Source organism: Shewanella sp. AS1 (genome assembly GCF_021412565.1).
In the GTDB taxonomy this organism is placed as follows: domain Bacteria; phylum Pseudomonadota; class Gammaproteobacteria; order Enterobacterales; family Shewanellaceae; genus Shewanella.
In genome coordinates, this window is the sequence record NZ_JAKCLJ010000001.1 from 458,916 (window position 1) to 574,258 (window position 115,343).

The 115,343-nt window shown below is 48.3% G+C and carries 101 protein-coding genes and 2 tRNA genes (2 of these 103 cut by a window edge); 65 read left to right on the plus strand and 38 right to left on the minus strand.

Annotated elements, in window-relative coordinates; all coding sequences use genetic code 11:
- Positions 1 to 788: the 3' portion of a threonine synthase gene (thrC, locus tag LZP69_RS02125; protein WP_234198529.1), read on the plus strand. The gene continues 493 nt to the left of window position 1, outside the view; 788 of the gene's 1,281 nt are visible here — the last part of the coding sequence; its start codon lies beyond the left edge, outside the window; its stop codon occupies positions 786 to 788.
- Between the two features lie 75 nt (positions 789 to 863).
- On the opposite strand, the gene nfo is transcribed toward thrC, so the two are convergent.
- On the minus strand, positions 864 to 1,730 hold the full coding sequence (gene nfo / locus LZP69_RS02130) for a deoxyribonuclease IV (protein ID WP_234198530.1): 867 nt from the start codon (positions 1,728 to 1,730) through the stop codon (positions 864 to 866).
- Between the two features lie 280 nt (positions 1,731 to 2,010).
- On the opposite strand from nfo, the gene LZP69_RS02135 reads away from it, so the two are divergent.
- Complete coding sequence (locus LZP69_RS02135; protein WP_234198531.1) at positions 2,011 to 2,553, plus strand: hemerythrin domain-containing protein; 543 nt, start codon at positions 2,011 to 2,013, stop codon at positions 2,551 to 2,553.
- Positions 2,554 to 2,703: 150 nt separating this feature from the next.
- Here LZP69_RS02135 and LZP69_RS02140 read toward each other — a convergent pair whose 3' ends face one another.
- The 5 genes from LZP69_RS02140 to LZP69_RS02160 all read right to left on the minus strand — a co-directional run bounded on the left by LZP69_RS02140 (position 2,704) and on the right by LZP69_RS02160 (position 9,671).
- Entirely contained in the window at positions 2,704 to 2,895 is a 192-nt protein-coding gene (locus tag LZP69_RS02140) for a DUF3545 family protein (protein ID WP_234198532.1), read from the minus strand.
- Between the two features lie 227 nt (positions 2,896 to 3,122).
- Positions 3,123 to 4,760 (minus strand): glucose-6-phosphate isomerase, encoded by a 1,638-nt coding sequence (gene pgi / locus LZP69_RS02145; RefSeq protein ID WP_234198533.1) that lies wholly within the window; start codon positions 4,758 to 4,760, stop codon positions 3,123 to 3,125.
- Between the two features lie 14 nt (positions 4,761 to 4,774).
- Entirely contained in the window at positions 4,775 to 5,731 is a 957-nt protein-coding gene (gene tal / locus LZP69_RS02150) for a transaldolase (RefSeq protein ID WP_234198534.1), read from the minus strand.
- 255 nt (positions 5,732 to 5,986) lie between these two features.
- Entirely contained in the window at positions 5,987 to 7,087 is a 1,101-nt protein-coding gene (locus tag LZP69_RS02155; RefSeq protein WP_326490245.1) for an OmpA family protein, read from the minus strand.
- Between the two features lie 220 nt (positions 7,088 to 7,307).
- A complete protein-coding gene (locus LZP69_RS02160) occupies positions 7,308 to 9,671 on the minus strand; it encodes a phosphoketolase family protein (RefSeq protein WP_234198536.1) in 2,364 nt (787 codons plus the stop codon).
- 425 nt (positions 9,672 to 10,096) lie between these two features.
- Here LZP69_RS02160 and LZP69_RS02165 point away from each other — a divergent pair, with 425 nt between their 5' ends.
- Positions 10,097 to 11,548, plus strand: coding sequence for an alanine/glycine:cation symporter family protein (locus LZP69_RS02165; RefSeq protein ID WP_234198537.1), 1,452 nt, complete (start codon positions 10,097 to 10,099; stop codon positions 11,546 to 11,548).
- 153 nt (positions 11,549 to 11,701) lie between these two features.
- On the plus strand, positions 11,702 to 12,475 hold the full coding sequence (gene yaaA, locus LZP69_RS02170) for a peroxide stress protein YaaA (RefSeq protein ID WP_234198538.1): 774 nt from the start codon (positions 11,702 to 11,704) through the stop codon (positions 12,473 to 12,475).
- A 97-nt stretch (positions 12,476 to 12,572) separates the two neighbouring features.
- On the opposite strand, the gene LZP69_RS02175 is transcribed toward yaaA, so the two are convergent.
- A complete protein-coding gene (locus LZP69_RS02175) occupies positions 12,573 to 13,979 on the minus strand; it encodes a M28 family peptidase (RefSeq protein WP_234198539.1) in 1,407 nt (468 codons plus the stop codon).
- A gap of 134 nt (positions 13,980 to 14,113) precedes the next feature.
- Here LZP69_RS02175 and LZP69_RS02180 point away from each other — a divergent pair, with 134 nt between their 5' ends.
- Positions 14,114 to 14,410, plus strand: a complete 297-nt coding sequence (locus LZP69_RS02180) for an ArsR/SmtB family transcription factor (protein WP_234198540.1) — start codon at positions 14,114 to 14,116, stop codon at positions 14,408 to 14,410.
- A 167-nt stretch (positions 14,411 to 14,577) separates the two neighbouring features.
- Here LZP69_RS02180 and rpsT read toward each other — a convergent pair whose 3' ends face one another.
- A complete protein-coding gene (gene rpsT / locus LZP69_RS02185; RefSeq protein WP_234198541.1) occupies positions 14,578 to 14,844 on the minus strand; it encodes a 30S ribosomal protein S20 in 267 nt (88 codons plus the stop codon).
- Positions 14,845 to 15,092: 248 nt separating this feature from the next.
- Here rpsT and murJ point away from each other — a divergent pair, with 248 nt between their 5' ends.
- The 12 genes from murJ to LZP69_RS02245 all read left to right on the plus strand — a co-directional run bounded on the left by murJ (position 15,093) and on the right by LZP69_RS02245 (position 29,232).
- Positions 15,093 to 16,652, plus strand: coding sequence for a murein biosynthesis integral membrane protein MurJ (murJ, locus tag LZP69_RS02190; RefSeq protein WP_234198542.1), 1,560 nt, complete (start codon positions 15,093 to 15,095; stop codon positions 16,650 to 16,652).
- A 66-nt stretch (positions 16,653 to 16,718) separates the two neighbouring features.
- On the plus strand, positions 16,719 to 17,654 hold the full coding sequence (ribF, locus tag LZP69_RS02195) for a bifunctional riboflavin kinase/FAD synthetase (RefSeq protein ID WP_234198543.1): 936 nt from the start codon (positions 16,719 to 16,721) through the stop codon (positions 17,652 to 17,654).
- 32 nt (positions 17,655 to 17,686) lie between these two features.
- Positions 17,687 to 20,509: an isoleucine--tRNA ligase gene (gene ileS, locus LZP69_RS02200; protein WP_234198544.1), complete on the plus strand. Its 2,823-nt coding sequence runs from the start codon at positions 17,687 to 17,689 to the stop codon at positions 20,507 to 20,509.
- Between the two features lie 10 nt (positions 20,510 to 20,519).
- Complete coding sequence (lspA, locus tag LZP69_RS02205) at positions 20,520 to 21,029, plus strand: signal peptidase II (RefSeq protein ID WP_234198545.1); 510 nt, start codon at positions 20,520 to 20,522, stop codon at positions 21,027 to 21,029.
- 3 nt (positions 21,030 to 21,032) lie between these two features.
- Entirely contained in the window at positions 21,033 to 21,455 is a 423-nt protein-coding gene (gene fkpB / locus LZP69_RS02210) for an FKBP-type peptidyl-prolyl cis-trans isomerase (protein WP_234198546.1), read from the plus strand.
- Positions 21,456 to 21,484: 29 nt separating this feature from the next.
- A complete protein-coding gene (ispH, locus tag LZP69_RS02215; RefSeq protein WP_234198936.1) occupies positions 21,485 to 22,414 on the plus strand; it encodes a 4-hydroxy-3-methylbut-2-enyl diphosphate reductase in 930 nt (309 codons plus the stop codon).
- Positions 22,415 to 22,804: 390 nt separating this feature from the next.
- Entirely contained in the window at positions 22,805 to 23,338 is a 534-nt protein-coding gene (gene pilV / locus LZP69_RS02220) for a type IV pilus modification protein PilV (protein ID WP_234198547.1), read from the plus strand.
- The gene (locus LZP69_RS02225) at positions 23,339 to 24,337 is read left to right on the plus strand and encodes a PilW family protein (RefSeq protein ID WP_234198548.1); all 999 of its coding nucleotides are present in this window, start codon (positions 23,339 to 23,341) and stop codon (positions 24,335 to 24,337) included.
- 11 nt (positions 24,338 to 24,348) lie between these two features.
- Entirely contained in the window at positions 24,349 to 24,834 is a 486-nt protein-coding gene (locus LZP69_RS02230) for a pilus assembly PilX family protein (RefSeq protein WP_234198549.1), read from the plus strand.
- A gap of 2 nt (positions 24,835 to 24,836) precedes the next feature.
- Positions 24,837 to 28,529, plus strand: a complete 3,693-nt coding sequence (locus LZP69_RS02235) for a PilC/PilY family type IV pilus protein (protein ID WP_234198550.1) — start codon at positions 24,837 to 24,839, stop codon at positions 28,527 to 28,529.
- A gap of 8 nt (positions 28,530 to 28,537) precedes the next feature.
- Entirely contained in the window at positions 28,538 to 28,936 is a 399-nt protein-coding gene (locus tag LZP69_RS02240; RefSeq protein ID WP_234198551.1) for a type IV pilin protein, read from the plus strand.
- Positions 28,933 to 29,232, plus strand: a complete 300-nt coding sequence (locus LZP69_RS02245; protein ID WP_234198552.1) for a TapY2 family type IVa secretion system protein — start codon at positions 28,933 to 28,935, stop codon at positions 29,230 to 29,232. The genes LZP69_RS02240 and LZP69_RS02245 overlap by 4 nt, the downstream gene beginning before the upstream one ends.
- Positions 29,233 to 29,329: 97 nt before the next feature.
- Here LZP69_RS02245 and LZP69_RS02250 read toward each other — a convergent pair whose 3' ends face one another.
- Together LZP69_RS02250 and LZP69_RS02255 are read right to left on the minus strand one after the other, a co-directional pair.
- Entirely contained in the window at positions 29,330 to 29,821 is a 492-nt protein-coding gene (locus LZP69_RS02250) for a GspH/FimT family pseudopilin (protein WP_234198553.1), read from the minus strand.
- A 138-nt stretch (positions 29,822 to 29,959) separates the two neighbouring features.
- Positions 29,960 to 30,472 carry a GspH/FimT family pseudopilin gene (locus LZP69_RS02255; protein WP_234198554.1) on the minus strand — a complete coding sequence of 171 codons (513 nt, stop codon included), beginning with the start codon at positions 30,470 to 30,472 and terminating at the stop codon, positions 29,960 to 29,962.
- A gap of 211 nt (positions 30,473 to 30,683) precedes the next feature.
- On the opposite strand from LZP69_RS02255, the gene glnB reads away from it, so the two are divergent.
- Positions 30,684 to 31,022: a nitrogen regulatory protein P-II gene (gene glnB / locus LZP69_RS02260; RefSeq protein ID WP_234198555.1), complete on the plus strand. Its 339-nt coding sequence runs from the start codon at positions 30,684 to 30,686 to the stop codon at positions 31,020 to 31,022.
- A gap of 69 nt (positions 31,023 to 31,091) precedes the next feature.
- Here glnB and LZP69_RS02265 read toward each other — a convergent pair whose 3' ends face one another.
- Positions 31,092 to 32,117, minus strand: coding sequence for a LacI family DNA-binding transcriptional regulator (locus tag LZP69_RS02265; protein ID WP_234198556.1), 1,026 nt, complete (start codon positions 32,115 to 32,117; stop codon positions 31,092 to 31,094).
- A gap of 424 nt (positions 32,118 to 32,541) precedes the next feature.
- On the opposite strand from LZP69_RS02265, the gene LZP69_RS02270 reads away from it, so the two are divergent.
- From LZP69_RS02270 to LZP69_RS02280, 3 genes are all read left to right on the plus strand, one after another.
- Positions 32,542 to 35,172, plus strand: coding sequence for a TonB-dependent receptor (locus tag LZP69_RS02270; RefSeq protein WP_234198557.1), 2,631 nt, complete (start codon positions 32,542 to 32,544; stop codon positions 35,170 to 35,172).
- Between the two features lie 162 nt (positions 35,173 to 35,334).
- Positions 35,335 to 36,033, plus strand: a complete 699-nt coding sequence (locus LZP69_RS02275) for a SapC family protein (RefSeq protein ID WP_234198558.1) — start codon at positions 35,335 to 35,337, stop codon at positions 36,031 to 36,033.
- Between the two features lie 77 nt (positions 36,034 to 36,110).
- Positions 36,111 to 37,661, plus strand: a complete 1,551-nt coding sequence (locus LZP69_RS02280) for a tryptophan halogenase family protein (protein ID WP_234198559.1) — start codon at positions 36,111 to 36,113, stop codon at positions 37,659 to 37,661.
- 74 nt (positions 37,662 to 37,735) lie between these two features.
- Here the strand turns inward: LZP69_RS02280 and LZP69_RS02285 are convergent, their stop codons facing one another.
- Positions 37,736 to 39,256 carry a tryptophan halogenase family protein gene (locus LZP69_RS02285; protein ID WP_234198560.1) on the minus strand — a complete coding sequence of 507 codons (1,521 nt, stop codon included), beginning with the start codon at positions 39,254 to 39,256 and terminating at the stop codon, positions 37,736 to 37,738.
- A 105-nt stretch (positions 39,257 to 39,361) separates the two neighbouring features.
- Positions 39,362 to 40,279: a sulfite exporter TauE/SafE family protein gene (locus tag LZP69_RS02290; protein WP_234198561.1), complete on the minus strand. Its 918-nt coding sequence runs from the start codon at positions 40,277 to 40,279 to the stop codon at positions 39,362 to 39,364.
- Positions 40,280 to 40,827: 548 nt separating this feature from the next.
- Here LZP69_RS02290 and LZP69_RS02295 point away from each other — a divergent pair.
- The 5 genes from LZP69_RS02295 to nagP all read left to right on the plus strand — a co-directional run bounded on the left by LZP69_RS02295 (position 40,828) and on the right by nagP (position 48,595).
- Positions 40,828 to 43,530 carry a family 20 glycosylhydrolase gene (locus LZP69_RS02295; protein WP_234198562.1) on the plus strand — a complete coding sequence of 901 codons (2,703 nt, stop codon included), beginning with the start codon at positions 40,828 to 40,830 and terminating at the stop codon, positions 43,528 to 43,530.
- 212 nt (positions 43,531 to 43,742) lie between these two features.
- Positions 43,743 to 44,648, plus strand: coding sequence for an N-acetylglucosamine kinase (gene nagK / locus LZP69_RS02300; RefSeq protein ID WP_234198563.1), 906 nt, complete (start codon positions 43,743 to 43,745; stop codon positions 44,646 to 44,648).
- Between the two features lie 76 nt (positions 44,649 to 44,724).
- Complete coding sequence (gene nagA, locus LZP69_RS02305; protein ID WP_234198564.1) at positions 44,725 to 45,864, plus strand: N-acetylglucosamine-6-phosphate deacetylase; 1,140 nt, start codon at positions 44,725 to 44,727, stop codon at positions 45,862 to 45,864.
- Positions 45,865 to 45,918: 54 nt separating this feature from the next.
- Positions 45,919 to 47,055: a transmembrane glucosamine N-acetyltransferase NagX gene (gene nagX, locus LZP69_RS02310; protein ID WP_234198565.1), complete on the plus strand. Its 1,137-nt coding sequence runs from the start codon at positions 45,919 to 45,921 to the stop codon at positions 47,053 to 47,055.
- Between the two features lie 235 nt (positions 47,056 to 47,290).
- Positions 47,291 to 48,595 (plus strand): N-acetylglucosamine MFS transporter NagP, encoded by a 1,305-nt coding sequence (gene nagP / locus LZP69_RS02315; protein ID WP_442800654.1) that lies wholly within the window; start codon positions 47,291 to 47,293, stop codon positions 48,593 to 48,595.
- A 158-nt stretch (positions 48,596 to 48,753) separates the two neighbouring features.
- Here the strand turns inward: nagP and LZP69_RS02320 are convergent.
- Both LZP69_RS02320 and LZP69_RS02325 read right to left on the minus strand, forming a co-directional pair.
- Positions 48,754 to 48,829, minus strand: a tRNA-Thr gene (locus LZP69_RS02320).
- A 6-nt stretch (positions 48,830 to 48,835) separates the two neighbouring features.
- Positions 48,836 to 48,911 (minus strand) — tRNA-Phe (locus LZP69_RS02325).
- Positions 48,912 to 49,345: 434 nt separating this feature from the next.
- Between LZP69_RS02325 and LZP69_RS02330 the strand changes: the two genes are divergently transcribed.
- Positions 49,346 to 49,921 carry a YceI family protein gene (locus LZP69_RS02330; RefSeq protein WP_234198567.1) on the plus strand — a complete coding sequence of 192 codons (576 nt, stop codon included), beginning with the start codon at positions 49,346 to 49,348 and terminating at the stop codon, positions 49,919 to 49,921.
- 120 nt (positions 49,922 to 50,041) lie between these two features.
- Here LZP69_RS02330 and LZP69_RS02335 read toward each other — a convergent pair whose 3' ends face one another.
- Both LZP69_RS02335 and mutY read right to left on the minus strand, forming a co-directional pair.
- Entirely contained in the window at positions 50,042 to 50,320 is a 279-nt protein-coding gene (locus LZP69_RS02335; protein WP_234198568.1) for an oxidative damage protection protein, read from the minus strand.
- Between the two features lie 2 nt (positions 50,321 to 50,322).
- Positions 50,323 to 51,390: an A/G-specific adenine glycosylase gene (gene mutY / locus LZP69_RS02340; RefSeq protein ID WP_234198937.1), complete on the minus strand. Its 1,068-nt coding sequence runs from the start codon at positions 51,388 to 51,390 to the stop codon at positions 50,323 to 50,325.
- 257 nt (positions 51,391 to 51,647) lie between these two features.
- On the opposite strand from mutY, the gene trmB reads away from it, so the two are divergent.
- The 5 genes from trmB to LZP69_RS02365 all read left to right on the plus strand — a co-directional run bounded on the left by trmB (position 51,648) and on the right by LZP69_RS02365 (position 56,012).
- Positions 51,648 to 52,364, plus strand: a complete 717-nt coding sequence (gene trmB / locus LZP69_RS02345) for a tRNA (guanosine(46)-N7)-methyltransferase TrmB (protein ID WP_234198569.1) — start codon at positions 51,648 to 51,650, stop codon at positions 52,362 to 52,364.
- Positions 52,365 to 52,409: 45 nt separating this feature from the next.
- Positions 52,410 to 52,733, plus strand: coding sequence for a YggL family protein (locus LZP69_RS02350; RefSeq protein ID WP_234198570.1), 324 nt, complete (start codon positions 52,410 to 52,412; stop codon positions 52,731 to 52,733).
- Positions 52,733 to 53,647 (plus strand): glutaminase B, encoded by a 915-nt coding sequence (gene glsB / locus LZP69_RS02355; RefSeq protein ID WP_234198571.1) that lies wholly within the window; start codon positions 52,733 to 52,735, stop codon positions 53,645 to 53,647. Before LZP69_RS02350 ends, glsB begins: the two co-directional genes overlap by 1 nt.
- Positions 53,648 to 53,904: 257 nt before the next feature.
- The gene (locus LZP69_RS02360) at positions 53,905 to 54,738 is read left to right on the plus strand and encodes a YggN family protein (protein ID WP_234198572.1); all 834 of its coding nucleotides are present in this window, start codon (positions 53,905 to 53,907) and stop codon (positions 54,736 to 54,738) included.
- A 332-nt stretch (positions 54,739 to 55,070) separates the two neighbouring features.
- Positions 55,071 to 56,012 carry a LysR family transcriptional regulator gene (locus tag LZP69_RS02365; RefSeq protein ID WP_234198573.1) on the plus strand — a complete coding sequence of 314 codons (942 nt, stop codon included), beginning with the start codon at positions 55,071 to 55,073 and terminating at the stop codon, positions 56,010 to 56,012.
- 1,176 nt (positions 56,013 to 57,188) lie between these two features.
- On the opposite strand, the gene LZP69_RS02370 is transcribed toward LZP69_RS02365, so the two are convergent.
- The 8 genes from LZP69_RS02370 to LZP69_RS02405 form a co-directional block, all read right to left on the minus strand.
- Positions 57,189 to 59,039, minus strand: coding sequence for a DUF885 domain-containing protein (locus LZP69_RS02370; RefSeq protein ID WP_234198574.1), 1,851 nt, complete (start codon positions 59,037 to 59,039; stop codon positions 57,189 to 57,191).
- Positions 59,040 to 59,192: 153 nt separating this feature from the next.
- On the minus strand, positions 59,193 to 60,332 hold the full coding sequence (hemW, locus tag LZP69_RS02375) for a radical SAM family heme chaperone HemW (RefSeq protein ID WP_234198575.1): 1,140 nt from the start codon (positions 60,330 to 60,332) through the stop codon (positions 59,193 to 59,195).
- Positions 60,332 to 60,934: an RdgB/HAM1 family non-canonical purine NTP pyrophosphatase gene (rdgB, locus tag LZP69_RS02380; protein ID WP_234198576.1), complete on the minus strand. Its 603-nt coding sequence runs from the start codon at positions 60,932 to 60,934 to the stop codon at positions 60,332 to 60,334. The genes hemW and rdgB overlap by 1 nt, the downstream gene beginning before the upstream one ends.
- Positions 60,935 to 61,095: 161 nt before the next feature.
- Positions 61,096 to 61,530 carry a DUF4426 domain-containing protein gene (locus LZP69_RS02385; protein ID WP_234198577.1) on the minus strand — a complete coding sequence of 145 codons (435 nt, stop codon included), beginning with the start codon at positions 61,528 to 61,530 and terminating at the stop codon, positions 61,096 to 61,098.
- Positions 61,531 to 61,623: 93 nt separating this feature from the next.
- The gene (gene yggU / locus LZP69_RS02390; protein ID WP_234198578.1) at positions 61,624 to 61,923 is read right to left on the minus strand and encodes a DUF167 family protein YggU; all 300 of its coding nucleotides are present in this window, start codon (positions 61,921 to 61,923) and stop codon (positions 61,624 to 61,626) included.
- On the minus strand, positions 61,923 to 62,471 hold the full coding sequence (locus tag LZP69_RS02395; protein ID WP_234198579.1) for a YggT family protein: 549 nt from the start codon (positions 62,469 to 62,471) through the stop codon (positions 61,923 to 61,925). The genes yggU and LZP69_RS02395 overlap by 1 nt, the downstream gene beginning before the upstream one ends.
- A gap of 78 nt (positions 62,472 to 62,549) precedes the next feature.
- Positions 62,550 to 63,407 (minus strand): pyrroline-5-carboxylate reductase, encoded by an 858-nt coding sequence (gene proC / locus LZP69_RS02400; RefSeq protein ID WP_234198580.1) that lies wholly within the window; start codon positions 63,405 to 63,407, stop codon positions 62,550 to 62,552.
- Positions 63,408 to 63,550: 143 nt separating this feature from the next.
- Entirely contained in the window at positions 63,551 to 64,249 is a 699-nt protein-coding gene (locus tag LZP69_RS02405; protein WP_234198581.1) for a YggS family pyridoxal phosphate-dependent enzyme, read from the minus strand.
- A gap of 35 nt (positions 64,250 to 64,284) precedes the next feature.
- Here LZP69_RS02405 and LZP69_RS02410 point away from each other — a divergent pair, with 35 nt between their 5' ends.
- Positions 64,285 to 65,322, plus strand: coding sequence for a type IV pilus twitching motility protein PilT (locus tag LZP69_RS02410; RefSeq protein WP_234198582.1), 1,038 nt, complete (start codon positions 64,285 to 64,287; stop codon positions 65,320 to 65,322).
- Positions 65,323 to 65,334: 12 nt separating this feature from the next.
- Positions 65,335 to 66,447, plus strand: coding sequence for a PilT/PilU family type 4a pilus ATPase (locus tag LZP69_RS02415; RefSeq protein WP_234198583.1), 1,113 nt, complete (start codon positions 65,335 to 65,337; stop codon positions 66,445 to 66,447).
- An 82-nt stretch (positions 66,448 to 66,529) separates the two neighbouring features.
- Here LZP69_RS02415 and ruvX read toward each other — a convergent pair whose 3' ends face one another.
- The 4 genes from ruvX to LZP69_RS02435 form a co-directional block, all read right to left on the minus strand.
- The gene (gene ruvX / locus LZP69_RS02420; RefSeq protein WP_234198584.1) at positions 66,530 to 66,946 is read right to left on the minus strand and encodes a Holliday junction resolvase RuvX; all 417 of its coding nucleotides are present in this window, start codon (positions 66,944 to 66,946) and stop codon (positions 66,530 to 66,532) included.
- A gap of 15 nt (positions 66,947 to 66,961) precedes the next feature.
- A complete protein-coding gene (locus LZP69_RS02425; protein ID WP_234198585.1) occupies positions 66,962 to 67,519 on the minus strand; it encodes a YqgE/AlgH family protein in 558 nt (185 codons plus the stop codon).
- A gap of 17 nt (positions 67,520 to 67,536) precedes the next feature.
- Positions 67,537 to 67,866 carry a stress response translation initiation inhibitor YciH gene (gene yciH / locus LZP69_RS02430; protein ID WP_234198586.1) on the minus strand — a complete coding sequence of 110 codons (330 nt, stop codon included), beginning with the start codon at positions 67,864 to 67,866 and terminating at the stop codon, positions 67,537 to 67,539.
- A 186-nt stretch (positions 67,867 to 68,052) separates the two neighbouring features.
- A complete protein-coding gene (locus LZP69_RS02435; protein WP_234198587.1) occupies positions 68,053 to 68,367 on the minus strand; it encodes a hypothetical protein in 315 nt (104 codons plus the stop codon).
- A 170-nt stretch (positions 68,368 to 68,537) separates the two neighbouring features.
- Here LZP69_RS02435 and LZP69_RS02440 point away from each other — a divergent pair, with 170 nt between their 5' ends.
- The 5 genes from LZP69_RS02440 (at position 68,538) to LZP69_RS02460 (ending at position 72,699) form a co-directional block, all read left to right on the plus strand.
- Positions 68,538 to 69,098, plus strand: a complete 561-nt coding sequence (locus tag LZP69_RS02440; protein ID WP_234198588.1) for a DUF4136 domain-containing protein — start codon at positions 68,538 to 68,540, stop codon at positions 69,096 to 69,098.
- A gap of 255 nt (positions 69,099 to 69,353) precedes the next feature.
- Positions 69,354 to 69,803 (plus strand): DUF924 family protein, encoded by a 450-nt coding sequence (locus LZP69_RS02445; RefSeq protein ID WP_234198589.1) that lies wholly within the window; start codon positions 69,354 to 69,356, stop codon positions 69,801 to 69,803.
- A gap of 292 nt (positions 69,804 to 70,095) precedes the next feature.
- Positions 70,096 to 70,920 carry a mechanosensitive ion channel family protein gene (locus tag LZP69_RS02450; RefSeq protein WP_234198590.1) on the plus strand — a complete coding sequence of 275 codons (825 nt, stop codon included), beginning with the start codon at positions 70,096 to 70,098 and terminating at the stop codon, positions 70,918 to 70,920.
- Between the two features lie 160 nt (positions 70,921 to 71,080).
- Positions 71,081 to 72,088, plus strand: coding sequence for a low-specificity L-threonine aldolase (gene ltaE, locus LZP69_RS02455; RefSeq protein WP_234198591.1), 1,008 nt, complete (start codon positions 71,081 to 71,083; stop codon positions 72,086 to 72,088).
- A 242-nt stretch (positions 72,089 to 72,330) separates the two neighbouring features.
- The gene (locus LZP69_RS02460; protein WP_234198592.1) at positions 72,331 to 72,699 is read left to right on the plus strand and encodes an acyl-CoA thioesterase; all 369 of its coding nucleotides are present in this window, start codon (positions 72,331 to 72,333) and stop codon (positions 72,697 to 72,699) included.
- A gap of 228 nt (positions 72,700 to 72,927) precedes the next feature.
- Here the strand turns inward: LZP69_RS02460 and LZP69_RS02465 are convergent, their stop codons facing one another.
- From LZP69_RS02465 to LZP69_RS02475, 3 genes are all read right to left on the minus strand, one after another.
- Entirely contained in the window at positions 72,928 to 73,140 is a 213-nt protein-coding gene (locus LZP69_RS02465) for a hypothetical protein (protein WP_234198593.1), read from the minus strand.
- Positions 73,141 to 73,305: 165 nt separating this feature from the next.
- Complete coding sequence (locus LZP69_RS02470; RefSeq protein WP_234198594.1) at positions 73,306 to 73,674, minus strand: cytoplasmic protein; 369 nt, start codon at positions 73,672 to 73,674, stop codon at positions 73,306 to 73,308.
- Between the two features lie 438 nt (positions 73,675 to 74,112).
- Positions 74,113 to 74,586 carry a LabA-like NYN domain-containing protein gene (locus tag LZP69_RS02475; RefSeq protein ID WP_234198595.1) on the minus strand — a complete coding sequence of 158 codons (474 nt, stop codon included), beginning with the start codon at positions 74,584 to 74,586 and terminating at the stop codon, positions 74,113 to 74,115.
- A gap of 367 nt (positions 74,587 to 74,953) precedes the next feature.
- Here LZP69_RS02475 and LZP69_RS02480 point away from each other — a divergent pair, with 367 nt between their 5' ends.
- Both LZP69_RS02480 and LZP69_RS02485 read left to right on the plus strand, forming a co-directional pair.
- Positions 74,954 to 76,087, plus strand: a complete 1,134-nt coding sequence (locus tag LZP69_RS02480; protein WP_234198596.1) for an efflux RND transporter periplasmic adaptor subunit — start codon at positions 74,954 to 74,956, stop codon at positions 76,085 to 76,087.
- Positions 76,087 to 79,212, plus strand: a complete 3,126-nt coding sequence (locus tag LZP69_RS02485) for a multidrug efflux RND transporter permease subunit (protein ID WP_234198597.1) — start codon at positions 76,087 to 76,089, stop codon at positions 79,210 to 79,212. Before LZP69_RS02480 ends, LZP69_RS02485 begins: the two co-directional genes overlap by 1 nt.
- A gap of 69 nt (positions 79,213 to 79,281) precedes the next feature.
- Here LZP69_RS02485 and LZP69_RS02490 read toward each other — a convergent pair whose 3' ends face one another.
- Both LZP69_RS02490 and ettA read right to left on the minus strand, forming a co-directional pair.
- Positions 79,282 to 80,418 carry a PepSY-associated TM helix domain-containing protein gene (locus LZP69_RS02490; RefSeq protein ID WP_234198598.1) on the minus strand — a complete coding sequence of 379 codons (1,137 nt, stop codon included), beginning with the start codon at positions 80,416 to 80,418 and terminating at the stop codon, positions 79,282 to 79,284.
- Positions 80,419 to 80,878: 460 nt separating this feature from the next.
- Positions 80,879 to 82,546: an energy-dependent translational throttle protein EttA gene (gene ettA / locus LZP69_RS02495; RefSeq protein WP_234198599.1), complete on the minus strand. Its 1,668-nt coding sequence runs from the start codon at positions 82,544 to 82,546 to the stop codon at positions 80,879 to 80,881.
- Positions 82,547 to 83,041: 495 nt separating this feature from the next.
- On the opposite strand from ettA, the gene glyA reads away from it, so the two are divergent.
- The 10 genes from glyA to LZP69_RS02545 all read left to right on the plus strand — a co-directional run bounded on the left by glyA (position 83,042) and on the right by LZP69_RS02545 (position 93,127).
- Positions 83,042 to 84,295, plus strand: coding sequence for a serine hydroxymethyltransferase (gene glyA / locus LZP69_RS02500; protein WP_234198600.1), 1,254 nt, complete (start codon positions 83,042 to 83,044; stop codon positions 84,293 to 84,295).
- A gap of 133 nt (positions 84,296 to 84,428) precedes the next feature.
- Complete coding sequence (gene nrdR / locus LZP69_RS02505) at positions 84,429 to 84,893, plus strand: transcriptional regulator NrdR (protein ID WP_234198601.1); 465 nt, start codon at positions 84,429 to 84,431, stop codon at positions 84,891 to 84,893.
- A gap of 36 nt (positions 84,894 to 84,929) precedes the next feature.
- Entirely contained in the window at positions 84,930 to 86,060 is a 1,131-nt protein-coding gene (gene ribD / locus LZP69_RS02510; protein ID WP_234198602.1) for a bifunctional diaminohydroxyphosphoribosylaminopyrimidine deaminase/5-amino-6-(5-phosphoribosylamino)uracil reductase RibD, read from the plus strand.
- Between the two features lie 75 nt (positions 86,061 to 86,135).
- The gene (locus tag LZP69_RS02515; RefSeq protein WP_234198603.1) at positions 86,136 to 86,798 is read left to right on the plus strand and encodes a riboflavin synthase; all 663 of its coding nucleotides are present in this window, start codon (positions 86,136 to 86,138) and stop codon (positions 86,796 to 86,798) included.
- A gap of 67 nt (positions 86,799 to 86,865) precedes the next feature.
- Positions 86,866 to 87,969, plus strand: a complete 1,104-nt coding sequence (gene ribBA, locus LZP69_RS02520; protein WP_234198604.1) for a bifunctional 3,4-dihydroxy-2-butanone-4-phosphate synthase/GTP cyclohydrolase II — start codon at positions 86,866 to 86,868, stop codon at positions 87,967 to 87,969.
- A 124-nt stretch (positions 87,970 to 88,093) separates the two neighbouring features.
- A complete protein-coding gene (gene ribH / locus LZP69_RS02525) occupies positions 88,094 to 88,576 on the plus strand; it encodes a 6,7-dimethyl-8-ribityllumazine synthase (protein ID WP_234198605.1) in 483 nt (160 codons plus the stop codon).
- A gap of 8 nt (positions 88,577 to 88,584) precedes the next feature.
- The gene (gene nusB, locus LZP69_RS02530) at positions 88,585 to 88,989 is read left to right on the plus strand and encodes a transcription antitermination factor NusB (RefSeq protein ID WP_234198606.1); all 405 of its coding nucleotides are present in this window, start codon (positions 88,585 to 88,587) and stop codon (positions 88,987 to 88,989) included.
- Between the two features lie 98 nt (positions 88,990 to 89,087).
- Positions 89,088 to 90,050, plus strand: coding sequence for a thiamine-phosphate kinase (gene thiL / locus LZP69_RS02535; RefSeq protein WP_234198607.1), 963 nt, complete (start codon positions 89,088 to 89,090; stop codon positions 90,048 to 90,050).
- A complete protein-coding gene (locus tag LZP69_RS02540; protein ID WP_234198608.1) occupies positions 90,047 to 90,541 on the plus strand; it encodes a phosphatidylglycerophosphatase A family protein in 495 nt (164 codons plus the stop codon). The genes thiL and LZP69_RS02540 overlap by 4 nt, the downstream gene beginning before the upstream one ends.
- Before the next feature lie 654 nt (positions 90,542 to 91,195).
- Positions 91,196 to 93,127 (plus strand): S9 family peptidase, encoded by a 1,932-nt coding sequence (locus tag LZP69_RS02545; RefSeq protein ID WP_234198609.1) that lies wholly within the window; start codon positions 91,196 to 91,198, stop codon positions 93,125 to 93,127.
- A 187-nt stretch (positions 93,128 to 93,314) separates the two neighbouring features.
- Here the strand turns inward: LZP69_RS02545 and recN are convergent, their stop codons facing one another.
- From recN to barA, 3 genes are all read right to left on the minus strand, one after another.
- Complete coding sequence (recN, locus tag LZP69_RS02550; protein WP_234198610.1) at positions 93,315 to 94,979, minus strand: DNA repair protein RecN; 1,665 nt, start codon at positions 94,977 to 94,979, stop codon at positions 93,315 to 93,317.
- 380 nt (positions 94,980 to 95,359) lie between these two features.
- Entirely contained in the window at positions 95,360 to 95,959 is a 600-nt protein-coding gene (locus tag LZP69_RS02555) for a YjaG family protein (RefSeq protein ID WP_234198611.1), read from the minus strand.
- The gene (barA, locus tag LZP69_RS02560) at positions 95,952 to 98,744 is read right to left on the minus strand and encodes a two-component sensor histidine kinase BarA (protein ID WP_234198612.1); all 2,793 of its coding nucleotides are present in this window, start codon (positions 98,742 to 98,744) and stop codon (positions 95,952 to 95,954) included. Before barA ends, LZP69_RS02555 begins: the two co-directional genes overlap by 8 nt.
- A gap of 98 nt (positions 98,745 to 98,842) precedes the next feature.
- On the opposite strand from barA, the gene rlmD reads away from it, so the two are divergent.
- From rlmD to rpoS, 13 genes are all read left to right on the plus strand, one after another.
- Positions 98,843 to 100,174, plus strand: coding sequence for a 23S rRNA (uracil(1939)-C(5))-methyltransferase RlmD (rlmD, locus tag LZP69_RS02565; RefSeq protein WP_234198613.1), 1,332 nt, complete (start codon positions 98,843 to 98,845; stop codon positions 100,172 to 100,174).
- A gap of 168 nt (positions 100,175 to 100,342) precedes the next feature.
- Entirely contained in the window at positions 100,343 to 102,592 is a 2,250-nt protein-coding gene (gene relA, locus LZP69_RS02570; RefSeq protein WP_234198614.1) for a GTP diphosphokinase, read from the plus strand.
- Between the two features lie 95 nt (positions 102,593 to 102,687).
- On the plus strand, positions 102,688 to 103,506 hold the full coding sequence (gene mazG, locus LZP69_RS02575) for a nucleoside triphosphate pyrophosphohydrolase (protein WP_234198615.1): 819 nt from the start codon (positions 102,688 to 102,690) through the stop codon (positions 103,504 to 103,506).
- A 109-nt stretch (positions 103,507 to 103,615) separates the two neighbouring features.
- Positions 103,616 to 105,253, plus strand: coding sequence for a CTP synthase (locus LZP69_RS02580; RefSeq protein WP_234198616.1), 1,638 nt, complete (start codon positions 103,616 to 103,618; stop codon positions 105,251 to 105,253).
- 130 nt (positions 105,254 to 105,383) lie between these two features.
- Positions 105,384 to 106,679 (plus strand): phosphopyruvate hydratase, encoded by a 1,296-nt coding sequence (gene eno, locus LZP69_RS02585; protein WP_234198617.1) that lies wholly within the window; start codon positions 105,384 to 105,386, stop codon positions 106,677 to 106,679.
- A gap of 100 nt (positions 106,680 to 106,779) precedes the next feature.
- On the plus strand, positions 106,780 to 107,079 hold the full coding sequence (gene ftsB / locus LZP69_RS02590) for a cell division protein FtsB (RefSeq protein WP_234198618.1): 300 nt from the start codon (positions 106,780 to 106,782) through the stop codon (positions 107,077 to 107,079).
- A 67-nt stretch (positions 107,080 to 107,146) separates the two neighbouring features.
- Positions 107,147 to 107,854: a 2-C-methyl-D-erythritol 4-phosphate cytidylyltransferase gene (ispD, locus tag LZP69_RS02595; RefSeq protein ID WP_234198619.1), complete on the plus strand. Its 708-nt coding sequence runs from the start codon at positions 107,147 to 107,149 to the stop codon at positions 107,852 to 107,854.
- A gap of 73 nt (positions 107,855 to 107,927) precedes the next feature.
- A complete protein-coding gene (ispF, locus tag LZP69_RS02600; RefSeq protein WP_234198620.1) occupies positions 107,928 to 108,410 on the plus strand; it encodes a 2-C-methyl-D-erythritol 2,4-cyclodiphosphate synthase in 483 nt (160 codons plus the stop codon).
- A 9-nt stretch (positions 108,411 to 108,419) separates the two neighbouring features.
- Positions 108,420 to 109,529 (plus strand): tRNA pseudouridine(13) synthase TruD, encoded by a 1,110-nt coding sequence (truD, locus tag LZP69_RS02605; protein WP_234198621.1) that lies wholly within the window; start codon positions 108,420 to 108,422, stop codon positions 109,527 to 109,529.
- On the plus strand, positions 109,522 to 110,271 hold the full coding sequence (surE, locus tag LZP69_RS02610; RefSeq protein WP_234198938.1) for a 5'/3'-nucleotidase SurE: 750 nt from the start codon (positions 109,522 to 109,524) through the stop codon (positions 110,269 to 110,271). The genes truD and surE overlap by 8 nt, the downstream gene beginning before the upstream one ends.
- Positions 110,268 to 110,903, plus strand: coding sequence for a protein-L-isoaspartate(D-aspartate) O-methyltransferase (locus tag LZP69_RS02615; RefSeq protein ID WP_234198622.1), 636 nt, complete (start codon positions 110,268 to 110,270; stop codon positions 110,901 to 110,903). Before surE ends, LZP69_RS02615 begins: the two co-directional genes overlap by 4 nt.
- Before the next feature lie 17 nt (positions 110,904 to 110,920).
- Positions 110,921 to 111,877, plus strand: a complete 957-nt coding sequence (locus LZP69_RS02620; protein ID WP_234198623.1) for a peptidoglycan DD-metalloendopeptidase family protein — start codon at positions 110,921 to 110,923, stop codon at positions 111,875 to 111,877.
- 81 nt (positions 111,878 to 111,958) lie between these two features.
- Complete coding sequence (gene rpoS, locus LZP69_RS02625; RefSeq protein WP_234198624.1) at positions 111,959 to 112,933, plus strand: RNA polymerase sigma factor RpoS; 975 nt, start codon at positions 111,959 to 111,961, stop codon at positions 112,931 to 112,933.
- A 130-nt stretch (positions 112,934 to 113,063) separates the two neighbouring features.
- Here rpoS and LZP69_RS02630 read toward each other — a convergent pair whose 3' ends face one another.
- The gene (locus LZP69_RS02630) at positions 113,064 to 114,071 is read right to left on the minus strand and encodes an isocitrate dehydrogenase (RefSeq protein WP_234198625.1); all 1,008 of its coding nucleotides are present in this window, start codon (positions 114,069 to 114,071) and stop codon (positions 113,064 to 113,066) included.
- 277 nt (positions 114,072 to 114,348) lie between these two features.
- Between LZP69_RS02630 and LZP69_RS02635 the strand changes: the two genes are divergently transcribed.
- On the plus strand, positions 114,349 to 115,343 hold the 5' portion of the coding sequence (locus LZP69_RS02635; protein WP_234198626.1) for a S9 family peptidase. 1,813 nt of this gene lie beyond the right edge of the window; the window shows 995 of its 2,808 coding nt (coding positions 1-995); its start codon is at positions 114,349 to 114,351; the stop codon falls past the right edge of the window.

A 115,343-nucleotide genomic window follows, 5' to 3' on the forward strand; every position in this document is an offset into this window, starting at 1 on the left:
AGAAGATGTTTACCACCTTAGGCGATAATATTCACACTGTTGCGGTCGAGTCGGATTTCGATGCCTGTCAGGATCTGGTTAAGGCCGCATTTGAAGATACCGAGGTGCGGGATGAGCTGCACCTTAACTCGGCCAACTCCATCAATATTAGCCGCCTGCTTGCACAGATCTGTTACTACTTCGAGGCGGTAGCGCAGTTTAAGCGTAGCCACAGTGACGATCCTGTCATCGCAGTACCGAGCGGTAACTTTGGTAACCTGACCGCGGGGCTGTTTGCCAAGGCGATGGGCCTGCCCATCAAGCGTTTTGTGGCGGCAACCAACAGTAATGATACTGTGCCTCGTTATCTGAGTGATGGCACATGGTCGCCTAAGTCGACTGTGGCGACCCTCTCTAATGCCATGGATGTTGCAGAGCCGAGTAACTGGCCCAGAGTCGAGGCGATAGTGCAGGCCATGGGGTGGAGCCTGAAGGATATAGTCGGTGTGGCATTATCGGAGGAGGAGACCCAGGCAGCCTTGTCTCAGCTGTATCAGTCTGGTTATCTATCTGAGCCCCATGCGGCCATCGCCGCGCAGGCGCTGACATTAACGCTGCAGCCAGGTGAGCACGGGATCTTCTTAGGTACGGCTCATCCGGCGAAATTTAAAGATGTAGTCGACAGTACGCTTGAACTCGATATTCCACTGCCTAGTGAGCTTGAGGCGGTGAAAGATAAAGCGAGTCTGTCGGTATCATTAACGCCCGATTTTACCGTGCTTAAGCAGCACATGCTGGCGAATTTATAATTCTCTGAATCACAAAGGATGTCCGTAAAGGTTAAAAGGCTAAGCAGATCTGCTTAGCCTTTGTTTTTATCACCGTTACTTATCAAGGAGTTTGGTCTGACTACGTAGCCAGTTGATCTCATCAGGCCAGATTTCTGGCTCTATTGTCTCTAAAATCAAGGGGATCCCTCGTGTGGCAGGCAGCTGCATAATAAAGCTGAAGGCTGCCTGACCGATATAACCGGCGCCGAGGGAATGGTGGCGGTCGACCCGGCTGTTCAGGGGCGTCTTGCTGTCATTGAGGTGCATTGCTTTTAAGTATTGATAACCCACTTGTTTGTCAAACAGAGCAAAGCTCTGCTCGCAGGCGGCCTCTGAGGTTAAGTCATAGCCGGCGGCGAACATGTGGCAGGTGTCTATACAGATGCCGACTCGGGACTTATCTTCAACCTTATCGATAATCTGCGCTAGCTGCTCGAAGCTGTGGCCGAGATTAGAGCCCTGGCCTGCGGTGTTTTCTATAACAGCAGTGACGCCCTGAGTCTTATCCAGTGCCCAGTTGATCGATTCGCTGATCCGCTTAAGACACTCATCAATTGAAATCTGTTTCAGATGACTGCCGGGATGGAAGTTAAGCAAACTCAGTCCCATCTGCTCGCAGCGCTGCATCTCTTCGAGGAAAGCCTCTCTAGAGCGAGACAGCTGCGCATCATCAGGGTGACCCAAATTAATGAGGTAACTGTCGTGGGGAAGTATGGCGTTGTGCCCAATATTGGCCTCGTCACAATGTTGCTTAAAACTCTCTATCTGTTTTTCACACAGGGGCGCCGCTTGCCAGCGGCGTTGATTCTTGGTGAATAATGCAAAGGCGTTGGCTCCAATTTTTTGGGCGTTAAGTGGTGCATTGGCGATACCGCCTGATGCACTGACATGGGCACCGATAAAATGGGTTGCTGCTTGCATAGTTATGACCTTAGGGCGTTGGCAAAAGAGTGGGGCTGACTCTAGCTTGTTTGAGGCAAGGGCTCAACTGAAAGACTGGCGTAAACTTTTATCGCCTGGCGAGTTACTTGTGTCAGGCATCATGGGTTCTAAATCTTTAAGTTATTAATATTTAGTGATTATTTTATATTCTATTTTTTTGATCTGGGTCAGATATTTATTCTCCATTCCGTATTAGTGTGAGTAAATATTCCACAATTGACTATAGTAACTAGAGGTATATTGATATATGGGGGTGACGATGTTAGCGAGACTTCATAGTGACCATAAGCATATCGCGATACTGTTAAAGCTATTAAATAACAAACAGGAAAGGTTAGAAAAGGGTGAAGTTGTCAACTTTAATCTCATTCGAGATGTTGTCGAATATATGCAAAGTTACGCCGAACATAGTCATCATCCTCTGGAAGATTTGATAAACGATTTTTATAGTCAGGCTTATCCGGCCGAGATGCTTGATAGAAAGTTAGCTCAAGAGCATGAGACGTTAAGCGAAAACTCTTCCCAGTTAATGGCAACTCTTAACCTTATCCTTAGCGATGTTCCGGTTCAGATAGAACAATTAAATCAGACGATTAAAGATTATGTTTCAATGCAGAAGGCTCATATGCTCTATGAGGAAGAGGTTATCTTTCCCATGTGGCAACAGGGGTTTAGCGAACAGGATTGGCAGGTGCTGAATGCAAAATGCCAGGAGCGACTGATAAGTGATCCGCTCTTTAGCGATGATGACAATCTGGTGTTTGAAGAGCTGCGAGAATATATCGCCAAAGCGGAAGAGTAAGTAAGCCTTTACCCTAATGCACTTGAACCAATGCGCCCGAGCCAATGCTCCTGAGAATGCTATTGCGGTGCTTAACTTAAGACTCCAGGCATAAAAAATCCGATATCTCAAAGGTATCGGATTTTTGTTTCTAAAGAGAAGGAGCAGTCTTTAGATTAGGAGGTTGTCAAAATCACATTCGAAAGAACTGTCGATATCCTGTAGCTCTTTAAGTAAACGGTGTTTTTCCTTAATCGCCTCAATTTCACGCCACTTTCGCTTCTTGTTTGAGCCTCGAGAACGACTGTTGGGTCTTTCAATGACGGTATCATCTAGCGCACTACCATAATCTAATCGATTCATGGCAACCTCCTTTTAGTGTATTTTTTCTAAACAATTAAATATCACACTTTTATTTTATGGTGCAATAAAAATGTTTCATTTTTGTTAATTTTTATCGCGAGTAAGATGAATTTTGTGACGGGATTAATAGAATAAAAACATTCTATTTTTTAAGTTATTAATTTTAAAGGAAAAGCCAGCAATCGCTGGCTTTTTACTTTTTGGCTGAAGAGGTGGGTAAGGCCTTTTTAGATACTTGCTCGTCTAAATTTATTGATGAGGCCATTGCTGGAAGCGTCCAGTTCGTTGGCATCACTATCGGCCTTCAACCTGGCAAGTACATCATTACCTAAGGTTTTTCCTAACTCGACACCCCATTGGTCAAATGAGTTGATATCCCAAATGGCGCCCTGAACGAAAGTTCTGTGTTCATAGAGGGCGATCAAGGCTCCCAGGGTTCCTGGTGTCAGCTTGTTCATCAATAGGGTGTTGCTTGGTTTGTTACCCGGCATCACTTTATGCTTGGCGATTAAGTTTTTTTCTTCATCGCTGAGCTGACTATGGCTCAGTTCTGCTAAGGCTTCCTCATAGGTTCGGCCCTGCATCATGGCCTGGGTTTGACCGAAGCAGTTCGATGCCAATTGCTGGTGATGCTCACCTAGGGGGTTATGGCTCTGCAGTGGCAGAATAAAGTCTGCCGGAATAAGTGGCGTGCCCTGATGGATCAGCTGATGGTAAGCATGTTGGCCATTGGTGCCTTCGCCACCCCAGATCACTGGTCCTGTGCTGTAGTTTACTGTTTCACCATTTAAGGTCACAGACTTGCCGTTACTCTCCATATCAAGCTGCTGAAAGTAGGCCGGCAGGCCGCGCAGGTAATGATCATAGGTTAACACCACATGAGACTGTGCCTGATGGAAATTGCCATACAGTAAAGAGAACAGCCCCATAATGGCTGGCATGTTTTTCTCTATTGGTGCATGAAGGAAATGTTCATCCATTGCCTTGGCGCCATCGAGCAGGGCATAGAAGTTGTCCATGCCGATTAACAGGGCGATTGGCAGGCCTATGGCTGACCAGAGGGAGTAACGTCCGCCGACCCAATCCCACATAGGGAAGATATTGTCTGCGTCCATACCAAACTCTGTGGCTTTGGTGACATTGGAGGTAACAGCCACGAAGTGTTTAGCCACATCGGCTTGGCAGCCGCCATTTGCCAGGAACCAGTCTTTAGCGCTCAGGGTATTGGTCAGGGTTTCCTGGGTGCCGAATGATTTCGATGACATGATGAACAGGGTGGTTTCCGGATTGACCAGGCGTAACTTCTCAACCAGGGAGGTGGCATCCACGTTGGCAACAAAGTGGCAGTTAAGCGATGGATTCCAATAGGGGCGCAGTGCCTGAGTTACAATCTTAGGGCCGAGGAAAGAGCCACCTATGCCAATGGCGACGATATCAGTGATTTTCTTGCCTGTGTAACCCAGCCATTGGCCTGAGGTCACGGCGTCAACAAACTTGGCCATCTTAGCCTGGGTCTGTTTGACTTCGGGGACAATATTGATGCCGTCGACACGAATATCCTGATCGGAGTTTGCGCGCAGTGCCGTGTGTAATACTGCGCGTTTCTCGGTGTTATTGATGATTTCACCCTTGAACATCGCCTGGATCTTGGCCGTCAGATTGCACTCTTCTGCTAGGGATACCAGGAGTTTCAGGGTTTCGTCTGTGGCGCGGTTTTTAGAATAATCTAAAAATAAACCGCAAGCCGATAGCGACATCTTATCGAAGCGTTCGCTATCAGATTCAAACAAGGTACGCATATGGGGCAGCTTGGCACTGTGCTGCTCAAGCTGAGGCCATAAGGTACTTTGGGTTAACTTTGTCATTGTTCCTCCTGAACTTAACCTTGTAGCTGAGCTGTCAGCATCTGCTCCAGTTTCTCTTGGTCTATGGCAAAGTTACGGATCCCTTCGGCTAATTTCTCAACCGCCATGGCATCTTGGTTGAACTCCCAGCGGAACTGGGCTTCTGTCATTGCTGCGCCCGGTGCGACAACTTCGGTTGTTGCGTGGAGCTTTTGTACCACAGGGGCACTAGAGTTAGCCAGCTCTTCGAGCAGCCCAGGGCCGATAGTGAGACGATCACAACCGGCAAGTTCCATGATCTCGCCTGTATTGCGGAAGCTGGCTCCCATCACAACGGTATTAAAGCCATGGCGCTTGTAGTAGTTGTAGATGTTGGTTACCGAAACGACACCAGGATCTTCATTGGCTGCATAATCAAGCCCAGTGTCTTTTTTATACCAATCGAGAATTCGGCCAACAAAAGGTGAGATAAGGTAAACACCAGCTTCGGCGCAGGCACGGGCCTGAGCAAAACAGAAGAGCAGAGTCAGGTTACAGTTGATACCTTCCTGTTCCAGCTGTTTAGCCGCACAGATCCCTTCCCAAGTTGAAGCCAGTTTGATCAGGATGCGAGATTTATCTATGCCCGCTTCTTGGTAAAGCTTGATGAGTTTATGAGCTTTCTCTATTGAAGCGGCTTTGTCGAATGAGAGCCTGGCATCCACTTCGGTAGAGATGCGACCTGGAACAATTTTTAAGATCTCGACACCGATATTGACAGCTAACTTATCACCTGCATCTTCTACTTGCTGAGCGAGGTCATCACTCTGGCCTTTAGCCCATTCGATAGCGTTATCGATCAGGTGTTGATATTCAGGGATTTGGGCTGCTTTTAGGATTAGCGATGGATTGGTGGTGGCATCTTCTGGGTGATAACGCTTAATCGCTTCAATATCACCGGTATCGGCAACTATGGTAGTGAGTGACTTAAATTGTTCGAGTGTATTGGCCATGAAAATTACATCCTTTCTAATCTGCAGCTTGTGTTATTTACTAACGCTATTAGACGCGATCTTGGCATATTTTCCAACCATAAGTGAAAAAAAATTACCAAAAAGTTACTTTGTGTCAGTAAATTCCTGCTGTGCTTGACTCTCTTAATATGCTTGGTTTCACTTCTAAAGTGTAAAGTATAACTTTATTGTCCGAATTGGAAAAAAATCGCTGCTGTGCAACGATTTTTACAAGTGCGGCCAAGGTCATAAAAATTACTTTAATATCGGTTTTTTCATTTCACCACTGACATGAGCCTCAATCCGGCGGTTAACGCTATGGGCTTGTGGATTATTGCCTTGCGCTACTGGTTGGGTTACGCCGTATCCCTTTGCCGTGATGCGCTCGCCAGTGATACCGTATTTTTCTATCAACATATTCCTGACTGCATTAGCCCGGCGATCCGAGAGTTGCATATTGTAATCGGGATCCCCGATATTCGATGAGTGGCCGGCAAGTTCGACCACGACCCGTTCATTTTCTTTCATGTAGCTGGCCAGCTTATCCAGTTCGTCGTGATGCTCCTCTTTGATCACATCTGAATCATTCTCAAAGTTGATATGATCCAATTGAAAATCGACTGTTCCCTCGACGAAGTGATACTGGGTACATCCCATGGCATCGGTCAAGTGAGTGGCTGGGGTGTCTGGACATTGATCCTGCTCGTTATTGACGCCGTCGTTATCATCATCCATAGGGGCCATGGCAGCTGGCGCTGGCTCTGATGTATAACTGCCAAAACGCCACAGTAGGGCTAAGCCGTAGTAGTTACTCTCCATCTCCAGCGTGTTCCACACGGTTTCATCAAGATTTTCATAGCGACGGTATTTGGCTTGCACCTTGAGGTTGTCTGTTATCTGATAACCAAGGCCGACCCCAATATAGGGGGCGATACCGTTATCGCTGTAATATTCGCTGCCCCACTGTTTATTGTTATAGATAAGGTAGTGCATTGCCCCAGCTTCAGCCGAAAATGTGAATCGAGTGAATAGGGGCCAGGAGGTGACCAGCCCGGCAGCGACGCCATGGGCACCGACATCATTCAGCTTGCCTGAATAATCTGTCCATTCGGCGCGACCGAGTTCACGATAGCCCAGTTCGACACTAAAGTTGTCGCTAAACAGGTAGCCGGCGAACAGATCCCAGGCGTAGGGCTCATCTTCGCCACACTCTCTCATGGTTTTCTGATCGCAGTTAGGCTCATAGTTATTGAGTCCAAGACCGGCCCCAAGATACCAGGGGCTGAGTTCCTGAGCGGCTTGAGCCGAAAAGGGAAGTGCACAGACTAATAGCATGGCTTGTAATTTATTGTTCATCATCAAATCCTTTTCTCCCAGATAGTTTTTAGTCGCTAAAAACATGCTGACACTGAGTGAAGAACCCTTTTGCTATTATTGCCAGCATTAGTAGTATCTGATGTAAACCGAAATATTTCCAATAAGGGGGCAGCTTTTTTGCCCCCGCAGGGTGGAGAACCAATAAAAAAGGTGCTTTATAAAAAGCACCTTTTTTGGGTTTTACTTTGGGGTTAACCCATTATCGAGTCCAGTTCCAATTTTCGATATTGCTCGGGTCGACACCGTTGGCCTTGATATAGTTTCTGTGGTCAACCAGGCGTTGCAGCATATCGGTTGTGATGGCGACGTGCTGAGTCTCATCGATAACACCTTGCTGGAACAGCTTATAAGCCATGTCGATCACTAAGTGATAGCGTGAGGTACCGTTACGCACACCCATATCGAATGGGGTTGTGGTCGAGCCTTCCTCTTCATAGCCTTTGATACGGAATCTATGGCTGCCTTTATAATCGAACACTAGCTTCTTAATGGTATTGGGATAGCCGTGATAGTTAAATACCACACCTTTATCTGTGGTGAAGATCTCATCCATGCGCCAGGGCTTGCTCTGGAATTTAGGACTGCCTAAGCCACTACTGGTCAGTTCGGTCACACTGACAAAACGCACCCGCACCCGAGGCAGTAGTTCTCGCAGCAGTACCAGTGACGCCATACACTCCTGAGTCACATAGTCACCACAACCTGCAAGCACCACATCTGGATTTTCATCAGAGGCAAAGTCCCAGATCATCACGCCGTCTTTTACCTGCTGTCTCGCCTCATCCAGTGTCAGCCATTGAGGCAGCTCTTTCTTACCGGCGGCGATAATGTTGAGTTTATCGCGGTCGGCAAAGGCACGCTCTGTGTAAACCAGAGTCGTGTTGGCATCGGCTGGCAGATAGGCAGAGATAATCTTCGGATGCTTCTCTAACATGGCGCCGAGGAAAGAGGGGTTTTGGTGTGAGTAACCGTTATGATCCTGACGTTCAAGCAGGGAAGATAGAACCACGTTGCAGGCCGGAACCGGCTTGCGGAAATGCACCCCTTGGCTCGCGTAAACATATTTACAGTATTGGTCGGCCATGGAAGAAACCACTTGTGAGAATGACTCATAGGTGGGGAACATGCCGTGACGCCCAGTAACCGTATAACCGTGTAGCATACCAAACAGCAGGTTTTCAGAGAGCAGTTCTAATACTCGGCCATCACGGGACATATCTTCATCCCAGCTTTCGATTGGCCATTGCCAGGCGCGATCAGTCTCTTCGAATACAGCCTGTAACTGGTTAGAGTAAGTTTCGTCTGGACTGAAGATGCGCAGGTTGCGCTGATCCCGGTTGAGCTTGAACGCATCGCGCATCCACTGACCCATTTTCAACATAGAGTAGCCACGGGTGCCGCGAGGCGTCTCGGCGCCATAGGCTAAGGTGGTCAGATCCGGCGTTGCCAGTGCACGAACCACTTCGCCGCCATAACTCAAATGTTGTCTGCCACAGGTGAGTTCTTTGGGTGGCAACAGGGATTGAATATCTTTATCGAACACAATTTGGTTATTGTCATCGATGCTATAAAGTTCATGGAACTTGTAGCTAGCAAGCCAGCCGTCTAATGCAGCAAGATGCCCTTTGTCAGTGGCACACTTGTTAACGATCACTTGGTGTGACTCACAGTTGCCTTCCAGTTTCTTACCATTGTCTTCGGCGACACCTGTCCAGCCTTTGGCCGTGCGCATCAAGATCACTGGCCATTGAGGCTTAACCACGTCCTCACCGCCGCGGGCACGTTTCTGGATGGCGTTGATCATCTCATAGCTGGTGTCCATGGCTTTAATCATCTGCACATAGACATCTTCTTCTAGCTCGCTGTCCACTATGATGGGGAAATAACCTAAACCCTTAAATTCAAGCTCAAGTTCTTCATGGCTCATGCGGCCCATGCGGGTCGGGCCTGAGATCTTATAGCCATTGATGTGGACGATAGGCAGCACAGCGCCGTTATTGGCCGGGTTGACCAAACGGTTTGCATACCAAGAGGCCGCTAATGGGCCGGTTTCTGATTCACCATCGCCTATCAGTACCGCGGCGATAAGGTCTGGATTATCCAGCACGGCTCCCCAGGCAACCGAAAGGGAATAACCCAATTCACCGCCTTCTAGAATTTGGCCAGGTGCTTCGGGGTTAGCATGTGAAGGGTAGCCATAGGCGGCTGAAAATTTCTTACAAATATCTTCGATGCCAGTCTCGTTATAGGGGATGATGTCTGGATAATAGTGGCTGAGAGAGCCTTCCATGAAGAGGTTGGCTTGAACGGCGGGGAAACCATGACCAGGGCCGACTAAGTAGAGGAAAGAGCGATTATTTTTCTTGATGAGACGATTGACGTTAGCGTAGACGAAGTTGATACCCGGACAAGTTCCCCAGTGGCCTAATAGTCTGGGCTTTATATCACCATGTTCCAGTGGGCGTTTGTGTAACACATTCTTTTTCAAGTATATTTGTGATGTGGCGAGAAAGTTGGTCGCCCTAACAAATTTCTTGAGTGCAGTTATCTCTTGTTGTGACATAAAGAACCTCATTAGTTGTAAGCTAAGAATCAATAAAATCGCATGTAGTCACTATATTTGTTGTTTTATTACAAAAATGTGTTCGGTATCTGATTTTTGTAAACTCAATTAAACTGAGTTAACACTAATTAACTTTGGTAAACTCTGAGTTACTACAAGTTAATAATGTAGTCCATTTGTATCTTTGGTGTGACGAGTGTGTCGTTTAAATAGCCAATTGCGAGCGGGGTCACGTAGGTATTTTTGGTAGATGTGTTATTTTGATGGGTTCAATAGCAAAGGGACGCAGTTATCGCATGCTTGAAGGTCAGTCTTAAGGTATTAATCTTCTGTTATTTTTAGAACAAAATGGAAACATATTAACAATTAATTATTTTAGCTGAATCCATTTTCAGTTAACTCATTTGAAGAGAGAAGCAAAAGTTATGTTTGAATCATTCGTCAATGTCATTGAGTCGGTTATCGACGCTCTCAATGGCATGTTATGGGGAAGCGTACTGATCTATGTCCTGGTCTTAGCTGGTCTGTTTTTTACCCTTAGATTAGGTTTTATCCAGTTCAGATTGTTTGGCCACGGGGCTAAGCTTGTTATCCAAGGCAGAGAAAAGACTGACGGACTCTCCTCATTCCAGGTTTTTTGTACCTCTATGGCCGCGCGCGTAGGTACAGGCAATATGGCCGGCGTGGCCGTCGCTATTACTGTCGGCGGTGCCGGTGCGATTTTCTGGATGTGGTTGATAGCCTTGCTGGGCATGGCTACTGCGTTTGTCGAATCCACACTGGCGCAGGTCTATAAAGAGCGTGATAGCGATGGTCAGTACCGCGGTGGTCCGGCTTACTACATGGAAAAAGGCTTAGGTAAGCGCTGGATGGGCAGCCTGTTTTCTGTGCTGCTGATCATTGCCTTTGGTTTTGCCTTTAATGCTGCGCAGGCTAATACCATCACAGATGCGCTCAATAATGCCTTTGGTATTGATAAGACGGTGATGGGGCTGATAATCGTGACCATGACAGGATACATTATTGTCGGTGGCCTGCGAAAAGTGGCTAATGCCTCTGAACTTATCGTGCCGGTAATGGCCGTAGTTTACCTGGCAATCGCCCTGGTTGTCTTGGTGATGAATATTGAAAAGGTACCCGATGCACTCGTGTTTATCGTCAAGAGCGCCTTTGGCTGGCAAGAGGCTACCGGCGGCATGATGGGCGCCATCATGGCGGGTGTAGCTCGTGGTCTGTTCTCTAATGAAGCAGGTATGGGCAGCGCGGCCAATATTGCCGCCTCTGCTTCACCTAACCCTAATCATCCTGCCTCTCAAGGTTTTGTGCAGATGATAGGCGTATTTGTTGACACGCTTGTTATCTGCACCGCATCGGCGGCTATTATTCTGCTGTCTGGGGTATTGGATAATCCTGGCGATCAGAAAGGGATTGGACTGTTGCAGTTAGCCTTGAGCAATGAGATGGGCGCCTGGTCAACCTACTTTATTTCATTCGCTATCTTGCTGTTTTGTTTCTCTTCAATCATAGCCAACTACAGCTATGCAGAGAATAACATCCTGTTTTTATGTAAGAGCAAGAAAGTGCTGTATGTGTTCCGCGCGCTGGTTCTGGCTATGGTGATGGCGGGCTCGGTTGCCTCATTACAGCTGGTCTGGAACTTTGCAGATGTCTCTATGGGCTTAATGGCGCTGGTGAATATTGCAGCCATCATGATGCTTTCTAAAGTCGCCTTTGCGGTGATCAAAGATTATGAGAAGCAGGTGAAGCAAGGTCTGGAGCCCACTTTTGACTCAGCTAAGTTTCCTGGGATCGCTAACGCCCAGGATGATATCTGGCAAGGGCAGGCGACTGAGCTTCAAGGTGAGTCGCAAAAGTAGTGCAGTTTTAATCGTAAATTAGCACTAGGCTGTTACGGCTGAACTGAAATATCAATTAGCACTATCTAAAAAACCACGCGCCTTAGCGTGGTTTTTTTATGTCAGCATCAGTATGATGGAGCCAATTAACTTGCTCTTAGTAAAGGATGTTAGATGCTGATTTTAGTCTCTCCAGCCAAGACATTGGATTATGACAATCCCGCCAAAACCGCTGAATATACCCAGCCAGATTTACTTTCCCACAGTCAGGAGTTGATTCAGGTGTGCCGTGAGTTAACCCCGGCAGATATCGCCTCCCTGATGAAAGTCAGTGATAAGATAGCGGGGCTGAATGCCGCGCGTTTTGAGTCCTGGACACCAGAGTTTACTCCAAACAATGCTAAGCAGGCGCTGTTTGCTTTTCGCGGTGATGTCTACACAGGCTTAGATGCCGACAGTTTATCTAAGGCGAGCCTTGAGCGGGCGCAGAAGCAGTTACGCATCTTATCAGGACTTTATGGATTATTGCGGCCACTGGATCTGATGCAGGCCTATCGTCTGGAGATGGGCACTAAGCTGGCCAATCCTAGAGGTGCTAACCTGTATCAGTTCTGGGGCGAGGTAATCACGGATAAGGTAAATCAGGCGTTAGCGGCCCAGGGCGATGAGATTATTGTGAACCTGGCTTCCAACGAGTATTTCAAATCGGTTAAACCCAAACAGCTGCAAGGGCAGTTGATCACGCCAGTGTTTAAGGATAAGAAGAACGGCCAATACAAGGTGATCAGTTTCTTTGCCAAGAAGGCTCGCGGTATGATGGCGCGTTACCTGCTGGATAACAAGGTTAAAGACTATGATGGCCTAATTCAGTTTGATACCGGCGGCTACTATTACAGTGAGGCCGAGTCCAGCGTGAATGAGCCAGTCTTCTTGCGTGAAGAGCAATAATCAACTTTAACCCAAGGGTTTGTTCTTAATAAAATGCCAATCACGCTAAATTTCATAAGTGGTGACTGGCATTTTTTATCGACTCAGCAAAAGAGGTTTATTTATCCTGCTGTTGCAGCGGTCTTAGGTTAATTTCAGATTGTGCCATCAAGTAGGCAAACTGGGCGTAGGCAGCTGCATTTTGCGCTAATGCCTTAGGATCTATCTTGTCTAAGGTATCGTTTGGCGTATGGTGATAGTCGAAATAGTCTGTGCCATCTTGACGAAGTGATGCCACGGGCACGCCATAGGATGGCAACATAGAGACATCAGGGCCGCCTGAGCCAGTGTTATCACCCAGTTCAACGCCATTAGCCTGCATACTGGCGCTATGGGTCTTAATTGCGTCTAACGCCTGCTGAGCCACCTTAAAATCGATGCGGTAAATCTCACCCGCGCCAAAGTCTGACTCGGCGGCGATATAGTGCTTATCCAACTCAGCTTGATGGGCCTTGGCATAGGCCTTACCACCGACTAAACCAACCTCTTCGGCTGCATACAGTACAACCCTAACCGTGCGGGCCGGTTTTTGTGGCAGCTTAGAGATCAAGTGACCAGCTGTGGTGACAATGGCCACGCCTGCTCCATCATCGATAGCACCCGTACCTTCATCCCAAGAGTCTAAGTGCGCGCCTATTAGCACTATCTCATCGGGTTTGGTGCTGCCGCTGACTTCGGCTATCACATTATAGGAGGTGGCAAAGCCTTGGTTTTCGGCCGAGAGCTCGAGGTGCACTAAGACGTTAGGATCGCGCTTTAACATCAGGCCTATCAGATCCGCATCCGGATTGGACATGGCGGCAGCAGGTATTTTTGTGACATCCTCCTGGTAGCGCATTATGCCGGTATGCGCCATGCGGTCATGATCTGTGCCTATGGAGCGGATCATAATGGCAACGGCGCCCTTTTTGGCAGCTTCTACGGCACCTTTAGAGCGGCCGCCGACTGTGATCCCGTAACCTTTGCCGTTTTTAAAGCGGGGGGTGATGTTATCGATAAAGGCGATTTTCCCTTTGAGGCTATCGGCAGGGGCGGCTTCTAAGTTGGCTAAGGTAGCAAAACGCGCCACAGGCGCCGTTATTCCGCCCTCAGGTGTTGCCACACTGCCACCTAAGGCTGTGATAACCAGAGGCTGAGGATAGGGCGAGATGACTTGAGCCTTGGCGTCGCCGCGATGCCAGACGGGCACTTGCACTGCTTCTTTATAAACTTTGTCAAACCCTAGGGTGCTCAGCTTAGCTTCGGCCCATTGCACAGCAACAAGATCCTGTGGGCTTCCGGCCAGTCTTGGCCCGACTTCAACTGTCAGTGATTCGACAATTTCGTACGCCAAGTTTGAGTCTAATGCCTGTTGTTTAAGTTGCAGGCTAACATCCTGATTTTCGTCTTTTGTTAGTGTGCTTTGACAGCCTATTAATGTGGTCAAAAAGAGGCTACAGACCAAGAGAAGAGGGGAGCTTTTCATGAGTTTCCTTAATTTTTACTACGTATGTCCCATTTTTGAAAACAATCTAACAAAAAGTGTGCTTCATGTCCCGACTATATCTTTAAGTCAAGGCTATATTAGTGCGGGGTTTGATTTAGGAGAAATAGCTCGTAATGAATATAGAACTAATGCAACAACGAGCGGACAATGCTGTTGTATTGCTTAAGGCGTTAGCGAATGAGCGCCGGTTATTTATTTTGTGTTACCTTCTCAGCGAAGGTGAGATGTGTGTCGGCGAAATGAATAAGAAGCTAGGCCTAAGTCAGTCTGCGTTGTCGCAGCACTTAGCCTGGCTTCGTAAAGATAACTTAGTCGAGACACGTAAAGAAGCGCAAACCGTGTTTTACTCGCTCAAGAGTAAAGAGGTTTCAGAGATCATCAAGTTACTGAACAATTTCTATTGTCATTAATGTTGAGCTTGGCTTGCTGCAAAACTGGCATAGTGCAAATTATGCCAGTTTTTTTTATTTTTATTCTGAGGCTAGCTGAAAGGCTGCTGGTTTTAAACTCAAGCTAAGTCTAAAACTCGGGCACAAAAAAACCGGCTTAAGCCGGTTTTTTTATTTCGCCAGTAAAATTAAGCAACAAGTGCTTTAATTTTAGCGTTTAGGCGAGACTTATGACGAGCAGCTTTATTCTTGTGAATAAGGCCTTTAGTCGCCATACGGTCAACAATTGGTTGTGCAGCGTTAAACGCTTCAGTAGCCGCTTTGTGATCGCCAGCGTTGATTGCAGCGATTACTTTCTTAACGTATGAACGTAACATAGAACGACGGCTAGCGTTGTGCTGACGACGTTTTTCAGATTGAAGCGCGCGCTTCTTTGCAGACTTGCTATTAGCCAAGGTGCAACTCCTAAAAGGGTTAGATATTTTTAAAGGTCGAGGAATATGCCTTTTTTTTGTCACTTTGTCAATGACAATGATCGGATCTTTAGCTTAAAGATAAATTAATCCGAGCAGTCTTAGCTATCTTCAACCTAACTCGTGTAATATGGTGCGCAATTCTAGCAGTAAAAACTGCGTGGTGACAGGGGGTAAGTCGACTTTTTAGTCGATAGCTGGGCTTTGTCTGGGTTCGCTTAGGAGTCAATTTGAGCAGAAAATTGTTTAAGTCGGGATTGATAGTCAGTGCTATGACACTGATCTCCCGAGTATTAGGGCTCGTTCGTGATGTTGTCATTGCCAATTTAATGGGTGCGGGAAGCAGCGCAGACGTTTTTTTCTTTGCCAATAAAATTCCCAATTTTTTACGTCGACTCTTCGCCGAAGGGGCCTTTGCCCAGGCATTTGTGCCGGTATTAACTGAATATCAGGAAAAACAGCAGGATGAAGCCGTTCGTCTGTTGCTGGCGAAAGTGGCAGGCACCTTGGGACTGGTGGTGACAATCGTGACCTTAATCGGGGTGATCGCCTCGCCAGTGCTCACCGCCTTGTTTGGTGGCGGCTGGTTTCTTGCTTGGCTCAATGATGAGCCCAATGGCGAGAAGTTTGAGCTGGCATCACTCATGCTCAAAATTACCTTTCCCTATCTGTGGTTTATTACCTTTACTGCGCTGGCGGGCTCTATACTCAATACCCGGGGACGATTTGCGGTATCGGCCTTTACGCCTGTGTTTCTCAATGTGGCGATTATCGCTGCGGCTATCTTTTTAGCGCCAAAACTCGCGCAACCTGAGATAGGTCTGGCGTGGGGCGTCTTTGCTGGCGGCGTGATCCAATTTCTGTTTCAGATCCCGTTTCTGCTGCGGGAAAAGGCGCTGGTTAAGCCCTCTTGGGGCTGGCATCATCCTGGGGTGGTTAAGATAAGAACCTTAATGTTGCCTGCGCTCTTTGGTGTGTCTGTCTCCCAGATTAATCTATTGCTCGATACTTTTATTGCCAGTTTCCTAGTAACAGGCTCTATCAGCTGGCTCTACTATTCGGACAGATTACTGGAGTTTCCCCTTGGCCTGTTTGGTATCGCCATTGCCACTGTTATTTTGCCCGCGCTGTCCCGTAACCATGTTAATGCCCAAGGGCAGGGATTTGCCCAGACCATGGATTGGGGCATCAAAGCGATTTTACTACTGGGGATACCGGCCATGTGCGGCCTGATTGTGCTGGCTAAACCTATGCTGATGGTGCTGTTTATGCGCGGCGCCTTTGGTGTCGACGATGTCAATATGGCGTCATTGAGTTTGATGGCTTATGGCAGCGGTCTGCTGAGCTTCATGCTGATTAAGGTATTGGCGCCGGGTTACTATTCGCGCCAGGATACCAAGACACCTGTGCGTTACGGCATTATCGCCATGGTGAGTAATATGGTGTTTAACCTTATTTTAGTGTTTCCATTTGGTTATGTGGGGCTGGCGATGGCCACTTCCATGTCGGCGCTGCTTAATGCAAGTCTGCTTTATCGAGGGCTGCATAAGGCGGGAGTCTATCGCGTCAGCCGGGCCACGCTGCTGTTTTTGGCTAAGGCTATCGTCGCCGCAGCCTTTATGGTGGCAACCCTCTATTACTTGATGCCAGCGATGGAGCAATGGCTTGCTTTTGACTTTATGCAAAGGTGTATCAAGCTGCTGCAAATGATTGGCAGCGGTGCTGTGGTCTATCTGCTGGTTATGGTATCGTTAGGAATTCGCCCCTGGAGAATGAAAGCTGGCGTTTGAGTGCTGATTATCCTGCTCAGCTGGTATATAATCCGGCGCACTTGTGCTTGCTAATGACTGAATGTAATGGAACTGATCCGCGGTATACATAATATTTTGCCCAGACACCATGGTTGTGTACTGACTATTGGTAACTTCGATGGTGTCCATCGAGGTCATGGCGAAGTGATCTCGGCTCTGGTTCAGAAAGCAAAACAACTTGGTGTGCCTGCAACTGTAATGACTTTTGAGCCGCAGCCCCAGGAGCTATTTTGTGGCGACAGCGCTCCGGCGCGTTTGAGTCTGCTTAGGGATAAAATTATGTTGCTCGACGAATTAGGCGTCGAGCGTCTGCTGTGCGTTAATTTCAATCATAAGTTTGCCAGCATGGCCGCCGAGGATTTCATCGAGCAGTTACTGGTTAAGCAGCTGGGCGTAAAGTATTTGGTTGTGGGCGACGATTTCTGCTTTGGTAAGCAGCGGGTCGGTAATTTTCAGATGCTCAAGGCCGCGGGCGAGAAGTTTGGTTTTGCCGTGGTCAGCACCCAAAGTTTTATGCTGGCGGACAAGCGTGTCAGTTCCACAGAGATACGTGCACTGCTGGCCAAGGGGAATTTAGAACAGGCACGGCGCCTGCTGGGTCATCCTGTCACCTTAAGTGGTAAGGTTGCCCACGGCGATAAGATTGGCCGCACCTTAGGCTTTCCGACTGCCAATATTGCCCTTAAACGCAAAGTCTCGCCGGTACGCGGCGTGTTTGCCGTTAAACTGTTTTGGGATGGCAGCGATATTTATGACGGCGTGGCCAATGTGGGCTACAGGCCGACTGTGAATGGACAACATTGTCAGTTAGAAGTCCACCTGTTTGATTTTAATGATGATCTTTATGGAAAGACAGTTGAAGTCGAGCTGGTGGCAAAGATTCGGGATGAACAGCCATTTAAATCATTAGATGCGCTGAAGCAACAAATTAAAAATGATGCTGACAGGGCTATGGCTCTGCTTGGCTTTGATGCAGGCTAAGTTCTGTTAGTTAAATGAACGGTATAGGATCAATGAGCGACTATAAATCTACTTTGAATTTGCCGGAAACCGATTTTCCGATGCGTGGTAACTTGGCTAATCGCGAGCCAGAGATGTTGAAGTCTTGGACCGAGAAGGGTCTGTACCAGAAGATTCGTGAAAGTCGCACCGGCGCTAAGCCTTTTATTTTGCATGATGGCCCTCCTTATGCGAACGGCGATATTCATATTGGTCACTCGGTTAACAAGATCCTCAAAGACATAATTATCAAGTCAAAAACCTTGTCTGGCTTCGATGCGCCTTACATTCCCGGTTGGGATTGCCACGGCCTGCCTATCGAACTGAAAGTCGAGCAGAAAGTGGGTAAGCCTGGTCAGAAAGTGACAGCGGCCGAGTTTCGTCAGCAGTGTCGTGATTATGCGGCCAAGCAGGTTGATGGCCAGCGTAGCGACTTTATCCGTCTGGGCGTGTTAGGCGATTGGCAAAACCCTTACCTGACCATGGACTACAGCACAGAGGCGAACATTGTCCGCTCTCTGTCTAAGGTGATTGAAAGTGGCCACCTGCACAAGGGGGTTAAGCCTGTGCATTGGTGTACCGACTGTGGCTCTGCATTAGCAGAGGCAGAAGTTGAGTATGAAGACAAGATGTCACCCGCCATCGATGTGGCCTTTAGCGCGGTCGATAAAGCGGCCGTTCTCGCCAAGTTTGGCGTGACTGATTATGCCCAAGACGTGGCTATGGTGATCTGGACCACGACGCCCTGGACTCTGCCTGCTAACCGCGCACTCTCGGTTGCGGCGAATATCGAATATACCCTGGTTGAGATGACCAAAGCAGGCGAGAGCCGCGCACTGATCTTGGCATCGGACTTGGTTGAGTCTTGCCTCGAGCGTTTTGGCGCCGAGTCTCATAGCGTGCTTGGCACCACAAGCGGCAGCGAACTTGAACTACTTCGCTTTAATCACCCCTTCTATGAATTCGATGTGCCAGTGATCTTAGGCGAACATGTGACTGTCGATTCGGGTACGGGTGTTGTGCATACCGCCCCTGGTCATGGTCAGGATGACTTCGTTGTGGGTCAGAAATATGGCTTAGAAGTGGCTAACCCAGTGGGCGATAACGGCGTCTATAAAGCCGATACCGAAATTTTTGCCGGTCAGCATGTGTTTAAAGCCAATAAGAGTGTGATTGCACTGCTCGAAGAGAAGGGCGCACTGCTTAATCATGTAGCCTTAAATCACAGCTATCCACACTGCTGGCGCCACAAGACACCTATCATCTTCCGCGCCACGCCGCAGTGGTTTATCTCTATGGAACAAAAAGGGCTGCGTCAGCAAGCATTGAGTGAGATTGAGCAGACCCAGTGGATCCCAGCTTGGGGACAGAGCCGTATCGAGAAGATGGTCGAGAACCGTCCTGACTGGTGTATCTCGCGCCAGCGTACTTGGGGCGTACCTATTACCCTATTTGTACACCGTGATACCGAAGAGTTGCATCCAGATAGCGTCTCCCTAATGGAGCGCGTGGCGAATCGTATCGAGCAGCAAGGTATTCAGGCTTGGTGGGATCTCGACGCCGCGGAATTACTGGGCTATGAAGCCGAGCAGTACCGTAAAGTGACCGATACCCTGGATGTTTGGTATGACTCTGGCTCGACCTTCTCATCGGTTGTGGCGTCGCGTCCCGAATTTAACGGCCATCCAGTCGATCTTTATTTAGAGGGCAGCGATCAGCACCGCGGCTGGTTTATGTCATCTTTGATGATCTCAACCGCCATGAATGGCAAGGCACCTTATAAGCAAGTGCTGACTCACGGTTTCACCGTGGATGGTCAGGGGCGTAAGATGTCTAAATCTGTCGGTAACGTGATAGCACCCCTGCATGTGACCAACAAACTGGGCGCCGACATTCTGCGTCTTTGGGTTGCAGCAACCGATTACAGCGGCGAGATGACAGTTTCCGATGAGATCTTAAAGCGCAGCGCCGATGCCTATCGTCGTATCCGTAACACGGCCCGCTTCCTGCTCGCTAACATCAATGGTTTCGATCCGGTAACGGATATGGTTGCGGTTGAAGATATGGTGGCGCTGGATCGCTGGGTCGTTCGCCGTGCAGCCTCGCTGCAGGAAGAGATTTTGGAAGCCTATGAGCAATATAACTTCCATATCGTGACTCAAAAGCTGATGCAGTTCTGCTCGGTTGAGCTGGGTAGTTTCTACTTAGATATCATCAAAGACAGACAATATACCGCCAAAGATACCAGTCATGCCCGTCGTAGCTGTCAGTCTGCACTCTACTTAATTGCCGAGGCTATGGTGCGTTGGGTTGCGCCTATTTTGAGTTTCACCGCCGATGAGATCTGGCAATTACTGCCAGGCGAGCGCAGCGAGTTTGTGTTTACCCAAACTTGGTACGACGGCCTTAAGTCGGTCACCTTAGATACAGATCTTAGCGATGAATACTGGCAGCAACTGCTCAGCGTTCGCGATGAAGTCAATAAGGTGATTGAAAATGCCCGCCGTGAGAAGCAGATTGGTGGTTCTCTGGAAGCGGAAATTACCCTGTATGCCGATGAAGCCTTGAAGTCTTCATTAGCTGTGTTGGGCGACGAGCTGCGCTTCGTGTTGCTGACTTCTAAGACTAGCTTAGTGGATTTAGCCACTGCACCAGCGGATGCCATTGAAACCGAGCTTGCCGGTCTTAAACTTGGGCTGACTAAGTCAGAGGCGCACAAGTGTGAGCGCTGCTGGCATCACAGGGAAGAAGTGGGGCAGGTAGCCGAGCATCCGACTCTGTGTACTCGCTGTGTAACCAATATTGAAGGCGACGGCGAAGTTCGTCAATTTGCATAAGGATTTGTTGATGCCATTGAGTTGGAAAGAGAGTGGCTTGCGTTGGTATTGGGTCGTTGTAGCGGTTTTTCTTATCGATCAGCTATCCAAGCAATGGGTGTTAGCTAACTTCGAACTGTATGAATCGGTTCGCTTGCTGCCTGTGTTTAATTTCACCTATGTGCGAAATTATGGTGCGGCGTTTAGTTTTCTAAGTGATGCGGGCGGCTGGCAACGCTGGCTGTTTACCTTTGTTGCCGTGGGATTCAGTGCCCTGTTGACTGTGTGGCTGCGAAAGCAGTCTCACTCGCTGTGGCGACTCAATCTTGCTTATACGCTGGTCATAGGCGGGGCGCTGGGTAACCTTATCGATCGTCTGCAACATGGCTTCGTGGTGGATTTTTTGGATTTCTATTGGAATACCAGCCATTTTCCCGCCTTTAATATTGCCGATTCGGCCATCTGTGTCGGCGCAGGTTTGATTATTCTCGACTCGTTTTGGGCTAGCAGTAAAGACAGCAACCATGCTGCCAAGGGGTAAACAGTGTCAGTGACGCGTTCAATACTTTCCCACATGAATATAGTGTTAGAAGATGGCTCGACCGCCGATAGCACTAAGGCCTCAGGTAAGCCTGCTAAGCTCAATATCGGTGATCAGACGCTGAGCCCAGCGTTCGAGGCGGAAATCGTTAATTTAAATGAAGGTGACAAACACAGTTTTACGTTAGCTCCAGCAGACGCCTTTGGTGAGTCTAATCCCGATGCAATTCACTATCTGGACAGAAGCAAGTTTCCGGCGGATATGGAGCTGCAAGCGGGCGTTATAGTCAGTTTTGCCGGTCCAGGCGGTAGCGAGATCCCAGGAATTGTGCGTGAGGTTGCTGGGGACTCTGTGACTGTGGATCTTAACCATCCCCTGGCTGGCCATAGCGTCACCTTCGAATTGGAAGTTGTTCAGGTACTCTAATCATGACAATGATCAATCCCCCTAAAAGCTTGCAGATTAAGTTAGCCAATCCTCGCGGTTTTTGTGCCGGTGTCGATAGGGCGATCAGCATAGTTGAACGTGCCCTTGAATTGTTTTCACCACCGATTTATGTGCGCCATGAAGTAGTGCACAATCGATATGTGGTTCAAAACTTAAAAGACAGGGGCGCAGTGTTTGTTGATGAACTGGAGCAGGTGCCGGATGACAGCATAGTGATCTTCAGTGCCCATGGTGTGTCTCAGGCGGTACGCGCAGAGGCAAAACAGCGTGGATTGCGGGTATTCGATGCCACTTGTCCGCTCGTGACTAAGGTGCATCTGCAGGTGACCCGTGCAAGCCGTAAGGGAATAGAGTGTATCCTGATTGGTCATGCGGGCCATCCTGAGGTGGAAGGCACAATGGGGCAATACGACAATCCTGAAGGTGGTGTGCTGCTGGTGGAGTCGCCTGCGGATGTAGAAGCTTTAGTGGTGAAAGATCCCGATAACTTGTGCTTTGTTACTCAGACTACCCTGTCTATGGATGACACTGCCGATGTGATAGCCGCGCTGCAAAAGCGCTTCCCCTCGATTCAGGGGCCGCGTAAAGATGATATCTGCTATGCGACTCAAAATCGTCAGGATGCGGTGCGCAACGTGGCCGATGATGTGGACTTATTTATCGTTGTCGGCTCGAAAAACAGCTCTAACTCTAATCGTCTGATGGAGCTGGCTATCAAGAAAGGCACTCAGTCTTATCTGGTGGATAATGCATCCGATATCAGCCGTCAGTGGTTTAATGGGGTTGAAAAGGTTGCGGTCACAGCGGGAGCTTCTGCGCCTGAAGTGCTGGTTCAACAAGTGATCGATGCCATAGCCCAGCTTGCGCCGAGTGTGATCACCGAAGTTGAAGGCCGTAAAGAAGATACCGTATTTGCGGTGCCTGCCGAGCTGCGTTAATGCACTTATTGAAAAACTGTAACTAGTCTATTGATATAGGCGCCATTCAGGCATAGTTTGAACAGAGCAGTTCAAAGAAAACAGTTCAAACCAAACCGTTTAAACAAAACAGTTCAAAAAAGGAAAGGAGGCTTATGCCTCCTTTCCTTTTTTCCTGCCCTTTTACATTAGTAACTTCTTGCTGATGAAGCCCTATCTCGCATAAAATTTAACGCTGGCATAACAAATTGTGTTATTAGAGTCTACTATTACAACATTGACAGTCAGTAATATTAGACTATGACTTGATTAGCAAGTATAGTCATTTTATTAATCTAACTAACGGATTTTAAAGGATTAAATTGCTTGTTTTACTGTCAAGATTATGGCGAACAGCGGAGATTTGACGGCATGATAAAACGCGAGAAAGGCATGACATTGATCGAGGTGATGGTATCTCTGATCATTTTAGTTATTGGCTTAGTGGGAATATTTAACCTTCATATTGTCGCTAAGCGTGGTAGCTTTGAGTCCTTTCAGCAAACCCAAGCCTCCTATTACGCCAATGACATCATTAACCGGATGAGGTTGAATCCGAGTCAACTTGCTAATTATGCTGGTACTTACCCTGGTTCACCTTCTGGTACCGCTCCTACAGCTTGTACTGGCACTGCTGCTGATTGCTCTTTTGCCGAGATGAAAGATTGGGATCTCTATGAGTGGCAGTCTCTATTCTCTGGTGCCGCAGAAGTGGCTGGTGGAAATAATGTCGGCGGTTTAGATACGCCAACGGCCTGTATTACAGTTGCAGCCAATACAGTGACAGTGGTAATGGCTTGGAAAGGAATAAGGGAAACTAAAATAACTGAAGCAGATGTTGATACTAGCTGCGCGGCAACAACAGTAAACCGTCGAGTGTTTTCTATTCAAACGGTGATTATCTAGATGAAAACGATAACCAATAATTTCGCGAAATTTCAAACTGGTATGTCACTGGTCGAATTGATGGTGGCTATGGTCATCGCCCTGTTTTTGACCGCCGGTGTATTCACCATGTTCAGCATGTCCTCTTCTAATGTCACCACTACCAGTCAATTTAATCAGTTACAGGAAAATGGCCGAATTGCTTTGGCGATAATGGAAAAAGATCTAAGTCAAGTGGGTTTTTTTGGTGATATGACTGGAACTGACCTTTCAGTTGGGATAGAAGGTAACACAACAGTTTTATCTGCTGCCGTACCAAATGACTGTATCGGAGGTGTTAATAATGCGAGTTTACCTATTGGAACTCCGGCACATTTTCGCTTGATCTGGGGCTATGAGCAAGGTGTGGGTGGTGCAAGTTTAACTTGTTTGAACACCGTCAATGCAGTCAATACCAATACCGATGTGTTACAGCTGAAAAGATTGGTCGGTCCAAATACACTTTTACCCACTGCAGCCACACGTCATTATGTAGCCACGACATCCGATGGTGCAACATTCTTCACAGGCAACCAGACGACCCCTACCATCACTAATGCTCGATTTTGGGAATATCAGCATCATGTTTATTTTATCAAGGATGATGGGGATATCCCTGTGTTACGAAGACGCACGTTAACAACGGTAAATGGAATGAATAACGAAGAGCAGCTTGTTGAAGGGATTGAAAATATGCGAATTCTTTATGGCATTGATGATGAAAATGGTGACGGTGTGCCGAATCGTTTCGTTCCGGCGACAAGTATCAGTAATTCAATGTGGTTAAACATGCAATCTTGGCGAATTGTTGCGGTTAAGGTTTATCTATTAGTGCGTTCGATTAAGCAAGATAGAACTTATACTAATGAAACAACCTATCAATTAGGGGATAAGGCAATTGCAGCGCCCAATGACAATTATCGCCGTAAGGTGATGTCCACAACGGTTGTGTTAGAAAACCCTGTTTTGATTAGTGGTTAATTGAGGCTTATATGAATAAAGGTGTCAAAAGCTATAAAAAACAGCAAGGTGTAGTGCTTTTTTTCTCATTAATTATTTTGATCATGATGACTGTGATTGGAGTGGCGTTGGCAGTAAACTCGACCCAATCACTGCGAATGGCGGGGGCGGGTTCAGAAAGGGTGGAAGCCAAGGCTTTAGCCGATGGTGGTGTCGCCGCGATCTTACTGAATAAAACGCCAGCTTTTTTAGCAAGTATGACAGCGATAGATGATCAAAATAGTTTTTCAGGAGGGACGCAGGTACTCACTCCTTTACCACTGGTCGATGATGGTACAGGAAACTTGATAGTACAGCCTAAAAATGTGAGCTGTCAGCGTAGGGGTAATGCGAACCAAGCAGGTTCATTTCAATGTCGGCGAATAGAGATCTCCAGTCAAGTCAGTTTTGGTCGAGATAATCTAGGTCAAGTAACAGTTGTTACAGGCATAGAACAGGAAGTCCTCAGCGGGAGTTAAATATGAAATTTTATAAATGGTTAAATGCTTCTCTTGCTGCGGCTTTGTGCTTGCCTGTGTATTCATTTGCCGACGATACAGACCTGTATCTTAATCCAACAGTGAATAATGTTCGCCCTCAAGTGCTTATCATATTTGATAACTCTAATAGTATGGACACGATTTTAGACGGGCTACCTGGAAGTTATGATCCTGATTATGTTCAAGAGGATGGAACACTTGGATATCCTCCTGTCGGCAGTTCTCATTCTTACAGCGGGCGGATGATCTATTTTACTATCGGAACAGGTATGGATGAATCTTCGTTACCTGTGCCAGATAGCCCTTCTGAGTCCAGACGTTTTAATGATTTGATTAATGGCTGTAAAGCTGCTCGTGATGCATTAGATGTTTATGGCCGTTTTACCGGCTATATACGTGAGTTTAAGACAACGGGGAATGGTAAAGGGACATGGCAACCTATAAAACAAAACAGTGGTGCAGAGAAAAATAATCCTGTGGACTGCTGGGAAGATATTGTTGCAGAGCAGAACAGTAATAATGATGATGGCTCTACTTATGCGACTGGTTATCCTGCTGGATATCCTCAAGATGGCGATGTCGATAACCCTTGGAAAGCAACCATAACTGATGATGAAAAAAATACAATAGGCTGGAATCAAGGTGAGTTAGTCACGCTCTATACAGATAATTATCTTCGCTGGTATACAGCCTATAAGGCTGGCACATTACCCGACTTGCCTCCCGGCAGTGCGCTGAGCCGATTAGAAATCGCTAAAGATGCAATAAAAGGGGTGATTAGTTCCATTCCTTCGGTGGATTTCGGTTTAGCGGTTTTTAACTTGAACTACCCTGCTGAAGGAGACAGCGATGGTGGTCGAGTCGTTGCTGGTGTACGCAGTCGCACGGCGGCTGAAAAAGATTCACTAATCAATACTATTAGCAACCTGCCAGCAGATACTAATACACCTTTATGTGAGACCTTGTTCGAAGCCTATAAATATTTCTCTGGTGGGGCGATTACATTTGGGCACAGTGACAGTGATTATAATAGTGGGGATATACATTATGACGCTAACCAGCCCACCTATGATACCAGTATTGAGAATGGTGCAAACTATATAACGCCATTATCCGCCTGTAATAAAATTGCCCATGTTATCTATATTACCGATGGCGCGCCCGTTCTGGATACCAGTGCCGATAATTTCATTAAGGCTTTGAATGATAAACCTTATTTTTATACCGGAGCTGATGGCTCAGCTAAAGTGAGCTACTTACCCGCTCTAGCAGAGTATATGTTTGCAAACGATATTTTGCCCAATGTTGAAAATAAGCAGAGAGTGGTGACCCATACCGTTGGTTTTAACCTTGAGGAAGGTTCAGAGGCTGAACCACTATTAATTGCAACAGCAAACAGTTCATATATTGATACTCCTGGTGGTCGGAAAGTTTATGGTTCTTACCATAAAGCAGATAATAGCCTTGCTTTACAAGAGGCTGTAAGTAACATTATCGATAGTATCCCTACCTCGGGTCAGCGATTTTCTGCGCCGGGTGTTGCGTTCAGTAATGCCGACCCAACCCAAACCTTAGACACGGCTTATTACGCGCTTTTCAGTCCTCAGCAGAGCCCTAAATGGGCCGGTAATCTAAAGAAGTTAAAAGTGAATTCTTCAGGCACTCTCGTGGATGCTAACGGCAATCCTGCCATTGACAGCTCAGGGGGAATTGCAGAAGGAGCTTGTACTTTCTGGAGTACCTGTACCCCCGGTGTAGGCGATCCCGGCTATATCGATGAAAATGGCGATAGGCAAGATGGCGGCAATGTGGTGGTTGCTGGAGGCGCAGCGCGAACCATAGTCCCCGACAATCGCGTGATTTATAGTGATATAGGTGCTTCTGGAGGGCTGGATAGTTTAACCAGGACGAAGGCATCTATTTTTGCTGGAAGCGATGATGCATTAGCAGCCTATTTGGGATTGCCCGGTGTCGATGTGAGCAGTGAATTAGATACAACCTTTGAATGGATCAAGGGAAAGAATGTCGATACTTATGATGATGGAACCTTAACTTCAGTTGATTTTAATGGGGTGAGAGGAGACATAATGGGAGACCCTCTACACTCACAGCCTTTAGCGATAGACTATGATGGTGATGGTACGAATGTACGAATTTTTGTGGGTACCAACCATGGGGTGTTACATGCCTTTAGGGACAGTGGTGACACGGTTAATGAGAGTTGGGCATTCATGCCATACCAATTATTACCTAATATAGCGACTATTCGCCGCAACAGTTACCTCGCTGGCCATAGTGTTTACGGCATGGATGGTTCTCCAGTTGCTTATATAGAAAAGGCCGCTAATGGAACCATAACCAAAGCTTGGTTGTTCATTGGTATGCGACGTGGCGGTAATGCTTATTTTGCTTTTGATATTACCGACCCCGATGCCCCATCATTAATGTGGGAAGTCTCAAATAACACAACGGGATTTAGTAGTTTAGGACAAACCTGGTCTACTCCAGTCATTACTAAAATATTGGGCCAAACAAACCCTGTTGTTGTTGTCGGTGGGGGCTATAGTCAAGGATACGATTCTGGTACTGGCTCGGGTACAAATATCGATGGCCGAATGGTGTACCTAATTGATGCACAAAATGGCACATTAATTCATAGTTTTGGTGCTAGTGGTGATACAAATCTATCTGGCATAGAAGATTCGATAGTTGGTTCTATTGCGACTCTTGACAGTAATAGTGATGGTTACACCGATAGACTCTATGCGTCAGATCTTGGCGGCAATGTTTGGCGGATGGATTTGCCTTCCGATGTTAAGACGACTTGGAGCGGTTTTAAATTCGCAGAGCTGGGTAGTGCCTTAGCAGGCAGTGATCGCCGATTCTTTTATGAGCCCACTGTTGCCCAAACAACTTTTACCAATATTAGTAATGTCACTGTAGATACTGGAAGTGGTACAACGACAGAGTTAGTCTCGCAAAATGTACCTTATGATGCCGTGACCTTGGGAACGGGTAACCGTGCCGATCCGTTGGGGCTAGAAGTGGATGATATGTTCTTTGTCCTGCAGGATAGGAATGTTAATTCACAGCAGTTTGGTTCCGGAGGTACGGCGATTCCGACTCCGCTAACGATAACTAATCTATATGATGTAACGTCTGCAGCACCTGCGACAGATGCTGAAAATATTGCATTTGGAGCGAAGCGAGGTTGGTTCTACAACTTTTCTGTCACGGGTGAGAAAAGCTTAGCTCCTTCGGTGATCATTAAAGGTAAGGTATATTTTACCTCTTTCATTCCCACTCAGCCCGTAGTGCCAGACAGTGCAAGCTGTACAGTTTCTTCACAGGGGCGACTCTACGCTCTCGATCTTCATAAAGGACAGCGTTTTAATTTCACAGAACCTTATGATCCAGATGCTCCAGATTATACTGGTCCCCCTTGGGAGGAAGTATGTGAAAACTGTATTCCACAGCCACCCAAGATCATCATTCCACCGTCAGAGGCTCCAGATCCCAATGATGATCCGACGTCAGTACTTGATTGTGAGGCAAAAGCTAAGTTGATCATAGGCAGTGGAATTTGCGATGAGAATGGTTTCAATTGTACGGGAACAATTGATCTGGGAGCTTGTTTGATCACCAATAAAATTTATTACCATATAAATGAGTAACAGTATTAATGAAAAAGTCTAAGTTAAAAGGATTTACCTTAATTGAGGTGATGATAGTGGTGGCGATAATCGGCATTTTAGCGGCGATCGCCTACCCTTCTTATGTTGATTACATTACTAAAAGTGCGCGCTCTGAGGGTGTCGCTGCTGTGATGCGGGTGGCTAATCTGCAGGAACAATACTATTTGGATAACCGTACCTATACCACTGATATGACTAAATTAGGTTTAGGTGCCAGCCCTTTTGTTACCGAGCATGGGCACTATAGTATTAGCTCGACTGGCGGCACTAACTTCACTGTTACTGCAACGGCTCAAGGTGCGCAAGCAAGCCGTGATTCGACATGTGGCACCATTACAATGACATCGGCAGGGGGCAAAGGCCCTGCTACGGAGTGTTGGAAATGATGAGATTAATTTTGAGTGTAACTTGTGCGCTTGGGTTCGCCGTGAGTCTGCCAGTATCGGCAGCAAAGCAAGACTATAAATGCTTTATCAATAGTGCAGCCAAAGGCCCTGAAGTGGTGTTTTATCGTTGGAGCAGTGAAGATCTTAAAGTGAAGACGGCAAGTCTTATTGGTATGCAGCGAAAAGACAATAAAGGTAAACAATACTTTATTAAAACTGTCGAAGAGTGTGTGCCTTTGAGCGAAGAGTTTAGCAGTAAGCAGGCTAAAGCAAAGGATAAGCAGACATTAAGGTAGACTGTTTTTGCTGAGTAGTTATTAAGAAGCCCCATCTATGATGGGGCTTCTATGTTTTAATTAAGCTTGCTAGGAGCTAGGAGCTAGGAGCTAGGGATTAACTGCAGCTTTGATTGTCTGTGTCGTAAGCGATTAACCCGCTTGAGCTGACTGTGACGCTTTTTGAGCCGCTAGCTTTACCGCCAGGGCAATAGATAAAGGTGTCATTTGCAGAAGATAGGCCTTCAGATGAGAAAGTTAATGTGGCTGCTGGGCCTTTTACCGCATCATTACCGTTAAAGCCATCTATGGCACGTAGCTCATGATCTACATTGCTTGCGTCCCTGATATAGACGCGGATACCTTTCCCCCAGTCGGCACCACAAGAAGTCGCAGAAGCATAGGCACACACATTAACTGTGGCACCATAACTGATGGCCTGATTGCGGGCAAAAGCGAGGATGTTGTTAATCTTTTCGATATTGTTGTTGACCCGAATACTTTCATAGACAGAGGTTAGCGAGGGAACGCCTATCGCTAATAAAATTGCCGCGACGGCGATTGTCACCATTAATTCGACTAAGGTAAATCCTTTGATTTTGCAGCCCATCTCGCAATTCCTCGTTTAGCACTTATTAGAGTATAAGCGAGATAATGAGGAATTTCAGTATATAAGTCGTTCTTTTTAATGCCAATATATTGGCGATAATATCGAACTTGTCGATTTAGATCCTTGAATTACCCTAGGTTATTCTGCGCAACTGATATTCTTATCGGTCGAAAATCGAATCCGCCCGGCTTGATTTACAACAACCGCCCTCGAATTGGGACTGGTTGCCGAGCCAGGACAATATTTTAAGGTGCCATTGCTGCCGGAGGCTAACCCATCGGGAAAGAAGCGTACCGAGCTGCGATTGTAGCTGACGATATCCTGGCTACTGAAAGGGCCGGTTTGGAAGATGATTTTATCACTGCCATCGATTGCGTTTATGGTGCCAGAGTCGCTAAAAACCACTAAGCCAGATTGCCAGTTATCGCTGCATTGATTATCTGCAATAGGGCAGACTGTCACCCTTACGCCGAAACTGATTGCGGCATTTCGTGCCTGTTGTAGCGTTTGTTGTATCTTGCGAATCTCTGCATCCGCACGCTGGGCTTCATAGAGACTGGACAGTGATGGGGCGGCGATGCCGATTAAGATGATGGCAACGGTAAGGGTTACCATGAGTTCGATTAAGGTAAATCCGATTTGATTTTTCATCTTCGTTCCTTGAATTTATCTGCCCGCATCCAGCGAGCTCAATAATGAGTATAGATAGTGGAAATAGCTTGTCGAATCTTTGAACTGTTCTGCTTTATGAAAATTGCTTCTGTCAGCTGTTTGGTACAATCATCTTCTGTGTCGCTTTTGGCCGTGATAAGCTATTGTTTCATTGTGTTTAGTCATCGAGTGAAGTGAAAGGGAGCGGTTGATGAAGAAAGTTGAGGCCATAATTAAGCCATTTAAATTAGATGATGTGCGAGAGTCTCTGGCGGAACTCGGTATTACGGGCATGACAGTGTCTGAGGTAAAAGGTTTTGGGCGCCAAAAAGGCCATACCGAACTCTATCGCGGTGCAGAATATATGGTGGATTTTCTGCCCAAGGTTAAAATTGAGCTGGTGATCCAGGATGATCAAGTTGAGCAGGCGATAGAGGTCATAGTCAATACGGCAAGAACGGGTAAAATCGGTGACGGCAAGATTTTTGTGACCGATGTTGAACGCGTTATACGTATTCGCACCGGCGAAGAGAATGAAGAAGCGGTATAGTCTACCGATCTGATTTTAAATAAAAAAACCATTGATAAAGATCAATGGTTTTTTTATTGCCGAGTAAGGTTATTTCTGTGGGCTGGCAGAGGAGTCCCTGAGTACAGCTTGAGGAATAAACACTTTATTCTTTAATGGTTTTTCAGATTTATTGAGGTTAGCAATCAATAACTCTGTCGCCGTTTGAGCTATCTTTCCGTTGGGCTGATGTACTGTGGTCAATTTAGGCCAGGTTTGGCGTGAGAAAGGGCTGTCCTCGAACCCGACAATGGAAAGTTCCGATGGTATCGCAACCCCTTCTAAACGTGCAGCAAACAGCGCCCCTGCGGCGATTTCATCGTTACATGCTACGATAGCCGTTGGTCTTTTTACATTGTTTAACAGCTTCTTAGCGCCCTCGACACCCGACTCGAAAGAGTACTCACCATTGATAATAAAGTCACTATTAACAGGTAGGCCGTTGGTTTCCATTGCAAGTTTGTATCCGGCCAAACGTTCTTCAGTGGATTTGTGCTGCTGATCGCCACTGATAAACGCAATCTGCTTATGACCCAGCTCGATAAGATGTTGAGTGATAGCGACGGCCCCATGTTTATCATTGACTAAAACCGATAGTCCGCCCGCGCTATCTTTACTTTTCTCATCGCCAGCGACGATCCTGACATAATTGGCATCTATTGCATCTAATGCTGCGAGTACTTTGGGATCTTCTGACAGCGGAGGAGTCAAAACCAATCCGGATAATCTTGCATGGCGCACCAAATCTGTGAGTTCCTGACAGATGCCGTTTGATTTTGCATCACAAGGATGGATCAGCAATTCATAACCGCGCTGCTTACATGAAGATAAAATACCATTTTGCATATCAATGACATAGTAAGCATTAGGGTTGTCATACACAAAGGCAATCACGTAAGATTTTGTGCCAGCAAGGTTTCTTGCTGCTAGATTCGGCTGGTAGTTGAGTGCGGCAATGGCCTGATTGACCTTATCGATAGTCGCTTGTCTTACCGAGGGTTCTTTATTAGTGACCCTGGAGACGGTTTTTATAGAGACGCCTGCATATTTTGCGACATCATTAATGGTTACTTTCATCTAGTGACACTCGTTATGATGGTCATTTACGGGTAAAAACAAAATTTCCTTTCTCTGAAAGAAAGCACTCAATTACTTGGTTGTCGATCTTGCCTATTAGCACTCTCAATAGTGCTAATTTTTAACGTATTAAGCAATCACCAAATGAATATTTAGTCCAAAGTCGGCGAATAGGGCTATTTTTCGCCTTAAAAATAATCAAAGTTAAAATTATTTATAATCAGTGCTTTACACTTGATTTCTGAGGTTGTAAGGCATCTTTATTATGCAATTTCGCGAGTATTTTTTGGAATTTAGTTATTTTCTTGTGGCGCCAATGTTAATAGTTGTGTAATCTTTGTCCTTACACATGACAGCGTTGTCATTCCGATTGGGGTGGTTATGGATATTAAAAAAGATAATAAAGTTATGGAAGGGAAACGAGATGCGACCATCTAATTTTAAGAAAACTGTACTCGCTACAAATATTGCGTTACTCATGAGTGGTGTAATGTCTGTGTCTGTGATGGCGGCCGAGGATGATGCGGCGGCAAATACAGACAATATTGAAAAAATTGAAGTGCGCGGTATCCGTGCATCTCAACAAGCCAACCTCAACGCAAAACGCTTTTCAGACAGCACTGTTGATGCTATCTCCGCTGAAGATATAGGTAAATTCCCAGACAAGAACGTGGCTGAGTCACTCCAACGTGTACCCGGTGTCACTGTGCAGCGTCAGTTTGGTGAAGGTGCTGGGGTGTCAATTCGTGGTGCAGGCCAGGATTTGACACTCACGACTTTGAATGGTCAGAACGTAGCCTCAACGGGTTGGTTCGTACTCGAACCAGCAAAACGCTCTTTTAACTATGAATTGCTGCCATCGGAACTGGTGGGTGACTTGGAAGTGTATAAATCTTCACAAGCGGATCTGGCCGAAGGCGGTATTGGTGGTACGGTTATCGTAAATACCCGTAGACCACTGAATATGGATCCATGGACTGTCTACGGTTCTATCGAAGGTCAGTATCAAACAGACTCAGAGGAAACCGATCCTCAGTTCTCAGGCTTAACCAGCTGGAAAAACGATGATGAAACCTTTGGCGTGCTAGTTTCTGGCGTGCTGCAAAACCGCAGTTTGCAGCGCCAGGGTGATGAAGCATTTTGGGAGTGGGGCGCAGGCCCAGTTGCGTTTGAGCAAGAGCGTGAACGTTCTGCTTTAGCGGCAACCCTGCAGTGGGCGCCAACCAATGAGCTGAACTTTGTGTTTAACGCCATGGATATGCGTATGGCGGCCGACAACACTAACTACGCACTTTGGTTTACTCAGGCCGATACTTCTTGGTCTGGTGCGCCAGGCTCGGGTGCTTGGGATGATACTACCTGGTTAGGTGGTTGTGGTCTGTGTGGCGGCGATGTACCCGGTGCAGGCTCAGGTACTCAGGTAGCCGGTCCGTTAGGCCTTGCTTACTATCAGGCGCGTCCTCGTGAAGCGACGATGAAGTCACGCGTACTGGATCTGAAGATGGAGTACCAAGGTGACGGTTACGAGGTCAGTCTACAGCTGGGTGATACTACCTCCAGCGGTGGTACCGATTTTGAGATGGTTGTTGAAGATGGTACTGGCGGTACAGCGCTAAACGGTGCGACCTATGACTTTACTAATGGCCATCAGACTTGGGACTTAAATGGTTTCGATACCGCAACTTATGATCCAGGTTCACTGGTCATGGGTACTGGCAGCAACTTTAACAGAACGCCAAAGACAGATGATGAGAGCTATATCCAGGCCGACATCAAGTTTGATGTGGATCTTGGTGTGGTTAATGCCATTAAGACGGGTGTGAAATATGCCAAGCATAATACTACCAGCCGTCGTTACGAATATATTCAAGATCCTAGCTTTAACCCAACTATCTCAACTGCTGGGCTAAGCACAGGTACCTTTAGCGTGGGTACCAGCGAATACGATATCATACGTTTCGATCCCGATGCGCTTAAAGATTGGGCCAAAGCCAGCATCATAGGTGAGACCGAAGATCTCGGTTCTTATAGTGAGATTGAAGAAGATAACTATGCCGCTTACGTGATGGCGAATTTCGCGACTGATGGTATGCGCGGTAATTTTGGTGTGCGTTATGCCGGTACTAAGGCGAGCTCTATCTATTACCTTAATGGCGTAAAAGACAATGCAGATGCCGATTATGCCGAATGGTTGCCAAGCGTTAACGTGGTATTTGATCTGGCAGACGACCTACTGCTGCGCGCCTCTGCGGCTCGTGTGATGGCGCGTCCTCAGTACGATGATATGTATGTTAATCCTAACGTACTAGGGGCAAATGATGATGTACCAAACAACCAGTATTGGGTTGTGGGTAATATCGGCCTGAAACCCTTCGTCGCTAACCAGATTGACCTAGGTATTGAATGGTACTTTAACTCTGACTCACTCTTGTCTGCTGCGATATTCATGAAGGATGTGAAGAACTTCGTGACTTTCTCTGAATACCGTGAAGATAACGCCAATATCCCATTTAATGGCACCTTGAAGCCAGGTGAGATTGCCGATGGTTGGACGGTTCAGACTAAAGATAATGGCGAGTCGGCCACTATCGAAGGTCTCGAGCTTCAGTATCAACAAGATTATGGTAATGGTTTCGGTTCAATTGTTAACTATACCTACACAGATACCAGCACGAGCGAAGATACTTACACCGATAGAAACCCATTCTTGAGCGATAGCTCGCGTCACTCTTACAACGTAACAGGTTATTTTGAGAACGATCTGTTCCAGGTGCGTTTAGCCTATAACTGGCGTAGTGAGTATATGATCCGCGAAACCGGCTCATACGGTAACCGTCTGCATGATGCCTTTGGTAGCTTAGATTTGAGCGCGGTTTGGCATGTGACCGATTACCTGGATGTGAAGCTTGACGCCACTAACCTGCTTGAAGAGGGGTCGCGTCAGTTTGGTAACAACCAGTACCAGACCGACCTGAATGGTTTTGCCGATGGCTTCCCACTGTTTGAGTACAACATGGCTCGCGTTATCACACTTGGGGCTGCTATCCGTTTTTAATTTAACTTAAAAGCGTGTATAACAATGAAAGGGGAGCTTGCTCCCCTTTTTACTACATTTTGGGTATAAAACATAAATATCATAGTTGTAACTGTCTGAGTAATTAGCCATTTTAATTACCTCGATGGATATAAGATAAGAAGCCCCCGAAGGAGCCGATAAATGAACGACGTTGTAATTCTTGATCCCGCCAAACATAGCCAATTGAAATTAACCGCTCCAGATTATAGCCATGTGGCCGAGCAGCATATCCTGCCTATCTCTTTGCATGAGTTTGCCGCGGCAGCATCAGACTCTCCCGTTGTCTTTGTAAAAAACAGCAACACGGGTGAATTCCAACCTGTGGTGATATTGGGACTGATGCCAGGTCAGAATATCAAACAGCATGAGGGCAAATGGTTAGGCCGTTACATTCCTAATATTTTGAAAGACTACCCTTTAACCGTGGTGCTCAACCCTGATGAGCAGGATAAGGTGTGGATAGGGATCCGCGAAGAGAATCCTCAGGTGAGTTCTACAGATGGCGAACCTCTGTTTGATGGCGTGGAGGAAACGCCATTTCTGACTCAGCGTAAAGAGGCATTGATTAAACATTTTGAAGAAGATCAACAGACTAAAGCCGTAATGCGTTATTTTGCCGACAATGAGTTGTTTATTTCACAGACGCTCAATGTCTCAGTAAAAGGCGAGCCGCGCAGCATCAATGGCCTGTATCTAATCGATGAAGACAAGCTGAATCAGCTCGACGATGAAGCCTTTTTGGGATTGCGTAAGCGCGGATTGCTCGGGCCAATATACAGCCATTTGACCTCTCTGCATCAAATCAACCGTCTTGCCGCCGAGCACGCAGCAGCAGAATAAGCCACGGCATAAAAGCTGATGGAAAGAGCGGATGGAAAAGCGGATGGAAAAGCGGATGGAAAAAATAGGTAAGCAGTATGAATGCGCAGAGCAAAGCCGTAACTGAGATTATCGTGGTTGGCGGCGGCAGTGCCGGCTGGATCACAGCTTGCCATCTTGCCAAAAAATGGGTGTCAAACACAGGGCCCTACAGGGTGACCTTAATCGAGTCGCCCTCTATCCCGACCATAGGGGTTGGCGAAGGCACTGTGCCTATGATGCGCGAAACCCTTAAATATTTCGGTATTCGCGAGGATGAATTTATCCGAACTTGCGATGTCACCTTCAAGCAGAGCGTTAAATTTATCGACTGGAACCGCCCCGATTCCGGCGATTATTATCACCACCTGTTTGATTATCCAGCCTTTAAAGGGATGCTGCCAGCCTGGCTAAGCCAGCCATCGGCTAGTCGCACAGCCTTTAGTTCGCTGGTATCTGTGCAGGGGCAATTAGCCGATGCAGGCTTTGGGCCGCGCACTATGACCAACCCACAGTTTATGGGGCAGATGCATTACGCCTATCATCTGGATGCGGGCAAGTTTACTCAGATGTTGGCCGATGTAGCGACAAACAAGCTGGGGGTGACCCATAAGCTGGCCGAGGTGACTGAGGTAAAAACCGATGCCAGCGGTAAAATAGTCGGCCTGGTTACTGACCAAGGTGAACTTAACGCCGATCTCTATGTGGACTGCAGTGGTTTTGCGGCGCGGTTAATCGGCCAGGCTTGCCAGGTGCCGTTTGTCGATAAGAGCGACATACTGTTTGTCGACAACGCCATGGTCGCCCAGGTGCCTTACCCACAGTCCGATACGCCCATTCCCTGCTTTACTAAATCTACCGCTAAAGAAGCGGGCTGGATCTGGGATATTGGCTTAACCCAGCGCCGGGGCGTGGGATATGTCTATTCGAGCCGCTACAGCAGTGATGAGCAAGCCGAGCAGGTATTGCGGGACTACTTGAGTCATGATTTGGCCAGTTCGGCGGATGGGGTCAAGTTCAGAAAAGTCCCTATGAAGGTGGGGTATCGTGACCATTCCTGGCATCAAAACTGTGTCGCTATCGGCCTAGCCTCGGGCTTTGTTGAGCCCTTAGAGGCGACCGGACTCTTGATCTTCGATGTTACCGCGCGCATGTTGGCCGAATCTCTTCCGGCAAATCAGGCCGTGATGCCATTAGTAGCCGAGCGTTATAATCAGCGGGTGCAACATGCCTGGAATAAGGTGATCGACTTTATCAAGTTGCACTATGTTCTGGCCAAACGGGATGACACTGCCTTTTGGCGGGATAACCGCGATGAGGCCAGTATTCCCGCTTCGTTGCAGCAGAGTCTGGCGCTTTGGCAATATCATCCGCCATCGGCCTATGACTTTGCCTCGACCCTGGAAGTGTTTAATCTGGAAAATTATCTGTATGTGCTTTATGGCTCTGAATTTGATACCCAGTTATCGACAGCTGCCGATAAGGCAGATGAGATGATTGCAGCGCGAGAGCGGCTTATCTCGCAGCAGATCGCCAGTTTAAAGCCTCATTTACTGCCCCATAGACAGCTACTGGAGCGGATTTATCAGTTTGGTATCCAGCTCAATTAATTTTTAGGCTGTCGAATTAAAAGTAAAAACGCTCATCTAGTTGGATGAGCGTTTTTATTGGCAAGACTAAGTGACTACTGCTTGAGGGAGTCGAGATAGGCCTGATGGGATAAACATTGATTTGTCGCTTGCCGTTTTAATCTGCCGAGTTGGTTAAACATGCCATCCAGAGTCTCCTGTGCGACCGGCAGAGCAAGCTTAGGCAGATGCTGCATGCCATAGAGGATGTAGCGGTAGTTTTCATCGGAGAAGATGGAGCTAAAGCCGGTTGCCACATCCACATGTTCGCAGACTTTATCCTGCCAGAGGGAAAGCTTCTCATTGAGGCCGGGTACAGAATGCATGGACTGCTGAGCTTGTTGCCAGAACTCGGTATCATCCCTGTCAGTCAGGCAGTAATGCAATACGATAAATTGGCGCAGATCGTCATACAAACCTGACATGGTGCGATTATAAGAGTCGCGCACAGCCTGGGATGGATTGGCGCAGGTCAGGTGAGTAGCCAGCAACCTGACGCCTAAATTGATCAGATGCAGGCCGGTTGATTCCAGGGGTTCGATAAAGCCGCCGGCCAGCCCCATGGCAATACAGTTGCCTACCCAAAACGCCTTGCGACAACCTATCTTCATCTCAAGATGGGTCGCCTTAAGAATCGATTGTTTATCGCCAAGATAGGCTCTTAGCTCGGCTTCCGCCTCTTCTCGGGATTGGCGCCGCCCGTCGTAGACATAGCCAGTTCCCTGCCGATTAACGAGATCTATTTCCCACACCCAGCCATTACTCAGCGCGGTTGATGTGGTGTAGGCGCGTGGCGTCTTGTTATCGCCATATTCCCACTGAATAGCGACGGCGCGATTACAGGGCAGGGCATCTTCGAATGAGCGCCAGTTATCGGCCTTAAGCTTCTCAATTAACAAGCCTTTAAAGCCGCTGCAATCGATAAAGATATCGCTGCTAAAGTTTCCCTTATCGGTAAAGACCTGAGTGATATTCTCACCGTCGACATCCGCATCCGTAACATTGGCGACTATATGCTCCACACCCGCCTCGGTCGCTTTTTTCCGTAAGAAGCGCGCCATGAGTAGGGCATCTAAGTGATAGCCATAGGGAACAATTCCCTGATAGGCCTGGCTCTGAGCATGTTTAGGGCTTAGGTTGTCGCGCATCAGGTTATAAGAAAGACTGGTGTGTTCGGCAAAATCCAGCGTTTGGGAATTTCGCTGATTCTGCATCAGCCAGGCGCTGGCGTTATCCAGAGGCCCGCAGGGTTTTTGCTGCTCAAAAGGGTGAAAATAGCTGTGCATCTGACCATCTTTGGGCTTCATCCAGTTACGGAACAAGATGCCGGTTTTTAGTGTGGCATTGGTTTCCCTGAGGAGTTCGGCTTCATCTATCCCCATGGCGGCGAAGAAAAAACGTATGCTGTGAACCGTAGCTTCCCCAACGCCTATGATGCCGATATCCTGGCTTTCGATTAATCGGATATGCACCTGCTGACCGCTGTGATTATAAAGCTTGGAGAGGTAGAGGGCGCTCATCCAGCCTGTGCTGCCGCCGCCGATTATTGTGATTGTTTTGAGTGTTGAATGCGTCATTTTGACATCCTTTTCCCGCTAATGTCTGCAGGTTCTATCTTGCAGCTAATCGCTTGCAGGCCATTGCTTGCAGGTCATAGCTTGCAGGTTTTAGATTACAGGCTGTTAATTTGCCAGCATGGCCATGCCGGTCAGTATTATCCAGCATGAAAAAAATAGTTTGAGTTTTAAGACCGATAGGTAGAGCGCCAGTTTACGCGCCAATAAGCCACCGATAATTGCCCCCGGTGCGGCAAATAAGAGAATATAAAATTGCGTCTGACTATCAGGGCTTAGATGAACCGGGCTGGCAGACCACACTGTCATTGCCGATACCACAACGCCTACGGCTATCGCCATCTTGGCGCAAAAGCCTCTCAGCATCAGGTAGATAACCAGCAGTTCGCCGACCCCAACAGATAACCAGCTAGTCATGATCCCACCCAAAAATCCCAAGATAAAGAAGACAGGCAGATCTAAGTTGTTTAACTGAATATCCTTAGTCGTCTGATTTTTAAGGCTGCTATAAACGATAATAATCCCAAGGAAAATGGAGAAAAGACTAAAGCTGACATGCAGTGAAGCGGGTAAGGGCAGCGTAAGGGCGTAACTTGTCCAGAGTCCGGCTATGGCACTAAAACCTCCGGTAAGAGTTAAAGGTATAAAACTACGCCATTGGCTAGTTAACTTATGCTGCTTTTGGTAGTACCAACACCAGGTGAGGCTACCGGCTGTCATACCGAAGCATTGTATGGCAAAGGAGGTGGATACACTTTGCGCTTCGCTCAGGCCTAAATGGGTAAAAGCAGGGATAAAAATTACCCCGCCTCCGGCACCTGTAGAGTTAGCAAAAACAGCGCCTGTCACACCTAAAAAGAGAAAGTGACCAAAACTCTTGATTAAGGTGGTTAAGTGGCTAATATCATTTGCGATTATTGTGGTCGATAACAATGCAAAACAGCCCAAAAAACCGATAGATGGCCAGGCGACAGTCCAGATTTTATTGGGCTTTGTTATTGTGTCTGCATTACTCTCTTGGCTCACTTAATTCCATCTCATTGAGTGATTTTAGTCAAAATCCTAACAAGCTTTGTAACCTATGTCACTGAAATGTTAAATTTCAATTGATTGGAATGTTTTTAATCATAATTATTTGATATTTAAGCATAAAATAATAAATCAGCCATTCTTTTATTTAAATTGTCAAAAAAATGTAGAAATTATGTTTAACCTTGTGTAAGTTAATAGATGACAGCGTTGTCATTTGCTTGTGTGACGCGTCTGTAAGGTATGCATAATTTAGGAAGAGGTCTCTTAAGTTGTGCAATTGACAGTGACGCCTAAGTTTCACTTAGACGTGATTGTGTTTGTTACTTCTATTAGTCTCTCCCCAGATACTAGAGATGGCTGGGTGCTTTATTGATGATCTGTGAGATATAGCACCTGGCATTTTTTTATCTGAAAGGATAGATGCCAGTGTTTTAATTCCTGCAATAAGCCAAAATATAGGGTCAGGGCATCAGACGAGCGTTGCTGGCAGTATGTTTAAAGAGCATGGCCCTCGTCTAGAGTAGAATAATAAGAGGATGAAAATGAATAATAAACTTGTCGCAATGACTGTGCTGTTAGCTCTCAATACTGCGGCCTGTAGTGATCCAGCCAAGCCCACTCAGTCCACTCAGTCCTCTCAGTCCACTTTGGCGCAATCTGATTCTTTAGAGTCATCCATTTCATCAGACATATCGGCCAGTCTAACTCAGGACAAGCTGAATCAATTTGCCGCGACCCTGGGCGTCACTTACCGCATGATCACCAATTACCCTGACATGTGCGCTACGACTGGCGCAGATGAACGCTGTTTTAAGGCGCAAATTGAATTTACGCCAGAGGTCGATTTTCAAGCTCAGGACTGGGCGATTTATTACAGCCAGATGCGTCCGGTTAAGCAGGTGCTATCGCCTGAATTTGCTATGAGTCATGTGAAAGGCGATCTCTATAAAATCACCCCGACCGATAAATTTGACGGGTTTAAAAAAGGTGAACGTCTGACATTGGCTTTTGTCGGCCAGCTGTGGCAACTGTCTGAAATTGATGCCATGCCTAACTATTATATCGTGGCTGGCAGTCTTAAACCTGCTGTGATTCAAAGCACTGTTCCTGGGATAGATCCCGAAACCGGCATGGAAACCCGCCCCTATGTGGCCTCATACACAGATGCCGACACCCAATATAAGCGTAGCGAGACAGATGAGTTGCAGTGGTCCACGCCCGAAGTGCTGTTTCAAATTAACCAAGGGGTGAAAGACGATGCCGCCTTGGCGGTGAATACCATTATTCCAACGCCCAAAGTGCAGTTGCTTGATGCTGAAAATCGGCAGGTTTCGCTGCAGCAGGGGATCAAGCTGGTGCTCAATGACCTTGACCGCAGCAGCATTGATGCCGCGCTACAAAGACTAGCTCGCCTTGGGATCGCTGAAACCCAGCAGGGGATTAGCGTCGAATTTAATGCGCTCACTAAAACGCTGCAGCCAGAGGGCTATCAGCTCTCCATCGCCCCAGAAAAAATAGTGATCCACGCCGCCGATGATGCCGGTTTCTCCTATGCCTTAGCCTCATTAGCCAGTCTGGTCGATGTGAATCATCTAAGCGTTAATGCTATGCAGGTAGAAGATGAACCTCGTTATGGTTTTCGCGGCATGCACTTAGATGTGGCGCGAAACTTCCATTCTAAGCAGCAGGTACTGGATCTGCTGGATCAGATGGCGGCTTATAAGCTTAATACCTTGCATCTGCATCTTGGGGATGATGAAGGTTGGCGTCTGCAAATCGATGGCTTGCCTGAGCTGACAGAGGTTGGCGCTTATCGCTGTCATGATCTGGCTGAAGATAAATGCCTGTTACCTCAACTGGGTAGTGGGCCAGCAGCCGACAGCAAGGTGAATGGTTTCTATACCAAGGCAGACTATATCGAGATCTTAGCTTATGCCAGTGCCCGTCAAATCCAGGTGATCCCCTCTATGGATATGCCCGGCCATTCAAGGGCTGCGATAAGGTCGATGGAGGCGCGTTATCGTAAGCTGATGGCTAAGGGAGATGAAGCGGCGGCCAATGAATATCGCCTTATCGACCCCCTAGATACAACCCAATACTCTTCAATTCAATATTACGACGATAACACCTTAAATGTGTGTCTTGAGTCAACCTACCACTTTGTCGATAAGGTGGTGGGTGAGATAGCTAAGTTGCATCAACAAGCGGGCCAAGCACTTGAAACTTATCATATCGGCGCCGATGAAACCGCCGGTGCCTGGCTGGAATCCCCTGTCTGTAAAGCCTTTTTAGCCGACAATGATAAAGGGGTGAAAAGTGAAAAAGAGTTTGGGGCCTACTTTATCGAACGAGTGGCCAACAGCCTTGCTCAAAAAGGGATAAAACCTGCTGGCTGGAGCGATGGTATGAGCCATACTCGCCCCGAGATTATGCCTAAACAGAGCCAGACAAATATCTGGGATGTGGTTGCCCATGGCGGTTATCAGCGGGCGCACAAACAGGCAAATCTGGGCTGGGATACGGTTTTGAGTAATCCAGAAGTGCTCTATTTCGATTTTCCCTATAGTGCAGATCCCAAAGAGCATGGTTATTACTGGGCAAGCCGAAGCAGCAGCGAGCGTCATCTCTATAGCTTTATGCCCGATAACCTGCCAGCTAATGCAGAGCAGTGGACGACGATCGAAGGACGACCATTTGAGGCCGATGACAGGCCAAAGCTCGATGAGCAGGGCAGGCAGCAAAGTGGTCCCTTGGCCAAGGAAATTCAGTTCAGTGGTATTCAGGGGCAGCTGTGGAGCGAGACGATTCGCAGTGATGAACTGGTCGAATATATGATCTTTCCAAGGCTGCTGATCCTTGCTGAGCGCGCCTGGCATAAGGCGGATTGGGAAGTGCCCTATCAAGCAGAGGGGGCGCTTTATAACCAGGAGAGCGGTTATTTCACCCAGGAGATGCGCGCGAAACAGGCCGAGCAGTGGCAGACTTTTGCCAACACCTTAGGTCACAAGGAGCTGCTGAAATTAGACAAGGCCAATATCGCTTATCGCGTGCCAACCGTTGGCGCGCATCTTCATCAAGGGACTCTATATACGAATCTGACTTATCCTGGATTACAAATTGAGTATCGTCTCGATGGTGGACAGTGGAAGCTGTATCAGGGTCTAGTTAAAGTCGAGGGCAAAGTTGAAGTGCGTGCCATTGCCGCCGACGGGGTTCGTAAAGGACGAGTTCTCGCAGTCAATTGATCTTCTAAGCCCACCGAGTTGAACGCTGTTTATCTTGGTGGGCACGATTATCCGACTCTTTTTATTTAGGAAAATCATTAATTGTACTATTTTAGAACAGGGTAATGACAACGCTGTCATTTGTGTTGTAACATAGTGTCAACAAAATCGGTCAGCAGAGCAAAAATAGATAACGGTTTGCTTTGGGTAATAAAACTGTAAAGAGGTCAGGGATGGGATTAAACCATACAAAGGCAGCACCCTTATTCATCGGGATTGATGGTGGTGGCAGTAAATGCCGCGCAACCATCTATGCCAGCGATGATACTGTATTAGGGACTGGGGTGGCCGGGCGAGCGAATCCTCTATTCGGTTTGTCACAAACTTTTGAGTCTATTTTGCATTCAACCGAGCTGGCCTTAATCGATGCCGGCTTAACCTTGGCAGACAGTAAATCTTTGGTGGCTGGCTTAGGAGTCGCCGGAGTCAATGTGCCTCATCTTTATAAAGAGATGGCTCAGTGGAAGCATCCGTTTGCCCAAATGTATATCACGACCGATCTGCATACTGCCTGTATCGGTGCCCATCATGGTGGTGAGGGCGCGGTGATCATAACGGGCACAGGCTCATGTGGTTATGCACAGGTGGGTGATAAATACTTGTCTCTTGGAGGACATGGTTTTCCTTTAGGCGACAAGGGCAGTGGCGCCTGGTTCGGCTTAAAGGCGGCAGAAGCGGCTCTGTTGGATCTCGATGGTTTCGGTCCTAAAACAGCCTTGACCGAGCAACTCTTGAATTACTACCAAGTCAACGAAGCTTTGGGGATAGTCGAGCACCTGGCGGGTAAATCTTCGAGCTGTTATGCCGTCCTGGCGCGTTTAGTGTTAGATTGTGCTCATGAGCAGGATGAAGTGGCAAAAGCCATAGTCAAAGATGGTGCGGCATATATCAGCGAACTGGCCAAAAAACTCTTTACTATCAATCCACCCCGTTTCTCTATGATAGGTGGCTTGGCGGAACCACTGGCCCCCTGGCTGGATAAAGCCGTTGTGAACAAGATTTCCCCTGTGATGGCGCCACCGGAAATGGGTGCCTGTTTCTACGCCCGTCAGTGTTATGACAGCGTTGAGCCCAATTAATCCAACGAATTAATCTAATGAATCAGTCCAATGAATCAGAAAGTAAGTCGTCCGAGATCATTGTGGAAGCAGAACGATGAAGCAAACCCTGATTGCTAGCCAAGTCTTCGATGGTGAGACATTTCATAATCAATTGCCCGTTACTTTTGAGGATGGGTATATCCTGTCTTTCGACACAGTCAAAGGCGTCGAGCCTGTTCACGTGGCGGGTACTCTGGTGCCTGGGTTTATCGATGTGCAGGTCAATGGCGGCGGAGGTGCACTGCTTAATAGTCAGCCAAGCCTGCAGGGAATTGAGACCATAGGCAGAGCTCATGCTCAGTTTGGTACAACCGGCTTTCTGCCAACCTTAATCACTGATGATATCTGCGTGATGCAGCGCGCCGCCGATGCGGTGGCCGAAGCGATAGCAAAAGACTCGGCAGGCGTGCTCGGTATCCATTTTGAGGGGCCGCACTTGTCTGTGCCGAAAAAAGGGGTGCATCCCCAATCCTTTATCCGGCGTATCTCAGATGCAGAGCTGGCGATTTTCAGCCGCCGAGATTTGGGCACTAAAGTGGTGACCCTGGCGCCGGAAAATGTATCCACTGATGTGATTAAGGCACTGGTTGAGCAAGATGTTAGAGTCTGCTTAGGCCATTCCAATGCAGATTATGCCACTGTGGTTAAGGCGTTAGAGGCGGGGGCGACAGGTTTTACTCACCTGTTTAATGCCATGTCTGCCATGGGCTCCCGCGAGCCTGGCATGGTTGGCGCGGCGATTGAGAGTCGCGATGCCTGGTGCGGCCTGATAGTCGATGGTCATCATGTTCATAGCGCCGCGGCGAAAGTGGCCATTTATGCCAAACCTCGGGGTAAGGTGATGTTAGTCACAGATGCTATGCCACCTGTGGGTATGAATGATGATGCCAGTTTTGAGTTGTTTGGCACTGAGGTTGTCCGACAGGGGGATCGTCTCAATGCCGTCACAGGTGAGTTGGCCGGCTGTGTGCTCGACATGGTTGGCGCCGTAAATAACAGCGTCAGAATGTTGGGATTGGGGTTAGATGAGGCGATACGTATGGCCTCGCTTTATCCGGCGCAGTTTCTCGGCCAAGATGGAGTGCGTGGTCAACTAAAAGTCGGTCTGCGCGCCGATATGGTGTTACTGGATAGGGCAGGCAATGTGTCACAGACCTATATAGGTGGCAAGCGAGTCTATCAGGCAAGCATTTAGACAAAATTTTTAGAACAATAATTAGAACAGGGAATTTAACGGGGTATATAACACATGGACAGCGTGCAGCAAAAACCATCCAAAACCAGGCTGATGTCGCTCGATGCTTTGCGCGGCTTCGATATGTTCTGGATCTTGGGCGGTGAAACCCTGTTTGCCGGTTTGCTGGCATGGACTGGATGGCAAGGGTGGCGTATCGCCGATGCCCAGATGCATCACAGTGCCTGGAATGGTTTTACTTTCTACGATCTTATTTTTCCTCTGTTTATCTTTCTCTCTGGTGTGGCGCTGGGGCTTTCGCCTAAGCGGCTTGATCACGTGCCGATGGCGAGCCGCCTGCCTCTTTACCGTCATGCCCTTAAGCGTCTTGCTCTGCTGCTTTTTTTAGGTGTGTTATATAACCATGGCTGGGGGACGGGGGCGCCAGCGGCGCTCGATGAAGTGCGCTATGCCAGTGTGCTTGGGCGTATCGCCTTTGCCTGGTTTTTTGCTGCACTGCTTGTGTGGCACACCTCGCTGCGCACTCAGATAATTATTGCGGCTTTGATACTCTTTGGTTATGCCGCACTGCAGCTGTTTCTTCCTGTACCTGGCGGGGTAGCTGGGGATTTAAGTTTATCTGGTTCTATTAACGCCTATGTGGATCGAGTGCTGCTACCCGGCATTACTTATCAGAATCGCCCCATGGATCCAGAAGGGATCATATCGACGATCCCGGCAGTGGTGAACGCCTTAGCCGGTGTGTTTACCGGTCATTTTATTGTGAAAAGTCACCCTAAAGGTGAGTGGTTCAAGGTCGGGATATTAATGCTTGCTGGGCTGGTGACTCTCGCTCTTGGCTGGTTGGCCAATGCCATAGTGCCAGTGAATAAGGAACTGTGGACCAGCTCGTTCGTTTTGGTGACCTCGGGTTGGAGCCTGATCCTCCTGGGGCTGTTTTATGCCTTAATCGATGTGCTTAAGCTGCAACGATTTGGTTTTGTGTTTATGGTGATTGGCTGCAACTCGATAATAATTTATCTCTCAACCAGTCTGGTGAATTGGGATTATGTGTCGCGCAGTCTCTTTGGCGGGCTGATCCAGGCTCTACCCGAATCGATGCAGATGCTATCTGGCTCCTTGGGCCTGCTCGCCGTGCAGTGGCTCCTCCTCTATTGGATGTATAAGCGCAGTATCTTTATCAGGGTATAAAGGGGCTTATTGAGTATTGGTTTAAGCCCACCATATCACTGGCAGATTTATGGCTGGTATAAATTAAAATGACAGCGTTGTCTTTGCTGGGTTTATGTTTTAACATCAATGAAACAAAAGGGAAGTTCACGCCTGATTGAATTAGTGACCGTCAGGTATTTGATCTAGTATAGCTAGCTTAGGCCGATATCTGTGGTGTGATATCAGCACAGCAATAACGAGAAGAAACAGGCTTATGGAAATGACAGTGAATAATATGAGTAAGCGCAGCAGCGTTATCCCTATGGCGATAGTCGCTGGGTTGTTCTTTATTTTGGGGTTTGCCACCTGGCTTAATGGCTCCTTGATGCCCTACTTAAAACAGATCTTGCAGCTTACGCCGTTTCAAGCTTCATTAATTTTGTTCTCCTTTTATATCGCCGTGACCTTTACTGCGTTGCCTTCAGCCTGGATCATCCGCAAGGTGGGCTATAAGTCAGGTATGGCATTGGGTATGGGCACCATGATGCTGGCAGGTTTTTTGTTTATTCCTGCAGCTGAAACACAAATTTTCGCACTGTTTCTGTTTGCTCAGCTAGTCATGGGGGCGGGGCAGACCCTGCTGCAGACCGCGGTGAATCCCTATGTGGTGAGAATTGGTCCTGAAGAGTCGGCTGCTGCGCGTGTTAGCGTGATGGGGATCTTAAACAAAGGGGCTGGGGTTATCGCGCCTTTAGTCTTTACCGCACTTATCCTAGACAGTTTTAAAGATAGGGTTGGTATGGAGCTGACTCAGCTGCAGATAGATGAGATGGCCGATAGCCTGGTTATTCCTTATCTTGGTATGGCAGTGTTTATCGGTGTGTTGGCCTTGTTAGTCAAATTCTCACCTCTGCCTGAGCTTGAAAATGAAGACGATCAAGACAGTCACAGCAAAGGACACCTTAAAGAAGCGCTTGGCCATCCTAATTTGGCCTTGGGTGTGGTTGCGCTGTTTTTCTATGTCGCCGTTGAGGTGATCGCGGGTGACACTATTGGCACCTTTGCACTATCACTTGGGGTAGAAAATTATGGTGTGATGACCTCCTATACCATGATCTGCATGGTAATAGGCTACACCTTGGGGATTTTAACCATTCCTCGTTTTATCTCTCAGCCTAAGGCTCTGATGGTGTCGGCTATCTTAGGTGTGATATTAACTATCGGGATCCTCTTTGGTGATAATGACTCTTATGCTATCGCCAACCTTGTATTGGTGCCCTTCGGCGGCGCTATGTTGCCTGATACCTTACTGATGATCGCCTTCTTAGGTTTAGCCAACGCAATCGTCTGGCCTGCGGTTTGGCCCCTGGCTTTGTCTGGTATGGGTAAGCTCACCAGCACAGGGTCTGCGTTATTAGTGATGGGGATTGCGGGTGGCGCTTTCGGTCCACTGTTTTGGGGCTTAACCAGCTCGGCAACCCCTATGGGCCAGCAGGGCGGTTATGCAGTAATGTTGCCTTGTTACCTGTTTATCCTCTTCTATGCGGTGAAAGGCTATAAGATGAAGAGTTGGAAATAGCACCGCTTATATTAGTGAATCTATTTCAGTTTTAATTTGAACAAGATCCGATGCATTATTGCGTCGGATTTTTTATTGTGAATAAGCTGAGGAGATACACAAGTGTCGGTAAATTTTAGACATAAAAAAACCACTCATTGAGTGGTTTTTTTATTATATGGTGCCGGCACCAAGAGTCGAACTCGGGACCTACTGATTACAAGTCAGTTGCTCTACCAACTGAGCTATGCCGGCGAAATGTGGTGCCCGAACCCGGAATCGAACCAGGGACACGAGGATTTTCAATCCTCTGCTCTACCGACTGAGCTATTCGGGCAGCTAAACTCACGTATTAGCGTGTTTAGTGACTGCAAACTTAAGGCTTTGAGGCCGTCTCGTTTGGAGTGCGCGTATAATATAGTGCCGATTTTTATCCTGCAAGCGCTTTTTTACTTAAATGGGATCGCATGGTTAGTTAATGTTCAATGCGGTGTTTTTTTAGTTCAATAGACTCCAATTCCTCCCTGTCAGCCGGTAAAAACAGCGTTCGGCAGGCTTCATTCGTCTGTTATTCGGCAGTTATTCGTCTGCTAAGAGTTTGGCTCTGGTTTAGCCCTATTGGTCATTCATTCTAAAAGTTAGAATGTTATAAGCGAAATTAGCTGATTTTCTCTTAGTAAAATCGAAACTAATATGAAACTTGGCACCGAACGGGTTAACTGCCTGTTTATTTTCAAAGTGAATAATAAAGAGCAAACTTAAGGAGTGAAGATGAAAAAGGGGATATTAGCGGGCGCTATCGCCGCAACTTTACTGTTCGCAAGCAGCGTGAACGCAGCCGACTATGTAATAGATAAGCAGGGGGCACATGCTTCGATTCAATTTAAGGTAAGTCATCTTGGCTACAGTTTCGTGGTGGGACGATTTAACGATTTTTCTGGCGATTTTAGCTTTGATAAAAATGCCCCGACCACATCTAAGGTACAAGTGACCATTAATACCGCAAGTGTCGATTCTAATCATCAGGCGCGCGATGAGCACCTTCGCAGTGGCGATTTCCTCAATGTGGAGAAATTCCCTAAAGCCAGTTTCACTTCTACCTCAGTAGAGGATAAGGGAGATGGCAAGTTAGTGCTTCATGGTGATTTTACATTCAATGGGGTGACTAAACCCTTAGCGATAGATGCCAAGTTTATTGGTGAAGGTCAGGATCCTTGGGGTGGCTATCGTGCCGGTTTTGTCGGTAATACCGAGTTTGCCCTGAAAGATTTTGGCATCGATTATGATTTAGGCCCTAGCGCAGCGAATGTGCATTTAGACTTAGTTGTTGAAGGGGTTAGGCAATAAGGTTAGTTCGCTGCAATTCGATAAGCATCGAAAGGGAGTTTGATTCTTTTCAGATTAAGTTGCAAAAGGCCCATAAAGGGCCTTTTGTTTTTCTCATTTCGGGCGGCGCGCTACAAGAGATCATTCATCATCTTTTTGCGGCACGTAACCGTCAATTTTGACCTCTTTGCCCTCAAACAGGAAGTTGACCATCTGCTCTTCTAAAAATTTGCGATCCTCTACATTCATCATGTTGAGTTTTTTCTCATTGATGAGCATGGTCTGTTTCGCTTGCCAGAGTGTCCAGGCTTCCTGACTGATGTTATCAAAAATACGCTTGCCCAATTCGCCAGGGTAGAGCTGAAAGGCTAGGCCTTCTGCCTCTTTATTCAGGTATTGGCAGTTTACTTTACGACCCATGTTCACTCCTTATTGATTGCAGAACCTAAGTTGAGATTAATTAATATGCGCTCGGTAGCAGCGGCTAAGCCAACTTTGGGGGGATTGGCTAAGTTATACCAGAGAGAGGCATCATCTTCCATGATCTGCTGCGCTTTACCTGGTTCTAACTTGGCGATATAGGCGCTGATATCCAGATGAAAATGGCTGAAGGTGTGCCGGAAACTGTCTAATGCTTCATTGCTACTCAGGCTGAGCTGCTGTGCTTCAAGATAATTTTCCAGCTCTGCAAGTGTTGCAAACTGCGGGAAGCACCAGAGTCCGCCCCATATCCCCGCCGGTGGCCTTTTCGCCATCATGACCTTGTCATTATCCTGAATGATCAGCATAAAGGCCTGTTTCTCTGGCAGGGTTTTCTTTGGTTTCTTGCCGGGGAAATCACTCTGGCGCCCCTGCAGTTGTGCCTGACAGTCGATGGCGACAGGGCAGAGGTGACACTGGGGCTTGCTTCGGGTGCAGACATTGGCGCCTATATCCATCATGGCCTGATTATACTGGGCTATATCTGCTTTTGGGGTCAGGGCGCTGGTCAGTTGCCAGAGCTGAGTTTCGACCTCTTTTTTACCCGGCCAGCCTTCTATTGCACCGTGGCGGGCAAGTACCCGCTTAACATTGCCGTCCAAAATTGGATGATGTTGCCCAAGAGACAGAGACAACACAGCCCCAGCGGTCGAGCGGCCTATTCCGGGCAGGGACAATACCTGTTCAAATTCGGTGGGGAATGCTCCCTGATATTGCGCGGCAATGATCTGCGCCGATTTGTGCAGGTTTCTTGCCCTGGCGTAATAGCCAAGCCCAGTCCAGTAGTGCAATACTTCATCCTGACTTGCCTGGGCGAGCTCATTGATCGAGGGGAAGCGCTGCATGAAGGCGTCGAAATAAGGGATCACAGTCGCGACCTGGGTCTGTTGTAACATGATCTCCGAGACCCAGACTTTATAAGGGGTTTTATCTTGTTGCCAAGGAAGGTGTTTGCGGCCGTGATCGGCATACCAGCTGATGATGCGCTGGCTAAAGGGCTGTTTTTTCATGGCGCCAGTGTATATATCGGCCAAACAATTCTCAAGCCTATTTGGCAATGTGATCGGCCTATGCTCGCACCTAAGAGGATTACTGGTATACTTGGGCAACAATAGGGCTTGCACTGCAGCAGTAACTTTGGATAATGCCCTTCTTTTTATAAAACCCAGTTGTATCAAGATGAACTTGTTTACTCGCAGTTTAATTCTTTAGGTTTTCTAAAGTCAGACGACTGGGTTATCAATGGCAGAGACTGGAAGTAGATACAATGAGCGAAGTAACCACCGCCGAGTTTAATGAAGAGGGTAAATACCTTCGTAAAGTAAGAAGTTTTGTGCTCAGAGAAGGGCGCTTAACCAAAGGCCAGGCGGTCGCCATGGAGACACAATGGCCTCTGATGGGATTGGATTACTCGCCCGAGCCGCTGGATCTCGCTAAGGTATTTGGCCGCGAAGCCGATACAGTGCTTGAGATAGGTTTTGGTATGGGTAAGTCTTTGGTTGAGATGGCTAAAGCTGCGCCAGAGCTAAATTTTATCGGTATAGAAGTACATAAACCCGGAGTGGGAGCCTGTTTAGCCGAAGCGGCTGAGGCGGGGGTAACTAACCTGCGTGTATTTCATCACGATGCCATTGAAGTATTAGAGAACAGTATTTTACCTGGTTCACTTGCGCGTGTTCAGCTGTTTTTCCCCGATCCTTGGCACAAGAAGCGTCATCATAAGCGCCGCATCGTGCAGCCTGAGTTTGCCCAGATGATCCGCAGCAGCCTGAAAATCGGCGGTGTGTTCCATCTGGCCACTGACTGGGAAAACTACAGCGAGCATATGTTAGAGGTGATGAACGCCGCCGCTGGTTATAAAAATCAGTCCGCTACGGCGGATTTTGTGCCGCGCCCAGATCATCGCCCTTTGACTAAGTTTGAGGCCAGGGGCCATCGTCTCGGTCATGGCGTTTGGGATCTCATGTTTGAGCGGGTTGAGTAAGCTCAATTTCTTTTAGCTGAGTGTCTATAAAAAGAGGGAATATACATGGCAACACGTAGCCGTCGTTTACGCAAGAAATTACGCATCGATGAGTTTCAAGAGTTTGGTTTCGATGTTAACTGGACCTTTGATGACTCGGTAAGCGAAGAGCAGATCGATACCATAGTCGATGCTTTCATCGATGAGGTTATCGAGGCGAGAAAACTGGGTTTTCATGGTGGTGGCCATAAGGAGTGGGAAGGGATCATCGCCACTCAGAGCATAGGTAAATGTACCGAAGAAGATCGTCAGGCGGTGAACGATTTTTGGAAGAGTCAGCCAGTTAAAGAGGTTGTAGTCAGCGAACTATACGATATCTGGTGGAATTAATGCCGCAACAGGCTTTACTCGAAACCATTATTGAGCAAGTTCGTCCGCTGTTAGGCAAAGGCAAGGTTGCCGATTATATTCCGGCCTTAGCCGAAGTGGATCCCAATAAGCTTGGGATTGCTGTCACCACTGTGGATGGCCGAACCATTGGGGCTGGAGATTATCTCGAGCCCTTTTCGGTTCAGAGTATCTCTAAGGTGTTTAGCCTCACTGTCGCTTTGACTCTGTATGAAGAGAGGGATATCTGGTCGAGGGTGGGAAAGGAGCCTTCGGGGCAATCCTTTAACTCGCTGGTACAGATAGAGCTTGAACGGGGCGTACCTAGAAACCCCTTCATCAATGCCGGTGCCTTGATCATCGCCGATCTTTTACAGGGCCGATTGAGTGCCCCTAAGCATCACATGCTTGAGGTGGTGCGTAAGCTGAGTGCCAATCCCAGTATTATCTACGATAAACGGGTTGCCGCGTCAGAATATGAGCACAGTGCCCGTAACGCCGCGATAGCTTACCTGATGAAATCCTTCGGCAATTTTAACAATGATGTCGATAAGGTACTGAGAAACTACTTTCATTACTGCGCCCTTAAGATGAGCTGCGCCGATCTGTCAAAGGCGATGCTTTATCTGGCTAACGCGGGTAAATCGATTGCCGGAATACCTGTGGTCTCGCCCATTCAGACCCGCAAACTGAATGCGTTACTGGCGACTTCTGGCCTATATGATGGCGCAGGCGAGTTTGCCTATCGGGTTGGTATGCCGGGCAAGAGTGGTGTTGGTGGCGGTATTATTGCCGTTATCCCTGGGGATATGAGTGTTTGTGTCTGGTCGCCTGAGCTGGATAAAAATGGTAACTCATTTGCCGGTACCGCTGCGCTTGAACATCTTTCTCAGGCCTTGGGTCGCTCAATTTTCTAAAGGCTGCGCTTGCCTGAGCGCAGTTTTTCTTTCTGAACATTGTGCTATTGAGATAAATACTACTTGGTTAAATTAACCAAAAACTGGTGAAACTCTTTACCTTCCTAATCACCCTTATAATTCAATCTTCTCTATATATCTGATTTTATTCGATTAAAAAATATTGGCACAATATCTGTATTCTAACTGTCCAACGACACATGCTGCAGCTCAAGTTGCTCATCATGTGAATCATCGACCGCTTAAGGAATGAGAATATGAACACACTGAAAGCATCTATCGGATTAACCACTCTGGGCATCAGCGCCTTATTGGCAAGCAGCGCAGCCTGGGCGACAGTGAAAGCCGACCATCTTAGTTTTGGTGGCAATGATAGCCACTGTGAGGTGAGCCTCAATTATGATGTTGCCGTTGAGCCGAAAAAATTTGTGGTCAGTGAAGCCGATAAAGAGGTGTATCGCGTCGAACTGGGTAAGCTCTATGTCGAAGGTAAAGAAGTTGAGCTTGATGCTAAACAGCAGCAGTTGGTCAGCCAGTACGCCGATGAGGTAGGTAAGCAGGTACCTGAGGTGATCGATCTGGTCCACGATGCCGTTGCAATTGCCACCACGGCCGTGAGCATGGCATTAACGCCTCTGTTGGGAGACGCCGCTGGCGCGAATGTGGATGCCATGATGGCAAGGCTCAGCGAGCGAATCGATGATATCGCTTACCAGCAAGGCGACCGTTTTTATCTTGGAGCTACCGAGTCCTCAATCGAGAAGACCTTTGGTGATGAGTTTGAGCAGGAGATGGAGCAACTGGTACAAAACTCAATCGGCAGCATAATGATGTCCATTGGCAGCGAGATGATGAATGGCGATGGCGGCTCATTCGAAGAGAAGATGGAGGCTTTCTCGGCCAAGATGGATAATGTGGGTAAAGATATAGAAGCACAACTTGAGCAACAAAGTGCCGAGTTAGAAAACCGGGCAGATAAGCTTTGTGATAATTTCCAGCAGCTTGCCCTGCTAGAGTCGCAGATGCGTGAGGCTGTCCCTGAGCTTGAAAGTTATCCATTAATGAAACTACAAGGCCCATTGGCAAAGTAACCCCCTTTAGCAAAATTTCCCCTGTCTGACACGCAAGCAGCAGCTTCCCTACACTTACCTTGGGTGTAGGGCTTTTTGCGTTTGATTGTTTTTCTTCCAAGATTTATTAGGTGTATAGTGTTAGCAATAGGTATTAGAACCTATTTGCAAATATTTGGTATACTTCTGAAAAATAATAATTATGCTGACGAAATTTCTAAAAGAAATGGGTAAACAGCCTGACTCTACTTTTAAACTATTGTTAATTCCTCTGGATGAGGCCAATACTTTGGGCTTATCTAATTGATTTGTGACCAGTATTTATGGGGTCAATAACATCTAAGGTTATATAAATGCTAGAACTTTTAGAACCTATTGCCATTTTTACCCATGTTGCTCGTGCAGGTAGTTTCAGCTCAGCGGCACGTAAGTTGGGAATTTCTAAATCTAAAGTCAGTACCCAGGTGGCGGATCTTGAACATAAGTTAGGCGTTCAACTTATCCAGCGCACCACTCGTAGTTTGAGCCTAACCGAAGCGGGTCAGCTGCTTTATGCTCAAGGTGAAGAGTTACTCAGGGATGCAGAACAAGCTGTTGCCAGCGTCCATAATCTCAACGATGCGACTCGTGGTGTACTGAAAGTGGGAATTTCCCAATCTTTCGGTACCATGCATATCATTCCAGCCTTGCCAGATTTTATGGCCAAGCATCCTGAGCTTGAATTACAGGTAAGCCTGCTCGATCACAAGGTAGATGTTGTCAGTGAGGGGTTAGACTTACTGCTGACTATGTCAGAACAGCTGCCCTTAGGCATGGTTGCCAGACCCTTAATGAAGTGCCAGTTTTTGCTTGCCGCATCGCCTGAGTATGTCGCTAAATATGGAAACCTGGAGCGCCCTGAGCAGTTAGTTGAGCATAACTGTCTGGTTTATCAGGGCGAATGGCATGAACACAGTGTCTGGCAGTTTAAGAAAGGCGATGATTACTGTGAGATAGGGGTTTCAGGTAATTTCAGGGTCGATAGTGCACCGGCATTGAAATCGGCGGCGGTTAGCGGCTTAGGCATAGTCTATCTGGCCAGTTATCTGTTGGAAGATGAGATTGAAGAGGGCACCTTGGTTCCTCTGCTGCCAGAATGGCAGTTAACCAATCATCTGCCACTGCAGGCGGTTTACCCAAGGCGTAAACACTTAGCCCCTAAAGTCAGTGCTTTTATTGACTTCATTAAGGAGCGTATTGGCTCACCTCCTTATTGGGATGAAAAATATGCTGCCCTCTTTGCCCAGCGTAAATAGCTAGCCTATACCAAGTTTTTGAGCGAAAAATAACCAAAAACATTTGTGATAATCTTGTTTGAAATGTCAAAAATCTGAAAACATTATTTTATTTGTAGGACAATAAGGCTGCTATGGATGTGGCCTTATTTTTATCCAAACTTATCAGTGCCTTGGGGTTTTAGTTTTGACTAATTTAGTGGGTGGTTATTTACTGTTCGTTTTGATGCTTGGTGATTTTGGTTGCGGTTTGTTCTGAATTTAATACAATTGATGGCGTTGATTTCGGGACGTTTGAAGACCCCTAAATGGCTCAGGAATGACCCCTCCTAGAGACGTTTATTTCAAAGCAGCTATAAGCTGACTCGATTCAATGCTAGCGGCGATTTAAAAATTAGAACAAAGCTAGCACCAAAACCACTACCCTAGTTTTGGTTAACCCCAGCATTTATGCTGGGGTTATTTTTTGTCTGTTATTGAGCAATCTAGCTCTCGTCGCTCTAGCTTTCACCAATTGACTCGCATCGAGAGGCTTAAAGCGCCAGAGATGAAAAATCCAACGCAAGCGTTGGATTTTTGCTGTGCTCCACCCAGTATCTATTCTTGGCAGAGCGGATAAATAGTTAGGCTTTTTTCTTAATACTGCTTAGCTTAAATTGCTTAGCCTAAAGTGCTTAGCTCTAATGTATTTATCCTAAATTTATTTTTGAGTGTGTTATCTGGTTATCGGCCTGGGATTAATCCTACTGATTGCTTCTTGGCTATCTTCTGTGCTCTTTTTTCTTTAGCAGATAACAGGGGCTTCTTCTTAGCCTCTTTCTTACTGTCGTGATTCTTACTCATATCTAGTTACCTCGTTTCAATATTGAATTAGACCTAAAGTCAGTTTGAGCTAACCTGAGGGTGGTGCAGAGGCAAGGTTAAATATTAACCGCTGCATCCTACGAGCAGAGTATGCGCTTAATTTTTGTGAAGTAAATAGCAAAACCAGGCGGGATGAAAATATATTTTTCACCCCCTTATTCCCCCTAATGCAGCAAATAAATTTGCTTTAAATCAGGAGGGTGTTTTTGTCTTGGCGCGGCTTGGTCGCTGGGAGAAAGTAAAAATAGAGCATAAAAAAGAGCATGGCTAGACCCATGCTCTTTTGGTAATTGGCTAGGGCTCAACTGAAGCCCGTTTAGCGCTTTTGAAAGATCAGGCCTGATTTGCCCAGGTTAAGATCTGCTCTTCCAAGGTGTTGAGCGGTAAGGGGCCATTTTTTAATAGCAAGGTATGGAACTCCCCAAGATCAAACTTATCGCCCATGATGCTTTGCGCCTGCTGTCTGAGTTGCAGAATTTTCAGCATGCCCACTTTATAGGCGGTAGCCTGGGATGGCATGACTATGTGCCTTTCAACCATCTTTATCGCATCTGACTTAGCATTAGGGGTATTGTTGACATAGTACTCAATTCCCTGTTCGCGAGTCCATTTCTTGGCATGTATCCCAGTATCGACGACCAGGCGGCATGAGCGCCATAGCTCCATGGCCAGACGACCAAAATCGGCATAGGGATCCTCATAGAGTCCCATCTCTTTAGGGAGGTATTCACTGTAGAGCCCCCAGCCCTCTATATAGGCTGTGTAGCCACCAAAACGCCTAAATTTAGGAATATCTTTCAGTTCCTGGGCTATGGCTATCTGCATGTGATGGCCGGGGATCCCCTCGTGATAGGCTAAGGCTTCCATCTGATATTTGGGCATGGCCTCCATATCATAGAGGTTTGCATAGTAGATACCTGGACGAGAACCATCGGGTGAGGGGGCATTGTAGAAAGCTTTACCTGCCGATTTTTCTCTGAAAGGCTCGACCGCTTTGACCACTATGCCGGCCTCTGGCTTGACATTAAATACCTCGTCTAATCGCGATGACATGGTATTGATCAGCGCTTTGGCATCGAGAAGATACTGATTCTTGCCAGTCTCAGTGCTTGGGTAATAGAATTGTTTATCCTCGCGCATAAATTTAAAGAAGGCTTGCAGGTCGCCCTTAAAGCCCACTTTATCCATGATGGCGCGCATCTCCTGATGAATACGAGCGACTTCATTTAATCCAAGCTGGTGGATCTCATCGGCGCTCATCTTAGTGGTTGTAGTGCGCTCAAGAGCATTGTTGTAAAAGGTTTCACCCTCTTTGAATTTCCAAACACCATCACGGGTATCGGCGCGTTGCTCCAGCGTGTCCAGGTAGCTAATCAGCCCATCATAAGCGGGTTTTACCTGGGATGTGAGTGCCTGTTTAGCCTGCGCTAATAGTGCATCTTTCTCTGAGCTGTCCAGCTTAAGTTGCTCGATTTTTCGTTTGAAATCGGCCCAGATAGCACTGTCTTGTTCGGCTGTGAAAGGCGCGCCGTGAATAATGTTGCGGCTATCGGATTTTACATAGGCAAACACAAACTTGGGGGCAATAATTCCTGCCTGAGCTCGCTCTTCAAGAGCGCCTTGCAGTTGCTTAAGGTATTTGGGCACGCCGTTTAGGCGGCTGATATAGGCCTTGGCATCATCGATATTGGCAATTTGATGCTGGTTGATCAGAAAGGATGGGATCATAGAGTGACCGCCATACATCTGGTTTACCGGGTAGCTATAGAGTCGCCACTGATAATCATCAATACTGTCATTGAGTGCTTGCAGCAGCAGGTCGTAGCTCAGCTGTGTCTGAGGATCCAGTTGCTTGGGATCGATCTGCTGCAGGCGACTAAGCTGCTCCTTATTTCGCTCAAGCTCAGCTTCATCGGCCGCCTTGCCTATGTCGTCCCATTTATCATAATCGACCTTGATCCCAAGTTGCGTCTGCATCCTGGGACTGGCCATCACGTTTTCCATAAACAGTGTTTCAAACAGCTGATTTGCCTTAGCCGATTCTTGCTCTGTGGCATCTTGCTTGACTGTCGCCACGGCGGTAGAGCTGTTAAGTACCGGGGCGTTGCCATTGGCTTGAGCCGGATGGGTTAAGATGAATGATAGCGCGAGGGCGGTGAGAGAGCGTTTTGTTGTTAGTGCCATTAGTTGTTTCCTATATGTTAATGGCCATATCCTAATAAAAGTTAGGCGATAAGCACTAGCGCTAAGTGTTAGAAAATGTGTCACAAAGTGTATCTGAGCCCCTGATGTCAGAGGCTCAGATACCAGAGGCTCAGATATCAGGAGCTGGTGGGATTAATCGCAAAACTGGGCGAGAATTTCGTTAACGAACATATTGCCCTTAGGGGTTAACTGCCAGGCGTCATGGTGGATCACGACTAGCCCTTTATCGGCGGCGAGTGCCATACCATGCTCTAAAGAGCTGCTGGGCAGACCGGTTCTCTGTTCAAACTCAGTCTTTGGAATAGGAGACATCAGGCGCAGCCGGTTCATCAGATATTCCAGGGCTCTCTCATCTTCGGCCACTTCTGTTTGTTCGAACAGATAATCTTCGGCCGCTAGATAGCCCTTGGGATGTTTTATCTTGACCGTGCGGACAATGCGCTGCTCGCTTTGCAACGTGATTTTGCCATGGGCGCCGCAGCCTATGCCGAGGTAATCGCCAAACTGCCAATAATTGAGGTTGTGTCGGCACTGATAGCCAGGTTTGGCGTAGGCGGATATCTCATATTGCTCATAACCAAGCTGTGCTAGCCGTTGCTGCCCCTGCTCATAGATCTGCCAAAGTGCTTCGTCATCGGGCAGCTGTGGCGGTTTAGAGTGAAACAGGGTATTGGGCTCAATCGTCAGTTGATACCAGGAAAGATGAGGCGGATTAAGCGAGGCGGCAGTTTCAATATCCTTCATGGCTTCAGTCAGGCTCTGATTGGGCAGGCCGTGCATGAGATCCAGGTTAAAGCTGTTGTAATTTGCCTGACTGGCTTTAGTGGCCGCGACTCTGGCTTCATCTTTATCATGGATACGCCCCAGCAGGTTGAGTTTATCGCTGGAGAAGCTCTGCACGCCAATGGAGAGGCGCGTTATTCCCGCGGCGCGATAATCTGCAAAATCATCATGTTCCAGTGTGCCCGGATTGGCTTCCATGGTGATCTCGATATCATCCATAAAGGCCAATTGCTGCTTTACGCCATCGAGCAGACGTTTTATCTGTGAGGCGGCAAACAGGGACGGAGTGCCGCCGCCGATAAAGATCGAATGCAGCGCTCGCCCCTGAGCATAATGGGCATCCTTGGCGAGATCATTAAGCAGGGCATCGACATAGGCTTGCTGTGGCAGCTCGCCATGCTGTCCATGGGAGTTAAAATCACAATAGGGGCACTTTTGAACGCACCAAGGGATGTGAATATAGAGGCTTAGGGGCGGCAGTGTCAGCATTAACCTAATACACCTTTGGCTTTGAGTTGCGCGAGTAATAGCTGCATCGCTTTGCCGCGATGGCTCAGGGCATTCTTCTCATCGCTGCTAAGCTCGGCGGCGCTGCAGCTATGATTTTCTGGGATAAAGATAGGATCATAGCCATGGCCGTTATCGCCTCTGGCCTCAAAGCCGATAGTGCCTTCCCATGAGGCCTGGCTGATAATTGGGGTCGGATCGGCGCTGTGGCGCATATAGACGAGAACACATTGAAAACGGCCATGGCGCGGCGCTGGATTTTCTTTTAAGGCTTCGAGCAATTTCAGGTAGTTATCTTGGTCTTTAGCATTTTCACCGGCATAGCGGGCAGAGTAGATCCCAGGTGCCCCTTGCAGCAGATCCACTTCCAAACCTGAGTCATCGGCGATGGCGGGTAGCCCTGTGACCTGTGCGGCATGGCGAGCCTTAATGATGGCATTTTCCACAAAGGTGGTTCCCGTTTCAGGCACTTCCTGCACATTCAATTGGCTCTGGGGTAGCACCTCAATACCAAATTCTGACAGGATTTCTGAAAACTCTTTTAATTTTCCCTTGTTACCACTGGCCAATACTATGTTGTTCATCCGGATAGTCCGCTGTAAAAAATATGGGGCTAATGATAACTAAGCTCTGGGGGAAACGGTAGGGGAATGCGATAGGAAAAGCGGTGGGGCTCGGGATAAGTCCGCTCTGCCTAGGGGCTTAGTGCCAGCGACAAGGCAGAGTCTGTTAAGGGGGTTCTAAATCAGTCGACGTAAAACTTTTGCTTAAAATTCAGCTGAGTATTAAGCGTCTTGCCAGATTTTATCGCTATCTGGAAATTGATCTCCTGGTCATCACGGTAGGGCACTTCAGCGATATAGTAGATGGCATCTCCTTCACGAATTTCCCGGAAAACGAGATCGACTCTGGCATCCAGCAGGTTGTTGGCAATGCCTGATATCTCGACAGGAATGGCGGGTTTTCCCTCCTTACTTGTGTCGATAACCGAGATATTAAGCAGCCCGCTGTAGCTGCTGCGCTGTATGCCATAGGATTTGGCAATACTCGGGGTGATAAAGGTGCTGCCGATGGCGATATAGTGAATGTCAAAGTTGCCAACGCTTTGCTTCTGCTCGGCAAAGGCCGCTGGCGTACTTACAAGAAACAGTAACAGGGCACAAATAAGAGGGCGTAACATGTTGAACTCCTAGGCTAGAAGATTGCGCTTAGCTTTTTACATCAGTAATAAACATTAGTATAGCTATTAACTTAGGGGGGAGGATAGCCGTCCTTATTCGGACTTAGGCAGCAAGAGTTTTATCTCATCGGGGATCTGTTGGGGCGAGATAATTTTCACCTGTTTATGACGCCCCAGTTCCCCTTTTTCGATGATCACCTGGCTCTTGGGTACCTTAAACTGCTTGGCAAGATATTTACTCAGGTGAGCATTGGCCTTGCCATCTATTGGGGGCGCCGTTATCGCCACCTTTAACTCATCGCCATGGGGACCGACTATCTGGTCCCGGCTGGCTTTAGGTTGAATATAGAGTCTGAGGAGTAGATCCTCTTCCTGTTTAACGACTGCCGTCATTAAACATTGGCCCAGAATGGCACATACTGGGCGAGCAGAATATTCACAAAGTTAAGGATAATCATCATCACCAACAAAGAGAGATCCAGACCGCCCATAGGGGGGATGATGCGACGAATAGGCGATAAAAAAGGCTCGGTAAGCTGGGCCATCACCATCTCGATGGGATTATGGCCTTGGCTGACCCAACTGAGAATGGCGCGCAGGATCAACATCCAGAACAGCAGCACACCGGCCTGTTTACAGACAGACACCACGGCGACCAGTAGAATCGTTGGCAGATTAATTGCCGCGCCTGCAATCAAGCTTAGTACCACAAATTTAACCACAACCACCAGAAGTGCGAGTACCACAGAGGCGGTATCCAAGGCGCCCATGGCAGGCAGTACCCGTCGCATTGGGCCGACAATCGGGTGGGTGGCTTTTACGACAAACTGACTGAAAGGATTATAAAAATCGGCTCTGGCCAGCTGTAGCCAGATGCGGATAATGACAACCATCAGGTATAGGTCAAATAGGGTGTTCACTAAAAAGCTTAATGCGTTCATTGTGTCTCTCTGCTTTTGGATCTAGCTACTTATGGATCTAGACATTAGGGTATCGACATGCGCTATGTCGTTTCCAGGTTAAAACTGCTTAGCCATCTCTTGTGCTCGCGCCATACAGTTATGCATGGCTTGCCTGACGATAGTGCGTAGCCCCGCATCTTCGAAAGTGGCTAGCGCCTGAGCCGTAGTGCCGCCTTTAGAGGTGACATTCTCCCTCAGTTGTCCCGCTGACAACTGTTGGTTTTCCTTAACCATGTGGGCGGCGCCAAGTGCTGCTTGCTGCACTAATGCGCGGGCGGTGGCCTCATCAACACCATCTTGCTTGGCACTGTCTATCATAGCCTCCATCATAAGGAAAAAATAGGCAGGAGAGCTACCCGCAAGGGCGATAACTTGATTTAAATCATCTTCTTTTGCGACCCAAAGCACCTCGCCGCCGGTTTGCATTATCTGCTCGCACAGGGCTTTGTCGCTGTCGGATACCGAAGATTCGGCATAGAGGCCTGTCATGCCATAGCCAATCTGAGTCGGGGTATTTGGCATGGTGCGAATAAGTTTGATCGGCTGATTAAAGAAATCATGGTAACGCTTAGCCGTGACTCCGGCGGCGATTGTGATGATAAGTTTGTCTGCCAGGTCGAGCACGCTGAGGGCTTCACACACCTGCTGCATCAACTGAGGCTTGACGCTGAGGACAACAATATCCGCTTCCTTGGCAGCGGCCAGATTATCGTGGGAAACCTGAATGCCAAGGTCTTGCTGTAATGCGATAAGTTTGGCTTCACTGGGGTTGGTGGCATGGATTAGCGTCTTGGGATAGCCGCTGGCCACTAAGCCGCTGGCAATGCTACGGGTCATGTTGCCCGCGCCGATAAAACAGATTTTTTGCTTGGCGGTTGTGGTCTTAGCTTCTTGGGATATCGCTTCCTGAGTCATAGGGCCCTCAATGATTATTCTTTAAGTGTTTTATTTTAGTGTTTTTGTTTGAGTCTAAGTCTAAGTCTTTTTTGTATATCTGGGCAGTAGCGCAAATTACAAGGTGTGGCGAGTTCACTCTTGCCCAGTGTGTAGAGTAAAGATTAATTGGGATAATCCCGCTCGCCAAAAATGGCACTGCCAATTCGCACCAGGGTCGAGCCTGCGGCGATTGCCAGCTCAAGATCGTTACTCATTCCCATCGACAGGGTATCGAGCTGTGGATATTGACTTTTTAGCTGCAAAAACAGGGCGTGCATCTCGCCCAGTTCCTGCCGCTGAATCGCTTCATCCTCGGTTGCCGTTGGAATCGCCATCAAGCCTCGCAGTTTGAGATTGGGCAGCTGACTGATGGCAGCCGCCAAAGGGGCAATTTCATCGATACTGACACCGGATTTGCTCGCCTCATTACTGATATTGACCTGTATACACACATTAAGCGGAGCCAAGTGTGCAGGGCGCTGCTCGTTTAATCGCTGGGCAACTTTCTCCCGGCTTAAGGTGTGTAGCCAATCGAAATGCTCGGCGATAATGCGGGTCTTGTTGGACTGCAAGGGGCCGATGAAATGCCACTCGATATCGGGACAATCCGCCTTTAAGGCTAAAATTTTGCTCTCGCCTTCCTGAACATAATTTTCACCAAAAAAACGTTGCCCCGCGTCGTAGGCTGCCATGATCTGCTCAACCGGTTTGGTCTTGCTAACCGCTAAAAGTTTGATTTCATCTTGATTACGTGATGAATTTTGCACCGCTTGAGCGATTCTATGGTGGGCGTTAGTGAGTCTGTCTGCTATTGTTGTCATGGTGTCATAATTTGGTTAATTGGATATCCCATACTATGGAAATCACAGAGTTACTTGCCTTTAGTGTAAAACACAACGCATCGGATCTACACCTTTCTGCTGGCGTACCGCCTATGATACGTGTCGATGGCGAAGTCAGAAAGATCAATGTTCCAGCATTGGATCATCAGGGTGTGCATAGTCTTGTTTATGACATCATGAATGATAAACAACGTAAAGATTATGAAGAGCACCTGGAGATAGATTTCTCTTTTGAAGTGCCCAATTTAGCGCGCTTTCGTGTTAACGCCTATAACCAGTCTCGCGGCGCTGCGGCTGTGTTTCGTACCATTCCCAGCGAGATTTTAAGCTTGGAGAAACTGGGGGCGCCTGAGATCTTCAAGAAGATTGCCAGTTACCCCCGCGGTTTGGTGTTGGTTACCGGCCCGACCGGTTCGGGTAAGAGTACCACCTTGGCTGGCATGATAGATTATGTGAATGAGCATCGTCACGACCATATTCTGACCATCGAAGACCCTATCGAATTTGTGCATCAAAATAAGCAGTGCCTTATCAACCAAAGGGAAGTGCATCGTCATACCCATAGCTTTAATGCCGCGCTGCGAAGCGCACTGCGTGAAGACCCGGATGTGATCTTGGTGGGTGAGATGCGTGACCTTGAAACCATACGTCTAGCGATGACAGCGGCGGAAACCGGTCACTTGGTATTTGGCACCTTGCATACCACTTCGGCGGCGAAAACCATCGACCGTGTGGTCGACGTGTTCCCAGAAGGGGAAAAGAGTATGGTGCGTACCATGTTGTCAGAGTCGCTGCAGGCGGTTATTTCCCAGACCCTTATTAAGAAGGTCGGCGGCGGCCGTGTGGCGGCCCATGAGATCATGATGGGCACCCCGGCGATTCGTAACCTTATTCGTGAGGATAAAGTGGCCCAGATGTATTCGGCCATTCAGACGGGTATGGCTCACGGCATGCAGACCTTAGATCAGTGTTTGCAGAACCTGGTTAATCGCGGCCTCATCACCCGTGAAGATGCAATGGCTAAGAGTTCGAATAAGAACGCGAGTTTTTAGAGGGTTTTTATTATGGAAGTGGCTCCATTTTTAAAAGTAATGGTCGAGCGCAAGGCATCGGATCTGTTTATCACAGCAGGTTTTCCGCCCAGCGCCAAGATCGATGGCGAGGTAAAACCCCTTGCCGAAAACCCCTTTACGCCGGCTCAGTCGTTGCAGTTTGTCGAAGCCTTGATGACAGATGCTCAGCGTAAAGAGTTCCATGAAAGCCGTGAATGTAACTTTGCCTACGGCGCCAAAGGCTTGGGGCGTTTTCGTGTCAGTGCCTTCTGGCAGCGTGAGTCGCCAGGCTGCGTGATGCGCCGCATCGAGACTAAGATCCCCGAGGTGGAGGAGCTGTTTTTGCCGCCCATACTCAAGGACTTAGTGATGAGCAAGCGTGGACTTATCATCATGGTTGGGGGAACGGGTACGGGTAAGTCGACCTCGCTAGCCGCGCTGGTGGGTTATCGAAATAATCATGCTCGCGGGCATATTCTGACCATCGAAGATCCGGTGGAATTTGTCCATGATCATCGCAAGAGCATTATTACTCAGCGTGAAGTGGGTATAGATACTGAGTCTTTCGATGCGGCGCTGAAAAGTTCTTTGCGTCAGGCGCCCGATGTGATCCTCATCGGTGAGATCCGTAGCCAGGAAACCATGGAGTTCGCCCTGTCGTTTGCCGAAACCGGTCACCTCTGTATGGCAACACTGCACGCCAATAACGCCAACCAGGCGTTGGATCGTATCATGCACTTAGTGCCTGAGAGCAAGCATCAGCAGTTGCTGTTTGACTTATCTTTAAACCTGCGTGGGATTGTGGCCCAGCAGCTGGTGCCCAAGAGTGATGGCAGCGGTCGACGTGCCGCCATTGAGGTGCTGATCAATACTCCGCGTGTTGCCAGTATTATTCAGAAAAATGAGCTACATCTGCTTAAAGAAACCATGGCTAAATCGAACGAGCAGGGGATGCAGACCTTCGACCAGGCGCTGCTGAAACTCTATATCGATGGTGAGATAAGCTACGCTGATGCGCTGCATCACGCCGACTCGCCAAACGATCTGCGTCTGATGATCAAGTTGCAGAGCAAAGAGGCGGCAAGCTCTGGCTTTATGGAAGGGGTGACGTTGGATTTGGATTAATTTTTCCAACCGCATAAAGCTAAAAAAAACCGATAATCATTTATCGGTTTTTTTATGTCTGCTGTTTGAGTCAGGCTTAAATTTAATACAGGTTTTCGAAATAGCTCTCTATGATAAGCACGGCCGACATCGAATCCACTTGCCCCTTGGTAAGTGCCTTATAGCCACCCATCTCAAACAGTCTTGCTTTGGCATCGGCTGTGGTGAGCCTTTCATCCTGGGTGTGGATTTTTATCCCGAAACGGCCATTGATGCGGTTGGCAAATTTACGGGCTCTCTGGGTCATCTCCTGCTCAGTGCCATCCATATTCAGCGGCAGGCCAACGACGATAAGATCCGGTTGCCACTCGTTAATCAGTACCTCAATCTCCTCCCATCTAGGAATGCCATCTGTGGCCTTGAGCGAAGTGAGTGGGTTGGCGCTACCTGTGAGCTGCTGTCCTATGGCGACACCTATGCTTTTAGTGCCGTAATCAAAACCTAATACTGTAAGACTCATCTATGATTCCTGCGCTCAGGCACGGCCGATTTGTGAAGAGAGTTGACTGATGTCGAACCCAAGGGATTGTACCGCCTTGGTCCAGCGCTCGTCGTGAGGGGTGTTAAACAGGATATCCAGCTCGGCGGGGATCGTCAGCCAGGCATTGTCTGCCAGTTCCTGTTCCAGTTGCTGGCTGCCCCAGCCGGCATAGCCTAAGGCAACGATAAAATTTTCTGGTGCCTTATTGCTGCCCAAGGAGGTGAGCACGTCTCTGGAGGTGGTGAGCATAAGATCATCGGTCAGCTGACGGCTGTTGCTCCAGATGTTCTGCGGCGTGTGCAACACATAGCCTTTTTCCTGGGCCACAGGCCCGCCCAGCAGCACCTCGGTATTGATGCTCTCTATGGTCTGGTAATCTTCAAGCTGCATCTGTTTGAGCAGTTCGTTGACATTCACTCCTATGGGTCGATTGATCATCAGCCCCATAGATCCTTGCTTATCGTGATCGCACAGATAGATAACGCTGCGCTCAAAGAAGGTATCATTGAGTGACGGCATGGCAATAAGTAAATGATTTCGCAAACTATCCATCAGCAATACGCCTCGATTCAGCCGCCAGCGAGTTTCACTGTATAACCCAGTTTTTCCAGCAAACCCTTAAGCTGTTCGCGGTTATCGGTTTGCACTTCGATATTAAACTCTTTCACTGTACCGCCACAGCCGCACTGCTTTTTAAGTTTCTGTGCCAGGGCTTTGAGTTCCTTCTCATTTAGGCCCAGGCCTTTAATCACAGCAACCCCTTTACCTTTGCGGCCTTTGCTGTCTTTGTGGATCCGCACGATACCGTCACCTTGGGGAATAGATTTGGCTGGTTTTTCCTGAGTGATTTTTCCGCCGTCAGTGCTGTAGACCAGGGAGATATTAGGATCGATTCTCATATTGAAAACTAGTTGTTGTGTCGAATAGCTTAAGTTTATCAAATAGCACCTTGATGTGGGAGCATTAGGCCAGCTTAAGCCAAAAAAGAGTAAAACACCTGCTGAGATCTCTTTTTATAAACAAGGTTGGCAGCAAGTTCTGCTCACCCTTTAACCAATCCTTCTGTGAGGAATAAAAGGCAAAGGCTATAACAGTCTGATGAGCATGGCTGCGAGGGTAAGCGCCGTTAAACCTGCACAAGGGATGATAAAGCGGTGTAAGTGAGGCATGGCGACACAACAGCCTGTCAGGGCAAAGCTGATGGCGGTGAGTGCATGGAATGAAGCATAGCCACTGAGCAGGGCAATGGTCATAGAGATAAGGAGGATAAAAGGGAGTAGGAACAGAAGCCATTGCCCCGTGATGTTGGTCGATGGGGATGAACTTGAGATGGGTGAGGTCGTTGGACCAAACATAAAAATTGCGCTGGCAACAATCAGTGCAGTGATAAACCAGATCATTTCAATTATCTCCAATTGATTTTGTTGATAATGATTATCATTTATATTTGTGTGGTGGGTCAAGTTATCTTTGTGGATTTTTAATCAAGTTTACAGTTGTGGTGTATAACTTTGCTCTGTAAGCTTTAATATAGGGTGTCAGTATCTCTACTTAACTGGTTGGAGTATTTATGAAAAACTTGCTTATATTCGTGGTCGCTCTGATTCTATCGGCCTGTAGTACCCTCAAGTCGAGTTCCGATTACGATCCAAATGTCAATTTTGCTGCCATTAAAACCTATGCTTGGGTGGTCAACAAGAGTGGGGATACGACCTATCATCTCGATGGATTGATGGAGCAGAGAGTAAAGTCTGCGGTCGAGACGCAGCTGCAACAGAAAGGGTTGTCGCCGGTCGATGCTGCCAGCGCCGATGTGTTAGTTAACTACTTTACCAAGGTGGACAAAAAAATCGATGTCGATACCTTTAATACTCACTTTGGCTATAACCCATACTACGGACCCGGCTGGGGTTGGGCAGGCAATGTAAACACCCAGACGGTAGTGCGAGAGTATGAGGTGGGCACACTTGTGGTGGACTTAGTCGATAGAGCCAGTAACAAGTTGATCTGGCGTGGCTCAGTGGCAGATACGATTCGCACCAAGAATACACCCCAAGAGCGTATCGAAGTCGTGAATGAGGCCATAAGCGAAATGATGAAGTATTATCCACCTAAGGCTGAAGCTAACTAAAGTAAAAGCTAACTAACGTAAAGCTAACTAACGCAAAAGCTAACTGATGAGCGAGTTTGTCGCTCTCTAACCCTTTATAAAAGCGACCCTGGTCGCTTTTATTGTTTCTGGCATTCCTGAGCGATAGCCTCTGGCGATACTCTCTAGAGATCACACCACAGACCAGACATAGGATTAGACCAAAGTGTTAGATATTCTGCATCGAGGCTAATGTTATGCTCCTAGCACAGAGTTTTGGACGAGTAGGGTGGAAAAGTGGAGCAGTTTTTACAGCAGTGGTTTAACCATTACGAGAAAGGGACTGGGGTTGAGTTAAGTGAACTTGACGGTACGACACTCACCCATTGGACACATCTGTTGAGCGAAGTGAAAGCCGGTGGCTTGACGGACTGGCAAAAAAATCCTCCTGGAAGACTGGCATTGATCCTCCTAATGGGGCCGGTTGCTCACCTGCTGCAGGATGAAGCGGCTGTTTTATTACAGACTCGCTCAAGGGAGCTGTGTGTCTCTGGGGTTGCTAAAGGGTTTGATACTCAGCTCGAACCTGTGCAGCGTCGCTGTTTTTATGATCCCCTGTTTTATTCGACTAAGTCAGATGACAGAGCCCTGCTTATTCGATTATTGGAAGGGATGCAGTCGCAGGTTGAACAAAGGGTGAAGCCTGCCTGGCAGAACTGGTATCAGCAGGCGGCAGTGCCAGCCTAATCGATTAGATTTTAAAGCACTGCTTGGCTGATATGCTAAGGCGCTGCATAACGGGTGAGACCTGATGGTTTCGCCCGTTTTATTTTGTCTCTATTTTCTCGCTGGGCAATTTTTTAGCGCCGTTTGGGCTCTGTTTATTTACCTTGGAGAAAGTTTTATCCTGGCCTTAGTGGATTTATTGCCTTAAAGACTATAATAAGTGATTGGATTGCATAGCGTTAGATAGAATAACTTGTAATAGATAACTGTTGGACGTTTCAGGCGTCGTGACACATTAAGAGGGAGTTGATAGATGGATAACCTAGACACTTACATGGAACAAGTGCCTGAGCTGGTCATGACCTATGGCCTGCAGGTGGTGATGGCATTAGTCATATTTATTATCGGTAAGTACTTTTCCGGTGTGGTGAAGCGTCTCACCTCCAAGATGCTACTCAAGCGCGATATCGACAAAACCGTGGTGTCATTTGTTGCAAATCTCGCCTGGGCCGTGGTGTTTGTCTTTACCGTCATTGCGACTCTGGGTCAGATTGGGGTGCAGACCGCCTCACTGGTTGCCGTTATAGGTGCCGCCGGTTTAGCTGTCGGTTTAGCGCTGCAGGGGTCTTTGTCGAATTTCGCCGCCGGTGTGCTTATGGTGATTTTTCGCCCCTGCCGTGTGGGCGATTATATTGAGGCGGCCGGGATCGCCGGTACAGTGGATGAGATCACCATCTTCTCAACCAAGCTGCGCTCACCGGATAATAAAGTGATAGTGGCACCTAACTCAGCCGTGATGAATGGCACAATCACCAACTATTCGGCGATGGAAACCCGTCGTCTGGATCTGGTGATTGGGGTCTCCTACGATGCCGATATCAGGCAGACCAAGGAGGTGCTCAAGCAAGTGCTGGATAACAACAGCCATGTGCTCAAAGATCCTGCCTATACGGTTGCGCTGCTGGAGCTTGCTGACTCTTCGATTAATTTTGTGGTGCGCCCCTGGGTGAAGGGCAGTGAATATTGGCCGGCGCGTTTTGAAATCTTAGAAGAGATCAAATTGGCACTCGATGCCGCCGATATCGGTATTCCTTATCCGCAGATGGACATTTATGTCAAAGAGACGCCCGCTGCCTAAGTGTCTTACATTGTGTGAAAGGCGCTTGAAAAGCAGCGTCAGAGTAAAGGGCCGACTTCTGTCGGCCTTTTTCATTGCTGTGATAAAACGCTGGCAAGGGGATGATCCCAAAGGGTAAGATGCGTTTTCAATTTCATTATTCAGTCGCAGGAAGAGCAAGATGATCGATTTTCGCAGTGATACGGTAACTCAGCCGACTCAGAATATGCGCCGGGCCATGGCCTGTGCCGAAGTGGGTGATGATGTTTATGGGGACGATCCCAGTGTGAATCGCCTCGAAGCCATGGCCGCCGAGCGTTTTGGATTCGATTCGGCTCTCTTTACCTCTTCGGGTACTCAGGCGAACCTGCTGGCGTTAATGTCCCATTGTGATCGGGGTGATGAATATATTTGTGGTCAGCAGGCCCATAACTATAAGTTTGAGGCCGGTGGTGCGGCTGTGCTTGGCAGCATTCAGCCCCAGCCGCTTACCAATCAGGCCGATGGTTCCATCTTGCTGAGCGATATCGAGGCTGCCATCAAGCCCGATGATTTTCATTTTGCCAAGACGCGCCTCATCAGTTTAGAGAACACAATCGGCGGTAAAGTCTTACCTCAGCAATATCTTGCAGACGCTCAGGCGCTGGCCTTTAATCGCCGCTTGAAAATTCACCTCGATGGTGCCCGCATTGCCAATGCGGCGGTGGCGCAGAATATCACCATCAGCGATATTACCCAGTATTTTGATTCTGTCTCCATCTGTCTCTCAAAAGGTTTATGTGCGCCTGTAGGCTCATTGTTGCTGGGGGATGAGAAGCTTATCCACAAGGCTCGTCGTTGGCGCAAAATGCTCGGCGGCGGTATGCGCCAAGCCGGCGTGCTGGCTGCTGCGGCGCAATTGGCGCTGGATGAGCAGGTGGAGCGATTAAGTGTCGATCACGATAATGCCCATTATCTGGCCGAGCAGTTAAGTCAGCTCGATGAGTTTGAGGTTGAGCTATCTGAAGTGCAGACTAATATGGTGTTCGCCAAAGTGAGCGATAAATTGGTCATAAGCGACATTGCCAAGCAGTTAAAAGACAAGGGAATATTGATTAGCCCAGGCGCAGTGCTGCGCTTGGTGACTCACGCCGATATCAGCCACGATGATATTCAGCACTTCATCAGTACGCTGAAATCTTTATTGTAAGCTTAGCGCCACTCTCAATTTGCCCGTCAGAATGAATAAACAGCCATACTCGCCAAGAGTATGGCTGTTTTGTTTAGGAGGATGAAAGAAGATGGTGCATCAGGCACCATAAAGGTGCTGTTTGTGAGTCGATAAATTCCATAATTTATTGATTAAATTAGGTTTAAATTGTTGGCTTGAATCTTGACTAAAAGCGTTTGAAGGAAAAAGGTATTTGTAGGAAAAGCCAATGGAGATCATCAATGAAGTTTTACAGCCGACGATTTATAAAACCTGAGCACTTGAATCCGGCCAATGCGCTCTTTGGCGGTCAATTACTCAGTTGGATAGATGAAGAAGCCGCTATTTTTGCAGCCTGTCAGATGAAAAGTCAGAGCATAGTGACCAAGCTCATCTCGGAGATTAACTTTATGACGCCAGCCAGACAGGGGGATGTGATTGAGTTTGGCTTGGAGCTTATCAGCGCCGGGATCAGCTCTATTACTGTTCGCTGCGAGGTGCGAAATAAGTTGTCGCTCTTGCCTGTGGTGACGATAGACAAGATGATTTTTGTTAATGTCGATGAAAAGGGGTTACCTAAACCACATGGTATGCGCGCCAATGCCGCTTAAATGTTTAGTTAATAAAGCTGTCGGCTAACACTTAGATCTGGACCAGGGAAACAGGAACAGGGAAGCTGTAAAGAAATCGAGGCTGGGCTGGAAACTAAAAAAGCGCCACTTATCAGGCGCTTTTTACTTTATTTTGTTCGGATATACTAATTCAGATGTACTAGCTCAGAAGCTTGTGTCTTACTCTACGCTTCTGACTTACTATACTCTAGCGCTAGTTGGCCGAAATTAGTCCTGACTTAAATCTTCCTTGACCGATTTGGCCGCATCACGGGATGCATGACCTACTGCTTTGGTTGCATCGCGGGTCGCATGGCCTATATCGGTTGTCGCCTCTTTGGTAGCATGGCCTATATCCCGCCCCGTCTGCTTCATTTCGGCACAGCCAGTAATGGCAACAAACAGGGCGATAAGTGAAATAGTAGTGACGGATGTTTTCATAAAGGCATAAATAATAGTTAAGTGATACAGCTATTTTAACTCGTTAGAGATTTGAGTAAAGCACCGTTTTTTATGAGGCAAATATGGAAATGCTCACCACCTGGCTCAACTGAGTGATGCAATCGGCCTGGTGGTGCTATTTTGCTGTTTTTTCTCGTTTATTACTTATGCGTTTAATTTGGCGAGGCGCTGCTGAAAATCCTGGATCAAATGAGTCATAATCTCCTGCACCGAGCTGTCTTTAGTGGCATCGTCCATTTGAATATTAATTGTGACCAGTACATGGCCATCGCCTTTGAGTCGGGCGGTTTGCATCGAAAAGTAGGCGCTTTCGGCATCGGCTTCGCGCACGGTAAAGCCGTCTTGCTCAAATACACGGTGGCCGGAGCGGTCGTGCCATTTAGTGATGCGCTTTAGACCAATTTCGCATGATTCGTTGAACTCGATATGGTTTTGCCATGTGGTGGGATGGGCGGGATCTTTAATGTGCGGGCATCGAACTGTGTAGTTATAAACATGGGAAATGGCTGTCATATATTACCTACCTGAACTATGGATAGAGGTGCCATCATAGGCACTGCGTTTCATTTCGGTCAACAGATATTCGCGGCTTTTCTTGGTAAAACTTAAGGTTAGTAAAGGAGTGAGTTGCCGCGTTTATCCCTTGTTTAGCCGTTGTAACATGGGTCACTTCAGGATAACCATGGTTAGCTCTCATTTTTAGCTAGCCCATACGAGTGAGCCTCCCTTTGCATAATAAAACAGCAAATATAAAAGAGAAAAGGCTCGTCAATCATTCGGATTGACAAGCCTTCTAGCTAGCTAATCTTTGCAGGGAAAAAGCTGGCTCACCCATGACTATAACAGATGTAGCGTTATGTACCAGTAGTTATTGGGGCTGTGAAAGACAATAAGGGAATTTAAGCCTTATTTTTATGACAAATTGTGCTTTAGCGTCTAGGGCGCTCAGTGTCAGAGCAGTAGAGAGGCTTGGATCTCGTGAAACCGCTGGGATGCATCTATTAGGGCCTTAGCTGTCAGCTTGGGTACACCATAGATCTGGGTTTCAATTGTGGATTTTTGCTGGATATATTCAAGCAGTAGAGCAAAATCACCATCACCTGAGAGTAAGATAATACAGTCAACCTGACTGACACTCTCCATCACATCGATAGTGATCCCTACATCCCAATCCCCTTTGACACTGCCATCGCTGCGTTGAATAAAGGGCTTGAGTTTGACATCGAACCCTATATGTTTCAGCGCATCCTGAAACTTGAGTTGCCCTTCATCCCCTTTGTCTATGGCATAAGCGTTGGCGATCACTATATCGCCCTCAGTGCTCAGGCGCTGCCAGAGTTTACGGTAATTAAACTGGCGGCCGTAGGCTTCTTTACAGGTGTAGTAGATGTTCTGCACATCGACGAAAAGGGCGATTTTTTTCACTGTGGTTATCGAGTTCTGTGGTTATCGGCTATTGATAAAGGCTGGCATACTTTAGCTAAAATCGCATTTCAGTATGGCATCGCTATCAAGCTCTCTTGTTAATACCTGCCTACTTTAATGGGATTGAAACAAAACTCAACCATGTTGGAGAAATCACTTGAGCTGTGAACTCTTTTGCTTAGAAATATCCGCTTTGAAATCAGATAGCGTTGCCAAGACATACGGCGCAATTCACATTTTGTTGCAATCTTTATGTCACAATTTCCTATTGATTTGCTCACATTTACATTGCTTTACCCTATGGCCAGAGATAGTTCTCTAAAATAGCGGCTAACTGTCACCGCCCGCTAGCATAGTGAATCTAATAATGAAAAAAATACTCATAGCTGCCTCCATCTCTGCAATGTTTATTGCCGCCTCCTACAGCGCAATTTCTGTGGCTGAGCAGGCCAAGCCCAAATCAAAACCCCTTGCCCCCATAGGACGAGTCGTGCCTGTGGTCAGCGGGCAGGTGACGGAACATCAATTAACCGAGCATATCTCCCTGATTGGGAAACTGGCCGCAAACCGCTCGGTGGAGATAGCCGCGGAAGTGGCTGGCAAGATAAGTGAAATCCATGTGGATGCCAATGAGGCGATTCAAGCGGGGCAGGTTCTGGTGATCTTGGATGATGCCAAGTCCCGCGCTAGTGTGTCCGAGGCTCAGGCCTATCTGAATGATGAGCAGCGTAAATTAAATGAATATCAGAAACTAAAGAACAGCGATGCCATTACTCAGAGCGAGATAGAGGCGCAAAAAGCCAGTGTCGATATGGCGAAGGCGCGCTTGCAGGCGGCGCAGGCTGAACTGGCTTTTCATCAAGTTCGCGCGCCTTTTGCCGGCACCGCAGGCCTGGTTGATTTTAGCCTAGGCAAGATGGTATCTGTGGGCAGTGAGTTACTGACGTTAGACGATCTCTCCTCTATGCGACTGGATGTGCCGGTGCCGGAAATGTATCTGTCGCGTCTCTATATTGGCATGGATGTGACGGCAAAAAGCCGCGCCTGGCAGGATGAGTCTTTCACCGGCAAGGTGGTGGCAATCGATCCTCGCATCAATACAGACACCCTTAATTTGCGGGTGCGGGTTAATTTCGATAATCCAAATAACAAGCTGATGCCGGGCATGATGATGAGCGCGGACATAGGTTTTGCCCCCATTGTTGAGCCTGTGATCCCTGTGCAGGCATTGGAGTATTCAGGCACCAAGCGATTTGTTTATGTGATTGATGATAAAAGCGTTGCTCGCCGCACTCAGGTAACACTGGGCGCGCGCATTGGTGATGAGGTGCTGATCTCCAGTGGCGTCAATGTGGGCGATAAGATAGTAGTGCAGGGGTTGGTGAATATGCGTGATGGGTTGAGGGTCGAAGACTTGGCCGAGAATCAAGCTGGCGAGCCCAAGGTGGCAGATAATAATGAGCTTGTCCTGCAGGCAAGCCAAGAGGGAGATCGCAGCTGATGTTACTCTCTGATGTGTCGGTAAAACGCCCTGTGGTGGCGATCGTATTGAGTCTGCTGCTGTGTGTCTTTGGTCTGGTCTCCTTTAGCAAGCTGGCCGTGCGTGAGATGCCCGATGTAGAAAGCCCTGTGGTGACTGTGATGACCACCTACAGCGGCGCATCTGCCAGCATTATGGAGAGTCAGATCACCACCACGCTTGAGGATCAGCTCACAGGGATAAGCGGTATAGACGAGATCACCTCTGTCAGTCGCAACGGTATGTCGCGTATTACCATTACCTTCGATATGGACTGGGATCTTACCGAAGGGGTGAGTGATGTGCGTGATGCGGTTGCTCGTGCTCAGCGCCGCCTGCCGGACGATGCCGACGATCCGATTGTTTCCAAAGATAATGGCTCGGGCCAGCCATCGGTTTACATCAATCTTAGCTCGGAAAATATGGATCGCACCCAACTGACCGATTACGCCAAGCGAGTGTTGGAGGACAGGTTTAATCTGATCACAGGTGTCAGCTCGGTCAATATCATGGGCGGCCTTTACAAGGTGATGTATGTTCAGCTTAAGCCCGAGTTGATGGCGGGTCGAGGCGTGACCACGGCAGATATTACTGCGGCGCTGCGCAGTGAAAACCTGGAGAGTCCCGGCGGCGAGGTGCGTAACGACACCACAGTCATGTCAGTACGTACCGCCAGACTCTACAATCATCCAGAGGATTTTGATTATCTGGTAGTGCGCACCGCCAGCGATGGCTCGCCAATCTATCTTAAAGATGTGGCGTCTGTGTTTGTCGGCGCAGAGAATGAAAACTCCACCTACAAGAGCAACGGGGTGCCTAATTTAAGTTTAGGTATTGTGGCTCAGTCCGACGCCAATCCGTTAGAGGTGGCCAAGCAAGTTAAAGCCGAAGTGGAAAAGATTCAGAAATTTCTGCCTGAGGGCACTAAGCTGGTGGTGGATTATGACTCGACCGTGTTTATCGACCGCTCCATCAAGGAAGTCTACAACACTCTCTATATCACGGGCGCCCTGGTCGTCTTAGTGCTCTATATCTTCATCGGTCAGGCGCGGGCGACCCTTATTCCGGCCGTGACTGTGCCTGTTTCTTTAATTTCAGCCTTTATCGCGGCCAACTATTTTGGCTTTTCCATTAACCTGCTGACCCTGATGGCACTGATCCTCTCTATCGGTCTGGTGGTGGATGACGCTATTGTGGTGGTGGAGAATATTTTTCATCATATCGAACGGGGAGAGCCACCTCTGTTGGCGGCCTATAAAGGGGCGCAGGAAGTGGGCTTTGCCGTGGTGGCGACCACTGCCGTACTGGTGATGGTGTTTTTACCAATCTCCTTTATGGATGGCATGGTAGGGCGGCTGTTTACCGAGTTTGCCGTGATGCTGGCCATGTCGGTTGTCTTCTCCTCTATTGTGGCGCTGACGTTGACTCCGGTTATGGGCAGCAAGATCCTCAAAGCTAATGTGAAACCCAATGGTTTTAATCGGGTGATGGACAGGCTGTTCGCCCGATTGGAGTCTGTGTATCGCCGCGGCGTGAGCAAGGCGGTGCGCTGGCGTGTGTTGGCCCCCTTAGTGATTATTGCTTGTGTGGCTGGCAGTGTTTTGTTAATGCAGCAGGTGCCTTCTCAGTTGGCGCCCCAGGAAGATCGCGGCGTCCTGTTTGCCTTTGTTAAAGGTGCCGAGGGCACCAGCTATAACCGCATGAACGCCAATATGGACATAGTGGAAGCAAGGCTAAAGCCACTGCTGAGTGAAGGCGTGCTTAAGTCCTTCAGTATCCAGGCGCCTGCCTTTGGCGGTCGGGCTGGCGATCAGACCGGCTTTGTGATCATGCAGCTAGAAGATTGGGGGACGCGGGAGCTGTCTGCTCAGCAGGTCTTAGGTAAAGTATCGGCGGCGCTCAAAGGGATCCCGGATGTGATGGTGCGCCCCATGATGCCAGGATTTCGTGGCCAATCCAGCGAGCCTGTGCAATATGTGCTGGGCGGCTCGGATTATAAAGAGTTGTTTAAGTGGGCGACTAAGTTAAAACAGGTGGCCGACGAGTCGCCTATGTTGCAGGGGGCCGATCTCGATTACGCCGAAACCACACCAGAGATGTTGGTGACTGTCGATCGGGTGCGCGCCGCCGAGTTGGGGATCAGCGTTGCCGATGTGTCCGACACCCTTGAGGTGATGCTAGGGGGGCGCAGTACCACTACCTATGTGGATCGCGGTGAAGAATATGATGTCTATCTGCGTGGCAATGAAGACAGTTTTAACAGCATGGCGGATCTGAGCAATATTTATATGCGATCACTCAAGGGGGATCTTATCTCTCTCGATGCCATTACCCATATCGAAGAGGTCGCCTCGGCCAATCGACTCAGTCACACCAATAAGCAGAAATCGATCACTATGAAGGCTAACTTAGGTGAAGGCTATACCTTAGGTGAAGCATTGGATTTTCTGGATGAACAAGCGATAGAGATGTTGCCCAGTGATATCTCGGTCAACTACACGGGTGAGTCGAAAGATTTTAAGGAAAACCAGAGTAGCGTGCTTATTGTTTTTGGTCTCGCTTTGCTGGTGGCTTATCTGGTGCTTGCGGCGCAGTTTGAATCTTTTATCAACCCGACCGTGGTGATGTTTACTGTGCCTATGGGGGTATTCGGCGGTTTCCTTGGCCTCTATCTGATGGGGCAGGGGCTCAATATCTATAGCCAGATAGGCATGATCATGTTGATCGGTATGGTCAGTAAAAACGGTATTTTGATTGTCGAATTCGCCAATCAGCTCAGGGACAGAGGTATGGAGATAGAGCAGGCGATTATTGATGCATCAGCCAGACGATTGCGCCCCATTTTGATGACCGCCTTTACTACCCTAGTAGGGGCTGTGCCGCTTATTATGTCAAGCGGCGCTGGCGCCGAGAGCCGTATCGCCGTGGGTACTGTGGTCTTCTTCGGCATGGCTTTTGCTAGCCTTGTGACCCTGTTCGTGATCCCTGCCATGTACCGTTTGATCTCGGGTCATACCCGCTCTCCGGGTTTTGTCGAGGCCAAACTCAATCAGGCGATAGAGGCACAGAAACAAGCCCTGTTAGACACAAGGCTTGATACTCAATAAGCATGAGGTTTGAGTAAAAAAAATGGCCGACAGTTGTCGGCCATTTTTTATGGAGCAAGCGAACCGGCTTTAGGAGGCGGTAAGATCTGCCTGTTTTCTCGCTTTAGCCTGGCTAATAGTGCTGGCTCTGCGCTGGCTCTGACGTCTAGACTTTGCCGGACGGCGCTTACGCCACATGATAAAGCCAGACAGCGCCATCAGGCAGGGGAAGAAGCCCACCACACACCAGATGATCTTAACTGTGAGGCCGGCAAAATCACCGAAATGCAGCGGCTTAAAAGTGTCGGTAAACTGGTAGAGCGCAGGACTCTTAGTCACATCCAAGGCGCTGGTTTGTTTACCGCTTTGATCATCGAAGCTGATAATCGAGCCATAATCGCTGCGGATCATCCCCTTATCGCTGGCGGAGCCGAACAGGTGAATGCCAGGATAGCTCTTATCGGGGAAGCGCACGAAATGGGTCTCAAACTTGTCTATGGCGTGACTCGCCTCGGTTAATACGCTATCGAGATTTATCCCTTTGTTGTAGTAAGCCTGGGTGATAATAAATTGGGCCGGATCCGGCTCATCTATCTCCTCGATAAGGTGCTCGATATTCCACCAGGCACCGGTAAAACCAAAGATGAGGAACAGTGGCGCGCCGATAATCCCTAGCATCTTGTGGCCATCGCTGAGGAAGAGTCGCAGGCTCTTATTCCACCTCAAGGTAAAGAAGGTGCGCCAAAACTGTTTATGCAGGATAAAACCAGATAAGGCGAGGAAGATCAGCAGCAGTGAGACCAAGGCGGTGATCATTAAGCCGTAGTGATCGGCCAGCAGAGTCTGGTGTAGATCCAGCACCCAGTTGGTGAAGTAATCATTGTAAGGGGCAGGTTCGCTAAGCAGCCTAGCATTACTGGGATCGACGTAGAACAAGGTCCAGTCATAGCTGCCATATTTAGCGCTATAGACAAGATCCGACTGTCCAGGCTCTTTGGCAAAATCCCAAGCGAGAATCTCATAGTCTGGCAGCGCCTTATCCGCCTGCTTAACCAACAGGTCGAACGGCAGACGCTGGCTATTTTCTGCGTACACTATCTCAGGCATCAGCCATTGGTCGATTTCTGCCTTAAATACCAGCAGGCTACCTGTGAGGGCGACAATAAACAGTGGCAGGGCCGTGAACAGTCCAAGCCAACCATGCCATTTCCATAATGTCCGGCGCATCTTTTACCTTAATCTTATCGGGTGAAAAAACTCAGCTGGTCTGTGTTTGCCAAGCTGAAACTGCATTCCCATCGCAATTTTGCGGTCAAGCCATCTTAATTGTTAACGCTAGTGCTAACTCAGTTGAATGGCGTGACTGATTGGGCTGGATAATACCATTAATAATAATAGTTCGCATTTACCTTTGCGCATCTTTAAGGATTAGATGGCGAAAATGCCGTTTAGATCAAAAAAGTGGTGCTTGCTTAGAGACTCGAGGAACGAGCTGCGGGTAGCGAAGAGCAGGGAACGAGGAGCAGGGAAAGGGAAAGGGGAACGAGGTACGGAGAAGGTGTGAAGAGGGTGTAAAGGGGAAAGAGACAGTCGCTTATAAAAAACGGAGACTCAAGTCTCCGTTTTATCGATTTAGACATCTTATTTAGGCGCCCTTATTTATTCAGGTGCCTTTATTTAAACGTCTTTATTTATTTAGGCGCTTGTATTTAAGACGGTGCGGCTCAATCACATCTGTGCCCAAGGTCTCTTTCAGCCAGGTCGAGTATTCTGTGTAGTTACCTTCGTAGAAGTTCACTTTACCCTCATCGCGGTAGTCGAGAATATGGGTGGCGATACGGTCGAGGAACCAACGGTCGTGCGAGATAACCATGGCACAACCTGGGAACTCTAGCAAAGCCTCCTCCAGGGCACGCAGGGTTTCAACGTCGAGATCGTTGGTGGGTTCATCGAGTAACAGCACGTTACCGCCAGCCTGAAGCAGCTTAGCCAAATGCACACGGTTACGCTCACCACCTGACAGGGTGCCGATGATCTTCTGCTGATCACCACCGCGGAAGTTAAAGCGGCCCACATAGGCGCGGCTGGGGATCTCTGTGTTGTTGATCCGCATAATGTCCTGGCCGCCTGAGATCTCCTGCCAAACTGTGTTTTTATCGTTCATCGAGTCACGAAACTGCTCAACCGAGGCGATTTGTACAGTTTCACCCACATCTATGCTGCCGCTATCTGGCTGCTCGGCGCCGCTGATCATCCTAAACAGGGTCGATTTACCCGCACCATTGGCACCGATAATACCGACTATGGCGCCCTTAGGCACAGTGAAGCTTAAGTTGTCGATAAGCACGCGATCGCCATAGGATTTGGTCAGGTTGTTGACCTCAATCACCTTGTCACCCAAGCGGGGTCCTGGCGGAATAAACAGCTCGTTGGTCTCGTTGCGCTTCTGGTAATCGTTGGTGTTAAGCTCTTCGAAGCGCGCCATGCGCGCCTTGCCCTTGGATTGACGGCCCTTAGCACCTTGACGAACCCACTCAAGTTCTTTGGCTATGGTTTTCTGGCGGGCACTCTCGGCGGCAGATTCCTGTTGCAGACGTGCATCTTTCTGTTCTAGCCAGGAGGAGTAGTTACCTTCCCAGGGAATACCTTCACCGCGGTCGAGTTCCAAAATCCAGCCTGCGGCATTATCCAGGAAGTATCTATCGTGAGTAATGGCCACAACTGTGCCTGTGTAGTCTTGTAAGAAGCGCTCTAACCAGGCCACAGATTCGGCGTCCAAGTGGTTGGTGGGCTCATCGAGCAGCAGCATGTCTGGTTTTTCCAGCAGCAGACGGCAGATGGCCACACGGCGACGCTCACCCCCGGAGAGGACTTCGATTTTCTCATCCCAGTCCGGCAAACGCAGGGCGTTGGCCGCACGCTCGAGAATATGATCTAGGTTATGGGCATCCTGAGATTGAATGATGGCTTCCAGCTCCCCTTGCTCTTTGGCTAAGGCATCAAAATCAGCATCTGGCTCGGCATACAGGGCATAGACCTCATCTAAGCGGGTCAGGGCGTTTTTGGCTTCCGATACCGCTTCTTCAATGGCTTCACGCACGGTTTGCTGAGGATCTAGCTTAGGCTCCTGAGGCAGGTAACCAATTTTCAGATCCTGCATCGGGCGCGCTTCACCCTCAATTTCGGTATCGATGCCGGCCATGATGCGAAGTAGGGTGGATTTACCTGAGCCGTTAAGACCCAAAACACCAATCTTGGCACCGGGAAAGAAACTTAAGGAGATATCTTTGAGGATCTGCTTCTTAGGTGGAACAATTTTGCCCACTCGCAGCATGCTGTATACAAACTGAGCCATACACTTTTACTCATTAACTGAACATTGGAGGCAATTCTACTGCAATCGGGTGGGAACTTAAATCGGATTTTCAGGGGCTTTATCGCGAGATTCTGCAGGACGCTTCTTTAGTGCATGATTATGTTTGGTCTGGATAATTGAGTGCTGTAGCATCGAGCTAACAAGTGATTTATTTTTCATCAATAGGATTTTGACCGTGATAAGTATGTGTCTTGGAAAATAAAGATAATGTTCTCAGTGCGCTTCAACTCTTTTTACTTAAATAAAAACACTGTTTTTATTTAAGGTTAAGTGGCCGCTTATCCAGCGGGCAAGCGGTTAACAGGCCAGATAAAACAAGCTCATAGTGATTGTACTTGATTTGATTTGTCAGTAGAGAGGTTTGTCGCTTGTCTGAGGGAGTATTTTCATCAGTTAAACGCTGGGATTGTGATCGATTGCACTGTAGAATACCGCGCAACCCTACTTGATAAGCCTTCACAGCTGGAGTCAAAAATGCTGAAAAAAGAGATGAATATCGCGGACTTCGATCCACAACTGTTTCAAGCTATCCAAGATGAAACTCGTCGTCAGGAAGAGCACATCGAACTTATCGCTTCAGAAAACTACACCTCTCCTCGCGTCATGGAGGCTCAAGGTTCTCAGCTGACCAACAAGTATGCCGAAGGCTATCCGGGTAAGCGTTACTATGGTGGTTGTGAGTATGTCGACATAGTGGAGAGCCTGGCTATCGAACGTGCGAAAGAGCTGTTCGGTGCAACCTATGCGAATGTTCAGCCTCACTCTGGCTCTCAGGCCAACAGTGCCGTATACATGACACTGCTTCAGCCTGGTGACACCGTCCTGGGTATGAACCTAGCTCACGGCGGTCACCTGACCCACGGCTCACCAGTTAACTTCTCGGGTAAATTGTACAACATAGTACCTTACGGTATCGATGAATCTGGCAAGATAGACTACGACGAGATGGAGCGTCTGGCGCTTGAGCACAAACCTAAGATGATGATTGGCGGATTCTCTGCTTATTCAGGCATTGTCGATTGGGCGCGCATGCGTGAGATTGCCGACAAGATAGGTGCTTATCTGTTTGTGGATATGGCTCACGTTGCAGGCCTTATCGCTGCTGGCGTGTATCCAAGTCCGTTGCCACACGCTCACGTCGTGACTTCGACGACCCACAAGACGCTGGCCGGCCCTCGCGGTGGTATCATTTTGTCTGCTGCCAATGATGAAGATCTTTACAAAAAGCTCAACTCTGCGGTCTTCCCAGGCGGTCAGGGCGGCCCATTGATGCATGTGATTGCTGGTAAGGCTGTTGCCTTCAAAGAAGCCTTGGCGCCAGAATTCAAGGTTTACCAACAGCAAGTTGTGGTTAACGCTAAGGCGATGGCGAACACCTTTATCGAACGCGGTTATGATGTGGTTTCAGGCGGCACAGATAACCACCTGTTCCTGCTGGACTTAATTGCTAAAGATATCACAGGTAAAGATGCGGATGCGGCCCTTGGCCGTGCCAACATCACAGTGAACAAGAACTCAGTGCCTAACGATCCTCGTTCACCTTTCGTGACATCGGGTCTGCGTATTGGCTCACCCGCCATTACTCGTCGCGGTTTCAAAGAGGAGCAGGCTATCGAGCTGACTCAATGGATGTGTGATGTGTTAGATGATATCACAAACGAAGGCACAATCGAACGCGTTAAGCAGCAGGTGCTTGATTTATGCGCTAAGTTCCCTGTTTACAGTTAACCTTAAGGGTTAAATCGGGTAAACTTCGATGGCCGCTACTGATGTTAATATTAGTAGCGGCCATTTTTGTTTTTATTTGCAAGTGATTTTTCGGCACTAATACAAGTGTCCCAATAGGCTCAACGGAGGCTCAATGTATTGTCCTTTTTGCAGCGCAACCGAGACTAAGGTGATCGATTCCCGCCTGGTTGCCGATGGTCATCAGGTGCGTCGTCGCCGTGAATGTTTGGAGTGCCATGAACGTTTTACCACTTTCGAAGGTGCCGAGCTGGTGATGCCAAGAGTGGTTAAGCGTGACGGCAGTCGCCAGCCATTTGATGATGACAAGCTGCATGCTGGCATGCTGCGGGCGGTCGAGAAGCGTCCTGTCTCCATGGATGAAATTGAGCAGGCGCTGAGTAAGATTAAATCGACCCTGCGTGCCACGGGCGAGCGTGAGGTCGGCTCCGAGATGATAGGTAACCTGATGATGGAGCAGTTAATGAATCTCGATAAGGTGGCCTATATCCGCTTCGCCTCTGTTTACCGTGCCTTTGAAGATGTGTCTGAATTTGGTGAAGCTATCGCTAAATTACAGGGACCCAATTCGACAAAATAGCCCATTTTTATTGCCCTTAAGATAGGGAAAAGCGTCATGGTGTGGTCAAGATTAGATAGAGACTTGATGGCAAGAGCCATCAAATTAGCCCGCAAAGGCCAATATACGACTCAGCCTAACCCCTGCGTGGGTTGCGTCATCTACCGTGATGAACAGATAGTCGGTGAAGGCTATCATATTGCTGCTGGTGGCCCCCATGCTGAGGTGCATGCCTTGAGAATGGCTGGTGAAGCAGCCAAAGGTGCCACCGCCTATGTAACTCTCGAACCTTGCAGCCATTATGGGCGTACGCCGCCCTGCGCCGAGGCCTTGATAAGAGCCAAGGTTGAGCGGGTTGTGGTGGCGGTGACCGATCCCAACCCTCAGGTGTCCGGTCGAGGCATCAAGATGTTGCAAGGGGCTGGTATCCAGGTGGATGTGGGATTAGATGAGGATGAAGCGGCCGCACTCAACCCTGGCTTTATGAAACGCATGGCGACAGCCTTACCTTGGGTGAGCATCAAGCTTGCCGCCAGTCTCGATGGTAAGACGGCGCTCTCCAACGGCGTTTCTAAATGGATCACTGGGGCGCCCGCGCGCCGTGACGTACAGCGGATGCGAGCCCGTCATGATGCCATCATAACGGGGATTGAGACAGTGCTGGCCGACGATCCCAGTCTCAATGTGCGCATCGAGGAGTTGGGAACAGTTCAAAAGAGTGTGCCAGCCGAGCTGATTAAACAGCCGCTTAGGGTGGTACTCGACAGCAAGGCGCGTTTAGGCACAGATGCCAAGCTATTTTCTGTGGCATCACCCATACTCTTAGTCTCGACTCAGGCATATCCAAAGAGTGTTTCGGCAAGCTGGCCTGAGCAGGTGAGTGAGCTGCAGCTTGAGACCCTCGATGGCCGGGTGCCATTACTGGCGCTGCTTGAGCATTTAGGCCAGAGCTGTAACAGCGTGATGATTGAGGCGGGAGCCACCTTAGCCGGCGCATTTATCGCCGCAGGGTTAGCCGATGAACTGGTCTTGTATCAGGCACCGAAAATTCTCGGTGGTCATGGCCGAAATTTATTGTCTCTACCCGATTATCAGACCATGGTGCAGCTGCCATCTCTGGTACTTAAAGAGCAACGTAAGCTTGGGCAGGATATGCGTTTTACCTTTGATTTAACAGCCGGGTCGTAAAGGCTGGTTGAGACACGTGAATCTTAACCAAAGCAAATTAACCAAAGAAATTAAACCAGAGATAAGTAGGTAGAGATGTTTACTGGGATCATCGAGTCCGTTGGAACCCTAACTAAGATAGAGCGTCGCGGGGACGATCTTCGTCTTACTGTGGCCAGTGCTAAACTGGACTTAAGCGATGTCAAATTGGGTGACAGTATTGCCACTAACGGTGTTTGCCTGACTGTGGTGCAATGCTTAAATGACGGTTATGTGGCTGATGTTTCAGCTGAAACTGTCGCCTTAACTGGCTTTTCTCGTTATCAGGTTGGCCAGAGGGTGAATCTGGAAAAAGCGGTAACACCCATGACCCGTCTCGGCGGTCATATGGTCAGCGGCCATGTGGACGGCGTGGCCAGTGTCGATGAGCGTTTAAATCGCGGTCAGGCCATCGAGTTCTGGCTGACGGCACCGACAACGCTGGCGCGTTACATTGCCCATAAAGGCTCGATCACCATAGATGGGGTGAGCCTGACGGTTAACGAGGTGCAAGGCGCGCGTTTTCGTCTGACCATAGTGCCTCACACGGCCAGCGAGACGACACTTATCGATTTAAAAGCCGGTGACAGTGTCAATATCGAAGTGGATTTGATTGCCAGACATCTGGAACGATTGATGTTTTATGGTGAGCAGGATAGCACCCAAAAGCGCAGTGAAGTCACAATGGAACTGTTAGCTCGCTCGGGTTTTTTAAGATAAAAACATATAACAAGCTGATTTATAATAAAAATAACATTTCATATCATTTGACATTCAAGGTCTAATAATGGCACTACACAGTATTGAAGCAATTATCGAAGATATACGTTTAGGCAAGATGGTCATCCTGATGGATGATGAAGACAGAGAGAATGAAGGCGACCTAATTATGGCGGCAAGCCTAGTGACGCCCGAAGCGATCAACTTTATGGCGACCTATGGCCGCGGACTCATCTGTCAAACCATGACTAAATCCCGTTGTCAGCAGCTAAACCTGCCGCTGATGGTGACCAATAATAACGCCCAGTTTGCCACTAATTTTACCGTTTCTATCGAGGCGGCAAGCGGCGTGACCACAGGGATCTCGGCCCATGATCGCGCGGTCACAGTGCAGGCGGCCGTGGCCAAAGACGCTAAGCCCTCAGACATAGTTCAGCCGGGCCATATTTTTCCCTTGATGGCCAAGGAAGGTGGGGTATTGGTACGCGCCGGTCATACCGAGGCGGGCTGTGATTTAGCCCGTCTGGCGGGCCATGAACCTTCGGCTGTGATCGTCGAGATCTTAAATGAAGATGGCACCATGGCACGTCGTCCAGACCTAGAAGTGTTTGCCGAAAAACATGGTCTGAAGATAGGCACGATTGCGGACTTAATCGAATATCGCAACACCAAAGAGACCACAGTGGTGCGCGAAGGACAGTGTAAGTTGCCGACCCGTTTCGGTGAATTTGAGATGATCACCTACAGAGACACCATAGACGATACGATTAACTATGCCCTGGTCAAAGGTGAAGTGAAGCCCAACACCATAGTGCGGGTGCATCTGCAGAACACCTTTAACGATCTGCTATACAGTGAGCGCGATGAGAAGCGCAGCTGGCCGCTGGAAAAGGCGATGGCGCGCATTGCTGATGAGGGTGGGGTTTTGGTGATCTTAGCGCATCAGGAGTCCAACGATGAGCTGTTAGCCAAGGTCAAGGCCTTCGAGGCGGAAGATAAGGGGGAAGCGAGTGTACCTGCTCAGCGTCAGGGAACCTCACGTCAGGTGGGTGTCGGTTCGCAGATCTTAAGTGACTTAGGCGTCACTAAGATGCGCCTGCTGAGTTCTCCCAAACGCTACCATTCGCTGTCGGGATTTGGTCTGGAAGTGACTGAGTATATTCAAGAATAACTTTATCTGAGTGATTTCACTCAATTGACATCAATTGCATGGGGATCAAGTGCGCCGCCTGTGTTATCATAGCGCCTCTTTTTCCCTTGCCCGGGTTTATTAAAGCTAATTTTAGGTGAGATGAATGAACGTAGTTCAAGGTAATATCGAATCGAAAAACGCTAAAGTTGCTATCGTGATCTCACGTTTTAACAGCTTTGTCGTCGAGAGTCTGTTAGATGGAGCGGTAGATACATTAAAACGCTTTGGCCAGGTAGCAGATGACAATATCACTGTGGTACGTGTACCCGGTGCGGTAGAGCTTCCACTGGCGGCACGTCGTGTTGCGGCAAGCGGTAAATTTGATGGCATCATCGCATTAGGTGCGGTGATCCGGGGTGGCACACCCCATTTTGATTTTGTTGCAGGCGAATGTAACAAAGGTCTGGCTCAGGTTGCACTCGAGTACGACTTACCCGTTTCATTTGGCGTATTAACCACAGATACCATAGAGCAAGCCATCGAGCGCTCTGGTACTAAAGCGGGTAACAAGGGCGGTGAAGCGGCTCTTGGGCTGCTGGAGATGGTTAATGTTCTGCAAGAACTAGAACAGCAGTTGCAAGATTAGGAACAAGCATGAAACCTTCAGAGCGCCGTAAGGCCCGCAGATTAGCGGTACAAGCTATCTATTCATGGCAGCTAAGCGGCAATAATATTGCCGATGTGGAGCATGAATTTCTGACCGAGCAGAAGATTGATGGCGTCGATATCAGTTATTTCCGCGAACTACTTGCCGGAACGGCAGGCAAATGTGGCCAGATCGATGCGTTAATCACGCCCCATGTTGAGCGTCCTTTTGATGAGATCTCTCCAATTGAGAAGGCGGTATTAAGGCTAGCAACCTATGAGCTGACATTCCGCAAGGATGTGCCTTTCAAGGTGGCGATCAATGAAGCGATCGAGCTTGCAAAAGCCTTTGGTGCCGAGGATGGTCACAAGTTTGTGAATGGCATACTCGATAAAATAGTGGCGACAAAATAAAGTATAAACGGTGTCCTAGGATGCCGTTTTTTATACTTGATTGAGCAGGCCATGCCCGGGTGCGGGCGAAAATTAACTTTAATAATGGTTCCCCAACTGTGAAAGAGTTTAAAGTAATAGATCGTTTTTTTGTTAATTGCGGCCAGCCGCGCCGTGATGTTGAACTGAGTATTGGTGACGATTGTGCCTTAGTGAACCCCGCAGCGCACAAGTCTATCGCCATCAGCTGTGACACCTTAGTTGAAAATATCCATTTCTTTCCCGATATGCCTGCCAGGGCATTAGGTTATAAATCCCTTGCCGTTAACTTATCTGACTTAGCTTCCATGGGAGCCGAACCCGCCTGGATGACGCTGGCGATCACTCTGCCGGATATCGATGAAGATTGGCTGAGTGAATTCAGTAGCGGATTACACCAGGTGGCCGAATATTATGGCGTAGCCTTAGTGGGTGGCGATACCACCCGCGGCCCGAAGTCGATCACCATCACCATTAATGGTCAGGTACCTGAGGGCAAGGCATTGACCCGCTCTGGCGCTAAAAATGGCGACTGGATCTATGTGACGGGTCATTTAGGAGATTCGGCATTGGGGCTGGATATTCTGCGGGGGACTCAGCACTTTGAGCCTGCCTTGAACGAGTATTTTATCGAACGTCATTATCATCCTACACCAAGAGTGCTGGCGGGTCAGGCACTCAGAGAGCTGGCATCCAGCGCGATTGATATTTCCGATGGGTTGGTCGGGGACATTGGCCATGTACTCAAACGCTCCAAAGTGGGGGCTGTTATCGAAGTTGATACTATCCCGCTATCGACTCAGATGCGCGAGGCCGTGCCCATTGAGCAGGCTCTGGGCTATGCATTAACCGGTGGTGAAGATTACGAACTCTTGTTTACTGTGCCTGAATTTCAGCGCGGTGCTCTTGAGGTTGCACTGTCCCATGCCGGGGTCTCTTTTGCCAAGATAGGGCAGATCTCCACCGGTGATAAACTAAGGTTAATTAAGGATGGCGAGCCTTATACACCGATGAATTTTGGTTTTGAGCATTTTAAATCATGAAGTTATGGTGCAACGATCCCTATGTGAGTAAGTTATCGCTCACAAATCCCATCCACTTTTTAGCCCTGGGTTTTGGCTCAGGTCTGGCGGCGAAAGCGCCGGGCACATTTGGGACCTTGGCTGCGATCCCGCTCTATCTGCTGATGATGAACTTGTCTCTACCTTGGTATCTAGGTTTGACGCTGGTGAGCGTGATCGCCGGTTTTTATATCTGCGATAAAGCCTCTAAAGATATGGGGGTGCATGATCACGGCGCGATAGTGTGGGATGAAGTGGCTGGTCTGTTAATCACGATGATCGCCGCCCCTACAGGATGGTTGTGGTTGCTGGTGGGCTTTGTGCTCTTTCGACTGTTCGACATCATCAAGCCCTGGCCGATCCGCTGGCTCGATGCCAAAGTACACGGCGGCGTGGGTATTATGATTGATGATGTGTTGGCAGGTATCTTTGCTTGTGTGTGCCTGCAGGGCATCGTTTATTTAACCGCCTGATCCTTAGCCCTTTATTGCTCTTGAGATCCCGAGATAATCTGGTTTATTGCCTAAATTCTCTCGGGATCGCTGTTTTATCCCACCGCTAGTTTTAGATGGTACATCTAGCAAGCGTTGCTATATCGCCCCTCGCTTTGATTAAGTCCACGGATTTCCCTCTGCTGAATTTCTTTAGGTCTCCTTCGTCTCTGGCTTTATTTACTCTAGTAATAACGCTGGTCATATCCGCTCTTGGTCCCATTAGCTTTGATCCAGAATAAACACTTAATTAAAGCCTGAATGTTTACTAATTTGTTAATTTTGCAGGGCAAACTGACAAAGTTCAGAATCGCTAAGGCATTTAGATCGAGGGTGAATAATCTAACAATAAGTGGCTGATAAAATTAATTTTGATAAAAATCTTGCAAAAAGTACCTTAGGTACATAATGTGGGTATGCTACGAATGCCCTATGGGTGTCGCGAGCTTGATCACAAAAAAACAACAAAGTATGGGTCCGTGTTATTGGTACTTACAGCACCCATAACGAGTCATTCGCCTAGATGTCAGTCGGCGAATACCTGCCCTTTTGAGGGATGATTTTTATCAGTTGAGGGAAATTATGATACACAAGACGAGAAGGTATCTTTTACCATCGCTAATGCTAAGTGGTTTAATGTTAAGCACACATGTACTTGCTGGGAATCAAGCACTTGATAATGATATTCCTTTGGTGGCGCCGGATAAACCTAAGTTGCAAGATAAAGGCGCCTTGGCACAATATGCCGCAAAGGCTGAGAAGATCATCAATGTGTATTCAGATTCTTACCCCTCCTATAGCCAAGATGGTCGCAGCGTTTTTTTCGTCTCAGATCGCAGCGGTAATAGTCAGCTATACAAGTCCGACTTAAGTGACCCTAGCGCGCCACCAAAGCGGCTTACCCAGTTATCTGAGCGAGTAAAGGATCCTGTCCATTTGTCCGGTGAAAATGCCCTGATCTTCAGCTCAGATAAGGGAGCAAATGAGCTGTGGTCGATTTTTAAATTAAACCTCGACAACGGTAAGATAGCTGAATTGACGCCAGGTGAAAGCATGCAGCGCGACGCCCCCATAGTGCCAGAACTGGGCAAAGGGCAAATGTTTTATTCTGCGCGTAACATAGGAAAGATTGAGAGCTATCTTTATACCCAATCGGTCAAAGTGGGCTCCACACCGCGTAAATTCTGGACAGGTACTGGCCCGAGTGTCTTGCTTGACGTCAGTCGCGATGGTCAATATGCGTTGGCGGAAACCTTCAAGAGCGTCAGTAGTGCCGAATTGTTTCTGATTAATACTGACACTGGCGATGCTCGAAAAATTTACCCGCGCGAAGGGCACACTGCCATGTTTCAGTCAGGCAGTTTTTCTAAGGATGGTTCTCGCATTCTGTTACCGACCGATGATGGGGGTGAACAGGGGATCTTATTAGCCTTAGATCATCAGGGAAAAGAGTTAGCCCGTTATACGGAAACTCTTTCAAATGTCGGTAGATTGTTGGGTGTTTCCGTTTCGCCGGATGATAAACAGCTTGTCGTCGGGTTTGATGCAGGTGACCATACTGAGCTGCGTATTTTAGATGCTAACACACTCAAACCTATCATGACGCCGACACTACCTTTCGGTACGGGCGGAGCGCTAGGCTTCTCTCCAGATGGCAAAAACGTGTTAGTCAATTGGTCAACGCCTGAATCACCTGCCGACATCTATCAGTTTGATATTGCCTCGGGCAAGATGACAGTCTTGATGAGTACAGTGAAGCCAGGGCTGGAGGAACTGCCGCCTTTGACGACAGAAAGAGTGGAGATCCCCGCTTTTGATGGCGGCAAGATCCCTATGTTGGTATACCGCTCTCCTACGGCTAAAGGGCCTCTACCTGTGATAGTCTTTTTCCATGGTGGGCCAGCTTACGCCTCTAAAGCCCGTTGGGAGCCTATATTGCGCTACTTTACCTCCATTGGATATGCCTATGCCGAACCGAATATCAGAGGATCCACTGGTTATGGCCGCGCCTATGAACAGGCGGATAATGGGCCTAAGAAAGTTAATGTATTTAAAGATATGAGATCTGTTGCCACTTGGATTGGTCAGCAGCCATGGGCAGATAAGAATCGTCTGGTGATTGCTGGGCAAAGTTATGGCGGCTTTATCACGCTTTCTGGTGTCGCACGTCAAAGCGATCTTTGGGCCGCGGGTGTGGATAAATACGGCCCGCCGGATCTGCTCTCCTTGATCAAAAAAACCTCTGGCGCCATACGTGCTGTGGCGGGTCAAGAATATGGTGTTGTCGGCAAGGATGATGAGTTTTTGTTAGCCTTGTCGCCTATCTCACACTTGGACAAAATTGCCGTTCCGCTTTTTGTCTATGCAGGTGCCAACGATCCCCGCGTACCACGCTCTGAATCTGACATGATAGTCGCTGCGATGCGTGCTAAGCAGTTGCCGGTAGAATATATGGTTGCCGATAATGAAGGTCACTCAATGGTACGCAAGGAAAACCAAATTGAGTTTTTATCCAGAGTGACTTTGTTCCTGGAGCAAAACCTGTCGTTCAGCGGCAAGAGTAAATAACATGCTAAGTGGTATGTGACTGTGTGATTTGAGGTTGCAGATCATTAAGGTTTAACTTTGATACTCTTATGTGTCTTAAAAATCCGCTTCAGTCGAAGCGGATTTTTTATTGGCTAGCATAAATATGAATCGAGGCAACCATCATTACCAGTAGCGCAACAAGAGTGGCGATGGCTGCCAGCCAAGATCAGTGCTGTAACAGCTCTTTGGCGTTGGCGAGCGTATTATTGGTGATAGTATCGCCCCCAAGCAGGCGTGCTAACTCTTCGATACGCTGATCTCTGTCCAGTGGCACCATAGAGGTTTCTGTCTGGCCAGCCTTACTCTGTTTATTGACGAACATATGCTGGTGGCCGTTACCCGCCACTTGTGGCAGATGGGTCACACAGAGCACTTGGGTAGACTCACCTAAAGAGCGCAGCATCTTACCCACCACAGCGGCTGTTGGGCCTGAGATGCCCACATCCACTTCATCGAAGATCAGGGTCGGGGTTGCCACTTTCTTGGCTGTGATCACCTGAATACCTAATCCGATCCGCGATAGTTCACCGCCGGAGGCGACTTTTGAGATGGCTTGCAGAGGCTGACCTGGGTTGGTGGTCACCTGAAACTCTATGGTGTCGCAGCCGTTTGGCGACATGATTTCAGGATTGAACTGCAGATCGATAACGAATTTCCCCTTAGGCATACTCAATTCATGAATCGATTGGGTCACCTGTTTGTCCAGTTCTTTGGCATAGCGCCTGCGGCTCTGACTGAGTTTCTGGGCATGTTCCAGATAACTTTGCTGACAGCTCTGCAGCTGCTCACCTATTTCCGTGAGCTTCTCTTCATCCGAATCTAAGGTGCTGAGCTCAGTGCACAGTGCCTGATGGTGTTGATAAAGCTCAGAGGGCGGTATATGGTGCTTACGGGCCAGCTGCATGATTTTCGACAGGCGCTGCTCCAGGTAAGCGAAATGGTCGGGATCTAGCTCGAGTCTATCCAGATAACGCTGCAGCTCACTGCTGCTTTCCTGCACCTGGATCAGTGCATCATTGAGCATAGTGCCTATGGTTTTTAGCTCAGGATCGTAACTTTCCAGATCTATCGCCTGATCTATCGCCTGATTGAGTATGGTCTCGGCGCTGGCTTGCTCATCATTGTCCTGCAACAGATAGAGGGCATGCTGACAGGTCTGGATCAGTGCTGTGCTGTTAGCGAGCCGTTTATGCTCGGCTTCAATCTCTTCAAACTCGGTTTCCCCAAGATTGAATTCATTGAGTTCTTCCACCTGATATTGCAAGAGTTGCTTACGGGCGATGCGCTCATGTTGTGATTGCTGCAGCTGTGCCAGTTCCTGTTCGATTATCTTATAGCGCTGATAACTGGCGCTGACACCATCTAACAGCAGGCGGTGATTGGCATAGCTGTCGAGCAGGGTCAGTTGATGCTCACTCTTTAGCATGGCATGGTGTGCATGCTGACTATGAATACCGATTAGCAGCTGACCTAAGGCGCGCATCTGTGAGAGGGGAACAGGATTACCATTGATATAGGCCCGAGAGCGGCCGTCACTGCTAATAGTGCGCCGTAAGATACATTCATCGTCTAGCTCAAGGTCGTTATCTTCAAGCCAACGCTTTGCCAGTGGGATATCAGTTAATGAGAATCGGGCGCTGACCTCGGCCTTGCTGGCGCCGGGTCTGACGCTGTTGGCTTCGACACGATTGCCTAAACATAAGCCTAGGGCATCGATGGCGATGGACTTACCAGCACCGGTTTCCCCGGTAATGCTGGTCATGCCAGCTTTAAAGTCGAGTTCTAAGAAGCGGACAATGGCAAAGTTGTTGATGCTGAGCTGACAAAGCATGATGACATCCTTTTACAAAGTACTGTATTAATGCACAGTATATACTGAATTTTTATACAGTAAATACCTGTCTGCATTTTACCCGCTAAAATTTTAGTGCCGCGTTTCTTATTGGGGAGAAATCTATTGCAACTATATGATTAAATTACTTTTATAAAGGAGTGATTGCAAACAGATGTGAGTAAGGAGGGATCCTTAGAAGAGTCGCTATTTCAAAAGCCTTGAGAGTGTCTGGACTAGTACAGATAAGAGAAGCCAGGGGCTTCTCTTATCACAGTCTGAACAGCCTGAATTGGCTGATTACTAATGGAAGTGTAATTGCAAGTGCCAAGTGCAAGTGACGCTTAGGCTCTAGTTCTGGCTCTTGCTTAGCTTTAGCCTTAACCTAGGCTGATGCCCAGATTGGAAACGCCGGACTGGATTATCTCTTTACGCAGCGCCTTAACGAAATCGGCGTTGATCTTCGGGTTCTCTTCGATGATCTCCAGCAGCGATGCCTGCAGGGCTTTCTCCTCCTGCATCACCTCATGGTTGAAGATGAAGTCATCGAGCTCCTCTTCGCTCATCTCATTCTCTATGGTGGCTTCGATATAGTTCGCCACTGTGCTGGAAGAGAGTTTGCTGATATTGATGATATCGTCTTCCACCTTGCTTTGCAGGGCGCTGAGCAGGGCGGTGATGGCGACTACCGCATCCATGGCTGGATACACACCGTAAACATTGAACTGGCTGGGCTCAGGGGTGTTCATATCGAGGCGTTCCAGATAGAGATCGATATTCAGCTTGAGTTTGCTGTCGTACATGGATTGCCATAGGAGGTTTAATGCCGTATCCAGTACTTGGGGATCGCCAAACTCGCACACTTCGCTGAACAGCTGGTAGTTAGGATACATACGCTGGCACAGCGCGATGGCAAACAACTTTTTCTGCTCCAGCTCGAGTGCTTTCAATCGTTTGAAGAAACCGGGTTTATTACTCATTGCTTACATCCATAGATAACTGGGAGACGACTTGGTTAGCGGCAGATTCTACCTTAGAAAGCTCATCAAGTAACTCGAGTATTTCCGGTTCTACCTCATCGATTGTTAAGCCCTTTTTCAGGGCCGATTCAATTTCGCGGCACAGGCGCTGCGTGGTGGGCACACCGCAGTAACAGGAAGCGCCATGGAGCTTATGCACTATGGCCAACATAGCCTGGTTATTCAATTGCTCCAGCGCATCGGTCAGATTGCTGCGGGTCTGTGGTATTGAGTCCAACAACATCTGCAGCATCTCCAGCGCGAGAGAGACTTTATTGTTGGCCTGGGTCAAACACAGATCCCAGTTGAGTGTATGTTGGTCGAAATGGGTGAATTTAGGGCGGACCTTCCAGCGATTGATCACGCCTCTAAGCGCCGCCTCGTCAATAGGCTTAGGCAAGTAACCATCCATGCCGCTGTTGTTGATCCGCTCGCGCTCTTCGGCAATCGCATGGGCTGTGACCGCAATAATCGGGGTGTGGCGATTGAGAGAGTGTTCCCTTATCTGCTTGGTGGCACTAAAACCATCTGTGCCTGGCATCTGAATATCCATGAAGATCAAATCGAAACTGCGCTGTTTGGCTATCTCCACCGAGCTCTGACCGTTGTCACAGACATTGACCTGGGTAACCAGCTCATCGAGCAGTGTCTTAATCAGTTTCAGGTTAGCGGGATTATCATCCACCGCTAGGACTCTTAGTGGCTCGCGGCTGATATCCCGGATTTTCTCCACCGGCTTAGGCAGGTAAGGGGCCTTATGGGGATTGATCAAGGCGACGGCCAGGGTGCGCTCGCCAACGGGAGCGTTGAGCAGCTTATCGACATTGGGCTGAATAAGGTTCATCAAATCTGCGCTCTTATCGCTATTACACAGATAGAGTGTGTAGTCGCTCACCTGATTGACGGTTTTTAACAATCGCACCAAATTCGGACTGTGTACCAGTTCGCTGGAGCTGAGCATGGCGTAATTAAAATGCTGCAGTTTATCTTCGAGAAGCTGGCCAAGTTGCTCCAGACTCGTTACTGTCGTGACCTGCATTCCCCAGTGTTTGAATAGCCTCTCATGAACGGCGCGTGACAGGGGAAGGGTCTCAAACAGTAAGATAGAACGATCTTTGAGCGTTGCAATCTCTAATGTCTGACTGATGGGATAGTCGCTGATCTTAAGAGGCAAGGTAAACCAGAAGGTTGAGCCTTTATTGGGGCTGGAGATACAACCTATCTGCCCACCCATCTGGTTGATTAAACGTTTTGTGATGATAAGTCCAAGGCCTGTGCCGCCAAAACGTCTGGAAATAGAGGAGTCGGCCTGACCAAAGGCCTGGAACAGCTGTCCCTGGTGATGCTTATCTATGCCAATGCCGGTATCCGTGACCTCGCAGCGAATGTTTATCTGCTCGCTACTGCTGTTGGTCAGGGTCATCTTGAGATGCACGCTGCCCTTATCGGTGAATTTTATCGCGTTACCCACCAGGTTGGTCAGCACCTGGCTGACTCTTAAGGCATCCCCTGAGAGGGTATCGTTAATCTGCGGATCGATATCGATAACCAGCTCCAGCGTTTTCTCTTTGGCACTGTTGGCCAGCAGCGAAATGGTATCCTCCACCACTTCACGCAGGGAGAAGGGCTGGGTCTCCAGCACCATCTTGCCCGCTTCCAGTTTAGAAAAGTCGAGGATGTCGTTGATGATATCCAGCAGGTTGCTGGCACTTTTCTCTATGGTCTTGATGTAATCTTGCTGGCTGGCATGCAGCGGGGTTTTTAGTAGCTGTTTGGCAAAGCCAATCACGCCATTCAGGGGCGTTCTCAGTTCATGGGACATGTTGGCTAAGAACTCAGACTTAATTCGGCTGGCCTCCTGCGCCCGTTTCTTTGCCAGATCCAGCTCGACGTTTTGGATCTCTATCTGCTCTAAGGTTTCCCTCAGATCCGATGTTGCCTGATCGATATTCTGCTGCATCTCCTCATGGTAATCCGACAGGGAGAGCGCCATGGCATTAATGCCGCGTTTGAGTAGATCCAGCTCACCAATGAGATTGCCATCGACCCGGGTATCGAGCTTGCCTTCACGTATCTTGGCTACTACCCGCACCATATCGGTAATGGGCTGGGTGACGTTTTTTACCAGGCGGAAGGTAAACAGCAGGTTTAGCTGTACGCCGATGAGCACAATAATAAAGGCGGCCACTGCGGCTCGGTGTTGCTCTAGCAGGGCATTTTCCTTATTGATAAGGACGGCGATATAACCGAGCCGAGTCGAATCATCCTGCCCATTGGTGCTGGCGCCCCTTGTGGTAACGATAAAATCCCGCTGGGTCGAGAAGATGGGACTGCGCATTATGATGCTGTCACCAAAGGGTTCCACTTGGGTATTAATCAGTTCGGTTATCGGCTGGCTAAAGCGCATGAACTCATGGCTTTTATAGTGATGGGAGGTAACGATAACTCGGTTATTGATATCAAATATGGCGATAAACTGCACCAGATTGGACTTGTTGAGCTGCGCCGAGGTGATAAGGCGTTTGGTGGTCTCGAAGTTTTTGGTTTCCAGGCTAATCTCGGCGGCGATAGCTAAAGGCTCGATAATGTTTTCGCCCCGCTCGATTAAGCTTTGTTCCAGCTCATAGAAGCGATTTATGGTAAAGTAGGTGCCAAGCAGAATACCAACTAAAATAGTGGGCGCTAACGCCAGCACAAGAACCCAGGCTCTCAGGCTGTATTTAGTCATATTCTCAGCACTATTCATTATCTTGGCTAATGTTTATCTGTGATTGATATAGGTTACCTTAGACTGCCAGACTTTGGGCAGTATTTACTAGTATTTTTATCGTTTTAGAGACAGAAATGGCGCAATTTTTTAAAGCTAAACCCAATAAGTCTAAGCAGATTTCCCCTAAGCAGAGTTTCGAGATCGAATCCCTAGATCACCTGGGGGCTGGAGTGGCCCATCATCAGGGAAAAATCGTGTTTATCGCCGGCGCCTTGCCTGGTGAAAGGGTGACAGCGCAGCTGGTTGAGCAAAAAAAACGCCATGCCAAGGGCAAGCTGCTGAAGATAGAGCGAGCCAGTAAGGAGCGAATTGCGCCACCTTGTCCCTACTATGGTCAGTGTGGTGGCTGCGATCAGCAGCATCTTGAGTTGGATAAACAGCGTCAATACAAAGGCCAGACTTTAGTCAATCTAATCGAAAAGATGGGGCAGACTCAGGTGGAGGAGATTGCCGAGCCTTTAGTGGGGGATGCCTGGCACTATAGACGTAAGGCGCGCTTGGCCACTCAATATCTACGCGAGACCAAAGAGTTAGTCTTAGGTTTTCGTGCCCTAGCAAGCGATAAAGTGGTCGGTATTGCGGCCTGCCCCGTGTTAGACGCTCAGTTATCTCAGTTGTTATCGCCTCTACAACAAACACTCAACTTGCTGTCGGCCAGGCGAAGCCTTGGTCATGTAGAGTTGATTGCGGTGGACTCAGGCCCCTTGGTTGTGCTGCGCATTACCCAGGCTTTGGGCGAGCAGGATAAAGGGAAATTGAGCGAGTTTGCTCAGCAGCATAGCGCAGCGCTGGTGCTGCTCGATGGTGACGGTCAGCTGGAAACCATAAGTGGCAGTGAAGCGCTGCCTTATTACCGTTTGGATGAGTGTCAGCTGAGCTTCGCGCCGGGCAGTTTTATCCAGGTCAATGGCGAGATGAATCGCAAGATGGTGACTCAGGCCATGAGTTGGCTGGATGTACAGAGCGGTGAGCGTGTACTGGATCTCTTCTGCGGTGTCGGCAACTTTACCCTGCCGCTGGCGAAAGCGGGCGCGCAGGTCATTGGCGTCGAAGGGGTTGAGGCCATGGTGGCTCAGGCAAAGCGTAATGCGGCGCAGAGCGGCATAGACAATGCGGCGTTTTATCATGCGGACTTGAGTGATGATATCGCCACCCAGCCTTGGCTTGTGCGCATAGATAAGCTGCTATTAGATCCGGCCAGAGCAGGTGCCTATGAAAGCCTGCAATGGCTTAAGAAGATGAAACCTAAGGCTGTGGTTTATATCTCCTGTAATCCGGTCAGTCTGGCGCGGGACTGTGAGCCTCTGCTTGAGCAGGGGTATCGACTCAAGAAGCTGGGACTGGTTGATATGTTTCCCCAGACCCATCATATCGAGGCCATGGCCCTGTTTGAATTAGCGAACTGAACTGGGAGCCAATTGAACAATCCTCGGGCCATTGCCAATTGACAATAGCAGGGGATTGTTCAAGATAGTGGCAGAAAGATTTTCTGTAGCAATACAAGCCTATTCTCCTAGAACACGGGCCCTAGGATACGGGCCTAACAAAGTAAGTAATTTAAGGACAATCATTAGATGGTATCGGTAAGAGAAGCACATTTTAATGACAAGGAATTTCAACTGGCCGAGTGGGTCGAGCGTTATCTGGACGATCCAAAGGAAGCCCAGTGTCTGCTCGAACTCATTAAGCAGGTGGAAGGCTTGGTCATTAAACATGATGCCGACAAGAAGCACGATGCCAGCAAAGCCAAGTCTACTAAGCCTGTAACAGAGAGCCATCTTAGCCAGCGTGCCAGAGAGATGATAGAGATACTGGCGCCGCTGAATATGGATATCGAAACCCTGCAGGCGGCAGTGATCTTCGTGGTATTCGATGCCAAAGTGATCACAGCTGAGCAGCTTGAAACTCTGTTTGGGCCTAAGTTAGCCGCGCTGGTCAACAGCGTGGTGACCATGAATGCCATCGGCGCCCTTAAGGTCAATGAGCAGAGCCGCAATGCCGAACCCCAAATCGATAATATCCGTCGCATGCTACTGGCCATGGTGGAAGATGTGCGCGCCGTGGTGATTAAACTGGCCGAGCGTATCTGTCTGCTAAGAGAGGTGAAAAATGCCGATGAGGAGACCCGGGTGCTTTTGGCGCGGGAGATCGCCGATATCTATGCGCCGCTGGCTAACCGCTTAGGCATAGGCCAGCTAAAGTGGGAGCTGGAGGATATCTCATTTCGCTATCTGCATCCTCAAATCTACAAGGATATTGCCAAGCAGCTGGATGGTAAGCGCCTGGATCGAGAGATCTACATAGATAACTTCGTTAACCAACTGCAACAGCGTCTCGATGACGATCAGATCCGTGCCAAGGTCTATGGTAGACCTAAACATATCTACAGCATCTGGAAGAAGATGCGCGGCAAAGATCTTAAGTTCGATGAACTGTTCGATGTGCGAGCTGTGCGCATTGTCACTGACAGACTACAGGATTGCTACGGCGCCCTAGGCGTGGTTCATACCCTCTGGCACCATATTCCCAAAGAGTTCGACGATTATGTGGCGAACCCTAAGCCCAATGGTTATCAGTCGATCCATACTGTAGTGGTCGGCCCCGAGGGGAAAACGGTCGAGATCCAAATTCGCACCGAGCAGATGCACGAAGATGCCGAGTTAGGTGTCGCGGCACACTGGAAATACAAAGAGGGCTCGACCGGTAAGCAGAGCGGCTATGAGGAGAAGATCAACTGGCTGCGTAAGATTCTGCAGTGGCAGGAGGATGTGGCCGAGAGTGGCAACCTGGTGGATGAGGTACGCAGTCAGGTCTTCGAGGATCGTGTCTATGTGTTTACCCCCAACGGCGATGTGGTGGACCTGCCTATGGGCTCCACCGTACTGGACTTTGCCTACTATATTCACTCTCAGGTAGGACACCGCTGCATTGGCGCTAAGGTCGATGGCCGTATTGTGCCTTTCACTTATCAGGTGGAAACTGGCGAGCGGGTGGAGATCATCACTTCCAAGCATCCCAATCCCAAGCGTGATTGGCTCAACCCTAACTTAGGCTATGTGAAGGCCTCGCGTACCCGCTCTAAGATTCAGCACTGGTTTAAGCAGCAGGACAGAGACAAGAATATTGTCGCTGGCCGCGAGATGCTGGAAGCCGAGCTGGCCCGCACTGGCCTGACGCTCAAAGATGCCCAGAGCGCGGTCGAGCGTTTTAACATGGTGGCCATGGACGATCTGCTGGCGGGGATTGGCGGCGGCGATGTGCGGCTTAATCAGGTGGTTAATCATGTGCAGAGCCGGCTCCGCAGCAAGGAGCTTTCGGAAGAGGAGGTGGTCGAAGATCTGCTCAAGAAGCACCAGGCCCGCAGTGAGCCTAAGAGCAAGGGACAAGTAGAGGTCAATGGTGTCGGTAACCTGATGAGCCATATTGCCAAATGCTGTCAGCCCGTGCCAGGCGATGAGATCACTGGCTTTATCACCAAAGGGCGGGGCATCTCGGTGCACAGAGCCGATTGCGAGCAGGTCAAAGAGTTGATGCGGGTGCATCCCGAGCGCACCGTGGAGGTGGTCTGGGGCGAAAACTACTCGGGGGGTTACCGTTTAAGGCTCAGGGTGCTTGCTCACGATCGCAGCGGCCTGCTGAGGGATATCACCTCAGTGCTCGCCGCCGAGAAGTGTAACGTGTTTGCCATGAGCTCCTCTTCGGATGTGAAAACCCAGACTGCGGCTATCGAGCTGGAGCTGGAGCTATACAACCTCGAGGGCTTATCCCGTGCCATTGCTAAGCTGTCGCAGGTCGACAGCGTCATAGAGGCAAGACGCCTCTAGTCTTGTCTGCTGCCAGTAAATTTATTTTAGATGTGACGAGTTAAGTATGATTTGACTCGTCCTTTTTATTTCATTCACTTTATTTGAGCTTGCCTATGACTTCTTCATCCTCTGACTCATCTTCAGATATTGCCCGCCTGCTTGAGATAATGGCAAAGCTTAGGGATCCCAAAACCGGTTGTCCTTGGGACAGGGCGCAGGATTATCAGTCTATCGTGCCTTTTACCCTGGAAGAGGCCTATGAAGTGGCCGATACCATAGAGCGTAACGCCCTCGATGAGCTACCGGGCGAGCTTGGCGATTTGCTGTTTCAGGTGATTTTTTATTGTCAGCTGGGAAAAGAGCAGGGGCTATTTGATTTTGAGCAAGTCGTGGAAAAAATCTGCCGCAAACTGACCGAGCGTCATCCCCATGTGTTTGGCGAGCTACCGCTGGCCAGCTCTCAGGAGGTGAAACAGACCTGGGAGAGCATCAAAGCTGGCGAGCGGGCTGGGCGCTCTTTGACCTCAGTGCTTGATGATATTCCCCTGAACCTGCCGGCACTGAGCCGCGCGGCCAAGATTCAAAGAAGAGTCGCAAGCCATGGGTTCGACTGGGCTGAACTTGAGCCTGTGGTGGCGAAAGTTCATGAAGAGATAGATGAAGTGCTGGCGGAGGTGCAGGTCAGTTCGCCCGACGCGACTCGGGTGCGCGAAGAGATGGGCGACTTGCTGTTTGCCGTGGTCAATCTGGCCCGGCATATCGGTGTCGATCCCGAGCAGGCATTGAGGCTCGCCAACAGTAAATTTGAGCGTCGCTTTCGCGGCGTCGAGGCGCTAGCGGCAGCATCGGGCAAGCCGCTTGCGCAGCACACCCTTGCACAATTAGACAGTTATTGGGAGCAGGTGAAGTTGGCCGAGAAGGCAAAAGGGTAAAATATATCGCTTTGTTGTTTGTCGAATTCCGTCGGCTTTGGTATAATAACGCCCCGTCCTAGTGCTTTCTTACAAGCACATATTTCCAACTCATTTTCTCAGGTTCAGCATGACTACAAGGTATATCTTCGTTACTGGTGGCGTGGTTTCATCACTAGGTAAAGGCATTGCAGCAGCATCTTTGGCAGCAATTTTAGAGGCAAGAGGCCTCAATGTAACCATTATGAAGCTAGATCCTTACATTAACTTGGATCCCGGTACCATGAGCCCAATCCAGCATGGTGAAGTATTCGTGACTGAAGATGGCGCTGAAACTGACCTCGACTTAGGTCACTATGAGCGTTTCATTCGCACTAAGATGAACCGCCGCAATAACTTCACCACGGGTCGTATCTACGAAGAGGTGTTGCGTAAAGAGCGTCGTGGCGACTACCTGGGGGCCACCATTCAGGTCATTCCACATATTACCAATGCCATTAAAGAAAAAGTGCTCGAGGGCGGCGAAGGCCATGATGTTGCTATCGTGGAGATAGGCGGCACTGTGGGCGATATCGAATCTTTGCCTTTCCTTGAGTCTATCCGTCAGTTAGGGGTTGAGCTGGGACGTGATCGCTCACTGTTTATGCATCTGACTTTAGTACCTTTCCTTGGCGCGGCTGGCGAAGTCAAAACCAAGCCGACACAACATTCGGTTAAAGAGCTGCGTTCTATCGGTATTGCGCCGGATGTACTGGTTTGCCGTGGCGATCGCGCCATTCCAACCAATGAGAAAGCGAAAATCTCCCTCTTCTGTAATGTGGAAGAGCGTGCGGTTATCTCTCTAAAAGATGTCGACAGTATTTACAAGATCCCTGCGCTATTGAAGGCGCAAGGTTTAGATGACTTAGTGACTAAGCGTTTTGGTATCGAGTGCAAAGAGGCGGACCTTTCTGAGTGGGAAAACGTGATTTATCAGGAAGCTAACCCAACGGGTGAGATCACCATAGGCATGGTAGGTAAGTACACTGAGCTGCCAGATGCCTATAAGTCAGTTAACGAAGCCTTAAAGCATGCCGGTCTGTTTAATCGCGTTTCAGTTAATATCAAATATATCGACTCTCAGACTGTCGAAGCTAAGGGCGTTGAAGTGTTAGCGGGTCTGGACGGTATCTTAGTGCCTGGCGGATTCGGCCAGCGCGGCGTCGAGGGTAAAATCCTGGCGGCGCAGTATGCCCGTGAAAACAAGCTGCCCTATTTCGGTATCTGTTTAGGTATGCAGGTGGCGCTGATTGAGTTTGCCCGTAATGTGGCTGGGCTCGAAAATGCGCACTCGACCGAGTTTAACCCTGAGACACCGCATCCAGTTGTGGGCTTGATCACTGAATGGATCGACGAAAAGGGTACGATCGAGCAACGTCATGAAGAGTCCGATTTAGGTGGCACCATGCGTTTAGGCGCTCAGCTTTGTCACTTAGTCGAAGGCACCAAGGCGGCGCAAGCTTATAAGGGCCTGACCTGTGTAGAGCGTCATCGCCACCGTTATGAAGTGAATAACACTTACAGAGATCGTTTAGAACAAGCTGGTCTAATCTTTAGTGGTCTGTCATCGGATCGTCAGCTGGTAGAAATTATTGAACTGCCTGATCACCCTTGGTTTGTGGCGGGTCAGTTCCACCCAGAATTTACATCAACCCCACGTGATGGTCAGCCATTGTTTGAAGGTTTCGTCGCCGCAGCGATCGCATTCCAGAAAAACGATTTAGGCTAACGATTAAAAATGAGCCGCTTCCAGATATGGAGGCGGCTTTTTTGTCTCATTTGATGTAAATTTAGGGATAAGAATTTTAGTTTTGTATTAACTTTTAAACTTGAATCTTAAACTTATAGTCGAGGAAATTATGGCTAAAATTATTAATGTCATTGGTCGTGAGATCATGGATTCTCGCGGTAACCCAACCGTTGAAGCCGAAGTTCATTTAGAAGGTGGTTTTGTCGGTATGGCGGCTGCGCCTTCTGGCGCCTCTACCGGTAGCCGTGAAGCACTGGAACTGCGTGATGGCGATAAAGGCCGTTACATGGGTAAAGGTGTATTGACTGCGGTAGCCAATATCAATGGTCAAATTCGTGAAGCACTAATCGGTAAAGATGCGACGGCTCAAGCTGAGCTTGATCAAATCATGATCGATCTTGACGGTACTGAAAACAAAGACAAGCTGGGCGCTAACGCTATCCTAGCCGTGTCTCTAGCTGCTGCTAAAGCCGCCGCCGCATTCAAAGGTATTCCTCTGTATGCCCATATCGCCGAGTTGAATGGCACCCCAGGCCAATACTCTATGCCAGTGCCTATGATGAACATCCTTAACGGTGGTGAGCACGCAGACAACAACGTCGATATTCAGGAGTTTATGGTTCAGCCTGTTGGTGCGAAAAACTTCCGTGAAGCACTGCGTATGGGCGCCGAAATCTTCCATAACCTGAAGAAAGTCCTTCAAGAGAAAGGCCTGAACACGGCTGTGGGTGACGAAGGTGGTTTTGCACCTAACCTGGCTTCAAACGCCGATGCGTTAGCTGTTATCAAAGTTGCCGTTGAGAAAGCCGGTTACAAGCTGGGTGAAGATGTGACTCTGGCGCTGGATTGTGCGGCATCTGAGTTCTACAAAAATGGTCAGTACGATCTGTCTGGTGAAGGCAAGGTATTTGACTCAAACGGCTTCTCTGACTTCTTAAAGTCATTGACAGAAGAGTACCCAATCGTCTCTATCGAAGATGGTTTGGATGAGTCAGATTGGGATGGCTGGGCTTATCAGACTCAAATTCTGGGTGATAAGATCCAACTTGTAGGTGACGATCTTTTCGTGACTAACACTAAGATCCTAAGCCGTGGTATCGAGAATAATATTGCTAACTCTATTCTGATCAAGTTTAACCAGATTGGTTCATTGACTGAGACTCTGGCGGCAATCCGTATGGCAAAAGATGCTGGCTACACTGCAGTTATCTCACATCGTAGCGGTGAAACTGAAGATGCGACCATTGCCGATTTAGCCGTTGGTACAGCGGCAGGCCAGATCAAGACAGGTTCTCTGTGTCGTAGTGACCGTGTTGCTAAGTACAACCAACTGCTGCGTATCGAAGAGCAGTTAGGCGAAAAAGCCCCTTATAACGGCCTTAGCGAGATTAAAGGTCAAGCATAACTGCGAAATAGACCTTAATTTATAAAAAGGCCACCACTTGGTGGCCTTTTTTGTTGTAATATCAATTTAGATTTTCTAACAGTAATAAAAACTTTATCGGATGAACCGTCTTCTACTCGCCATCTTAGCGCTACTCGGCCTGCTCCAATATCGACTCTGGGTGGGAGAGAACAGCTTGCCGGAATCTTTCCAACTGCAGGAGCAGATCCAGTTGCAGCAGGAGAGTAATGCCAAATTACTCGAGCGGAATCAGGTACTCAAAGAGGAGATCCTCGATCTTCGCCGCGGCACAGAGGCGATTGAAGAACGTGCTCGCAACGAGCTGGGTATGGTGAAACAGGGAGAGACGTTTTTTCGCGTAGTAGGAGAGCCACAAAGGGATGGCGATATTAATCGTTGATCTATTGCGGTTTACTTCAGTGGTTTTATGGCGGTTACCTTAGCTTCATGAGGCAAAAGTATAATTAATGACATTATCTATTGAGCATCTGGTGGCGATTGTGCCCGCAGCGGGTATTGGCAGTCGTATGGGCGCCGAGATCCCCAAGCAGTATTTGATGTTAAATGAGCAGCCAATCATAGGTCATACGCTCGACGTTCTTCTCAATCATCCACGTATCTCGCAAGTGATAGTTGCGCTACACCCGCAAGATCAGTTCTTTGCCGCGCTGCCGCAAGCCAGCCATCCCAAGTTGTTGTGTGTGCAGGGAGGCAAGGAGCGCGCCGATTCAGTGCTTGCTGGGTTAACGCAACTGCCTGACGCTGCCTGGGCATTGGTTCATGATGCGGCGCGTCCCTGTCTACATGTCAGCGATATCGATAAGCTTATCCGTGAGGCCGAAGCACAACTTCAGGCTGGCACTCCCCAGGGCGCCATCTTAGCTATGCCGGTTCGGGATACCATGAAGCGCAGTAATCGCCATGGCGATATTGAACAAACCGTCTGCCGTGAAAATCTCTGGCATGCCTTAACGCCGCAGCTGTTTTTGGCGCAGGCGCTGAGAGATAACCTGAGCCGTGCACTTGAACTTGGGATGAATATTACCGATGAAGCTTCTGCGATGGAGTATTTTGGCGGAGCGCCGCGTCTGGTGAGCGGCCGGGCCGATAATATCAAGGTGACCCACCCGGACGATCTGCGTTTAGCGGCGCAATATTTAAGTCATCAAAGTTGAACAGACAGGCGTGATGGTCCTTGCTGAGCGGAAACAAAAAATAGGCAAGATTAGGGTAAAAATAGGATAGAAGATGAAGATGCGGATCGGACACGGTTTTGATGTACATAAATTTGGCGGCGAACTGCCTTTGATCCTAGGCGGTGTCGATGTGCCCTATGAAACCGGTTTAGTGGCTCACTCGGACGGTGATGTGGTTTTGCATGCCATCAGTGATGCCATTTTAGGTGCGATGGCACTTGGGGACATAGGCAAACATTTTCCCGACACAGACCCTGAGTTTAAAGGCGCCGACAGCCGGGTTCTGCTGCGCCATTGTTACCGACTCGCCTTAGAAAAAGGCTATGAGTTAGGTAATTTGGATGTGACCATTATTGCTCAGGCACCTAAGATGCTGCCCCATATTCAGGCGATGCGCGAGTGTATTGCCGCCGATCTGACCTGCTCGGTTGATGCTGTTAACGTCAAGGCGACCACCACAGAAAAGTTAGGTTTTACCGGCCGTAAAGAGGGTATCGCTGTCGAGGCTGTCGTGCTGATGACTGCGAGCAATTAAGAGAATTTGATGAGCGAATTAACATATTTACATGGCAAGCCCTTATCCACGGCTGATCTGCGCACCGAGAACAGTGACTTTTTAGTCGATGAGATCTTACCCTTTCTGCCCACCGGCGAAGGTGAGCATCATATGCTGCATATTCGCAAAGAGGGGCTCAATACTGCAGATGTGGCGCGTATGCTCTCCAGTTTTGCCGGAGTTCATCCCAAAGAGGTGACTTTTGCCGGCCAGAAGGATAAGAACGCGATCACCACCCAGTGGTTCGGCGTGCGTATTCCGGGTAAAGAAACCCCCTTGTGGCAGTCTCTTAATAGTGAGCAGTTAACTGTGCTTAGCAGCAGTCGCCACAGCAAGAAGCTACGTACAGGCGCGCTGGCGGGCAACCGTTTTACCTTGACCTTAAGGGCCTTGTCCGATGTCGAGGACTTGGTTAAACGCATTGAATTAGTTAAGCAAACCGGTGTGCCTAACTATTTTGGTGAGCAGCGTTTTGGCCATGATGGTAAAAACCTCATTTTTGGCCGCCAGATGCTGGCCGGAAAGAAGGTAAAAGATCGCAATAAACGCAGCATGTATCTCTCTGCCGTGCGCTCTAATCTGTTTAATCAGATGGTATCGACCCGTCTGGCCGAGCAGGGTAGCCAAGCGCTTGAGGGCGACTGCGTTATGCTAAGCGGCAGTAAGAGTTACTTCGTCGCAGAGTCCTGGGACGAGACGCTGCTTGAGCGATTGGCACAAAAAGATATTCAGCTTTCAGCCCCCTTGTGGGGGCGTGGACAGGCGTTATCTCAAGGAGCGGCTTTGGCTTTTGAGGCGAGAGTGGCCCAGGATTTTTCCAGCGATTGTGAAGGCCTAGAGCAAGCTGGCCTGACCCAGGAGCGCCGTACGCTTTTCCTTGAGCCGCAAAATTTGAGTTATGAGGTCGAGGGGGATGTGGTGATATTGAAGTTTGCCTTACCCTCGGGCTGTTTTGCGACCTCCTTGCTGCGTGAATTGGCTCAATATGAAGATGTGAATGAACGCGAATATCGGCAAAGACGCGAACAGGCCCAGAACGAAAAAGGCCAGAGCGAGCAAGGCCAAAGTGAACAAAATGACAGAGGTGGCCATGCTTAAGGTATTAGTCAGTAATGATGATGGTGTCAGTGCCCCAGGGATAGCCGCGCTCTCTCAGGCATTGGCCGAACATTATAGTGTGATGACAGTGGGGCCGGATCGCAACTGCTCTGGTGCCAGTAACTCATTAACCTTGACTAACCCTTTAAGGATTAATAAGTTAGACAATGGTTACATATCAGTCAGCGGCACACCTACCGATTGTGTGCACTTAGCCATTCGTGAGCTTTACCAGGAGGAACCAGATATTGTGATCTCTGGTATCAATGCTGGCGCCAATATGGGGGACGATACCCTCTATTCGGGAACGGTTGCTGCGGCAATGGAGGGGCGTTTCTTGGGGCTGCCTGCAGTTGCTATCTCTCTGGTTGGACGGGAATTAGTGCATTATGAGACTGCTGCAGCGATTGCTTGTAAGATAGTGGTGGGTCTGATTAAACAGCCCATTAAGCGGGATCAGATCCTGAATGTGAATGTGCCGGATCTGCCGATTGAGCAGATAAAAGGGATCAAGGTCACCCGGCTTGGCGCTAGGCACAAAGCCGAGGGAATGGTGCGGACCTTAGATCCCGCCGGCAGAGAAATTTTTTGGTTAGGCCCACCGGGTAACGAGCAAGATGCTAGCGAAGGGACAGACTTTTATGCCGTCGCTAACGGCTATGTGTCAGTCACGCCACTGACGGTGGATTTGACCGCTTATGAACAACTTTCATCAATGAAACAATGGATTGAACATCTATGAGTGGTGTAGCTACCCGATCAGCATTGAATCTCGCTAATCAGCTGCGCGCGGCAGGGATCCGCAGTCAGGCCGTATTGTCGGCGGTGGCTAAGACACCTAGAGAACTGTTTCTCGATGCGGCATTAGGCCACAAGGCTTACGAGAACACCGCCTTGCCCATAGGTCAGGGACAAACGATTTCTCAGCCTTATATAGTGGCGAGGATGACAGAGCTTCTGCTGGAGTCCAGTCCAAAACGGGTATTGGAGATAGGAACCGGATCGGGCTATCAGGCGGCAATTTTGGCGCAATTGGTCGATCAGTTATGTACAGTCGAGCGGATCAAGAGTCTGCAGATCCAGGCGCGGCAACGTCTTAAGCGTCTTGATCTCCACAATGTTTCCTTTAAATATGGCGATGGTTGGCAGGGCTGGGTCAATAAGGGGCCTTTCGATGCCATTATGGTTACCGCAGCGGCCAGTAAAATCCCCGAGGCTCTACTGGAACAGCTGGCACCGGACGGTGTGTTGGTTATCCCTGTGGGGCAAGTGACTCAGCAACTGCTGCGGGTAACTCGTCATGAATCGGGTTTTGAAACTGAAACCATAGAGATGGTGAGGTTTGTGCCCTTGGTTAATGGTGCGCTGGCTTAAGGGCGCCGTTTAATCTTATGTTTTATTTAAGTGAACGAGCCGCAGACAGTAAAAAATTGAATAAAACATCTTTATCTTTCAGGCTATTAGCTTATTTTTTCTCATTTTGTTTCCCCTTATTGTTAACTGCCTGCAGTTTTCAGGCTCACTCACCTGCGCCGGTTGTTAGCCTTAATGCGCCAGTAAAGAATAGCTATCATAGAGGTGGTCTAACCTCCGATCAGTATAAAGTTAAGCCTGGTGATACTTTGTACTCAATTTCCTGGGCCGCTAATAAAGATTTCGTTGATATTGCTAGGAATAATGGCTTAAAAAAGCCCTACACCATCTATCCAGGTCAGGTGTTAAAACTTAATTTATCGCCTGCTGTTACAAATAAGAAGAAAGGCGTTTCTGGCTCAAATCGTCAATCTAAAGTCGTATTATCTACTAACAAAGTCAATAATAAACAATCTGTTAATACTAAAAACACTGAAACAGCACAAAATTCTGTGGTCAAAAAAAAATCACTTGATCCGCAGAAAAAACCTGCGTACTCTGATACAACTAGTCAACAAAATATTAACGGAGTTATCCACAAACCTAAGTCGACCTTACCGAAAAAGGTTTATCGTTGGATGTGGCCCGTTAAAGGGAAGTTGATTAGCCGCTTCTCTGCTAAAGAGCAGGGTAATAAGGGAATTAGAATAGCGGGATCCCGAGGTGAACGAATACAAGCAGCGGCAGATGGCCGGGTGGTCTATGCCGGTAGTGCACTTCGAGGATACGGCAATCTGGTGATTATTAAGCACAGTGATGATTATCTCAGTGCCTATGCCCATACAGATAAGATCCTAGTTAAGGAAAAACAATTTGTAACTGCTGGGCAAGCCGTTGCCACGATGGGAAATACAGGGACAGATAGGGTGATGCTCCATTTTGAGATCCGCTATCACGGACAATCTGTTGACCCACTTAAATATTTACCTAAATAATAAATTTTTAGGTGCCGTTTTGGCAATTGGAGGATTGAAAAGTGTAGTGATACTTGTGAGTATTGTTTGGGAGAGATTATTATGGGTCGTACAAAATCTACCGCAGTAGCGGAGCCCCTAGTTGATTTGTCAAAAGATGAGTCAGATAGTTCAGTAATCGATAGCAAGGAGCTAACTAAGGACGCTGAGTTAGAGCAGCAAGTCCAGGATGATTTACAAAAGAATCTCGATGCCACTCAGTTATATTTGAGTGAAATCGGATTTTCCCCTCTATTAAGTGCAGAAGAAGAGGTTTATTTTTCGCGTAAGTCCCTAAAAGGCTGTGAAAAATCTCGTAATCGTATGATTGAGAGTAACCTCAGACTCGTGGTCAAAATCGCACGTCGTTACAACAATCGTGGTTTAGCATTACTCGATCTGATTGAAGAAGGTAATCTGGGTTTGATCCGCGCCGTGGAGAAGTTTGACCCCGAGCGTGGCTTCCGTTTTTCAACCTATGCGACCTGGTGGATCAGACAGACGATCGAGCGGGCGATAATGAACCAGACACGCACCATACGCTTACCTATTCATGTGGTGAAAGAGCTTAATGTTTATCTACGCACCGCAAGAGAATTAGCCCATAAGTTGGATCACGAGCCGACAGCAGAAGAGATAGCTGAGCAGTTAGATCTGCCAAGTGGTGACGTGAGCCGTATGCTCAAACTTAATGAGCGTATTACTTCGGTGGATACTCCACTGGGCGGCGATAACGACAAAGCTCTGTTAGATGTTTTAGCCGATGATGACAGCGTAGGACCCGATCATAAGGTTCAGGATGAAGATATGTCCAAGTCGGTTGTGCGCTGGTTAGGCGAGCTTAACAGCAAGCAGCGTGAGGTGCTGGCACGACGCTTTGGTCTGTTAGGATATGAGCCCTCGACCCTAGAAAATGTGGGTAAAGAGATAGGCTTAACCCGTGAACGTGTACGTCAGATCCAGGTTGAGGCATTAAAACGCCTAAAAGATCTTTTAGGCGCACAAGGCTTATCTGTTGAAGCGATTTTCAGAATGTAAGCCATGTTGTTTAAAGTGACGTAAACAATAGTGACTTAAGTAATAATGACGTAAGTAAATGCGATATAAAAAATCGGCCCCAACTCAGTTGAGGCCGATTTTTTTAGTATAGATGCACCATTGCATGAACTTACAAACGTTCTATCACTGCTTGAGTGAAATCGGTCGTGCCGTGAGTACCACCAAGATCTCGCGTAGTGCGGTCGCCTTCGGCGATCACAGCCGAAACGGCCGCACGGATCTTCTCGGCTTTTTCTGCCATGCCTAAGTATTCCAACATCTGAATAGAAGCCAGGATCACTGAGGTGGGGTTAGCCAGGTTTTTACCTGCGATATCGGGCGCACTGCCGTGAACCGCTTCGAAAATAGCCGCATTCTTGCCTATGTTGGCACCGGGTGCCATACCGAGTCCGCCTACCAGGCCAGCACAAAGATCCGACAAAATATCGCCAAACAGGTTAGTGGTGACAATCACATCGAAGTTTTCTGGGTTCATCACCAGCTTCATACAGGTAGCATCGACAATCATCTCTTCTGTGATGATATCTGGATAGCGCAGGCTGACTTCGCGAGCCACTTTCAGGAACAAGCCTGAAGTTGACTTCATTATGTTGGCCTTGTGCACTATGGTGACTTTTTTACGGCCTTCTTTACGGGCAAGCTCGTAAGCGAAGGTTACAATCTGCTCTGCGCCTTGGCGAGTGATGATACTAGTGGCTTCGGCTGTCGAGCCATCTTCAGAGATGGTTTGGCCTAAACCCGAATACATACCCTCAGTGTTTTCACGTACGGTAATGATATCGATATTGTCGTATCTTGCCTGGGTGCCCTTGAATGACAGCACTGGGCGCACGTTGGCATAGAGGGCGAATTTTTTACGTAAAGAGACGTTAATCGAGGTAAAGCCTTCGCCCACAGGTGTGGTTAATGGCCCTTTTAGCGTGATGCTGTTTTTTTCGATAAGATCTAAGGTGCGCTGTGGCAGGAGTTCGCCATGTTTTTCCAATGCGGCAAGACCTGCATCGGCAAACTCATATTGAAAATCGCATCCGGCTTTATCGAGAATCTTAATGGCGGCATCAATAATACTGGGGCCAATCCCGTCGCCTGGGATTACGGTAATTGTTCTTTTTGACATGGAGAGTCCTTCCACGGTTGGTCGTTACTGCATTGTCTGACCATGTCGAAAGACACGGTGTTATGACTATGAAATTAATAAATCAAGACCCGCGCATTTTACCCGCTTTCAAGGTGATTTCACAGGATAGAGTGAGCAAAATCACACTTTTTTACACAGGTAAACTTGCATTAATGGGGGCTAAACAGGATGATTGAGGTCTAACTGTTAAAAAAGTCTACTTTAGTCTAACCCCTGTTATAACAAACTGGATATTAATAATTACATGAGGAAGACCTTGAAGTTATCAACTCGCACCTCCCTTGCACTGATCTGTGCCAGTCTGTTTTCGGTTTCCGCATTTGCGGCAGATGTCACCCCCGAAGCCGTAATGAAATTTGAATCACTGAAAAAGCCGGTAATTGCCGCGAAAGGTAATGCCTTTGCCGTCGAGGTCACTCCCGACAGAGGCGACAGCCATGGCTTAGTGAAGCGTCTCGATGGCAAGCAATCGTTTGAGGTTGCCGGTGGTTCTAAACCCATTATTAGTCAGGATGGCCGTTTTGCAGCCTTTGTGATTGAACCAGCTCTATTGGCACAAGAGAGCGCAACGGCTAAAGAGCGCAAACAGCTTAAATCGGGTTTAGCGCTGCTCGACACCCAAAGCGGTGAAGAGACCCGCTATGAAAAGGTTAAGCAGTTCGCTTTTAACGACAGCGGCAGTCATCTGGCTATCTGGTATGAAGCCGATGAGGCCGACAAGGCGAAAGAGGATAAGGCTGATAACAGCAAGGGCGATGAAAAATCGGCTGCGAAGGATGAGGTAAAAGTTGATGATTTCGATAAGGGTCGCACTCTGGAGCTGGTGGCATTAAGCAGTGGTAAAAGCATCAAGCTTGAACATATTACGGCATATCATTTCGACAAGGTGGGCCGCTATGCCGCGCTGGTGCAAAACGACATTAACCAGCACCTGCACCGTGTCATCTTAGTTGACCTGAAAACCACTAAAGAGCAGGTGGTACAAGGTTATGTTGATCAGCAGCTGGGCGCCGTTGCGGTTAGCGATGATGGTAAATATGTTGCCTACACCTATGGCGACAGCAAGGTTGAGCCCTATGGCCGAGCTTATCAGCTAGCCCTGTTTGATATTAAGTCTGACAAGGTACAGCTGGCGCCTCAGTCTCAGGACTGGAGCGTCAATCGTTACAGTGAGCTTAATTTCTCCGACGATAGTCAGCGTCTCTTCTTCGGCCGGGTGCCTCAGGTCAGCCAGCAGCTGGAAGTGCCAAA

Bases quoted from the DNA above. Each gene is read 5' to 3' on its own strand.
- surE (WP_234198938.1), top strand. From the start codon at position 109,522: ATGCTTAAGGTATTAGTCAGTAATGATGATGGTGTCAGTGCCCCAGGG.
- LZP69_RS02330 (WP_234198567.1), top strand. From the start codon at position 49,346: ATGAAAAAGGGGATATTAGCGGGCGCTATCGCCGCAACTTTACTGTTC.
- ribD (WP_234198602.1), top strand. From the start codon at position 84,930: ATGGTGTGGTCAAGATTAGATAGAGACTTGATGGCAAGAGCCATCAAA.
- yggU (WP_234198578.1), bottom strand. From the start codon at position 61,923: ATGACGGCAGTCGTTAAACAGGAAGAGGATCTACTCCTCAGACTCTAT.
- LZP69_RS02385 (WP_234198577.1), bottom strand. From the start codon at position 61,530: ATGTTACGCCCTCTTATTTGTGCCCTGTTACTGTTTCTTGTAAGTACG.
- LZP69_RS02515 (WP_234198603.1), top strand. From the start codon at position 86,136: ATGTTTACTGGGATCATCGAGTCCGTTGGAACCCTAACTAAGATAGAG.
- LZP69_RS02410 (WP_234198582.1), top strand. From the start codon at position 64,285: ATGGAAATCACAGAGTTACTTGCCTTTAGTGTAAAACACAACGCATCG.
- LZP69_RS02240 (WP_234198551.1), top strand. From the start codon at position 28,538: ATGAAAAAGTCTAAGTTAAAAGGATTTACCTTAATTGAGGTGATGATA.
- tal (WP_234198534.1), bottom strand. From the start codon at position 5,731: ATGGCCAATACACTCGAACAATTTAAGTCACTCACTACCATAGTTGCC.
- LZP69_RS02135 (WP_234198531.1), top strand. From the start codon at position 2,011: ATGTTAGCGAGACTTCATAGTGACCATAAGCATATCGCGATACTGTTA.
- LZP69_RS02580 (WP_234198616.1), top strand. From the start codon at position 103,616: ATGACTACAAGGTATATCTTCGTTACTGGTGGCGTGGTTTCATCACTA.
- trmB (WP_234198569.1), top strand. From the start codon at position 51,648: ATGAGCGAAGTAACCACCGCCGAGTTTAATGAAGAGGGTAAATACCTT.
- glyA (WP_234198600.1), top strand. From the start codon at position 83,042: ATGCTGAAAAAAGAGATGAATATCGCGGACTTCGATCCACAACTGTTT.
- yaaA (WP_234198538.1), top strand. From the start codon at position 11,702: ATGCTGATTTTAGTCTCTCCAGCCAAGACATTGGATTATGACAATCCC.
- nagA (WP_234198564.1), top strand. From the start codon at position 44,725: ATGAAGCAAACCCTGATTGCTAGCCAAGTCTTCGATGGTGAGACATTT.
- nagP (WP_442800654.1), top strand. From the start codon at position 47,291: ATGGAAATGACAGTGAATAATATGAGTAAGCGCAGCAGCGTTATCCCT.
- rdgB (WP_234198576.1), bottom strand. From the start codon at position 60,934: ATGAACAACATAGTATTGGCCAGTGGTAACAAGGGAAAATTAAAAGAG.
- barA (WP_234198612.1), bottom strand. From the start codon at position 98,744: ATGAATAGTGCTGAGAATATGACTAAATACAGCCTGAGAGCCTGGGTT.
- nrdR (WP_234198601.1), top strand. From the start codon at position 84,429: ATGTATTGTCCTTTTTGCAGCGCAACCGAGACTAAGGTGATCGATTCC.
- eno (WP_234198617.1), top strand. From the start codon at position 105,384: ATGGCTAAAATTATTAATGTCATTGGTCGTGAGATCATGGATTCTCGC.
- LZP69_RS02270 (WP_234198557.1), top strand. From the start codon at position 32,542: ATGCGACCATCTAATTTTAAGAAAACTGTACTCGCTACAAATATTGCG.
- LZP69_RS02255 (WP_234198554.1), bottom strand. From the start codon at position 30,472: ATGAAAAATCAAATCGGATTTACCTTAATCGAACTCATGGTAACCCTT.
- LZP69_RS02440 (WP_234198588.1), top strand. From the start codon at position 68,538: ATGAAAAACTTGCTTATATTCGTGGTCGCTCTGATTCTATCGGCCTGT.
- LZP69_RS02545 (WP_234198609.1), top strand. From the start codon at position 91,196: ATGTTAAGCACACATGTACTTGCTGGGAATCAAGCACTTGATAATGAT.
- LZP69_RS02280 (WP_234198559.1), top strand. From the start codon at position 36,111: ATGAATGCGCAGAGCAAAGCCGTAACTGAGATTATCGTGGTTGGCGGC.
- glnB (WP_234198555.1), top strand. From the start codon at position 30,684: ATGAAGAAAGTTGAGGCCATAATTAAGCCATTTAAATTAGATGATGTG.
- ileS (WP_234198544.1), top strand. From the start codon at position 17,687: ATGAGCGACTATAAATCTACTTTGAATTTGCCGGAAACCGATTTTCCG.
- nfo (WP_234198530.1), bottom strand. From the start codon at position 1,730: ATGCAAGCAGCAACCCATTTTATCGGTGCCCATGTCAGTGCATCAGGC.
- pgi (WP_234198533.1), bottom strand. From the start codon at position 4,760: ATGACAAAGTTAACCCAAAGTACCTTATGGCCTCAGCTTGAGCAGCAC.
- yciH (WP_234198586.1), bottom strand. From the start codon at position 67,866: ATGAGAATCGATCCTAATATCTCCCTGGTCTACAGCACTGACGGCGGA.
- LZP69_RS02160 (WP_234198536.1), bottom strand. From the start codon at position 9,671: ATGTCACAACAAGAGATAACTGCACTCAAGAAATTTGTTAGGGCGACC.
- LZP69_RS02615 (WP_234198622.1), top strand. From the start codon at position 110,268: ATGAGTGGTGTAGCTACCCGATCAGCATTGAATCTCGCTAATCAGCTG.
- ribH (WP_234198605.1), top strand. From the start codon at position 88,094: ATGAACGTAGTTCAAGGTAATATCGAATCGAAAAACGCTAAAGTTGCT.
- LZP69_RS02405 (WP_234198581.1), bottom strand. From the start codon at position 64,249: ATGACAACAATAGCAGACAGACTCACTAACGCCCACCATAGAATCGCT.
- LZP69_RS02155 (WP_326490245.1), bottom strand. From the start codon at position 7,087: ATGAACAATAAATTACAAGCCATGCTATTAGTCTGTGCACTTCCCTTT.
- LZP69_RS02460 (WP_234198592.1), top strand. From the start codon at position 72,331: ATGAAGTTTTACAGCCGACGATTTATAAAACCTGAGCACTTGAATCCG.
- ruvX (WP_234198584.1), bottom strand. From the start codon at position 66,946: ATGAGTCTTACAGTATTAGGTTTTGATTACGGCACTAAAAGCATAGGT.
- LZP69_RS02165 (WP_234198537.1), top strand. From the start codon at position 10,097: ATGTTTGAATCATTCGTCAATGTCATTGAGTCGGTTATCGACGCTCTC.
- LZP69_RS02485 (WP_234198597.1), top strand. From the start codon at position 76,087: ATGTTACTCTCTGATGTGTCGGTAAAACGCCCTGTGGTGGCGATCGTA.
- nagX (WP_234198565.1), top strand. From the start codon at position 45,919: ATGGACAGCGTGCAGCAAAAACCATCCAAAACCAGGCTGATGTCGCTC.
- ispD (WP_234198619.1), top strand. From the start codon at position 107,147: ATGACATTATCTATTGAGCATCTGGTGGCGATTGTGCCCGCAGCGGGT.
- LZP69_RS02395 (WP_234198579.1), bottom strand. From the start codon at position 62,471: ATGAACGCATTAAGCTTTTTAGTGAACACCCTATTTGACCTATACCTG.
- LZP69_RS02425 (WP_234198585.1), bottom strand. From the start codon at position 67,519: ATGGATAGTTTGCGAAATCATTTACTTATTGCCATGCCGTCACTCAAT.
- mazG (WP_234198615.1), top strand. From the start codon at position 102,688: ATGACTTCTTCATCCTCTGACTCATCTTCAGATATTGCCCGCCTGCTT.
- mutY (WP_234198937.1), bottom strand. From the start codon at position 51,390: ATGAAAAAACAGCCCTTTAGCCAGCGCATCATCAGCTGGTATGCCGAT.
- LZP69_RS02480 (WP_234198596.1), top strand. From the start codon at position 74,954: ATGAAAAAAATACTCATAGCTGCCTCCATCTCTGCAATGTTTATTGCC.
- LZP69_RS02415 (WP_234198583.1), top strand. From the start codon at position 65,335: ATGGAAGTGGCTCCATTTTTAAAAGTAATGGTCGAGCGCAAGGCATCG.
- rpoS (WP_234198624.1), top strand. From the start codon at position 111,959: ATGGGTCGTACAAAATCTACCGCAGTAGCGGAGCCCCTAGTTGATTTG.
- pilV (WP_234198547.1), top strand. From the start codon at position 22,805: ATGATAAAACGCGAGAAAGGCATGACATTGATCGAGGTGATGGTATCT.
- LZP69_RS02230 (WP_234198549.1), top strand. From the start codon at position 24,349: ATGAATAAAGGTGTCAAAAGCTATAAAAAACAGCAAGGTGTAGTGCTT.
- LZP69_RS02295 (WP_234198562.1), top strand. From the start codon at position 40,828: ATGAATAATAAACTTGTCGCAATGACTGTGCTGTTAGCTCTCAATACT.
- LZP69_RS02265 (WP_234198556.1), bottom strand. From the start codon at position 32,117: ATGAAAGTAACCATTAATGATGTCGCAAAATATGCAGGCGTCTCTATA.
- glsB (WP_234198571.1), top strand. From the start codon at position 52,733: ATGCCGCAACAGGCTTTACTCGAAACCATTATTGAGCAAGTTCGTCCG.
- proC (WP_234198580.1), bottom strand. From the start codon at position 63,407: ATGACTCAGGAAGCGATATCCCAAGAAGCTAAGACCACAACCGCCAAG.
- LZP69_RS02370 (WP_234198574.1), bottom strand. From the start codon at position 59,039: ATGGCACTAACAACAAAACGCTCTCTCACCGCCCTCGCGCTATCATTC.
- nusB (WP_234198606.1), top strand. From the start codon at position 88,585: ATGAAACCTTCAGAGCGCCGTAAGGCCCGCAGATTAGCGGTACAAGCT.
- ribF (WP_234198543.1), top strand. From the start codon at position 16,719: ATGGAACTGATCCGCGGTATACATAATATTTTGCCCAGACACCATGGT.
- LZP69_RS02225 (WP_234198548.1), top strand. From the start codon at position 23,339: ATGAAAACGATAACCAATAATTTCGCGAAATTTCAAACTGGTATGTCA.
- ltaE (WP_234198591.1), top strand. From the start codon at position 71,081: ATGATCGATTTTCGCAGTGATACGGTAACTCAGCCGACTCAGAATATG.
- LZP69_RS02490 (WP_234198598.1), bottom strand. From the start codon at position 80,418: ATGCGCCGGACATTATGGAAATGGCATGGTTGGCTTGGACTGTTCACG.
- nagK (WP_234198563.1), top strand. From the start codon at position 43,743: ATGGGATTAAACCATACAAAGGCAGCACCCTTATTCATCGGGATTGAT.
- ribBA (WP_234198604.1), top strand. From the start codon at position 86,866: ATGGCACTACACAGTATTGAAGCAATTATCGAAGATATACGTTTAGGC.
- ettA (WP_234198599.1), bottom strand. From the start codon at position 82,546: ATGGCTCAGTTTGTATACAGCATGCTGCGAGTGGGCAAAATTGTTCCA.
- LZP69_RS02365 (WP_234198573.1), top strand. From the start codon at position 55,071: ATGCTAGAACTTTTAGAACCTATTGCCATTTTTACCCATGTTGCTCGT.
- LZP69_RS02540 (WP_234198608.1), top strand. From the start codon at position 90,047: ATGAAGTTATGGTGCAACGATCCCTATGTGAGTAAGTTATCGCTCACA.
- ftsB (WP_234198618.1), top strand. From the start codon at position 106,780: ATGAACCGTCTTCTACTCGCCATCTTAGCGCTACTCGGCCTGCTCCAA.
- LZP69_RS02140 (WP_234198532.1), bottom strand. From the start codon at position 2,895: ATGAATCGATTAGATTATGGTAGTGCGCTAGATGATACCGTCATTGAA.
- LZP69_RS02360 (WP_234198572.1), top strand. From the start codon at position 53,905: ATGAACACACTGAAAGCATCTATCGGATTAACCACTCTGGGCATCAGC.
- rlmD (WP_234198613.1), top strand. From the start codon at position 98,843: ATGGCGCAATTTTTTAAAGCTAAACCCAATAAGTCTAAGCAGATTTCC.
- truD (WP_234198621.1), top strand. From the start codon at position 108,420: ATGAGCGAATTAACATATTTACATGGCAAGCCCTTATCCACGGCTGAT.
- LZP69_RS02250 (WP_234198553.1), bottom strand. From the start codon at position 29,821: ATGGGCTGCAAAATCAAAGGATTTACCTTAGTCGAATTAATGGTGACA.
- LZP69_RS02235 (WP_234198550.1), top strand. From the start codon at position 24,837: ATGAAATTTTATAAATGGTTAAATGCTTCTCTTGCTGCGGCTTTGTGC.
- LZP69_RS02465 (WP_234198593.1), bottom strand. From the start codon at position 73,140: ATGAAAACATCCGTCACTACTATTTCACTTATCGCCCTGTTTGTTGCC.
- LZP69_RS02620 (WP_234198623.1), top strand. From the start codon at position 110,921: ATGTTTTATTTAAGTGAACGAGCCGCAGACAGTAAAAAATTGAATAAA.
- LZP69_RS02450 (WP_234198590.1), top strand. From the start codon at position 70,096: ATGGATAACCTAGACACTTACATGGAACAAGTGCCTGAGCTGGTCATG.
- LZP69_RS02470 (WP_234198594.1), bottom strand. From the start codon at position 73,674: ATGACAGCCATTTCCCATGTTTATAACTACACAGTTCGATGCCCGCAC.
- LZP69_RS02555 (WP_234198611.1), bottom strand. From the start codon at position 95,959: ATGAGTAATAAACCCGGTTTCTTCAAACGATTGAAAGCACTCGAGCTG.
- LZP69_RS02175 (WP_234198539.1), bottom strand. From the start codon at position 13,979: ATGAAAAGCTCCCCTCTTCTCTTGGTCTGTAGCCTCTTTTTGACCACA.
- relA (WP_234198614.1), top strand. From the start codon at position 100,343: ATGGTATCGGTAAGAGAAGCACATTTTAATGACAAGGAATTTCAACTG.
- LZP69_RS02335 (WP_234198568.1), bottom strand. From the start codon at position 50,320: ATGGGTCGTAAAGTAAACTGCCAATACCTGAATAAAGAGGCAGAAGGC.
- LZP69_RS02245 (WP_234198552.1), top strand. From the start codon at position 28,933: ATGATGAGATTAATTTTGAGTGTAACTTGTGCGCTTGGGTTCGCCGTG.
- LZP69_RS02630 (WP_234198625.1), bottom strand. From the start codon at position 114,071: ATGTCAAAAAGAACAATTACCGTAATCCCAGGCGACGGGATTGGCCCC.
- LZP69_RS02285 (WP_234198560.1), bottom strand. From the start codon at position 39,256: ATGACGCATTCAACACTCAAAACAATCACAATAATCGGCGGCGGCAGC.
- LZP69_RS02180 (WP_234198540.1), top strand. From the start codon at position 14,114: ATGAATATAGAACTAATGCAACAACGAGCGGACAATGCTGTTGTATTG.
- LZP69_RS02435 (WP_234198587.1), bottom strand. From the start codon at position 68,367: ATGATCTGGTTTATCACTGCACTGATTGTTGCCAGCGCAATTTTTATG.
- recN (WP_234198610.1), bottom strand. From the start codon at position 94,979: ATGCTTTGTCAGCTCAGCATCAACAACTTTGCCATTGTCCGCTTCTTA.
- LZP69_RS02275 (WP_234198558.1), top strand. From the start codon at position 35,335: ATGAACGACGTTGTAATTCTTGATCCCGCCAAACATAGCCAATTGAAA.
- ispF (WP_234198620.1), top strand. From the start codon at position 107,928: ATGAAGATGCGGATCGGACACGGTTTTGATGTACATAAATTTGGCGGC.
- lspA (WP_234198545.1), top strand. From the start codon at position 20,520: ATGCCATTGAGTTGGAAAGAGAGTGGCTTGCGTTGGTATTGGGTCGTT.
- LZP69_RS02350 (WP_234198570.1), top strand. From the start codon at position 52,410: ATGGCAACACGTAGCCGTCGTTTACGCAAGAAATTACGCATCGATGAG.
- hemW (WP_234198575.1), bottom strand. From the start codon at position 60,332: ATGCTGACACTGCCGCCCCTAAGCCTCTATATTCACATCCCTTGGTGC.